This is a genomic window from Lysinibacillus boronitolerans JCM 21713 = 10a = NBRC 103108, from assembly GCF_000772935.1.
Taxonomy (GTDB): Bacteria; Bacillota; Bacilli; order Bacillales_A; family Planococcaceae; genus Lysinibacillus; species Lysinibacillus boronitolerans.
Genome location: NZ_JPVR01000074.1, coordinates 56,953 through 172,295 on the forward strand (window position 1 = coordinate 56,953; position 115,343 = coordinate 172,295).

Sequence of the window (115,343 nt, forward strand, 5' to 3'; positions counted from 1 at the left end):
TCTATTACCTTATTAATCATATATCCACTATTTCATTTTACACGTAAAACGATCATACATGGATAAAACCACTTTATGTGAGCTTATTCTAACTTTTTATCCTTTTCCTAGCCTTCGTTTCTCATTCGGCTATAAGGATGTCATTATCATACATATATAATAGACATAATTCGCAACCAAGAGGTATTCCTGCACCATGGACTTTTACCCAACCAAAACAAATAAAAAAGACTATCCATCCTCAACAAACTACGAATGAATAGCCTATATTTCTTAATGATTGAATGATCCACGCTTACGTAAGATTGCCTCACCAAATACTAAGTCTTCTTGTGTTGTCATTTTTACATTTTCATAACTACTTTCTACGATGTGTACCTGATGTCCGAGACGCTCCATTAGCATCGCCTCATCTGTCCCAAGAAAACCTACTTTTTCAGCTACGTCCTCCGCTTCCATAATTAATTCAAAACGGAATGCTTGTGGAGTTTGCACCATCCAAAGGCTTTCTCGATCAACCGTTTCCTCTATAATGCCATTCATTGATACTTTTTTCATCGTATCTTTCGCACGAACCCCTGCAATTGCTGCACCGTGATTATGGGCGTTCTGTACAAGCTTTGCAATAATATCATGCGTAATAAACGGGCGTGCTGCGTCATGGACAAGCACAATATCTACCTGTTGCATCTCTTTCATACACGAATGAACCGAATGCTGTCGCTCAGCACCTCCATCAGGTAAGCCCTTCACTTTGGTAATCTGATAGTCCTCTAGCATTTTTTGAATATATGCACGTTCTTCTGGTTTAACGGCCAGCCAAATACCTGTGCAAGAGGGATCTTGTTGAAACACTTCTAGCGTGTGTACCAGAATAGGCTTCTCCAAAAGCTTTAAAAATAATTTATTTTGCCCTGCACCCATACGCTTCCCACTTCCAGCAGCAGGTAGAACCACTTCATATTGCATTTTCCCACATCCTAATCGTCCTTCGGCTTAGCAAAGATCATACGACCTGCTGACGTTTGCAGCACACTAGTAACTGTAACTGTAATTGCCTGTCCAATATAACTACGACCACCTTCAACTACAATCATCGTTCCATCATCTAAATAGGCAACTCCTTGGTTATGCTCTTTACCATCCTTTATAACCACAACCTGCATGTCCTCACCTGGTATGACCACAGGCTTCACTGCATTCGCTAAATCATTAATATTTAATACTTTTACATGATGGAGTTCACAGACTTTATTCAGGTTAAAATCATTCGTAACAATTTGTGTGTCGTTACCCATTTTTTTTGCAAGACGTACAAGCTTTAAATCTACCTCTTGTACATCTTCAAAATCCTCGTCCGTAATTTCAACTTTTGTCTTACGTTCATCTTGTAGTTTTTTTAATATATCTAAACCACGCCGACCTCTTGTGCGCTTTAAGGTGTCGGAAGAATCAGCTATATGCTGAAGCTCTGTGAGCACAAATTGAGGTACAACTAAGATACCCTCAATGAAGCCTGTTTCAGAAATATCAGCAATACGACCATCGATAATCACACTTGTATCTAGCAGTTTGTAGCTTCCACGAACCTCTTGAGCTTCAGCACCTTCACTAGCTTTTTTCTTCGTATTGCCACTTCGTAATGTAAAAAGCTGTATGAGCTCATCTCTTTTTCTAAAACCTAGACGGAAACCTAAATACCCTAATACAAATGACAGGATAATAGGGAGTACTTCCGTAATAACAGGGAATTTTACACTATCAATGGCAAAGCCTAAAAAGTAAGCGACAATCAACCCAATTATTAAACCAAACGTACCAAATAATAAATCTCCGATAGGAACCTTAAACAGAACTTCTTCCATCCAGCTAATGAGCCTTACAAAGTAATCGGAAAATGCAAAAGATAGTGTAAACAGTAAAAGTGCGCCTAGAGCTACTGATACATAAGGATTATCTAGCCAAGGATTAGATGATAAATGAAGCAATTCGTATAATGGCGGTAAGAAAACAAGGCCCAATGCTCCTCCAATCAGTAAAAACGCAATTTGAACAAATTTTTTCACAAGCTGTCACCTCCTAATTGTTAGTTAAGATTATACATAGTTTACGGCAGAAAATCTTTCATGAGCTCAATCAAATTCTCATTATTTTTGATGTTGTGAAACAAGGATAAGTTAGTTAGACATAATTTTACAAATTTCTATTTTTACATGTAATAGATGACAATCCTTTATTCCTACATCAGCTATTATTTAGGACGATGATTCCTTTATTTGAGTTTCCGATATTAGCATTAAAAATGAAGGAAAATGCATGTCAGCATAATGTCCAACATGCACAATCTCCTTTATAGCTCTCTAAAGCATGCATTTAAAGCATCCTTTATCGTTTCTACACCAACAATTTCAATTCCCTGTGGAAATTCCCAACCACCAATATTCGAAGCTGGAATGAAAGCTCTTTTGAATCCAAGCTTCGCCGCTTCAATGACTCGCTGTTCTATACGTGACACTCGACGGACCTCACCTGTCAGTCCTACCTCACCAATAAAGCAATCGGTTGCACGCACTGCCTGATCCTTAAAACTAGATACAATGCTTGTCAACACTGCTAAATCTATAGCTGGCTCATCCAGCTTGACACCACCAGCAACTTTAATATATGCATCCTGAGCTTGTAGCATGAGACCCATACGCTTTTCTAGTACAGCCATTAGCAATTGTACTCGGTTTTGATCGACACCTGTGGCCATACGTTTAGGATAGTTAAAGCTTGTAGGTGTAACTAAGGATTGAATTTCAACAAGGATAGGCCTTGTCCCCTCCATTGATGCAACAATAGTTGACCCTGCCGCACCTTGTGAACGCTCCTGTAAAAATAACTCAGAAGGGTTTAGAACTTCCTTTAACCCACCCTGAAGCATTTCAAATATGGCAATTTCATTTGTAGAACCAAAGCGATTTTTTTGGCTTCGTAAAATACGATGATTATGATGTCTTTCCCCTTCAAAATACAGTACAGTATCAACCATGTGTTCTAAAATACGTGGCCCAGCTATTTGCCCCTCTTTTGTTACATGCCCTACTAGAAAAATAGCAATACCTTTAGTTTTAGCGATTCGCATAAGCTCTGCTGTACATTCACGAACCTGTGATACACTACCTGGGGCGCTTGTTACTTCTGGATGAAAGACCGTTTGTATAGAATCCACAATGACAAATTTAGGTTGGACTTCATCAATGGTTTGATTTAAAAACTCTAGGTTTGTTTCGGAATATATGTAAAGCTCTTGAGAAATCACTCCTAAACGCTCTGCTCGTAATTTCGTTTGACGAATGGATTCCTCTCCAGAAATATAAAGTACGCGATGCCCTTTATTTGAGAGTAATGCGGAAACCTGTAATAGTAATGTTGATTTCCCTATTCCGGGATCGCCCCCAATTAATACTAGAGAACCAGGTACAATGCCGCCGCCTAATACACGATTGAGCTCGCCCATTTCTGTTGCTACACGCGATTCCTCAGTTGCTTCCACCTGGATAATCGGGATTGCCTTTTGGGTAACTGTAGCAGAATGTTGAAATGCTCCACGTGGACCTTTAGCAACCATCTCCACTTCTTCGACCATTTTATTCCATTCACCACACCCTGGACATCTTCCCATCCATTTAGCAGATTCATAGCCACAGCCTGAACATACAAATTTCGTTTTTTTCTTTGCCAAAATGCTTTCACCTCGAATATTTGTTCTTATCCTTAATTGTACAGAAAAAAAGACAGCTTGGCACTTAAAGCCTTACTGTCTTTCCTTGAAATTATTTAGAGATGGATACTCCCTCTTTTTTCTTTACAACAAACTCATCGTTTACATAATCAATGACAACCTGATTACCCTTTTCTACATTACCTTTTAGTAATTCTTCCGATAATCGATCCTCTACTTGTTTTTGTAATGCACGACGTAGTGGACGAGCACCATATTGAGGGTCATAGCCTTCTTCAGCAATTTTTTCAAGTGCCGCATCAGTCAGCTCTAACGAAATGTCTTGCTCTTTCAAGCGTTTTGTTAAAGCATTGCCCATCATCGCAATGATTTCTTTTAAGTGCTCTTTTTCTAATGCGTGGAAGACAATCATTTCATCGATACGGTTTAAGAATTCCGGACGGAATGCTTTTTTCAATTCTTCTAACATCGTACCCTTCATGTCTTTATGCTTAGACTCTGCACCACCTACATTGAAACCAAGGCTCTTTTGGTATTTTAATGCATCCGCACCAACGTTTGAAGTCATAATGACCACTGTATTGCGGAAGTCTACTACACGTCCCTTAGAGTCTGTTAAACGACCATCTTCAAGCACTTGCAATAGAATATTGAATACATCAGGATGTGCCTTTTCAATTTCATCTAATAAAACGACTGAATATGGCTTACGGCGAACTTTCTCTGTCAGTTGGCCACCATCATCGAAGCCTACATAGCCTGGAGGTGAACCTACTAAACGAGAAGTCGAATGTTTCTCCATATACTCGGACATATCAACACGAATCATCGCATCCTCATCGCCAAACATTACTTCAGCCAGTGCTCTTGCAAGCTCTGTTTTACCAACACCTGTAGGTCCTAAGAAGATAAATGAACCAATTGGTCGTTTTGGATCTTTTAAGCCTGCTCTTGCACGACGTATTGCACGAGAAATCGCTTCTACCGCTTCACCTTGCCCTACTACACGTTTGTGTAATTCTTCTTCAAGCTGCAGTAACTTCGAAGATTCTTCGGAAGCAATTTTAGCAACTGGGATTCCTGTCCACATTGATACAACTGCTGCTACATCATCCACAGTCACCTTAGATTCGGCTTTACCTTGCTCTTCTTTCCAATTTTTTCGAGTGGCTTCAATTTCATCCTTCAGCTTTTGCTCCGTATCTCTTAGCGCTGCTGCCTTTTCAAATTCTTGACCTGATACGGCTGCATTTTTTTCTGAACGAACATTTTCAAGCTTATCCTCGAGCGCCTTTAAGTTTGGTGGCACTGCGAATGAGCGTAAGCGTACTTTAGAACCTGCTTCATCGATTAAGTCAATCGCTTTATCTGGTAAGAAGCGGTCAGAAATATATCTATCACTCATTTTTGCGGCTGCTTCAATCGCTTCATCTGTAATTTTTACACGGTGATGCGCTTCATAACGATCACGTAAGCCTTGAATAATTAGAATAGCCTCTTCCACTGTCGGCTCATCCACTTGGATTGGTTGGAAACGGCGCTCTAAAGCTGCATCCTTTTCAATGTACTTACGGTACTCATCAAGTGTTGTCGCACCAATACATTGCAGCTCACCACGTGCTAAAGATGGTTTTAAGATATTTGATGCATCAATCGCACCTTCAGCACCACCCGCACCGATTAATGTATGCAATTCGTCAATAAATAAAATGATGTTGCCTGCTTGGCGAATTTCATCCATCACTTTTTTCAAACGATCTTCAAATTCTCCACGATATTTTGTACCTGCAACAACTGTCCCCATATCTAGTGTCATTACACGTTTGTCACGAAGGATTTCTGGCACTTCGTTATTAATAATTTGCTGTGCCAATCCTTCAGCAATCGCTGTTTTACCAACACCTGGCTCACCAATCAATACAGGGTTATTTTTCGTACGACGCGATAAAACTTCAATAACTCGTGTAATTTCCTTGCTTCGGCCAATAACAGGGTCTAATGTACCTTCACGTGCAATTTGTGTTAAATCACGTGCTAGACTATCTAATGTTGGTGTATTGGCAGCTTGAGCTGCTTGTTGGCCAGATTGGGCATTATCATTATTACCTAATAGCAATAATACTTGCTGGCGAGCCTTATTTAAACCAACTCCCGCATTGTTTAAAACGCGAGCTGCCACGCCCTCACCCTCACGTATAAGCGCCAGTAATAAATGCTCTGTGCCAATATAGGAGTGACCTAATTTACGTGACTCATCAACAGATAATTCAATTACTTTCTTAGCTCTTGGCGTATAATGAACGATTGGACCGACATCTTCTTTGCCCTTACCAACTAATTCTTCAATGCCAGCTTCAATCATTTGAGGACTAATATCAATGGCTTCTAAAGCTTTCGCAGCAATACCGCCGCCTTCACGTATAAGCCCTAATAGAATATGCTCTGTACCGATAGATTCGTGCTTCCAACGAATAGCCTCTTCCTGAGCAAGCTGTAATACTTTTTGCGCGCGTTGTGTAAAACGATTAAACATCATATAAATCCTCTCCTTTTTCCCCATTTATAGGCTTATTCGCATGTTCTTGAGATAATGTCTCACGAAGCATCTCCGCTCGAACACGATCCCGCTCAGCAGGTGGTAATGCCTCACCTGCATAGTGCTGTAAAAAACCTGGTTGCATACTAACAACACATTCATTTAAGGTCGTTGCTTGTATACCATCAATCAATTGTAAATCTACTCCTAAACGAACATTAGATAGGCAAGTCGCGGCTTCCTCACTTGTTAAAATTCTCGCATGTGTAAGGGTTCCTAAAGCCCGATATACTCGATCTTCTAGCGCAAGCTCTGCCTTTTCCATTAATTTACCTCTTGCATGTCGTTCTTTTTGAATAATCTTTTCAGCGACACTTTGTATGTCTGCTAAAATATCTTCCTCTGTCTTTCCAAGTGTAATTTGGTTAGACACTTGATAAACATTCCCTAAATTTTCGCTTCCTTCACCATATATACCTCTTACAGTCATTCCTAAGCGTGTCATGGCATTTATAATTTGATTCATTTGCCCTGTTAATGTAAGAGCGGGTAAATGCATCATGACGGACGCTCGTAGACCCGTACCAATATTCGTTGGACAACTTGTTAAATAACCAAAAGTATCTCGAAAAGCATACGGTAATACTTTCTCTAGGATACGATCAATCTTATTTGCTTGTTCATAGGCACTTTGAAGTTGAAAACTTGCTGTCATACATTGAATGCGTAAATGATCCTCTTCATTCACCATAATGCTCACGGATTCATCTTCAGAAAGTAGTATAGAGCCCACTTGCTCTTTTTTAGCCAGTTGTGGGCTAATCAAATGCTTTTCTACAAGAATTTGACGCTGTAAAGGCGATAAATCCTTTATAGCAAAATAAGCATAATCATTTTGAAGCATTGGGCTATCACTTACAGCATGTGTAACAGCCTGTTCTACCTGCAGGGCCTCATTCTCTGAAAACGCTAATGGAAAACGGTACCCATCTAAATTTCGTGCGAGGCGTATCCGTGTACTAATGACGATATCTGAGTAATCATCTTTGATATGCATCCAAGTTGGTGTCGCACGCTCTAAAAATGATTCAATCATCATGACACATCACCACCTTCAAATTGTAGATGCTTCTCTAGCTCTTTGACTTCATCCCGTAGCTTCGCCGCTTCTTCAAACTGTTCTTCATCTACGGCGGATTTCATACGCTTGCGGATATCTTCTATTTGCTTTTTAATAACATACACATTACTGCGAGCACCAGGCATTTTACCAATGTGTTGTGGACCTGCCTGAATGCGATTAAATAGCTTTGGCAAATGATCACCAAATGTGTCATAACAGCTTGGGCACCCGAATTTTCCTTCTTTTAAAAATTGCTTATACGAAAATCCACATTGTGGGCATGTTTGCTGTTGTGGTTGTACCTGTTGTTTTTCCCCCACCTTTTGCCATGTAGGAGAGCCAAACCAGTTAGACAATAACTGTTGAATAGATACTGGCTCTTGTTTAAACTCTGCATGAAATGGATGGAATTGTGAGGCGCAGACGTCACAATAATGATGCTCTACTTTTTGCCCACTTTGAACTTGTGTTACTGTAACTGTCGCATTACGTTGTTTACAATGTTCGCATATCATTTCCATCACCTCACTATTTTTGTTGTTCATATTTAATTGTTGTCAGCATTGCTCGCAATATTTTTGATCGAATGACATCTCTTAATGGGAGATGCAGGTCGATCGTGGAGCGATCAATTGCTGCTAACATTAATTTCGCTTCTCGCTTGGAAATTACCTGCTCATCAATGAGTCGATAAACCAAATCTTCCGCCATCGTTTGAGATGCTCCACCTTCAATTTGCCGGAGAACATCGTCGATTAAATCAATCTGTGAATTCGCGCGGACACGTAAAATTCGAATGTATCCACCACCACCACGTTTGCTCTCAACAAGGTAACCCCGCTCGGCAGTAAATCTTGTATTAATGACATAATTTATTTGTGATGGTACACATTGAAATTTATCAGCGATTTCACTACGTTTAATTTCAATATGCCCTTCTCCACCTAATTCAAGTACTTGCTTTAAGTAACCCTCTATGATGTCTGATATATTACGCATTTTAGGAATACACCTCGCTTGCTTCACTGACTTTGACTATCTTTGACTTTCTTTGAGTATATTATACAAAACGCCTGAAAAAAATTGCAATGATTTCGCCCATAGAAAAGTGGAAAGTCTTGAAAATGCCCTTTAAGGCAACAAAAAGAGCACTTTTTCAATTATTTGTGTACGGTTAATAATTTCCTCATACATTTAATGTACCCTTATTAGTCATAGAAAAAACGCAAGCATATGCAACTAGCATATACTTGCGTCTATGAAAATTATACCCAGCGACCAACAATTGGATAGCGCCAAGGTTCATCAGACAATGCTTTTACGATACCAATAATCGGTACCACAAATAGCATAATGCCGAAAATGATTAAAAATGGTAAGCCAATAAGGACAAAGCTTAAAACAACAGAGATAGCAATTAAAACACCCATGACAATTTGGAATAGCAATGCTTGAATAGAAATTGCCTTTACTTCCTCATCAGAACTAATTAAAAAGAAAATAATGGGCACTAACCATGGCGCAAAAAATGCACTTGCGTGTATGATTACTTTAGACCATTTAGTCTCCATATATATCAACCCTTTCTTTGAACTTTATCTATGTTTTATGTACTACTATTTACGGAACTATACCCGCAATAGTTTCACATTTAAAAGGATTTTTTAAAATTTTTTTGAAAGGCTGTGAGGAGAGTTGGAATTTAACAACACATTAGCAAATGAATATGAAAAGGGTATTCGCCGTACACTGCCTAGCTATGATGCCATGCTACGTTTAATACAAACTTTTTATCACTCTAGACTGCCAGAAAATGCTAACATGTTAATCGTGGGAGCAGGGAGCGGCAATGAAATTATACAGTTGGCAGAAGGAAGGCCACATTGGTCATTCACTGGCATTGATCCATCAGCATCCATGCTTAGCATAGCTAAAGAGCGTTTACTCGCTCTACCAAATAATATGTCATTCCATCAGGCTACAATACTAGATGCTTCGCTGCCCTTCTCACAGTATGATGCAGCAAGCTGTGTTCTCGTCTTGCATTTTATTCAGGACTATAAAGAAAAACTAGACACGATAAAAGAAATAGCAAAACATTTAAAACCTGGAGCACCATTTGTCCTTGTTTCAAAATATGGTCAACTAGGCTCTTTAGAAACAGAACTACAATTTGATTTATGGCGTTCCTATTGGCAACAGCATACTAGACTTTCTTTGTCTGAATTAGCAGAGATGGAAAAATCCATTCGTTCTCTTTCTTTTATGAGTGAAGAGGAAATTGTAACACTTTTACAAAGGGCAGGCTTTACTAAACCTTCTAGATTTTTTGCCACTACTTTGTTCGGTGGATGGGTATGCTTTAAAGAGGACTAACTATTTTGTAGTAAATAATTTGAGGTGAAAACCGTGATAAGCACCATTGGCATTACAAAACAACAACATCTGTTAAAAGATTTTCCATTAGAGGAGATACATCAGCAAGAATTTGAATGGTATTGGGTTGATTTTAATTGTCCTACAGCCGAGGAAGAATCATTGTTGGATACATTTTTTCATTTTCACCCTCTTGCTATTGAAGATTGCTTAATGAGATTACAGCGTCCGAAGCTAGACTTTTATGATGATTTTCATTTCTTTGTCATTCATCGAGTGAATGAAGAGACGTTAGCTGCGGAGGAGGTTAATATATTTGCCTCCAATAAATTTATCGTAACCTTCCATAAAAATCCTGTCCCTGAAATAGATAAGGTGCAGAAGATGCTGGAAAACCAACCGAAGAATTGGGAGCGCGGTACTGTATACTTAACGTATCAAACCATTGATAAAATCGTTGATAGTTATTTTCCACTCGTTTACAAAATTGAAGATCATCTAAATGCTTTAGAAGGTGAACTTACATACCAAAGCAATGTAAATGCCATGAAAATTGTCTTCGAGTTCCGTAGTGACTTACTTGATTTAAGACGTACTATTTTACCAATGCGTGATCTTTTATATCGCGTTCTTAATTCTTACCGTTTCTCATTAAAGAAATCAGAAAGAGCTTATTTTGGAGATATCTACGACCATCTACTTAAGCTAACAGAGATGGTTGAATCCAATCGAGAGCTTACCGCGGATATGCGAGATAGTTATATGGCTATGAGTTCGAGTCGCATGAATGGCATTATGATGACTCTAACAATTGTCTCAACAATCTTTATCCCACTTACCTTCATTGCTGGTGTATATGGAATGAATTTCGATAATATGCCGGAGCTTCATGGACAATATAGCTATTTTATTGTACTTGGAATTATGATAATTATCGTTATCTTTATGCTGGCCATCTTTAAACATAAGGGATGGTTTAAACTATTTAAACCATAAAAAAAGACTGCTCGTTTTGTTGTGAAACGAGCAGTTTTTTAATTAATTAATACGGTCCTCTATCATCAATTTTATTATCGCCCTGCTGTGGAAATAAAAAATAGGCTAATACCCCTGATCCTAAAGCTGCACATATTGTAATTAATAATTGCTCAACATCTGGTACCTCAGCATAATAGTTTCGTAGCATATAAACAGAACCAATTGCAACAATCACCATGACAGGAATAACAAATTTAAAGCGTTTTTTCTCCATACTATCCCTCCTCCCATTCTTTTTTTCGTACGATTTTTATATTGCTAAACAGTTCGTATTTTACAGGTTTCCTATTTTAAATTCAAATTTACATCGCTTCACCATTTGGACTAACAATAAAGTAAAAAAATAAAGAAATAACCAATTTTTTAACCAAATATTCAGCAAATAATAGTAAAATAGATTTAAGCCCATTTATTTATTAAATTTACAAACCTAACAAATTTCAAAAGTGCTTATTTACTTACAATTTATAATGGATATTAAGAATGGAGCAAATAATAATGAGTTGGTTTTCAAAAAATAGTAGTTCTAGCTACTCAATTACATTAACACCAGAAAATTTTAAGAGCAGTGTACAACTAGATGTATTGAACCACCCCAATCTTCAAAAACAATTACAACTTTTAAATTTAACACTTGAGGATTTAGCTATTATTAAGCAACTACAGCCCTTAGCTAAAGACTTAATTCCTGAAATGGTGGAGAAATTTTATGCAGCAATTAGTTTGAGCCAAGATTTACTTGATATTATTAATAGAACATCACATATTGATCGTTTGAAAATCACGTTACATAAACATTTAAGCGACATTTTTGAAAGTCATATTAATGATGCCTACATTGCTGAACGAAAAGCCATTGCTGAGGCTCACGTTCGAATTGGCTTGCAGTCAAAGTGGTATATTGCCTCATTCCAATCACTCACTACTACTTTTGCAAACTTTGTGAACGAAGTGGATATTTCTAAAACAGATGCTATTCGTGCTATAAACGCTTTTTGTAAAATCATTAATTTTGAGCAACAGCTTGTGATTGAGGCCTATGAAAAAGAGGAAGAGCGTATTCGCTCAGTAGCAGATGCAACAAAAAATTCCCTTGTCACGACAATCCAAAGTACTGCTGAGGAGCTTAATGCCATTAGTGAAGAAACAGCCGCTTCATTATTAGTGATCTCCTCACAAACAGATGATATTGCTGTAGCGACTAAGCAAGGATTGAGCTTCGTAGCAGATACACAAGAAAAATCAAGACGTGGCCAACAGCAGTTGAAAGAACAAAATGATTTAATCCAAGTTATTTTGCAAAGTGTCAATGGTCTTGAGGTAACGATGAACCAACTACGTACCTCTTCTCAAAAAATTTCTGAAATCGTTGGGCTAGTTACAGGCATTGCAGATCAAACCAATTTATTAGCATTAAATGCTTCTATTGAGGCAGCACGAGCAGGAGAACATGGGAAAGGTTTTGCGGTGGTTGCTGAGGAAGTTCGTAAACTCGCTGAGGAAACAAAAAACGCCGTCCAAAATGTTTCTCATCTTATTAAGGAAACGGAAAGTAATATTACGACTATGGCTAATTCAGTTATCAATGTTGATCAAAAAATTCAGCATAGCGTCAATACACAAGAAAGTTTATCCAAGTCATTTAATGATATTGCTGATGCAGTTTCTGGTATTCAACAGCAATATGTAAATACATCAAGAGATATTTCAGCCATTTCCAATTTAATTACTGAATTATCGCAGGGCGCTACGCTAGTATCTTCGTCTTCCGACTCGCTCATTAATGTTGTTAATGAGTTAAATATGTAAAAAAAGGGAACTCGTTTAGAGTTCCCTTTTTCCTTAATGCGGCAATGCACGTTTTTGTTTACGGTGCTCTCGTCTTGCTGGCCCAGTTTCAAATAAACGCTTTTCTTCATCTGTTTCAGGGTAAATCGCAGGAACTGGTACTGGTTTCCCTTCCTCATTTACTGCAACCATCGTGACAAATGATTCTGTCGTTAATTTTTCCTCGCCAGTCTCAATATTGCGCGAAACAACGCGAACATAAACCTCCATCGAAGAACGTCCTGTAGACGAAACAATACTCTCGATTTCAAGAATATCTCCTACATGTGCAGCGGATAAAAAATCAACCGAGTCAATAGAAGCTGTCACTACAAGGCCTTTTGCATGTTTCATTGCTGTAATAGCAGCGATTTCATCAATATAAGCTAACACTCTTCCACCGAAAATAGAATTGTGATTATTTGTGTCTGGGGGTAATACGAGACGCGATTGAACCGTACGTGATTGGCTCATTGGTACAGCGTTGTTTGGCATAATTCTTGCAACTTCCCTTCTCATGTTGTTCTTTCGTCATCGTATCGCAGAAAAAGAGCTGATGCAAATTTAGAACGATTTTTTCATCGAAATAAATTTCATGTCAGTCATTTCCTCTAGAGCCCACTTAATTCCTTCACGTCCGTAACCACTCATCTTTACTCCACCATATGGCATGTTATCTACTCGGAATGTCGGAATGTCATTTATAATGACAGCACCAGCCTGTAATTCATCTGCTGCATATAAAGCATCTGACAGTATATTCGTGTAAATACCTGCATTTAGACCAAGGTCCGACTCGTTTACAAGTCGAATTGCGTCGTCTAATGTTTCATATGAAACAATTGAGACGATTGGTGCGAATGTTTCCTGACAGACAATTTTCATATCAGCTGTCACATTCGTCATAACTGTTGGTGTTAAAGTACGTTCAGTAAATACGCCTCCAGTTGCAATTTCAGCCCCCTGTTCCTGTGCCTCCTCAATCCATTCCCTGATGCGTTCCACTTCATTTGGATTAATCATGGCACTGACATCTGTAGTTTTATCTAATGGATCTCCTACTTTAAGCTTTTCTGTTTCTGCAACAAAGGCTTTAGTAAATTCATCAATAATGGAAGAATGCACATAAATACGTTGTAATGAAATGCATACTTGTCCAGCAAAGTTAAAAGCCCCGCTTACACAACGTTTGATAATTTTATTTATTGGCGTAGAGGGTTCGACAATTACCGCTGCATTAGAACCTAGCTCTAAAGTAACTTTACGTAAACCTATTTTTTCTTTAATTTTCAAACCAACTTTACCACTACCTGTAAACGTTACTTTTTTGACGTATGGATGTGTGACAAGTGTATCACTAAGCTCGCCTCCACTGCCTGTCACAATTTGCAATGCCCCATCTGGTAATCCTGCCTCACGGAAAATTTCAGCCATAACGATAGCACTTAGTGGCGTTTGTGTTGCTGGCTTTAATACAACTGTATTGCCTACTGCAAATGCTGGACCTAACTTGTGAGCCACTAAATTGAATGGAAAATTAAATGGCGTAATGGCTGATACCACACCTAAAGGTTCTCTTTTTGTCCAGCCTATTCGATCCCCTGCTCCAGGGGCTGCATCCATTGGCACAGTCTCACCTTTTGACTGTTTAGCTCCCTCTGCTGCAAATTGATAGGTGGCGATTGTACGGTCAATTTCAGCTAAACCTGCAACTATAGGTTTTCCAGCCTCTAAGGCTAAAATCTCTGCAAGTTCTTCTTTTCGTTGGCGCATCTTATCAACAACTTTATATAATATTTCGGCACGTTCGTAGGCTGTTGTCTTTTTAAACGATTGGAATGCCTGCTGTGCACCTTCGATAGCTTTCTCTACATCTTGAATAGATGCTTTAGCTACATGAGCAATAACCTCACCGTTATATGGAGAAGCTAGCTCATAGCTTTCCTCTGCATCATGCCACTGGCCATTAATCCACAGTTTTGTTTCCTTCATCCTTCAAATGCACCTCCAAATAATCATGTTCTTCTTTATTCTATCACGAAGAACTTGAACTAGACGCAATGGTAGCTGCACTAACCGCTGCAATCATTGCTGCTTGCTGCGCTTGAATTAATAGCTCAATAGAAGACATAATGGTCATGGACAAAGACTTTTGCACCTTTGCCATATCATAAATAGCGATTTGTACAGCCATAAAGAGCACAAATTCACGATGCCATTTTAATAACTTCATGTCTTTTAATTCATGGTATAAATCAATCAATCCTTGAAGTTGTGTTTTATTCAGATTAAGTATTGCTAAAAAGCCAAGTAAAGGATAATGCATAGCCTTGACTTTAACGCTCTGCTTTTTGAGCACATCACGAAGGGTCACAACATCTGGTACTAGCTGACCATCAAATTGGGGTGAAAAAAATGTTAATATCTGCGAAAGCCATTGGAGCTCATTACCAGCATTAAAATTATATGTTCGTAGCTCTTTATAGTATCGATTCATGGTAGCTGCACGCATTTCAACATCATCAGATGGACTACTTAATAATATGGCATAAGGAATGTCCTCATATGAGGTTAAAAATGGGTGATGTTTACGTATAGCATCGAATAAGGCCCTAGCCGCCTGTGCATGCGCCTTTTTATCCTGTTCATCCTCCGTCAAAAACTGCGCCCCGATATAGCTAAAATTACCACTTCTAAATTTAACCTCCTTCAAGATGCTCACATTTGTAAGTAAATTCTTTACTGCATTTTCAGCATCATCTTGCTCCATGAGGTTGGCAGCAATACTATATCCAACTGTTGTTCGTAAAGGAGACATCCATGTAGATTGCTTCTTCATCTCTTGTAAAACATTTTTATACTTCGTTGCATCAAAAGTTTTTCCTGACGCTACAAATGTACTAGCAATAGCTAATACAATTTTACGGTCCACCGTCCAGCCTGCAGCCTTTGAAACATCCTCTACTATATTTGCAAATTCATTTTCAATCATCACATAATCCATATTAAATCCCACTCCTTTACCCGTTTTACGTAACATAATGTGAGAAAGATTCACCCTCTTTGTAACAATTAACATAAAAAGTAAACATAATTTAATGTATGTTACTTACTTTATTTGATTTAATAGAAAATATTAACAACCTACAAAGGAGGTATGGCCGATGTTAGCAAAAACCACAAAGAAACTATTATTTACCATGACTTTAAAGGATCGATTAAATCTATTCCTTTACCTAAGAAATTCATCCAATAATATCGCTTTACATACTCTTTTCCATAAAAATTAATATCGAAACACTTGAACACTCAAAATAAATATTCATCACTAAAGCCTCACTTTCCATACAATAACTTTTCTATTTCCAGATAAAAAACAGCGGCAGAAAAACTTTGCCGCTGTACAAATCACTTGTTAAATTAACCCTAGCTCTTGCAGTTCTTCAGATGTGAAGGCTCTTGACCTTGTTAGGAAACGTTTTCCTTCTACGCCCTCGAGTGAAAACATGCCGCCTCTGCCATCCACCACATCCAATATAATTTGTGTATGTTTCCAGTAATCATATTGATTTTTGTGCATATAGAAAGGAGCATCACCCACTTCACCAAGGCACACATCCTGATCTCCTATTAACAAATCCCCTTCTGGATAACACATCGGTGAGGAGCCATCACAGCATCCGCCTGATTGATGAAACATAACGGGCCCATGTTTCTCTTTTAATAGATCGATTAGTGCTAGCGCTTCTTCCGTAGCTAATACACGTTCAACCACGCTCATGCACCTCCCTACGAATTAGAAGAAACCAAGTTTGTTTTCGCTATAGCTAACTAATAAGTTCTTCGTTTGTTGGTAATGCGCTAACATCATTTTATGATTTTCACGACCAACACCCGACATTTTGTAGCCACCGAATGCAGCATGTGCAGGATATGCGTGGTAACAGTTTGTCCAAACACGACCAGCTTGAATTTCACGACCGAAGCGATATGCCGTATTAATATCTCTCGTCCAAACACCTGATCCTAAACCATATAATGTATCATTAGCAATTTCTAATGCTTCCTCTTTCGTTTTAAATGTTGTGACAGCAACAACTGGTCCGAAAATTTCTTCTTGGAATATACGCATTTTATTATGCCCTTTGAAAACAGTTGGTTTAATGTAGTAGCCATTTTCGAAGCCTTCACCCACATTATTTTTGTCTCCTCCAATTAGACATTCTGCACCTTCTTGCTTACCAATATCTAAATAAGAAAGAATTTTTTCCATTTGCTCACTAGATGCCTGTGCACCCATCATTGTGTTTGGATCAAGTGGGTTGCCAACTTTAATGGCTTCTACTCGCTGTAATACGCGCTCCATAAATTTATCGTAAATAGATTCTTGGATCAGTGCACGTGAAGGACAAGTACATACTTCCCCTTGATTTAGAGCGAATAGCACAAAGCCCTCAACAGCTTTATCTAAAAAGGCATCATCTTTATCCATAATATCTTCAAAGAAGATGTTTGGCGACTTACCACCAAGTTCTAATGTTACTGGAATAAGGTTTTGAGAAGCGTATTGCATAATTAAACGCCCTGTTGTTGTCTCACCTGTAAAGGCAATCTTACCTATGCGTGGATTTGATGCAAGCGGTTTCCCTGCTTCTAAGCCAAATCCATTCACAACATTAATGACACCTGGTGGTAGTAAGTCTTCTATTAATTCTAAAAGCACCATAATAGATGCTGGTGTTTGTTCTGCAGGTTTTAATACGACACAGTTTCCAGCTGCAAGTGCTGGCGCAAGCTTCCATACAGCCATTAATAATGGGAAGTTCCAAGGTATAATTTGGCCAACTACGCCAATTGGCTCGTGGAAATGATAAGCAACTGTATCGTTATCAATTTGGCTTACTGAGCCCTCTTGAGCACGTAATACCCCAGCAAAATAACGAAAATGATCAATTGCAAGAGGGATGTCTGCATTTAATGTTTCGCGTACCGCTTTACCGTTATCCCATGTTTCAGCAACGGCTAGCTTTTCTAAATTTTGCTCAATACGGTCCGCAATTTTAAGTAAAATGTTTGCGCGTTCTGTTGGTGATGTCTTGCCCCATGCATCCTTAGCAGCATGCGCTGCATCTAATGCATGTTCAATATCCTCAGCTGTGGAACGTGCTACTTGTGTAAAAACTTGTCCAGTAACAGGAGTAACGTTATCAAAATACTGACCCTTCACTGGGGGTGTCCATTCGCCACCGATATAATTATCGTATCTCTCTTTGAATTGAACTACCGATCCTTCAGTGTTTGGAAATGCATAAACCATTTTACTTCTCCCCTTTACACAATTTAATGAGAACTATCTACAAAAAACGTTATTTTATATCGGAATAACAATATTTTCATAGAAACCCTCTCACCTAATATATTGTCAGAAACATAAAATAATTTCAACTTTTTCAAAAATTTTTCCAACTAATTTATTTTTGCTAGAAAAGCTTCTAGCATTCACTGTATGTGTGACGTTAAGGTATACTTAAAAATAATATAAAATATAGGAGAACAATATGCGTATTAATAAATATTTAAGTGAAACTGGCATCATATCTCGTCGTGGGGCTGATAAATGGATAGCAGAAGGAAAGGTAACGATTAACGGGGAGCTGGCTACAGTTGGTAGTCAGGTTGAAACAGGAGACATTGTTTGCGTGGATGGAAAAGAGGTAAAGAAAGAACAACAGCTTGTTTACATTGCTCTGAATAAACCTGTTGGGATTACAAGTACAACAGAACGTCATATAAAAGGCAATGTCGTTGATTTTGTCAATCATCCTTTGCGTATTTTTCATATCGGGCGTCTTGATAAGGAATCAGAGGGGCTATTGTTGTTAACGAATGATGGTGATATCGTCAATAAAATTCTACGTGCTGAAAATCATCATGAAAAAGAATACATTGTTCAAGTTGATAAGCCTATAACTGCGCAATTCATCCAAAAAATGGGGGCTGGGGTCGATATTTTAGATACAACAACTTTACCATGTCATGTGGAAAAGATTTCAGATAAAGTATTTAAAATCATTTTAGAGCAAGGCTTAAACCGCCAAATTCGTCGAATGTGTACTGCACTAGGATATTCCGTTAAGCGTCTTCAACGTATTCGAATTATGAATATTAAGCTTGGTAATTTAAAGGTAGGGCAATGGCGTGATTTAACAGAGAAGGAACGAACAGAACTATTCAAACTACTCAATTACACACCAAAATAAACACATTTAAGGGGAGGGGCGAGGACTATGATATCCATTCAAAGCACAGAACAACTAACAGGGGTAAGAATTAGCGCGGATTATTGGGATTTAGATGAACTAATTAATGCTATTTATAATGTAACTGGTGACGAAAATAAATACTATGATTATCAGGGTCCTCGACTACGTATTTTAAGCGTTTGCTATAAACTAAGACATGCTATGCTCGGTGAACATCACCTAGAGTTTGTTAGTAATGGACTTAATAAGAGTGTTCTAACACAACATGAGCTCATCTTTCCAAGTAAGAATGTCTATTTTTCAACAGAAATTCTTTGGCCAGAAATTATCTTTAGTGCCATCGCATTAAATGATTTTATTGACCTGCACCAAAAGTTAAACAATGCTTCTATGTGGAATCATGAAATAGCTATTATACGCAAATTTCAAGCGGCTATTGCTGAATGTCTAGAGCAAGAGGTAAGTGAAGAAGATTATGCTGTGTTTTTAAGAATGTTACATGCTAAAAATCCCTTAACTTTCCGTTTTGCAACCCAGTACGTGGATGTTCTAAATCTAGAATATATCGAATTAAGTAAAGAGGAACGTCAGGCTCATTTAGCGGCATTTGCTGTGAGATTAATGGTAGAGGACCATGAATATGTAGCTTTAAAATCCCACCTGATGGAAGCAGCTATAGCAACGAAACAAGCATTACATGATATTCAAATTCAACTAAATTATCCTGAAGAAATATTCTGGTGAACAAACCATGCCGTCTCAACATAATTGAGACGGCTGTTTTTTCTATTCTATTGTTTTGTAGGCCATTTTACGAATAACTTCCTCGTGCTGAGGATAATCTGCTAAAAGCTCTTCCTGTGTGAACAATTCAAAATCCTCAAAGTCAAAGCCTGGCGCCACCATACATCCTACTAAACTAAACGAATCAGATTCCTCCACCGACGAGCCGAAAATTGTATGCTTTGGTACTGCGATTTGAGGGACCTCCCCTGCTTCTACATTCAAGCCAAGCTTCTTCGCTTCATATGTCCCATCTGGGAAAATCATATGCACTGTTAGTGGGCTTCCTGCGTGATAATACCATAGCTCGTCCGATTGTAAACGATGTAAATGTGAAATATCCTGTGAGCGCAGGAGGAAATATATACTAGTATAAATCGGTCTCTGTACATCTCTCACTGCTATATCGTCCGATGCACGAAACGATGAAATGTAATAGCCCCCTTCAGGATGTTCGGCTAACTTTAAATGTTCAATAAAATATTGTGCTGAATACTTCAAAAAGCATCACTCCTTTTTTCAACCTTACCAAAAAGTAAAGTGGAAATGCTACCTCTGATTCTTTCAACATACAAGCCAAAAAGGACATCTCAACATGAGATGTCCTACCATTTTTATAATCCGCCTAAATAAGCTGCCTTTACTTGCTCGCTCTCTTGTAGCTCTTTTGCTGAACCAGATAAAACAATACGCCCTGTTTCAAGTACATATGCACGGTTAGCGACAGATAATGCCATATTAGCATTTTGCTCTACAAGTAAGACGGTGGTTCCTTCTTTATTAACCTGCTCAATAATATTAAAGATATTTTTTACCATCAACGGTGCAAGACCCATTGAAGGTTCATCCATTAATAATAGTTTTGGTTTTGCCATTAAAGCCCGCCCCATTGCAAGCATCTGCTGTTCCCCACCGGATAATGTACCTGACTGCTGTTTTCGGCGCTCCAATAAGCGTGGAAATAACTCGAAAACATGATCCATATCTTTCTTAATACCTGCTTTGTCATTACGCAGATATGCACCAAGCTCTAAGTTTTCCTCAACTGACATATTGGCAAAAACACGACGACCTTCTGGAACGTGAGAAATCCCTGATTTAACAATAGTCTGTGCCGCTTTCCCAGCTATCGAAAAGCCTTCATATTCAATAATGCCACCTTTTGGCTTCAATAAACCTGACAATGTCTTTAAGAGCGTGCTCTTTCCAGCACCGTTTGCACCGATTAACGTTACAATCTCACCCTCGTTTACTTCTAAAGAGAGGCCCTTTAATGCTTGGATGTTGCCATAATAAACATCGATATTTTGTACTTTTAGCATTAGCCGATAACCTCCTCACCAAGGTACGCTTCTATTACCTTTGGATTGTTGCGAATTTCTTCTGGTGTCCCGTCAGCGATTAATTGTCCATGATCAAGTACGTAAATACGTTCACAAATACCCATAACTAAGCTCATATCATGCTCAATCAGCAATATTGTTAAGCCGAACTCTTTACGAATAAATGCAATTAACTCCATTAAATCATGAGTTTCTTGTGGGTTCATCCCTGCTGCTGGTTCATCCAATAAAAGTAGTTTGGGATTTGCCGCTAACGCACGAGCAATCTCTAAACGACGCTGCATCCCGTAGGGCAAATTCTTTGCTAGCTCATCTTTATAAACATCTAAGCCAAAGATTTTTAAGAACTCAATTGACTGTTGCTCCATTTCAGCCTCACCTTTGAAATGAGTAGGCAAACGAAAAATAGAAGACCACATAGAATGCTTAGCAAGAGAATGGTTAGCAACCTTAACATTGTCTAGTACAGATAGCTCTTTAAATAAGCGAATATTTTGGAACGTACGGCTGATCCCCTTCTGGGTAACCTGATAGGGCGCAAGTCCATTCAATTTCATACCATTAAAAGTAATTGTACCTTCCGTTGGTGTATATACACCTGTTAACATATTAAAGCTAGTTGTTTTCCCAGCACCGTTTGGCCCAATAAGTCCTACCAATTCGCCTTGGTTAAGGTACATATTAACGCCCTGAACTGCCTTTAAACCACCGAATTGAATACCCATATTTTCAACATTGATAAGAAGGTTTCCAGTCATTATTTAGTACCTCCCTTTTTACCAAACTTAAATAATTGTGTTATCTCTTTCGTTCCCATCAAGCCTGTTGGACGATAGAGCATCACGATAATTAAAACTAAACTGTAAATAATCATACGCGTTTCTGGGAAGTTTGCTAGATAAGTAGACACAACTGTTAAGAAAATCGCAGCAATCACTGAACCAGAAAGACTTCCCAAACCACCAAGTACAACGTAAATTAAAATATCAAATGATTTTAAGAAACCGAATGTTGTCGGTTGAATAATGTAAAAGTTATGTGCAAAAATGGCTCCTGCTAGACCTGCGAAGAAAGACCCGATCGCAAATGCAACAACTTTATAGTAAGTCGTGTTAATACCCATCGCATCTGCTGCTATTTCATCTTCTCGAATGGAAATACACGCACGCCCATGACGAGAATTTGTAAAGTTTGAGATAACTAGAATTGTTAGCACTACGCCAAAGAATGCATATGTCCAGTTCGATAAATATTTAACCTGCATCCCTGCTGCGCCACCAACATAATCCGTATTTAAAAAGATAATACGAATGATCTCTGCAAATCCAAGTGTAGCAATTGCTAAGTAATCCCCTTTTAACCGAAGCGTTGGAATCCCTACGATTAAACCAGCAACTGCTGCTGCTACAGCCCCTAATAGGATGGCCAATGGGAATGGTAACATTAACTTTGTTGTAATAATAGCCGATACATACGCTCCCACTGCAAGGAACCCAGCATGTCCAATCGAGAATTGTCCAGTAACACCAATAACAATATGCAAGCTGACAGCCAGCATGATATTAATACACATTGTGATCAACATATTTTTATAGTACAAATCAATTACTTCTGTTGTAATCAACAATTGTACAACTGCATAGATGACTAGCGCTATTACGGCATAGCCCCAGAAAACTTTAGACTTTTTCATAAAACCGCTCACCTACACTTTCTCACGGGCGTTTTTACCAAAGATACCCGATGGTCTGAAGATTAAGATTAAAATTAAAATAACGAATGCCGCTGCATCACGCCATAACGAGAAGCCAAGTGCACTTACTAAGGACTCTACAACACCTAGTAACATACCACCAACCATAGCGCCAGGGATGATACCAATACCACCAAGAACGGCTGCGATAAATGCTTTAACCCCAGGAATAACACCCATTAGCGGGTCAATTTTTGTATAATAAACACCGAAGATAACACCTGCTGCACCAGCTAAAGCTGAACCAATCGCAAACGTTGCAGAAATTGTATTGTCAACGTTAATACCCATTAAGCGAGCTGCATCTGCATCGTGGGAAACGGCACGCATCGCTTTACCAATCTTTGTTTTATGTACGATGAATTGTAAAAGAATCATCAGTACAACTGCGACTGATAAAATTAAGATGGAAGTACTGCTGATTTGAACGCCAAAAATATCTAGTGATTTATTTTTGAAAACCTCAGGATATGCTGCTGGTTGAGCACCTCTGAAGAAAATCGTTGTATATTCAATTAATAGCGATACACCAATCGCTGTAATTAAAGCTGCGATTCGTGTAGCATTTCGTAAACGTTTATAGGCAATACGTTCAATTAATACACCAAAGATTGCACAAACTAACATTGCCAATAATAATGCTGGGAAGAAGCCAAGCTCCCATTTAGCAATAGCGTAAAAGCCAATAAATGACCCAATCATGAAGACATCACCATGAGCAAAGTTAATCAGCTTGATAATACCGTATACCATCGTATACCCTAACGCTATTAACGCGTAGATACTTCCAAGTGAAATACCGTTCACAAGTTGCTGTATCCATTCCATGCGCATTCACTCCTTTAAATTTTCTGAAAATTGAAAAATAAATACATAGATCTATACTAAAAGTTATGTTTTGCTCTATGATTCTAGTTATCTAGCACACAAAAAAGGAAGGCGTGTTTACCCGCCTCCCCCTTGCTTACAAAACATTAAGGATTAACTTTAGAGTTGAACACTTGTTTACCGTCTTTAAATTCAAGAACTGTTGCTGTTTTAATTGGGTTATGATTTTCGTCAACTGAGAAAGTACCTGTTACTAAAGAAAGATCTTTTGTTGCAGCTAATTCATTTTTAATTGCTTCCCCATCTGTAGAGCCTGCACGTTTAATCGCATCTGCAATGTAGTAAATTGTGTCATAACCAAGTGCGTTGAATGCGTCAGGCGCTTTGTCACCATTTGCAGCTTTAAATGCCTTTACAAAATCTTGAATTTTTTGATCTGGGTCTTCAGCAGAATAGTGGTTTGTGATGTATGTGTTATTCAATGCATCCGCGCCAGCTAGTTCGATTAAAGTTGGAGAGTCCCAACCGTCAGCCCCCATTAGAGGTACATCAATGCCCATTTCACGTGCTTGTTTAACAATCAAACCAACTTCTTCATAATATCCAGGGATAAAGATAAAGTCTGGATTTGCCGCTTTAATATTTGTTAATTGTGTACGGAAGTCTGTATCCTTCGCTACATAAGCTTCTTCTTTTACAACTTTTCCGCCACTCTTCGTAATCGTTTCTTTAAAGGATTTTGCTAAACCTTTTGCATAGTCTGATGCATTATCTGCGAAAATAGCTACATTTTTCGCATCTAGCTCACCTGAAGCAAAGTTAGCTGCTACAATTCCTTGGAATGGGTCAATAAAGCATGTACGGAAAGCATATTCATTAACACTGCCATCCTCGTTTACTGTGATATTCGGTGCTGTACCAGAACCAGTAACAATAGGAATTTTATTATCATTTGCAATTTGAACAGTTGCTACTGTATTACCTGAAGTTGCAGGTGCTAGCATTGCTACTACTTTATCCTGCGTTGCTAGTTTAATAGCAGCTGAAGTTGCTTCAGAGTTCTCTGATTTATTATCTACTTTAATCAATTCAATTTTCTTACCATCAATACCGCCAGCGTCATTAATTTCTTTTACAGCCAGTTCTGCACCTAGCCCAATAGAGGAACCATAAGATGCTACATTCCCTGAAAGCTCTAAGTTGGCACCGATTTTAATTGTATCGCCATCAGATGAACCTCCGCCTGATGATGAGCCTCCGCCAGAACTTGAATCGTCTCCGTTACCGCAACCAGCAAGAACACCAGCAAGTAATGAAGATGCTACTAAAAGTGAACCGAACTTCTTAAGCTTTTTGCTCTCTCTCATAATTAAATTCCCCCTGAAAATTTCTCAAATATTAGATATTTCTGATAATTATAAACAATTAAATTCATTTACTCAATAGCCAAAATAATTATTTATAACTATCTAAAAACAAAACAAAAATATTATTCATATAAGCCTTTTTCATTGTAAAACATTCTTTATATTTAGTCTAGAGTGATTTTTCAGTATAATTAGTTATTTATGAATTATCTTTTAATTCAAACTATACACTAGTACAAAACTATCAGATGAAATTATTTTTTCACAATAAAGTCTAATTACTTTAAAGAACTCCCAACTATTAAAATTATTTCCCTGAAAATAATCATAAAACTACAAGTAACTACTTGTATCTGTACTTTAAATAGTAAAAAGCTTAGAGTGGGTTTCCCTATACTCTAAGCTTTTTTTAATTCAAACACACAAAGGCGCTCATTAAGATTTGTTTCATTTTCTATTTGCACTTCATGAAGCAATTCAAATGGTGTACCACGATGTAGAAATTGTAAATAATCGTAAGGCGGATAATATAAAATTATATGAATGTCTCGCATTCGCTGCTCATAGGATTTCCAAATATTATGAATGACTGTGCGAAAAATATGGATGGAAAAAGGATTAAAAAAGAAAAACACATTATCACGTGACTTTATTTCATATGCCTCGGCTATTGTATGAATAAACTTAATAGGGGCATGCGCTCTCATTTTTTGAAGATAACTACGTTTGTTTTCTTCAGCCTCAGTATAAAATCCTGCATCCATCTCTATCCCAATGGTTGGTATATGGAACTTATGGTGCACATAAATAGGAACTCGCCCTTTCCCGCATCCCATATCAATAAATACTGGATTGTCAGGCATCTGATACGAAGCGAATAATTGCTCCAACCCGCTGTAGGGCGTTGGCTCGTAACGATGATAATGCGCAAGCTTAAGGAAAACCATATTGCTCTCCCACTGTGCTTATATGCAAATGTTTATCAAATTGCTGTTCATTCATATGAAAAGACTCCTCAGAAAAAGAATGCTTTATTTTAACACGATAAAAAGCAAAAACCATACCCAAAGCTATTGGATATGGTTATTTTCTAACGACCTCTACGTTTAAATTTGACAACAAAGAGAAGAGCGATAAGGAGTAGCACTAGACATGTAATGGCCGTAAACACTGTATTTTTATCAATAACAGGCTCCTGATTCGCAGCTTTACTATTTACACCAGGCATTCCCATTGGAGCTCCATTTCCATTAGGAGGTTGCATTTGTTCTCCATTTTGTCCTGCTCTCGGACCCTCGCCATCTAAAGGCGGGCTCTTTGCTGGGTCAAAGTCCTCTGGCAGCTGACTTGGATCAAAATTGTCTGGCATCGAATTCATTTCACCATCTTTATTTGGCATTTGCGTACCCGTATTGCCCTGAGAAAACGTAGATGCTTCCACTACAAGCTCTCCAGACAGTTGCTTTAATATAGATTCTGAGCGCTGTTTAGCAAATGCAGGCAAGCTATTTTCGCCTTCAACTGCTTCTAAAAACTGCTCCGTAGTGGAGAATTTGGTTGGATCTGCCTCAACATAAGTTGTTAATAGCACAGCTAACTTTTTAGTAATAGATTGCACATAATCTTCTGTTAAATAAGTTGTTGCTAGCTCTTCTAAATAACCTTCATATTTGGCACGATATTCCTCATTCGAAAGCAATACATTCAGGAGTGGCCGCTCCTCTAAAGTTGTGCCAGAAACAGGCGTAATCACACTAAAATTAATAGCACTATCATCTAATAGGTTGCCCGACATGCCCATGTTGAAGCCGGCACCTTCTTTTTTCATACCCCCATCAACAGCTTGATCGGATTGTCCATTTTTTTGTGCCAATGGTTTTTCCATATTAGTAGAAGCGTCAGCTAGATTTTCGCCGTTTCCTCCTGCTATTCTACCGCCTCCAGCCCCAAAGCCACCAAAGGACATGTTGTAATCCCAAGGAATAATAGAAAACACACCGTTCTGTTCATATAAATAATAGTTATGTTTCATATTCCCTTGATAACTGTCTAAATTCACAAGTGCTGTATTGACGGCAAAATAACGTAACATTTCATCAACATCAATATATTTTTCTATGTCTCCACCATTATTAATGGCATCTAGCATTTCAACCAACTTGGATTGATCAATATTACCTTCATTTGTTTTTAATCCGATACCTGTATAGTCTTCAATATCGTCGCTAATATATTTTAAATCACTGCCTGTCCCATCTGGCTTAAATAAAAAGCCATCATTAGAGCCGTAATTATTAGCCAGGAATGTCTCATCTACAGCTTCTACCCCTAAAAACAAGCCCCGCTCCTCACCATTCACTGTGACATACATATAGGAGTGTGCTGGTGTTGGTAAACCCATTTGCTCCATCAGTTCATAGGAGATATACTCTCTCATTAATGTAGAGTCACTATAATTATTATTTAAATTTAATTTTTTTAAGCCATATAAGCTTTGTGTATCATCATAATAATCAAAATCGATTTTTAAGCTATAGCGATCTGAATCACTATTAACAACCGATCGTAATGATAGATTGCCCTTTGTACGAATAGCAACATTCTCAATTTTCTTGCCGTTTACAGTAATATCTGCTTGTTTTAATTCTTCAGCAGAAGCATTTGCCAGCATATCCGCCCAATCTTCCTCGGCGATCTCGATATCTACAGTGGTTACTTTATTGCTATTAAATACTATTTTCTCATAGGAAAACTCAGAATTTTTCGTTTCAATGCCTATATTCGGGAGTACAGCATATATCACGACAAAGAGAAGGAGTAAAATTGCCATGCACAGATAGACAATTCGTGTTTTAATCATAGCCGTCACCTCTCATCGTAGTTCTATTTGTTAATAAGATCATTACGCTGTGAAATTCCCATCATAGCTCAGCATAATGGCTGATTTTACACCAGCTACCTTTGTTAGTTCATCCATCAGTTTTGCATCATTTTGTTTTACACGAATTTCATAAGTTGTTTCGATTTCATTCTGTTGCATAATGGATTTCGATTTCAGAGCGAATTTTTTTGTTTGCGCGGCAATAATTCGCTCAATTTCAGCATTAGCCAACTCTTCTTCAAGCTTTACAATCAGTAAATACGGATTTTCTGCCGTTATTTTATTAACGAATATTAGCAATACAAGTCCGATTAAAACTGCACCAATAATCACTAATGGAATAAAGCCAGCACCACATAAAATACCTGAAACAATTGCCCAGAAAATATAGACTAAATCCATTGGATCCTTAATAGGTGTACGGAAACGTACAATAGATAATGCACCAACCATACCAAGTGACAGCAGAACATTTGAACTGATTCCCATAATCACTAGTGCTGTTGCCATTGTCATTATAAGTAGTGAGATATTGAATGAATGTGAGTAAATAACTCCATTAAAGGTCTTCTTATAAACAGCATAAATAAAAAGCCCAATAAAAAATGCGACTACTAGACCAATAATTGAATCGATTAATGAAAATGAGGTTGTTTTTTCTAAAAAGTTGGATTTAAAAATATCACTAAATTTAATTGTATCCATTTTTCATTCTCCTTTATTATTAGCCGTACATACGACTAAGTTGATATTTTGAATAGGCCTCTGCACGAGTATCCACTGACTGCAGTAAATACTTGATAATGTCTGGTAAATATTCATCGTACTTCACCTCTAAAATTACAAGATTCGGCTCAAGCACATCGACCATTGGTAAGTTTTGATTAAACATATCCGTGTTGCGTAGACTCGATTGCACCTTACTATCAAATGTCACACGCACATTGCCAAACGGATAGATATAGGCTTCTCGCTCGTAATCCACTACCGTAGTAGGTCTCAGCTGGCTGTAATTCATCTCTTGATATAAATCTCGAATTAGCGCTCGGTCGTCATTCTCCATCCAGGATATCTCGCCAATACGTAGTTTTTCATACTCAGCTTGAGATAATGAACATTTTGTTTTAAAGGTAACATTGTTACGCTTACTCTTCCGCTCCAGATTAATAACGTCACTAGACTTACCGTATATGCGTACCCGATATTTATCTCGATTAATAAAGCCTTCTTTTTTCTCATTTAACACTTTATTGGCAAAATTATCGAAGTACGTACTACGAATCAAATATTTACCATCTAAGCCAGCATGCTTATCTCGTTGCATAACATGCTGAAGCTTGGCTTTTAATAACGCATAATCTGGATAGGAGATCGCTTGTTTAATTTCTTGGCGACCATTTGGATTAAATGAAGTAACTATTGGCATTTCATCACTCTCCCTACTCATATTAGTATCAGACTGACAAACCTTTAATGATATGCTCGTCCACATCGTTTACTATAAAGGGCTTTTGTGTCAGGCAGATGTCAGCTTTACAAATTCTTCAACTATCTTTTACAAACAAAGCAGATTTCTGGGAGACAGGTTAAACCAACATTAAAAGGCTACCACGCTCTTATAGCGCAGTAGCCTTTTGTAATACTAATTCAAAATGTGTTCCAGAGGGATTGCTTTCGATTAATCGCAACTCTCCTCCAACAGATTGGGCCATCATTTTACTAAGTGGTAATCCTAAACCCAACCCTCGAACAGTATATTTTTTATTTTCTCCTCTATAAAAACGCTCAAAAATAAATGCCTGATCCTCTAGAGGGATTCCATGTCCTGTGTCCTTCACCATCACCGACAGAGTTTCCCCCTTATCTATCACTGTCAAGGTTATTGTTCCTTTGTCCATCGCCTGTTTAGCGTTGGTTAATAGGTTTGTAATGATTTGTTGGATACGAACAATATCTATCTGTACAAGCACAGGCTGTTCCAACAAATGTAAATCAACTTTCACATGTTCATCTTCCTGCATTACTTTCCACTGTGCCACTGAATCTTGCAGTAGCTGATTAATATCTACTGACTCTATCTGCACAGGAATAGCATCGACAGCAAAATGGTTAAAGGCAAGTAAGTCACCAACCATTGTTTTCATTTTTGTCGTTTCGACCATAGCCATTTCAATGAATTCCATAGCATCCTGACCCGTTACAACACCACCTCTTACAGCCTGTAATAATCCACTTATAGAGGTGACAGGTGTTTTCAACTCATGGGTGACACCTGCTAGTAATTCCGTTCGAGTTTTCTCCAGCTGCTCTAGTTTATTTGCCATATTTTTAAAGGAGGAAACAAGCTCATAGACCTCTTTTTCCTTACTATCTTGAGGCAAATCAATTGCATAATTGCCTTCCTGTACATGTTTGGCAGCCTCTGCTACTTGTTTAATGGGATTGGCTAAGCGCTTTGACAGAAAGTAAATAGCGATCCAGCCTAATAATGCTAATGCTCCAATTAATATGGCAAGCTGTCCATATGCTTGGTTAACCCTTGTTAAATTCTCCTTCTTCTCCATCACCAGGGCCCAGCCCAATAACTCATTATTATTTTCTATCTTTCTTTTCACTACATATTCAGGCTCAAGTCCATCCTTTATTTCCTTAGTACCTTCTTTTCCATCCAACAAGCCAGCTACATTTTTGGCACTACCAGGTGGTACTGGACGGTTGCTTGTCAGTATATTTCCCTCTGTATCTACAACATACAAAATTGGATCGATCTCTTTCATATTAAAACGCTGGCGATCCCCTATGAAACCTGGAATACCATTTATAGGTCCATTATTAGGATTTGTTGCATCCGTTAAACGATAGACCGTCTCGTCTGCTAAAAACTCCATTAATTCTAATCGATTTTCAAATGTTGTATGACGAATCCACGTTGCGGAGATCAAAGAAATAATAGCTAAGCCTATAAAAAGTGTTAGTAAATATCGGCTCGTCCAATATTGAAGTAAGGATATTCGCTTATTTTTTTTGAACACTTAGCTGATACCCCAATCCACGTAGTGTCTTTATTTCCCCTTCTGCCTCATCCCATTCTTTTAAAGCCTTCCTAAGTCTCTTTATAGCTAAATCTACAGCACGATCACTACCCTCATACTCCCATCCCCACACTTGATCAATAAGCTGATCACGGGTAAATGTTTGATTAGGGTGGTCAGCTAAAAACATAAGCACGGATAAATCTCTTGGCGTTAATACAATCTCTTCTCCGCCCAAAAGCACTTTATGTGCTTTACAATCAATCACTAGAGACCCATACTGCTTAATAGTAGATGAATCTGGACTACCTTCAGCACGTCTTAAAATAGCCCTCACTCTTGCAACAACTTCATCTGCGATAAAAGGCTTGGCAATATAATCATCTGCTCCATGATCAAACCCCTCTAGACGGTAATTAACCTCACCTAATGCTGTTAACATGATAACTGGGCACACACTTCGTTCTCTGATTTCCTTTAAAATGGACCAACCATTTTTTTCTGGTAACATAATATCGAGCAACACTAGGTCTGGCTGTGTTTCACAAAACATGACCAAGGCTTGACCACCATTGAAACATTGTGTCACACTATAACCCACCTTTTGTAAATAAACCTTTAAAACCTGGCTTATTGCATATTCGTCCTCTATTACTAAAATGTTAGCCAAAGTCGATCACCTCATTACTAGTTCACTCTTATACTCATTATAGCACCGGATTATGTCAGTTAAATGTCAGCCTATCCATAATCCATAAACTACTAGCACAGATTATATAGAGGACATCTATTGACAATGTCTTCCTAAGCCACTTATCATTGAGTGCGAATGATAATCAATGATAATTCATTCAAAAACCTAGTAAATGAAATTAAGGGGGGTAAAAGCATGATTATTGTAACTAATCGTATTCAAGTAAAACCCGGTTTTGCTGCGAGAATGGCACCAAATTTTACAAAGCCAGGTCCTCTGCAACAGTTTGAAGGCTTTCACAAAGTAGAGGTATTAATTTCAACCGATGATCCTACTTATGACGAAATGAGTGTTAATATGTATTGGGAATCTAAGGAGCATTTCCAAGCATGGCGTAATAGCGATGCATTTGCTGCAGCCCATCAACGCCCAAATTCTGGTTCTGAGGGAGAAAAGGCTGACAGTCCAATTATCGGCAGCAAAATGGTGGTGGCTGAATTAGCTTCTTCTATTGGAGCTTTAAATTAATGAACGACGATTAAATTACTTATACATTATCTTCTGATTCTATCTAAAAAGCCCTGCATGTTGAACAATCATGCAGGGTCTTTTTTTCTTGGTATACGAAACATTAATTAAATCAATATAAAAGAATGACTAATATATAGCCAAGTACGGATAGACAGACTGAGCCGATTAAACCTGCAATAAATGCCTTTACACCTAGCTCCTTAAACGTTTTTATTTCAACATTTAATCCCAAACCAGCCATTGCCATCGCAATTAAAATATAAGCAATATTTACAAATGCTTGCGATACGCTCGCTGGTATAATCCCTAAAGAATTGATAGCACTCATCGCTAAAAACCCTAAAATAAACCACGGTATGATGGATAAAGAAAATGCCTTTTTCTCTTCACTTTTGTCCATTCTTCGATAGAAAATACCAATAACAATCGCTACAGGTACGAGCAGGGCAACACGTGTTAATTTCACAATGACGGCTATATCAATTGCTTCGTTTCCACCAGCAGATGCAGCTGCAATTACATGCGCAATTTCATGTAATGTCCCCCCTGCGAAAATACCATACGCAGAAGGTGTTAAATCGATAATCGAATAGAGTACCGTATAAATAAGTGTAAATAGAGTCCCCAATAACGCAACAATCGCTGCCCCTACCGCCGTTTCCTTTTCATTTGCTTTAATTTGAGGTGCAATTGCCACTACTGCAGCAGCTCCACATATTGCAGTCCCACAAGCAGTTAATATCCCTAGCTTCTGATCAACTTTAAATATTTTTGTTAGGCCGTACACAACAATTAATGCAAATAGCAAATTAATGACTGCAATTAAAAAAACGTTTGCTCCTGCATGATAAATATCTGCCAAATTTAAGCGCATACCCAATAAAATAATACCGAATCGTAATAGCTTCTTGCTAGAAAATGAAATACCTACTTGCCATGAATTCTGTACTTTAAATATTGCTCGCCAGGTCATCCCTAATATTATGGCAATAACCAACTGTCCCAATATCGAAAAGAAAGGATATGTGGCAATATATTTCGCTACTAAAGCAATAAGGAGTGTTAACAATATTCCCTTCAAGAAATTTGGATTAAGTGTGGATTTTACTTTATTCTGTCTATTAACCATGATGTTCACTTCTTTCTCCCTTGTTGATTATTACTTTAATAAAGCGTGCACTATTAGTAAAATACATATATATAATTATTATTATTAATATTTCTAATAATAGAGGTGAAAATATGCAATTGGATGCTTTAAAAACATTTATCACACTGGTTGAAGTCAATAATTTTACGAAGACCTCTGAAAAACTTCATATTTCACAACCAAGTGTTAGCTTACACATTAAGAATCTAGAGCAAGAATTACAAACAACCTTATTTATTCGCTCCCCAAAATCGGTGCAAATTACACCAACTGGTGAAATTCTTTATAAACGAGCAAAGCAAATCATGGCGATAGCTGAAGCTGCAAAAGAAGATATCGCTGCCTATCATCAAGAGGTACAAGGTACGCTAGTCATTGGGGCAAGTTTTACAATTGGCGAATATATATTGCCTCCAATCATTGCAAGCTTACAGCAACGATTCCCACAACTTGAACTTCAAATTATTATTGGCAATACAAAGGAAATCATTCAATATACAAAATTACTGCAAGTCGATATTGGTCTAATTGAAGGTCAGGCTCATGATAATGAACTAGTCATTGAGCCATTTATGCAGGATGAGTTATTTATTGTTAGCGACTGTAATCATCCTCTTACAAAGCAACAACCTCTGACTGCTGATAAACTCCAGCAGCAAAGCTGGGTTGCGCGTGAAGAAGGCTCTGGAACACGTTATTATCTGGATCATTTATTCAGAGCCAATGGTTTGCAGATTCATTCGCTTTTGACTATTAGCAGTAATCAAGGAGTGAAGGAGAGTGTTATGCAGGGACTTGGTCTTTCCTTATTGTCTGCCTGTGTCATAGAACGTGAATTAAAAAATGGGGATATGACCATTTTGCCCCTTGAAGGCCAGCACTTTATGCGGACATTTTCTTATCTTTGCTCACCAACGATGAAAAATAAACGCAATGTCGACATACTGATTGATAGCTTAATAAAAAAAGCATAGCGATTTTTTTCTCGTCGCTAAGCTCTTTTTATGGTTCTTCTCGTATTAAAATGTTTATTTTCAATGATTTCAACAAATTTCATTGCAGCTCTAGAAAGGGGTACTGTCTTCAAATAACACATACCAATACTTCTTGTGGGGATACTTTCCATTAAAGTTAATTCATAAAGAAGACCTCGTTGTAGATAGTCCCTTGAAAATTCCTTTGTTACACATGCAATGCCAAGGTTACTACGCGCAAATTCTAGTACCAAGTCATGTGAACCTAGCTCAAATTCTGGTGCTATGTGAACCCCTCTCGCAAAAAGATAATCTTCCACATACTTCCGTGAATTCGACTTTTTCTCTAAAAAGATAAGTGGAAATTTCAAAAGATCCTCATAGCTTAAACTTTTAGACGAAAGTGTTTTATATTTTTCCCCACAGACAAAAATATCCTGAATATCTGTACATACTGTCAACTTTAATGTTGAATCTTCTATTGGAAAATTACAAAACCCTATATCTACCTCACCTGATTTAATAAAATTACAAATTTCAGAGGTTGTACCATTTAGCATTTGCAATTTAATATTCGGATACATTGTATGGAATGCTTCTAAATAAGGCATTAAAAAGAAGCGTGAGATCGTATCACCTACCCCTATTTTTAATTGCCCAGTTGTTAAATTTTTGAATTCAAGTAATTTTTCTTCACCAGCATCTAAAAGCCCTAAAGCAGAATTAGTATATTCAAAAAGTAGGCTACCCTCTGTTGTTAATGTCACACCTTTAGGGGTTCGATTAAAAAGACGTGTGCCAAGCTCATTTTCTAATTGCATCATTGCCTGACTTACAGCTGGCTGTGTCATATATAAATCTTTTGCTGCACTAGAAAAGCTATTATTTTTTGCTACAACACTAAAAACACGATATAAATCTAATTTCCCTATCATATAAGCACCCCTTATAGCTATTATATGAACTATTAATTTTACTTATATCATTAACGAGCCTTATAGTAAAATCATATGGATTTTATTTCACTTTACGCAAGATAGAATGAGGAGAGATTAAATTGGAACGTGTAATCGGTACAGTTGTAAGAGGTCTTCGTGGTCCTATTATTAACGAAGGCGATAATATTGAACAAATTGTTGTAGATACAGTGTTAAATGCTGCACAAATTGAAGGATATGCAATCGAGGATCGTGATATTGTGACAGTAACTGAATCTGTCGTGGCACGTGCACAAGGAAACTATGCTACGATTGATGATATTGCCATAGATGTAAAGGCTAAGTTCGGTGATGATACGGTAGGCGTTATTTTCCCCATCTTAAGTCGAAACCGCTTCGCCAATTGTTTACGAGGCATCGCTAAAGGTGTAAAAAAGGTAGTATTAATGCTAAGCTACCCATCTGATGAAGTGGGTAATCACCTTGTAGATATTGATGAGCTCGATGTAAAAGGCATTAACCCATGGACGGATACACTCAATGAGGTTGAATTCCGCGAGCATTTTGGCTATAAAAAACACACATTTACTGGTGTAGATTATATTGAATACTATAAAGAGTTAATCGAAGCAGAAGGGGCTACGTGTGAGGTCATCTTCTCAAATAATCCAAAAACAATTTTAAATTACACAAAGAGTATCTTAACATGTGATATTCATTCACGCTTCCGCACAAAACGTATTCTAACAGCGAACGGTGCAGAAAAAGTTTACAGCCTTGATAATATTTTAGCTGAATCAATTAATGGCTCTGGTTTCAATGCTGAGTATGGTCTACTTGGCTCGAACAAAGCAACAGAGGATAGCGTAAAATTATTCCCGCATACTTGCCAACCGATTGTTGATGGAATCCAAGCAAAAATTAAAGAAGCTACAGGAAAAACAGTAGAAGTTATGATTTATGGTGACGGCGCATTCAAGGACCCTGTAGGTAAAATTTGGGAGCTTGCAGACCCTGTTGTATCCCCAGCATTCACAGCTGGATTACATGGAACACCGAACGAGGTTAAATTGAAATACTTAGCAGACAATGATTTTGCAGACCTTCGAGGCGAAGAACTAAAGGCTGCTATTTCTGAATACATTCAAAATAAAGATGAAGATTTAACAGGTCAAATGGCTGCACAAGGAACAACGCCTCGTCGTTTAACAGATCTTATCGGTTCCCTATCTGACCTTACATCTGGTTCGGGTGACAAAGGAACACCAATGATTTACATTCAAGGCTACTTCGATAATTACACTAAATAAACAAACAAAAATGAACTCTCGTCCTAATGAAGAGAGTTCATTTTTTTATGGCGAGGATAACAGGAATCGAACCCGTACTCCCATTGAATAGGGATATGCACTCCTTGCACCTACCTCGTAATAGAAGATTATTGAATGCTTGCTATAGTATTACATTGTGCTCAGTCCCTTCTCTTCTTAATTGGTTAGGATTTTAATTTATTTGGAATAATTTCTTCTCTTAGCCAATGCTCACTTGTTTGAACATGTTGCGGTCTCACAAATTTCCCTAAATTATAGCGGAAATCTTCGTAATGGAATGAGCTAGTATTTCTAATGACATACCCCTCTTGTTCCCCTTCAAAGAATGATTTTCCAGTGAATGTACGTTTTATCTGTTCTTCGTCAAAAATCCCTCGGTATAAAATGGGCACTGTTTCTATACCTAACGCTGCTGCAAAGGCCACGGTTTCATCCCAGCTCAAACAAATATTTTCTTCATTCCAAATGCTAAACAAATAGAAATAGCTTGTTAATCCTTGATAATAAATAGAATGCTTGGCATAAACATTTTCACCACATAAGCGCCAGTCCTTTGGAATCCGATACGCAAAATTCGCGTGAAATGTTTTTACCCAATGTCTAGAAGGATGGTTGGCTGAATGAATACTTCTAGCATGCATATAGTCTCTGTAAAGTGTTGTCCCTTCTCCATCTAACTTTTCAGTGACAACAACCTCCTTTCCAATAAAATGATTCACATTTCTAGCAACTTTATCATCATCGGTATAGCCCCTGCTCCATGGTAAATGAAAACTTCTTGGGTATTTCATGAATTTCGTCATATTTTCACCTCCCTTTCCCAATGTTTACTTGGCAAATTGATCTGCCTCACGGAAAAAATAAAGCCTTGTTAATAAATCACCATCTAATAAATGATAAATTTGGCTTCCACCTCTATCTCCCCCATACTGGATTAACATATGAAATTGCACTAAATGAACAACCTTTAATACAAAGTCCTTTTCAAAGCCCAACTCTAATAGAAAATGGCAAACCAGTTGAGCAGAGACATTTTCATGCCCAAAATAACCATAACGCTGTTGCAAAGGTTTATATTTTTTACAAGCTGGTTTACCAACATCATGAAACAATGCAGCTATTTGTAGAGCTAATTTATCGCTTTCTGAGTAGTACTCATTGATATACGCGTACACAAAATACGTATGCTGACATAGTAAAAATTGATGGAATGGGTTTTCTTGATTGAATTGATAAATTTCTTTGAAAAGTGGGACTGCTTGAAGTGTTTGAAAAAGCTCTTCATAGGTGGGGTGGCCTTGTATGAGTGAAACAAATTGTTGTCGAGAAAGATCATAGGGACTTGATTCATGAATAATATGCAATTCATTAAACCCTTCTCCTACTGTCGGGAACTCTAAATGCTTTCTCATTTTTTCCATCACGATTAATGGTACATGTCTTTTCCTTTGCTGGTTTCTGGCTACACAGATTGAATAAGGTGTATCAAAGTAATAACATACCTTCTGCACTGTACTTGGTATTTTACGAAGTGCAAACATCCTGCGCTCTCGTTCAATATTGGTTGCATCCACAATGACAGAAAACCCTTTTGCTACTAAGTCATTAAGACGTTCATATAACGTACGAAAGACTATACGTGACTTTTGCTTCGTTGAATCCCCAAATAACTCCTGACGTATAGCGTCGCTTGATAGAACAATTGCATTTTCATTTTTAGCTAGCTGTTTCACAAATGTACTTTTTCCACTCCCGGGCAACCCTACTGTAAAGATCACCTTCATTTTTTCACCTCCCTTCAAGTTTCTATATCGTATGGCATGCCACATTCTTTAGTGTCTTAAGAGCATTTCATCCACTTATTTTTAATAACAATTTATTATAATCAGTCATAATATGAAGCAATATTACATATAAAAAAGACTGCTCCACCTTTTTGTAGAGCAGTCTCTATATATCAATATCTTATTACCTTACACAGTTATTGTATCATAAATTTACAATAATTTCTAGACTATACTTCTTTCCGAAGTAGATGTATGATAAATTTCCTGATTCAATCCACCCTTCTCATGACCAGCGTTAGATACTTTCACTTTATTCAAAGGGATGGTGGGACAACCAGTTAAAAAAGCATCACAATTACGCTCTTCTCACCATCTATTGAGGTGAGGGTTACTGTCAAAGGAAGCAAATAACTATGGAGAGGAATGTGAGTAAACGTTGGAAAATCAAAAAGAATGGCTAGAAGAAAAGCAGCACCTTGAGGATTCTTTAAACATCATTGTTCACAAAATAAAAGAGTTAGAGCATAAAGAAAAAGGCTTCAAAGAAAATGCTGTTGCCTTAAAGAAATCCTTTTGGAACGATGTCAGAGTCAATTTAGATACTGCCGAGGATGTAGACGAAACCTTTTTTGCAATTAAGCAGCAGGCAGAGCTTTTATCTGACTCAGAGCTTGCACAGGAACGTGCAATTCGTAATGTAAAGGTATATGAACGTTTACAACAGTCACCCTATTTTGCTCGTATTGACTTTGTACAAGATGGTCAACAAGACCCTTTAAAAATTTATATCGGTGTAGCCACATTATTGGATGAACAGGATGAAAATATCGTCATTTTTGATTGGCGAGCGCCTATATCGAGTATGTATTATGATTACACACCTGGTGATGCATCCTACGAAACATTAGGTGAAGAAATTCATGGAGAAATGCTGTTAAAACGGCAATTTATTATTAAAAATGGTCAACTACAATCCATGTTTAATACGGGCCTTACAATTGGTGATGACCTACTGCTCGATATCCTTGCGCAAAATGCAAATGAGCATATTCGTAGTATTGTTGCGACAATCCAAGCAGAGCAAAATAAAATTATTCGCCATGTAAATTCACGCTATCTTATTGTTGAAGGTGTGGCAGGTAGTGGCAAAACAGCTGTAGCCTTACAGCGGGTAGCTTATCTACTTTATCGTTATCGTGATGAAATGACTGCCGATCAAATTCTGCTAATTACACCTAACCAACTTTTTAATCAATATGTTCATTCTGTCTTACCTGATTTAGGTGAAGACAATATGCAGCAGTTAACGTTTATAGAATATGCTGAAAAACGATTAGGTAAACAGTTTCAATTAGAGTATCCTTATGAGCAACTTGAAGAACTGTTAACAGAAAAGGATGATACTCAGTATCAAACAAAATTAAGCATCATTTCTTTTAAAGCGAGTCTCGCTTATAAACATTTAATCGATCAATATGTGAGTTATTTATCCGATAAAGGCTTGTTATTTAAAAATATCGTTTTTCGTGGAGAACGGATTATTACTGCACAGGAAATTACCGAATACTTCTATTCTTTCCCTTCTACTATGTCGATACCAGATCGCCTACAATTAGTAAAAGAATGGTTATTGCAGCAACTAACGAAATTGGAAAAGGCTGAGCGTACAAAGGAATGGGTAGAAGAAGCTACTGAGCTATTAGATAAAGAAGACTACTCCAAATCTTATAGTGAACTTTTATACGAGGGTCGCTATACTGAAAACTCATTTGACGATTTTGATCAAGAACGCTATAAATTAGCGAGACAAATTGTCAAAAAACACTTTAAACCATTACGTAACTCTGTTAACAAGTTAAAGTTTGTCCATATGTTAGGTATTTATCGACAGCTCTTTGATTTGAACAGTTCTATTAACAAGGATTTACAACACCTTATGCCAGACAATTGGGAAGATATTTGTCAGCAAACACTCCCTAATTTAGCAAAGCGTTTCATTGCCTACGAGGATGCTGCGCCATTTTTATATTTACAGGACAAAATTGAAGGACAACAGACCAATAGGATGATCCGTCATGTGTTAATAGATGAAGCACAGGATTATTCGCCATTTCAACTTACTGTATTACAGCAGTTATTCCCAAAAGCACGTATGACCATTTTAGGTGATGGCCATCAAACGATCCATCCACATACCTTTAATAATCCTTCTCTACTCGACACTCAATTATATGGTGAGCAGGCAGAAAAAATGATATTAACCAAAAGCTATCGTTCGACAAAGCAAATCATACAACTCACTGCCAAAATATTGAATGATGGTAGTGAAGTAGAAGCATTTAACCGAACTGGCCCTGAACCATCGATTACTATCGTGCCAAATGAAGTGGAATTAATGGATCAAATTATTCAAGACATCAACCATTTATCTATTAAATTTGAAACAATCGCTGTCATCTGTAAAACCGCAGCCGAATGCTCTGCCGTTTATAAGCAATTAAACAATCGAGTAGATATTCAATTAATCAACCATAATTCAAAGCAGTTTAAGAAGGGTATTTTATTACTTCCAGCTTACATGGCGAAAGGGATCGAATTTGATGCGGTAATCATCTATAATGCATCTGCCGCTAATTACTCAAGAGAAAGCGAACGGTACTATTTCTATACGGCGTGTACGAGAGCTATGCATGAGCTGCACATTTATTCCATTAACAAATTAACGTATTTCCTTTAATAATAGGTAACAGGAGGATCTGTAAATAACAGATTCTCCTGTTCTCTTGCTGTTTTATATATAGAACGTATAGTCTTCGGGTATGACACGTTTTAAAAATTTCTTCGTTCGCTCCTCTTTTGGGCTGACGAAAATATCATGAGGGCTACCTTCCTCTACAACCACTCCTCCATCCATGAAAATTACGCGATTGGCAACATCTTTGGCAAAGCCCATTTCGTGTGTTACTACAAGCATTGTTGTACCCTCCGCTGCAATATTTTTCATGACCTGTAGAACCTCACCTACCAATTCAGGGTCAAGTGCGGACGTTGGTTCATCAAATAAAATAATATCAGGATTCAAAGCTACTGCTCGTGCAATACCAACACGTTGCTGTTGACCTCCTGACAACTGACTCGGATAGGCATCATATTTGTCTGATAAACCTACTTTATCAAGTGCCTTTTTACCAATTTCCACAGCATGTGCCTTAGGAATTTTACGTCCAATGATTAACCCTTCCGTTACATTTTCTAATGCCGTTTTATTAGTGAATAGATTATAGTTTTGGAAGACAAATGCGACACGCTGGCGAATTGCATGTACGTCTTTTTTCTTTACATGTTGAAAATCAACCTGAATATCTCCAAATGTCGCATGGCCTTGATCAGCCTTCTCTAAAAAATTGATACAACGCAATAATGTTGTTTTTCCTGAACCACTGGGACCTAAAATAACAACAACGTCCCCTTTATCAATGGCTAAATCAACACCCTTTAAGATTTCATTGCCACCAAATGATTTATGAATATTTTTAATTTCTAACATGCTAATTCACCCCTTAGACATTTGCCATTTTGTATTTGCTTAAATATTTCTCATAACGCTTAAACAAGTATTCAACCGTACTACATAAAATTAAGTACACAATAAAGATATCCAAATAGGCCTCTACATAATTGTAGCCAACGTTTGCCGCTACTTTTGCCTTCAGTGTAATTTCAGGAAGCGACATTGCGTAGCCTAGCGATGTAGCTTTAATAAGATTAACTGTAGCTGTGCAAATATTCGGCAATGCCACTACTAATGCCTGTGGAATGATGATGCGAGTATATGCTTGGAATGTTGACAAACCTACTGAGTGTGCAGCCTCTAGTTGCCCCTTTTCAATGGTACTTAACGCCGATCGAAAGACCTCAATCAAAATGGCTGTTGAGCTGAATGCAAACACAATAAACGCATACCAAATTGGATTAATTTTATAAACATCATACGCAATATGATATTTTTCAAAAATAATTTTTAACATTAACGGTATACTGCTATAGATAATAAAAATTTGTATAATGATCGGTGTTCCTCGAACAAAAGAAACATAAATCTTCGCTAGGTGATGGATAACTGGAATTTTATTGATCCTAGTCAGTGCCAGCAAAAATCCCAATGGCAAAGCTATCACCAACGCAACAACTGTGACAAGGAGCGCGATAGGAACACCAGATAATGCTACGAAAAATGTTTCAAGTAAAAATTGATAATTCACCTTCTCGCCTCCTTAAGTTGTTTCTAAGGTCTTCTTACCTTTACCAAATATTTTTTCTAATATAGTAAATATTTTTTCTATAATAATAGATAACACCCAATAAATAATGGCCAATGCAATATAAATTTCTAAGGCATGAGCATTGATGTTACTTGCAATAATTAGATTTGCCTTACCTACAATATCGATTAGACCAATTGTATAAGCGAGTGCACCTTCCTGTAATAAAGCAATCATGCCATTGCCAAAGTTCGGCAAAGCAACAACCAGTGCCTGTGGAAAAATAATTCGACGATAGGCCTGGAAGGGTGTTAGCCCAACACTAACGGCTGCTTCAAACTGCCCTTTTGGTATGGCTAAATAGGCAGACCGTATCACCTCAGACATTATTGCCGCGAATTGTAAGGTGAATGTTACAACAACAAATATGGCCGTCTCAATAGAATGGAGATTAAGACCAACATTTTCTGCTAATGCTGGGACGCCATAATAGACAAGAAATAACAAAACAATGGATGGTGTACAGCGCATAATCGTTGTATACAGATTGGCGAATTTAGTTAGCCACTTCACTGAAGATAGCTTAGCAGCCGCCAACAATAAGCCGAATAGGGTACCTAAGATAATAGAGGACCCTGCAACTAAGAACGTAATTTTTAAAAATGGCAATAACACTGGGATTGCGTTCCAAATGTAGGTTGCGTCAAAATATTTATCCATTTCCTCACCAACTTTTGTTTTTATGAATAAAGACTGCTGAGCATTACTGACTCAACAGCCTTACTATTCGTTCCGTTTTAAACTAACGATTTACGTTTTCTAGTACTTCAAATAAATCACGGCCATAGAATTTTGTACTTAATTCATTTGTTTTCTTTTGTTCTTTAACCTGAGCTATCGCTTTATCATAAGCGTCAGCAAATTCCTGCTCTTTTTTATTGAACAGTGGCCATGTTTTTATAACAGCAAATTCGTTATAGACAACGTCATCTTTTAGGTTATAATATGGGCCATCTTCTGCCAGTACTTGTTGTTTAAATGGGCCTTCAATCATGACACCGCCATCAACACGACCTTCATTTACCCACTGCACTACATCAACAGTAAAGGCGTCACCAGCCTCAAGTTTTACCTTATTATCTGGATTTGCCGTATTATATTCATCGATAATTGTATATTGAGCATTATTTGCAGCAATTGGTGCTAAAGAATAGCCCTTTTTCGCAAAATCTGCTAATGTTTTCACGCCTTCATCCTCTTTACGTAAAACTAAACCTGCGCTACTTAAACCTAGGAATTCCTTTGGGAAAATAAATTTCTCTGTACGTTCCTGAGTAAAGAATGCGTTTTTAACCCCTACTTGATATTTCCCTTGCTCTACACCAATTAATAAATCATCACTTGTTGTACCTACATACTCAAATTGATAATCAGGTAACAATTCATCTACTAATTTCATTACTTCTACATCATAACCTGTTGGATTTCCATTATCGTCGATGTAACTAATGGGTTTTGACGCTTGATCGTAGGCTACCTTTACTGTACGTACCTTTTCACCATCACTTGAATCTTTATCTGCAGAGTCTCCTGAATTACAACCTGCTAATAATGCTATAGATGCCAAACCAATTGCAGCAAATTGAAAAACCTTATTCTTCTTCATATGTCATTTCTCCTTATTTTTCACATAATTTATTCAGATAATTTCTGCTGTTCAATAGCGGCAGTCGCTAATTTAATAATCGTCATATCATCCATCGGTGGATTATGAAGTCCTGCACGAACATTGCGATAATAGCGTTGTAATGGATTGGATAACTGCAAGCTTTTTGCCCCCACCACACGCATCGCTTTATCGACTATATCTATTGCGATGTTTGTTACTGTATGTTTAGCAACAGCCATTTCATTTGTTATTAGTCCACGTCTAGCAGGATCATCGTAAGCCTCAGCCACTCCGTATAAGACAAAACGTGCTTGATGGAGCTTTAATTCAATATCCCCTAAAAGCTGTTGTACATTTGGCAACGTACTAATTGGCGCATTCAGGCTATTCGGTTGATGGTGATTAGCAAAATGAATAGCATAATCACGAGCAGCTTGTGCAATGCCTAAGTAAGTTGCTGGGATATGGAGTATCCAGCCATTTATCTTGCCGCCACTCGGGTGACTTGGTAACTCTACTAAATGCTCTTTTGCCACAAGGACATCCTTTAACACAAGGTCGTGGCTGCTTGTGCCTCGCATTGCAGACATCTCCCAATTCTCCTCAATGGTTACACCAGCTGAATCCTTATGAATGAGGAAGAAACCAACTTGCTGCTTTTCTTCAATCCAAGCAGAGGTAAGGAAATAATCGAGCACAGGAGAAGCAGTCGTAAAAATCTTGCGCCCATTTATCAGCCAACCGTCTTTAGTAAAAATGGCATTTGTCCCTGGCCGCCCTCCTCGCGTTGGGCTACCTGTTGCCGCCTCACTAACAGCTCTATTAATCATGGCACCTCTCTTTATTTCTTCAGCAAAAGCTACTAATAGATCATCCGTCCATAGTTTAGTTTCATATATTTCACCGACAACGCCTAATGTCCATCCAAGGGAAAGAGAAGCATTTTCGTCATAGCTTGCTAGCGTCTCTTGTACGAGGACCATATCATATACAGATAAGCCTTCCCCGCCATATTGTTTCGGTAAAGTAAGTTGAGGATAGCCAATTTGTAAAAGTAATCGATGTGCTTCGAACGGAAAACGAGATTGCTCATCAACCTCAGCAGCCTGTGCTTTGATTGGCTCAGCAATAGCAGCTAGCTGATCTAACCAAAATCGTTGTCGCTCAGTTTTTACAAATAAATTCTTCAAATGAATCTCCTTCTTCCCAATATATATAAATCATATAAATTTACTAAGAATTGATAATGAAAAAAAATCTCTGGCTACATTCATGTAGTGAGATACTATTTGGTACTGAATTTTCTGATTCGTTGACACTTATAATACTTTTCGCATTAGAAAATGTCAATGGGTGAAATTCAAGTTTTTTTGTAAGTTTAATATGTATTACAAAGTTTCATTTTTTATCTTTGAATTATGCACCAAGCTTTTCTTACAACATATGCTAAAACTAATGAAAGAGGTGCATATATGACAAATAATTTAAATTCGCCACTAAACGGTGGAATCATTACCCATTCTGCTCCACAGGTTATTCAAACTAAGTTTGGAGATATTAATGGGGATGGTTTTTTTGAAACCATTTTTTTAATGGGCACTAAACAGCCTGATAGTCCTTTATGGAGAAACCTAACACTGACTATTTTTTATGGGCAAACACGACAAATGGAGCATATTCCATTGAAACAAAATATGGGCTATAATCCGACTATTTTTTTGGGCGATTTTACTGGTAATCATGTTGAGGATATTCTGGTTGTGTCTGATACTGGGGGTAGCGGTGGAATTGTTAATGGTGAGATTTTTTCCTCTATCAACAATCAAGTTCGTTCCATCTTTGATGCAGAGTCTTTTAATAATAAACTTAAATATAAGGTCAATTATGTAGATCATTATAAGGCTGTTGTTCAGAGTTTTAATCCTGCTATTAAATACACAATTGATTTACAGTATAAAGGAACCGACTACTTAGCTGAAATTTATAACCCAGATGGTACCTTGAAGCAACCGATTGAAGGCTGGGTAGATCCTTTTGGAGGACTATATCCTGTTGATTACGATCGAGATGGAACATATGAAATTTTAGGATATCAAGAAATTGCAGGTAGATATCATGCTGATGGATTAGGCTATGTAGAAAATATTTTAAAATGGAATGGCCATGAATTTGTAATAGATCGACAAACGGTTGGTATTTTTGGTGAGGATTTATCTTAGACGATAAATCTAGCTATTAAATAAGCTAAAACAGGAATCTGCTCATTTTTTTACATAACTAACAAAAAACAAGCAGATTCCGTTATTTACATTTTCTTTTCAACCAAGGCAAAGTAGTTATTTTCAGGGTCAGCAAAGTTAAAAACTCTACCCATTGGCATCATGACTAGATCTCCTACTTTAACGCCCTTTGCCTGAAAATCTTGGTACATCTCTTCAATTTTATCAGCATAAAACATTATGGAAGGTGTGCCTAAATTTAGGTCAGGTTGCATTTTAGCAATCATTTCTTTGTTGTGAAGCACAAAGGATGTTTGAGCTTCCTTCGTTGGTGCAATTTCAATCCAGCGCATGCCTGCCTCTTCCTGTTCAGAAATGACAACAAACCCCACTTTTTCTGTCCAAAACTTCACGATTGTATCTTGATCATTAACATATAACATTACTTGTCCAATTTGATGAATCATGACTTTTACCCTCCTCTTTTGAGCTTTAGTATACATCAAAAAGTGGCTTTATATAGCTTCTAATGCAATCAATTTAGGGAAATTTCAAATAATTGATAATGATATACATTACTAAGAAATAATTAATTCAAAGTACTTAACTTTTCTTTTATTTCTGATAGAATGAGTATTATTTACCTTTAGGGGAAAAGTATAGAATAAAATATTATGTGAGGATAATACAATTGAAACAACTAAGTTTAAGAAAAAAGCTTATTTTTTCGTTTTTAGCCATGCTTCTCATCCCAACACTATTGATTGGAATAGTATCTTACCAAAGTGCTGAACAGCAAATTTCAGAGGAACAACGCGCAAGTGCGACTGAAAGTGTGCGCATTCTAAATGCCAATATTACAAACATGATTGAACCCAAATTGAAAGATGTACAATATTTTTCACAAAAATTTAGTGCAACCTACTTTCAGGATGATAGCATTTTAAAACTGAAGTCATTATTAACTGAATATGTCAATATGCACCCTGAAGTAGACCTAATATATATTGGGACTGCTGATGGCAAACTATTTGATCAGCCTGTTCAAGAGTATCCTGATGGCTTCGACCCTCGGACAAGGCCTTGGTATAAGCAGGCTTTAGCTAATAATGGCAAGACCTCAATTACTGCACCTTATGTTACACAATCTACAGGTGACATTGTCATTACAATTACTCAGGCATTACCAGATGGTTCTGGCGTTTTAGGATTAGATCTAAATATTTCTACATTAAGTGACATTACGAATAATATACGTATTGGAGAAACGGGCTTCGCTTCTCTTTTAGATAACAATAAAATTTATATTGCCCAGCCAGAGAAAGAAAGTGGTACAGAGGCTACAGAAAGCTATATTCCAAAAATTTATGAGCAGGAAAGCGGTACAATTATTGAAAAAGACCGTCACTTACAATTTGTTACGAATGAGTTAACAGGTTGGAAGGTAATTGGCACCATGTTTACTGCGGAAGCTGCAAAAGCTGCGGCATCCACATTGAATATTAATTTAATTATCATTGCGGTTTCTATTCTCGTTGGCGTTATTTTTATGCTCTTCATGATAAAGTCTATTGTTAACCCAATTAATCAACTGAAGCAAAGTGCATTGAAAATTAGTGATGGTAATTTAACGGAGTTTATTGAAATCCATTCTAAAGATGAAATTGGGCAGCTTGGAGAAGCCTTTATCTCTATGAAGGTGAGCTTAAAAAAACTAATTCGTAATGTTGATCAAAGCTCACAACATGTCCAAACAGCCGCTCAAAATTTATCTGCTAATGCAGAACAAAACATCGCTGCCTCAGAGCAAGTTGCTGATGCTATGCAACAAATGGCAATTAGTACAGAAAAACAAACAACAGGTATTGACCAGAACGCCATTTCAGTTGAAGAAATTGCTAAAGGCGTTGTTGAAGTGGCAGACAGTTCCATGCAGGTTTCTGACCTATCTAGCCATGCTATCCAATTGGCAGAAGAAGGTGGACAATCGGTAAAACAAACTGTACAACAAATGAATTCTATCCATAATTCTGTAACGCTATCAGATACAATGATTAAAGCACTCTATGATCGCACGAAAGAAATCGGCTCCATTTTAGAAATGATTAGTGCTATTTCAGATCAAACAAATTTACTAGCGCTTAATGCTGCTATAGAAGCTGCTAGAGCAGGAGAACATGGCAAGGGCTTTGCGGTAGTGGCTGATGAAGTACGCAAATTAGCAGAGCAATCTCATCAATCGGCAGAGCAAATTTCTGCGCTCATTACTACTATTCAACAGGATACGGCAAAATCTGTAGAGACAATGGTCAAAGCATCTACAGATGTTCAAGAAGGCTTACAATTGACAGAAGAAACAAGTAGAAAATTCGCGAGCATTATTGAAAGTCTACGAAACATCGCCCCGAAAATGGAGGATATTTCAGCATCTGCTCAAGAAATGTCTGCCGTTGTAGAAGAAGTATCAGCGACCGCTATTGAACTTTCCGATCACGCAAAATTAAATGCTGTTGCTACGGAAGAAGTTGCCGCTTCCACGGAACAAACTTTATCTTCTATGCAGGATATGGCTTCGTCTGCCAAAACCCTACTTGATATGGCGGATGAATTGCAGGGTTATGTCAATCATTTTAATTATTAATTATTTAACTGCTAGATCTGAGTTCAAGATAGTATTGAACTCAGATTTTTTCTATTCCAAAAAGATAGGAAATTACAAAATAAAATATTTTTCTACAAATAATAGCGTTGCATAACTTTATTTTCCAGATTTTTCAGAAAATTGTGTTGATTATTATTCATTTTCCTCTTAGAATCAGATTAAACATTTGAACGACTTAGGAGACTACTAATGTAATAAAACCAATCACGTAGTTAGTTGTATGAAACTTCAATAACGTCGTTTAAGGAGGAATACCATATGAAACGAATTAGTTTAAGAAAGAAACTCATCTTTGCATTTTTAGTCATACTTCTCATTCCCGCACTTTTAATCGGGTATACCTCCTTTAAAAGTACCAAAAATCAAATACTAGAAGAGCAGCAAGCAAGCGCCAAGGAAAGTGTGCGTATGCTTAATAGTAATATTACCAATACAATTGCTCCTAAAGTTCATGACATCGAATATTTTGCCAAGAAAATAAATCAGTCTTATTTACAAGATGATAAAAAAGCTGAATTAAAAGGTCTTTTTCAGGAATATGTAAATACACACCCAGAAGTGGAACTAGTATATATAGGGACTGCTGATGGGCGAATCATTGATGAACCTGTCCATGACTATGCAAGTGATTATGATCCTCGGAAACGTCCTTGGTATATAGAAGCCATTGATAATAAAGGGCATGTATCCATCACTTCTCCGTATATCTCACAATCTACAAATAACATTGTTGTGACAGTCATGCAAGCTCTTCCTGATAATTCTGGCGTTATTGCCTTAGATTTAAATATCTCTCTTCTAAGTGCATTGACAGATCAAACACGTATCGGAGAAACGGGCTTTGCCTCTCTATTAGATAATAATAAGCTATATATTGCTCAAAAGGATAAGGAAAGCGGCACAGAGGCAACAGAAGAATATGTTTCAAAAGTTTACGAAAAACAGGAAGGTATTATTACTGAAGGTGACCGTCATTTACGCTTTGAAACAAATGAAATCACAGGCTGGAAGATAATCGGTACAATGTTCATTGCAGAGGCTACTAACGCTGCTACCTCAACCTTTACTATTACATTACTCATTATTGGTATTTCTATTATTGTAGGTATTATCTTTATGCTCTCAATGATTAAATCTATTGTTAACCCGATTAAACAACTACAGCAAAGTGCTCTGAAAATTAGTGAAGGTGATTTGACAGAGTATATTGATATTCATACGAAAGATGAAATAGGACAGCTTGCTGAAGCATTTGTCTCAATGAAAGTTAGCTTAAAAAGGCTGATCCGCAATGTCGATCAAAGCTCACAACATGTTCAAACCTCAGCACAAGGTCTTTCAGCAAATGCTGAGCAAAATATCGCTGCATCTGAGCAAGTGACAGAGGCTATGCAACAGGTAGCAATTAGTACGGAAAAACAAACAACAGGAATCGATCAAAATGCTGTTTCTATTGAGGAGATTGCAAAGGGTGTTGTAGAGGTAGCTGATAGTGCCCTACAAGTTTCAGACCTATCCAGCCAGGCCATCCAATTAGCCGAAGAAGGTAGTCAATCTGTTGAGCACACGGTTAATCAAATGGTATCCATTCATGATTCTGTGACTCAATCCGATACGATGATTAAATCGCTATTTGATCGTACAAAAGAAATTGGCTCCATTATAGAAATTATTAGCGCTATTTCAGACCAAACAAACCTTCTTGCTCTGAATGCTGCTATTGAAGCAGCACGAGCTGGTGAACACGGTAAAGGCTTTGCAGTTGTAGCCGATGAAGTCCGTAAATTAGCGGAGCAATCTCATCAATCAGCAGAGCAAATTTCTACTCTGATTACAGGCATACAACAAGATACAGCTAAATCTGTACAAACAATGACAAAAGCTTCTGCAGACGTTCAAGAAGGATTACAGCTATCTGGGGATACGAAAAAGAAATTTACAAGTATCGTTGGAAGTCTTCGAGAAATTGCTCCAAAAATGGAGGATATATCAGCTTCAGCACAAGAAATGTCTGCCGTTGTTGAGGAGGTATCCGCAACTGCTATTGAACTGTCAGACCATGCAAAACTAAACGCAGCTGCATCTGAAGAGGTTGCCGCTTCAACGGAACAAACATTATCTTCCATGCAGGAAATCGCAACCTCTGCTAAAACATTACTCGATATGGCAGATGAGTTACAAGGCTATGTAGATCGTTTTAATTACTAAATAAGAAAGCACGATGATACTTGGTTTAGCCCAATCATCGTGCTTTTATCATGCTATATTTTTATTCATTTACCTCATGGCTAAATTGCCATTCAACGCCAAATTTATCTGTAAGTGAGCCGTAACATTTGCTCCAAAATGTTTCTTGAAGCTCCATTCTCACGTTACCACCTTCTTTAAGCTTATCAAATGCTTGACGCATTTGCTCTTCATCATCGGATACAACAGCTAATGTGACATTGTTCCCTGTGGAAAATGGCATGCCTGGAAATGTATCTGAGAACATAATTCTACTACCGAATACTATAAGTCGTGTATGCATGACAAGATCTTTTGCTTCTTCTGGTAATGGGTAGTCTGGATTTTGTGGTGTCTCTCCAAACGTCATAATTTCAGCCTTGTCCGTATTAAAAACGTCTTCATAAAACGCAACTGCCTCTCGACAATTTCCATTAAAATTTAAATAAACCTCTACTGCCATTTTCAACACTCCTTTGTCATTTTTTGAAACAATTCTATTGTACATGGATTACAAATGATAACACAAATTATAACTAGAATATTTCATCTTCAAAGTAAGTTTGTTTGCTTTCTGTTTAAATTTTTTATTTATTTTCACAAATGCTTTGACATTTACTCAAAAATCATGTAAATTACCAAATGGCGAACAATTTAAATTAAATCTTAAAAAATATTCGTATTTTAGGAGTGTATATAATGGATAACGTATTTGACTATGAAGATATTCAACTAATTCCCGCAAAATGTATTGTAGAAAGTCGTTCAGAATGTGATACTTCTGTTACTTTAGGTGGACACACTTTTAAACTTCCAGTAGTACCTGCAAATATGCAAACAATTATCGATGAAAATCTAGCGAAGAAACTTGCTGAAAACGGTTACTTTTACATCATGCACCGTTTCCAACCAGAAACTCGTCGTAACTTTATTCTAGAAATGCAAGGAAATGGCTTAATTGCTTCTATTAGCGTTGGTGTAAAAGATGAAGAATATTCATTTATCGAAGAATTAGCAGCTGCTAATTTGGTACCTGATTTTATTACAATTGATATTGCACATGGGCATTCAAATGCTGTTATTCGTATGATTCAGCATATTAAAAAGCATTTACCAAACAGCTTTGTCATCGCAGGTAACGTAGGGACACCTGAAGCGGTACGTGAGCTTGAAAATGCTGGTGCAGATGCAACTAAAGTTGGGATTGGACCAGGTAAAGTATGTATTACTAAAATCAAAACAGGATTTGGTACTGGAGGATGGCAACTAGCTGCACTACGTTGGTGTGCAAAGGCTGCTACAAAACCAATTATTGCTGATGGTGGTATTCGTACACATGGAGATATCGCTAAATCAGTACGTTTTGGTGCTTCAATGGTAATGATCGGTTCATTATTTGCTGGTCATGAAGAATCACCTGGTGAAACAATCGAAATCGAAGGTAGAACAGTGAAAGAATACTTCGGCTCTGCCTCTGAATTCCAAAAAGGCGAACGTAAAAACGTCGAAGGTAAGAAAATGTACGTTGAACATAAAGGTAGCATTAAAGATACATTAATCGAGATGCAACAAGATTTACAGTCATCTATTTCTTATGCTGGTGGCACAAAGCTAGAGGCTATTCGCAATGTTGATTATGTAATCGTGAAAAACTCTATTTTCAACGGAGACAAAGTATACTAATCGGTGTAAACCCACTAAATCAAGATTCAATATCACCCCAATTAAGAGCTGACTGTTACTGTTTACTCTTGATTGGGGCGATTTTTTTAGGAACTATTTCTCTTACTTATTCAAAAAATGCTCTAAAATACGGTATTTATTTTCAGAATTTTCTATTTTATTAAAAAACTATATATTATAATAGAACTATATTGAAGTAATGAAGGAACGGGGGTTGTATCCAATGAAATCAGTACGTAATAAACTTGTTAGTCTTGCCATTATAGTTATTCTACTATCAACAGGACTAGTTGGGGCAGTCAATTATATTGTGGTGAAAGGAGAACTCGATCAGGTAGGTCGAGATAGTCTTAAAAATGGCACACTTGGCATACTTGAACTAATTGCACAGTTAGATACTCAAGTTCAAAATGGAAAATTAACGCTAGAAGAGGCTCAGGAAAGCGCAAGAACTCAGATTGTTGGCAAAAAAATTGAAGATAATAAACGATCCATCGATAACCCTGTCAAATATGGAGATAATTTTTATTTCTATGCTTTCCAAGATAGCGGTATGGTTGAAACCCATCCATCTCTTGAAGGAAAAAATATTTCAGACTTACAAACAGAGGATGGGCGCTATTTTGTACGAGAAATGATTGAAGCAGCAAATGCTGGAGGAGGATATGTACGTTATGATTGGGCCCTTCCCTCAAATCCTGATATCGTTGCGCCTAAGATTACTTATGTAGAAAAGGACAAGCATTGGGGCTGGATTATAGCAGCTGGTACATACGAAATGGACTTTAATGCAGGTACGAATAATGTTTTATATTACACATTAGGCATGACCATCCTTGCAACGATTATTGGTGTATCACTCTTCTGGTTCTTCTCTGGACGAATGACAACCTATATACGGAAAATTATGGTCATTACATCTGATATTGCTAAAGGCAAGCTAACTGGTGATGACATACCTGTTACTACAGAAGATGAACTAGGTATACTAGCTAGTAATGTGAATAATATGAAACATAGCTTACATGAAATGGTCAACAATACAAAGGATAGTGCATCCCAAATGCGAGTTTCTTCAGAGATGCTGAGTGCCATTACTGAGGAGACGACTGCTTCTGCTGATGAAATTCATCAAGCCATCAATGATATATCTAAGGGTGCTGTAGTACAAGCTGAGGAAGCAGAAATGGCCATTAATAAAGTTGAAACACTGTCCTCACTTATCTCAAATGCTACAAATAAATATAGTGAGATTACAGAAAATATGAATATTATTAATCAATCTCAAGAAAATGGTAGAGAAAAAGTAGATGTATTACTGCAAAATTCAAGTGCGTTTACGCAAGTAATTGAGGAACTACGAACAAATTTCTCAAGCTTAACGAGCCAAATGAAAGAAATTCATCAAGTCGTTCAAACGATTACATCCATTTCCGAACAAACAAATCTATTAGCACTAAATGCAAGTATTGAAGCAGCTCGTGCAGGTGAACATGGTAAAGGGTTTGCTGTCGTAGCTGAGGAAGTACGCCATTTATCAGAGGATACGAATGAAGCCACTAATCGTGTTAGAAATCTATTACAGCGTATTGAGGTGGATACCGCTAATTCAGATGCAAAAATGATACACACGCTTCAACTTTCGCAAAATCAGGCAATGTCGATTTCGGAAGTAAAGGGTGCCTTTACTTCCCTAGCAGACTCCATTCATGACATTACAAAGCACCTTGTTTCTCTAGACAAAGGAATGAATGACATGGCGGAAAATCGAATAGTCGTGATGAACGCTATCAATGAAATTGCAAGTGTCGCTACACAATCTGCCGCAGCTACCGAACAAATTAACGCCTCTATTGACGAACAAAAGTCAGCAGTGACATCTATCATGCACTCCTCTATGGAGCTTCATACAGAGGCAGAGCGTATGCACGACTTAGTAGAACGCTTTACGTGACAAATACCATATAAAAAAGAATGCTACGCATACCCGTAGCATTCTTCTTAACATTATAGTTTGTTAATTACTGCGTGGATTGTTTCCTTAAGCTCTGCATCATGATCAGCAAGATCTACAAGATTTCCTAGACGTTCACGTAATACAGGGCGCTCAATTACTAATTTTTCATCAAGTACTTGTACCAGTAGCTCAATAATAAGACGATCACGAACATTCAACGCTTCTTCTAAACGTTCTGGTGTAATTTTCGCATCATTTTTTGCAGATTTTGCCATTTCAAAAACCCCTTTTATATTTTATATTCATGCACATCTATTTTAGCATACCACTAAATTATTTTGAAAACTTTCTTTCAGAAAAATATACCAAAACTTTACAAAATCAATAGAAAAGATTTACGGCAAATTGTTATATTTATATCATAATACACTACTATACGACCATATGATGATGTATTTACAAGAATTGATTGGAGGAATTGGGTGAATCAAAAAAATACGACTTATTTACAGCTCATTAAAGCTGTTCCGAAATCTCTACAGCTATTTCTCAATGTTTGCCTTGTACTATTAGCTCTAATCCTTTCTTTTTTGCTTATTAAGGAGCTAATTGAATTTCTTAAAATATTACTATTCGCTAAGGAAGATGGTGATTATAAATTATTCCTTGCCAATATACTTATTTTCTTTTTATATTTCGAATTCATCACAATGATAATTAAATATTTTAAGGAGGATTACCATTTTCCACTCCGTTACTTTATCTATATTGGTATAACAGCCATGATACGATTAATTATTGTGGAGCATGACCATCCTCTAAATACGTTAATTTATTCATTAATTATCCTAATACTAATCATAAGCTACTTTATTATTAATATCACGCCACTTGAAAGGCCAACACGTTCTTCCATTCTCATTAAAAAAGAGTAAAAGCCCTCAAGCCCATTCTAAAATGCCGATATACATGTGGGCTTTTCAAACACATAGAAAAATTGCTGTAAAGCCTGTAAATACTGAATATCGCTAATCTGTATTCGACTAAGCATAAATAGCTCTTGGACCGTTACTACGCCCATTAATAGTGATGAAAGCTCAGCCACATCTATCGTTACTTCAACATCATAGCTATCACTTTCTTTCATTTTAATTGTACCGTTAACAGCCTCAACAATAAGTTGCTGATTATTTTTTGCCAGTAACGAATCCATAACATTCAATTTAAATGTCAAAGTGACACCGTTAAAATTGCGTGTTATTAGCTCATCAAAAAAGCCCTTCACATTAATAATACGGTACATTAGTCCAACTCCTGACACGGCATTTGCATGGTAGACACTTGGTATTAAATGATTTGTGCCATTTCTTACATCCCCTAAAAAGAAATGGACATTTTCTTCTTGTGTATTCCATTCGATTCGGTTTACTTGGTCTGCCTGACTGTTTAAAAATGTACTAAGCTCTAGCAAAGCCTCAGGAGTTTCATAGATCCACTCTTTAATCACCAAATTATTTAGCATAAAATTACTCTCGCTTTGTTTATTAAAAGAAAAGGCAATATAGCCCTGTACTGTACCTTCCTGTTCCATTGCAATCACATAGTGATCTGGATTATTAAAAATAAAGGATAGTTCTGATTGTGTTTTAAGAAACATTCCGTGTTTTTTAGCTACTACCCTGTTGTAGCATTCTACTAACTGTTGTTGATCTTCCACTGTCAAATATTTAAGGTGCTTTTTGGTTGGTCCTTTAGGGAAGCTTGAAGGCTCTACCAAGTATTGATAGATTTTCGGTCCATAACCAAAACCCATTTTCTTATAAAAATCTGGTCTAAACGGATACAAAGCCACAAAGTGAATATTTTTATCTAAAAAAATGTTAAAGAAATGTTGGATTAATTCTTTTGCAACCTTCTCTTTTTTATGTAATAAATCAACGGCAACAAGTCCTACCCCACCAACTGGTAGCATTTTAGAGAACAGATTCATTTGAAAGTCATGTAGTCGCATACCACCAACGAGTTTGTCATTTTCCCAAAGTCCATAATAATGAAGAGATTCATCATTGTGCTGATTTTGCATAAATTGCTTTTTCAGCTGTTCTTTTGTTGTATGTGCCCCATTCAATCTTCCTGGATACGCTCCTACAACGATATTCACAAAGGCTACAAAATCTTGCTCTTTTAATAATTTCTCTACAACCCTCATCATGTCCCCTCCATTTTCAAATTGTTGCATGTTGTTCACGAATTTTTCACATTAATTTTTATACCCCATAATAACATATATTACCACGACCAAATAATGAGTACTGAAAATGATTAAAGGAGGAAAATGTATGACTTTAATTGATTCGTATATTCACGAAGTGTCTAAAAGACTACATAAAAATAAACGTGAGAAAATCAAGGTTGAACTAAAGGCTACGATTGAGGATATGTTGCCAGATCACTATTCAGAAACCGAGGTGAAGGAAGTACTCAGGAAACTTGGAAGCCCTGTAGAAGTTGCTGCAAGCTATCAGGATACTCCCCACTTTTTAATAGGTCCAGAGAATTTTGAGCAATATACAAGAACCATCAAGCTAATTATACCTTGGGCAGTTCTCATTACGGTTATTGTTCAAATAATAGAGAAAATTGTTCTCTATTCTGGAGAAGAAGCATTGCTCACAACCATTATTACAGCATTTGCAGGGATCGTTGTTGCCATTATTGCTGTTTTATTTCACATTTTATTTTGGGTTACGGTTATTTTTATCATCAAGGACCGTTCTGGGGCTGAAAAGATTTCGATCCCTTTTTTGAAAGATACCAAGCCATGGTCACCTGATGATTTAGTACAGATTAAAAGGATTCCCAAAGATAAAATCATTCCTGTAAGTGACACGATCTTTAGCCTTTTAGGAATACTTATTTTTTCTTTTGTTTATTGGAATGCCTATCGTCTTTTAGGTATTTATACAACAAATGACAACGGCAGCTTGAAATTTGTTATGCCTATCTTTAATCAAACTATTTTACAATCGTTTGTTCCCATGGTCTTACTATGTATTATTCTAAGTCTCACTTTAACCTTATTAAAATGGCGTGCAGGACAGTGGACAATGCTTATTGCTATCACTAATGCCATACTTCAAAGTGTTGGAACGATTGTGTTTATTTTAATAGCGATACACCCAGATTTTATTCATAGCGCCTCGATCCCTTATATTGCGGCTATTACAGAAACAACCTCAGCTAAAGTTGCCTTCACTATTGATAAAATCCTACTTGTCAGTATGATTATTGCTGTTTTAGCAAATGCATTTGATATCTATCAAGGGTTTAAAAAAGCAAAAATATAAATTCCTTCTAATTCATGTATTTAGTAAATCACACATTCAAATCGCCAAAATACCTTTATTCTTTGATGTTTTGTATAATGATAAAGTTGAAAGTATTTTATATACATGAAAAATAATCTGCACAATTCAATCAGAGTAAGGGGAAAGTACTATGACCATTCTTCTAGTTGATGACAATCAAGTCAATTTATTTGTCATTGAGAAAATACTAAAAAATGCAGGTTATGAAAACTGTGTTTCTCTTTCATCTGCTTATGAGCTATTTGATTATTTACAATTAGATGCACCCAATGCGACAGGAAATTCAGTAGATTTAATTTTGTTAGATATTATGATGCCGGAAGTAGATGGTATTGAGGCCTGCAAACGTATTAAGCAAAATGAGAGATTGAAAGATATTCAAATCATTTTTGTTACAGCACTCGAGGATAAAAACAAACTGGCAGAAGCCCTCGACATTGGTGGCGTAGATTATATTACTAAACCAATTAATAAAACAGAGTTGCTTGCCAGAATGCGTGTTGCCTTACGTTTAAAGGCGGAATTAGACTGGCACACACAGCATGAAAAGAAAATACAATATGAACTTGATTTAGCTACCCATGTACAAAGGAGTCTTCTTAGCCCACCGTTAAATGAGAAGGACATCCGTATTGAAGTTTCATATTTACCATCCTCTAATTTAGCAGGGGATATGTATTACTGGTACAAAATAGACGATCATCGTTATGCCATAATATTATTGGATATGATGGGTCATGGTATATCTGCAGCGCTGGTCTGTATGTTTATCTCCTCTGTTCTAAGAGAGGCGGTTAAGCAATTGGTCGAGCCTGAACTTGTCATTCAAGAACTGAACCGTTATATGACCCTATTGCAAGATGGGAAAGAGAATAATCTTTATTACTTTACAGCGATTTATTTAATCATTGACACAGAGCAAAAAACAGTCGAGTACATAAATGCTGGCCATCCTCCTGGATATGCACTAATCGATGAAAAAACATGTATTCCATTAGATCAGGGTAGCTGTGCAGTCGGCTTCTTTGATGAAATTAAAGTGAAAAAGCAATGTATTCAATATGAGCATGATATTCAAATTGTGTTATTTACTGACGGTGTATTAGAGGCAATGGGTCCTTGTGAACTAGAATCAGAAAAGCATTTGCAAACGCTAACATCCTCTAAGTGGGATTATTCGCAATGCCTAATCGATAACCTATTGCCTAAGGATAAACAAGAAAATCAGCCTGATGATATGTGTGTTTTAATGATTCAAGCTAGTTCTAATACTATATAAAAAAGCAGAGGCTATCGGTTAAAGATAGCCTCTTACTCGTTAATATATTTTCTGGTAAATTCTTTCGTTACCAGCAATTTCCCTATATTTTGAAATAACCTCTTCAAATCGTAATGTTTCTTTATCCCCTAAGCATAAAAAACCTTCGTCACTTAAACTTTCATAAAATAATTGATGTACTTGGCTCTGCAACTTAGGCGAAAAATAAATAAGGACATTTCTACATAGGACAACATGAAATTCATTAAATGAATGATCTGTTACTAAATTATGTTGAGCAAAAATAATATTTTTCAATAATGTTGGATGGAAGTAAGCATATTGATAATCTGTTTGATAGTATTCTGAAAATGCATGGGCACCTCCAGCAAGCATATAGTTTTTTGTATATGCCTGCATCTTATGAATTGGAAAGGCTCCCTTCTTAGCTTTTTCTAATACTTGCTCGTTCATATCCGTTGCATAAATAACAGACCTCTCTATAAGCCCCTCTTCCTGAAGCAAGATGGCCATAGAATATACTTCTTCACCTGTGGCACACCCTGCATGCCAAATACGGATTTCCGGATATTCTCGTAAAACCGGGATGACTGTTTCACGAAAAGCCTTAAAAAAGCTAGGGTTACGGAACATCTCCGTTACATTTATCGAAAAATCATTCAATATCTGCTCTAAAAATTCTTTATCATGTATGACCTTTTCTTGTACACGTGAAATCGTTGGGATGTTATTTATTCCCATCCTATTGTAGATTCTACGCGAAATGGAAGAACGATTGTATTGGCGAAAATCATAGCCTGATAAACGATAAATAGCCTCAAGTAACAAATCTATTTCTAAATTTGTTTGCTTATTTAATTGTATATTTTGCTCCAAAGGCTGAAATTGTTCCATGTCATTAACTCCCCTTAGAAACCAACCATACTCTTAAAACGGATATTAATTGATCTAAATTCAATGGCTTACTAATATAATCAGATGCACCTGCCTGCAGTGATTTATCACGATCATTTTTCATCGCTTTAGCAGTCAATGCAATGATTGGCAAATCGATACGTTTCATTTGCTGACGAATAATAGTCATCGCTTCATAGCCATCCATATTAGGCATCATTATATCCATTAGAACAAGATCGATATCTGGATTAGCCTGCAAGACCTCTAAACATTCTAGCCCATCTTTGGCAACTAGAATGTGCATGCCTCTTTTTTCTAATGCCGTTTTCAACGCATAAATATTACGGTTATCATCATCAACTATTAAAATATTTTTCCCTTGAAACACCTCAACCTCATGTTGAAGGGCTTCTTCCATTGCTAATGGCTGCTCTTTTATTTGTTCCTCTTCCACCGTCGTAACAGCCACTTCGTTCATGGCAAGCTTTTGGCAATGCTCCTCTTCAATTCCATTTGGTAGGCTTGGAAGCGTTAACGTAAAGCTACTACCTTGTCCTTCAGTACTTTGTAATGTAATCCAGCCACCAAGTAATTTTGCAAATTCCTTACAAATAGAAAGGCCAAGACCTGTTCCACCATATTTTCGGACCGTAGCTCCATCTGCTTGCTGGAATGATTCAAAAATCAGCTGGTGTTTGTCTTTTGGAATACCTATTCCTGTATCTGAAACAGTAATTTCTAGCCAATCCGTACTTATATCCTGCATATTGTTTGTTAGTTGTTGTGGTGCAAGCTGGTTAATATCTAATGTGACAGATCCCTGCTCAGTAAATTTAAAGGCATTCGATAATAAATTCTTTAAGATTTGCTGGAATCTCTTCTCATCCGTATAGAATACATCCACAACATGATCCGCCTTTGAAATATGGAATGCTAAGTTTTTCTTCATCGCAACTGGTGCAAAGGTATGTTCAATTTGCACAGGTACTTCGCTCATATTTACTTCATTAAAAATAATATCAAGCTTCCCTGCCTCAACTTTAGATAAATCTAATATGTCATTGATTAGAGCAAGTAAGTCCTCTCCAGAAGAATGAATAACCTTAGCAAACTCTGCTTCCTCGTCAGTTAGGTTGTGTTGGCTATTCTCTGCTAGCATCTCCGATAGGATTAGTATGCTATTTAAAGGTGTTCTTAATTCATGTGACATATTCGCTAAAAATTCGGATTTGTAATTGGAGTTAAGGATAAGCTGCTCTGCACTCTCTTCTAATTCCTTCTTCGCTTTCTCTAGCTCTCTTGATTTTGACTCTGCCTCTTTCGTGCGCTCTTCAAGCTGCTCATTAATCATTGTCAGCTCTTCCGTCTGCATTTGTAATTCCTCAGATTGTGTCTGAAGCTCTTCTGATTGAACCTGTAATTCCTCAGTCATTGCTCTCGATTCATTCAATAGACGAACAATTTCCATACGCCCTAAAACGCTATTCACTGTTAGCCCAAAGGTTTCAGTGACCTGTCTCACTAATTCTTGCTGTAACTTACTGAACTTAGCCATTGTCGCTATTTCAACAACCGCTATGACTTCATTTTCAAAAATGACAGGAATCAATAAAATATTTTGTGGTCTAATTTCACCTAATCCAGTTTTGATTAAACGATAATCTCGCGGAATATTATCGTAGAATAGTACTCTCTTTTCTAATGCACATTGACCGATTAACCCTTGTCCTATTTTGAAACTCTCCATACCAACACAATCATCCGTATCAGCAAAAGCAGCCTTTTTCACAAACTGTACTTGGTTCTCTGTTACTTCCCGAACATAAAATGCGCCAAGGGATGCTTGGGTTTTCTGTGCGACTTCTGATAGGAAGGTCTCCGCCAATTTGGTAATGGCCGAAATACCTTGATAATTTGTCACGATTTCAGCAACATTGCTTTGTAGCCATTCTCTCTTTTCGACTGACTCTAAGAGTATATTGGTTGCATTAGCAAGTTCATTCACTTCATCGTTTGTATTGACGTGGATTCTTCTCTTGAAATCACCTTTAGTAGCTGCTATTTCTTGAATTGTTTGTGTTACTTCCGTTATCGTTTTTACAATGGAACGGGATATGCCACTTGCAATGGCAATGGCTATTGTAGAAACTAAAATTAAGATCCCAAATAAAGCACTTGTTAATCTACTATTTTGCTTGTCTAACTGTCTTACCTTCGCCTGTGTATAAGCATTTTCAGTGGCGCGGAATGAATCAAATAATTTGCGCATTTTCTCCATATCCTGACGGCCATTATCTACTCTAAAAAAATCATTTAATGCTTCTACATTATTATCCTTTTTAAGTTGAATAGTTGGTTCGCCTGAAGTTGCAATCCAATGTTCAATTGTTTCCTCTATCTCCTTCAATTTGTCCTGCTGAGTTGGTTTACCTTCCATTTGTTGATAGAGCTCATTAAAATCTATTTTCCAATTTTCAGCTGCATTATCATAGGGTTCAAGATAACTTTGCTTACCTGTAATGATGAAAGCACGCTGACTCGATTCCATATCCAATATATATTTTTCAATTTCATTCGTTAAAGTTAGAACATTAGAATCATACTTAATAATAAAATTTCTTTCCTTTTGCAAAGATGTAATTTGATTATTTAATATGACAACCGTCGCAAGTAAGCAAAGAATGATTACGATATAACCTAATGTAATCTTTGAGCGTATACCCATTTTTAATCTATTTAACATTTGGTTTTCCTACCCTTACCTTTCTTTTACTTTAATATTATTACTAGTATACATCTAAAAATAACTAATTTTATTCTCTTTTAGATTCTTAATAAAGAAATTTTGCTGATTTTGTATTAATAAGTCTATGCATTTTTCATATACATTTTATATTGAACCATTTCGAATTAAGGAGAGAAAACATGTGGATATTATCGTAAGGCCAGGAAATTCACTTTGGCAATTCAGTGAGGTATTTAAAATTCCTCTTCAACTCATTTTAGATTCTAATGAAAATATAAATCCCCAATTTTTAAGAGTTGGACAACGGGTCCGTATACCTGGTTTTGTGACCAACAACTATCAAATTAAACAAGGAGACTCTTTTTGGCAGATTGCCCAGAGCCGAAACCTTCCCCTAGTCGCCCTATTGCTTGTTAATCCTGATCTCAATCCAAATCGATTACAAATCGGTCAAATGATTCGCATACCCCAACGTATCACATGGCGTTTAGTTGAAGGTAAGCAAAATTACACCTATACCCATATGATGAACGATCTCAGAAAGCTCCTTGACGCATATCCTTTTCTTCATAGCTCTAACATTGGCAACTCCGTTTTAGGGAAAGAGCTACCTGAGCTTTCAATTGGCCATGGTGAAAAACGTGTACACTATAATGGCTCCTTCCATGCGAACGAATGGATTACTACACCTATTATTCTAACATTTTTAAATGACTATTTGCTCGCCCTCACCAATCAAAGTAGTATTCGTGGAATTTCTCCATTTTCTCTTTATCAGCAAACATTCCTTTCTATCGTACCTATGGTAAATCCTGATGGAGTAGATTTAGTAATACAAGGCCCACCAAATGATGAAGCATTAAGAAATCAACTAATTGCATGGAATAATGATAGCGCTGATTTTTCTGGCTGGAAAGCAAACATTCATGGAATTGATTTAAATGACCAATTCCCTGCCAAATGGGAGCTTGAAAGTGCCCGTAATCCAAAAACCCCAGGGCCAAGAGATTATGGTGGGGAAAGACCGTTATCAGAACCTGAAGCCATTGCAATGGCTGATTTGACCAAGCAACGTGATTTTTCAAGAGTATTAGCCTTTCATACACAGGGACGCGTTATCTATTGGGGCTTTGAAAATCTAGAGCCCCCCGAATCAGAGGTTCTTGTAAATGAATTTAGTAGAGTAAGTGGCTATGAGCCCATTCAATCTGCTGGAAGCTATGCTGGTTATAAGGATTGGTTTATTCAGGATTGGCGTAGACCAGGCTTCACCGTTGAATTAGGAAGTGGTACAAATCCTTTGCCAATCAGTCAGTTCCATGACATTTACGAGGAGTCTTTAGGGATTTTCCTTGCTGCATTGTATATGTAAAAAGAATAGTCGAACTCCATTCGCTAAGAAATTGTCCTTATGGGCTTTTTAGCGAATGGAGTTTTTTTATAGGAAGGTCTCATCATCATTGTAAAAAAAGGGGAATAAATTACTTTGACAGGTAGAGTAATGTTTGCTATTATTACTCTGACAGATAGAGCAATAAAATAAAGTAGGTGACTTATGGTTCGCAGTGATATTATCCGAGGACATTTGGATTCGATTATTTTACGGTTAATTTCAGAAAAAGATCGTTATGGCTACGAAATTTCTCAGGAAATAAGTCTCCGTACAAACAATCGGTTTCAAATAAAGGAAGCAACTTTGTATGCTGTTTTTCAACGTCTCGAAAAAAAGGAAATTATTGAAGCCTATTATGGAGATGTCTCACATGGAGGCAAAAGAAAGTATTACCGTATTACCTCATTAGGTAAGGCCTATTTAAATGAGCTAGTGAAAGAATGGTCGGAAGTAAAGGAAATAATCGATTTATTTATGGAGGGCTTAGAATGAAAAGAATAAAAAACCATATTGATGAGCTTTTTAAAGACATTCCTCGAAATAACGAAACGGAAATGGTTAAACAAGAAATCATTGAAAATCTTGAAGAAAAGGTATTTTACTTGATGGACCAAGGTAAAGAACAAGAGGATGCCATTAATAAAGCCATCGTAGAATTTGGGGATATTGAAGACTTAAAGCACGAATTGGGTGTTAAAGAGCCAGCAAAGAAAAACATGGCCAAATTAAACTTAGAGTTCTCGATTTGGGGTAGTGCCTTAATCATTGCATTTTTTATTTTTATTAATCTTTATTACACACCACACACTATTTGGGCGATCTATCCGATTTTCGCAATACTTTGGTGGCCTTTATCAATGTACTTTGTGTGGTCCCGTAAGAAATGGGGTGAATGAACATGAGGAACTTTATTAACTTTTCTATAGCAGGGAGCTTGATGACAATGGTTTTTTTAGGAATTGTTAATTATACGACATCTCCTCAAACAATGTGGTTTGTATATCCATGCTTATTGCTACTACTTTGGCCCATTACTTTATTCTTTATGGCTAAAAAATTGTATAAACAATACTCCATTGTTTGTAGTGCCTTGATTATTGCGTTTCTAATAATTGAAAATTATATTTACGCACCCAATCATTTATGGTTTGTCTACGCTATTTATCCAATTATCTGGTGGCCCATCCTTATGTATTTAGATGAAAAGGCTAAAACATTAAAAACAGCACTAATTGGGTGTGCTTCTACAATCATCTATTACACTATACTGAATATAATTGTATCTCCTCAATACCCTTGGGCAATCTATCCTACCTTTTTAGTGATATGGTGGCCTCTAGCTTTATATCACGCGCAACGAAAAACCTTTGTAGCATTCTCCGTTACAGCTACGATACTAATTAGTATCTTTTTCATTACCGTAAATGTTGTTTCTTCACCAAGCGTTATATGGGCGATCTACCCTATTTTTATTACACTATGGTGGCCTCTAAGTATGTATTTTTATGTGTATAAAAGAAGAATGTATCATGCTTCCTTTGCGAAACGCTTGTAAGAAGGTTTAGTATGTAAAACAATAAAAAATTCATTCAATAAAATAATTCTACACTTGGTACCATTCATTTAATTGCTATATAATTTAATTATTAAATATTTTAGCGGACGTGATTATATGGCAGAAAACCTAGACAATGTAGAAATTATTATGAAAGAAATGCTAGAAATACAGCAGAAGTCGAAAATGTTTGTAGATCTTTTATCTGAAGGAGAAGCGTTATCACAAAACCAATTAATATTGCTTCTTCAGCTAAAAATAAATAATGGGATGAAGGCAACAGAAATTGCTGAATTCTTTAGTGTAACACCCGGAGCTGTAACTTCCATGTGCGATAAACTGGAAAAACTAGGACTCATACAACGAATTAGAGAAAATAATGATCGACGTGTGGTCAAAATGGCTTTAACCAATACTGGTGACATGAAGGTCCAAGAAATCTTTTTAAAGTTTTCTCAGGATAAACTCATAGACATGGCTAACATCTTACGCGAAGTAAATCAATTAATGAATAAAATTTTTTAGGATTTCAATTTGCTGAAATCCTTTTTTTATTGCTCATTTTTAGGCAATGTTTGTTCTTGACAAATAGAAGTCACATATAATTTAATTAATATATATTTTAATAATTAAAATATATATTAATTAAATTATAATGAGGTGACTTTTATGTTTCAAAAACACCGAACCCTTACACTAACAAATGGCACGATTAAACATTTGGATGCTGATTATGAACAATTAAACATTCGAGGAGTTGTATCGTTACATCAAGAATTACACTTAAAAAAAGTATCCACTCATGGTCATAGCTCCTTCTATTATCCAGTTACAGCACAGATATTTAATAGCTCTGGCTCGTGTAAGTTAAAGGATGATTGCCAGATCGGAGAACTTACAAATGCCGGGAATATTAAAATACGTAATGGTTTTATCCAAAAAATCAATAGTTCTGGAAAGCTAGTGGTTGAGGAGAAATTACAGAGCGAGCAATTTGATGCCATTGGGATAGTCAAGGCTGTGGAAATAACCGCTCATCACTTTCATTTGAAGTTATCGGGAGAGAGCAAAATTGACAGGTTAAGGGCTGAAAATGTGGTAATAGAAAAGGATAGAATAACCCTTCTTCCGTTATTTAAGAAAATATTACGTTGTCACACTGTAAGTGGAAAACACCTACAATTATCTAATACAAATGCAGAGTTTGTGGAAGGTGAAGTTGTCCATGTTGGGGAAAATAGTGTGATCAGGTCACTTTACTATACGGATAATTATTCGATAGCTGCCAGTTCAAAGGTGCATCATATTATACGGAGGGAAAAAGAATGATACTTCTAAAAATGCTAAAGACCTTTTTTTGCTCATTAGCTTTAGTGGTATTATCTGTACTTTACGTTGGATTACTTTTAAGCGCTGGCTTATCCATACTCGCTGGCTTTTTACGAACATTTGGAGTCGATCAAATTAAAATGGGTATTTGGTATGGCGTAGACCTTCCTGTTATGTTTAGCATCCCCTTTGCCCTGTTAGTAGCACTACTGTTGTTCTTTTGTGCCACATATATTAAACGTTCTATTGTTTTTTGTTTGTCAATTATTCGTAAATAGAGCAATAAAAAGTAAGCATATTTTCTGGATAGAATATGCTTACTCTCATCGACTTTTAAATTGAATAGCAGGAAGCTCATTTAATAAGTTGATTCATCATTTTATCAGTAGCTTACTAAAGCTCTCCTTCAAGAAAACGGATAAGGTATATTTCAGGTCTAGCAATAAATTCTTTAAAACTACATAAATTAGCATACTCCTCATGCTCCACATCATAGCACCCTATTTGGCCCTCTCCTTTTGGGTTCCAGGCTATATGCAAATCAGAGTAATTGTCGATATTTGCAGAAAGAAGGAGGAGCTTTCTATGACCTAGCTTCATCTCAATTGTATCGGTTAGTTGGAAAAAATCGATATAGTGAATGTCATAATCATTTGGTGCAAGCTCTAGATGCAATCGATCTCCTGTCAGAAAATTAACCAATTCCTCTGATAACTTGTATTTTTTCAATCTCTCTTTTTTGTTTTCAATAGTATGAAGCTCTATAGGTTCTAGAGCCTTTAAATAATTTGCTAGTTCCCTATTTTTCATACGTACTGCAATTGTATAAGCTCTCTCACCATCTTTTTCTGCTAAAGTGACGTTTGCCCCTCGTTCAATCAAATACTTCCCCATAGCTATATTACCCATTCGTGCTGCAACTGTTAATGGAGTTGCTCCATAGGGATAGACCATATCAGGCTTTTGGTAATTAATATCTACTCCGTGATCAAGTAAAAAAGTGACTGTTTTCATGTCGAAATTCGACACAGCCTGACGCAATACAGCACCTCCATGCTGCTTTATATCAAGCCCAAGTTCTTGAATAAGAGGGATATTTTTTTTATTGCCAAAGTAAGCCTGAGAATAGGCCCCAGATCCAACTTGATTATAGCCATCTAATTTCGCTCCTTGTTCAACAAGGTAACGTACTATATCCTCATTACAATATCGAACAGCTCTTAAAAACGCAGGATTTTTTTCCACATTTAAATTGACCCCATATTCAACTAATAATTTTACTACATCAAATCTTTGTGTAATCAATGCTAAATCCAACGGGCTTAATGATGTATGCTGACTTAAACATATCTTTTCTTCAATATTCCAGCCTTTATCCCTTGCAGCCTGCAAAGCATTAACATTACCAGTATAGATATACATTGCAAGCTCTGGTAGTTCTGGAAATGTTCCAATACCTTGTAGCTTAATCATCTATAGATTTACTCCCTTCTTATTTTTATACAAAGTATAGAAAACTACCATTTATATAACAATGGTACATAGAGCTATAGTGTTATAAAATACAGGGCAAGATTTATATTAAATTTGTTGGTTCTTTTATTAAAAAGAAGGCAATTGGATTTAAAATTTCCCAGGAAAGAATTTATTCAAATTAAAAAGAGCTCTCAATCAGAATAGATTGAGAGCTCTTTCTTAAACGCTTACCATGACTTATTTTTATTTTAAGCCAAGTGCTTTATCTGTTGTTGCATTTATTTCTTTTAGAAGCTCAGGGTTTTCTGCTAATGATAGACCATAAGATGGAATCATTTCTTTAATTTTTGGTTCCCACTCCTTGATATGTTGAGGGAAACATTTATTAAGAACCTCAAGCATAACATGTACAGCCGTAGATGCACCTGGTGAAGCTCCTAGTAAAGCTGCAATCGAGCCATCAGAAGCACTTACAACTTCTGTACCGAATTGAAGTGTTCCTTTACCACCAGCTTCTGTATCTTTAATTACTTGTACACGTTGACCAGCTACGATAATATCCCAATCATCACTTTTTGCATTTGGAATGAACTCACGTAACTCTTCCATACGTTGTTCTTTTGAAAGCATAAGCTGTTGAATTAAATACTTTGTTAAGCCCATCTCTTTCACGCCCGCAGCTAATAAAGTTGTGATATTATGCGGTTTAACAGAAGCAAATAAATCCATATTTGAGCCTGTTTTTAAGAACTTAGGTGAGAAACCTGCGAATGGTCCAAATAGTAGTGATTTTTTATTATCAATATAACGTGTATCAAGATGCGGTACTGACATTGGTGGAGCACCAACTTTTGCTTTTCCATACACTTTTGCATGATGTTGTTCAGCTACTTCTGGATTATTACATTGCAAGAATAGACCACTAATTGGGAATCCACCAATATGTTTCCCTTCAGGAATACCAGATTTTTGTAGTAATTCTAGGCTTCCTCCACCAGCTCCAAGGAAGACAAATTTTGCTGAATGATATTCCATTTTACAGCCGTCTAAATCGTGCACGCGTACTTCCCATGTACCATCACTAGCTTGTTTTAAACTTTCAACACTATGATTGTAGTTAACATCTACATCTTTTGCTTTTAAGTGATCAATTAACATACGTGTTAAAGCACCAAAGTTAACATCTGTACCAGTGTCAATTTTCGTTGCAGCAATGTCTTCACCTGCAGGACGATTTTCCATGATAAGTGGAATCCATTTTTTTAGAGTTTCAGGGTCATTAGAAAATTCCATTCCTTCAAATAAAGGATTTTTTGTCATCGTTTCATGACGTTTCTTTAGAAACTCAACATTTTCTTTCCCCTGTACTAAACTCATATGTGGTAAAGGCATAATGAAGTCTTGTGGATTATTGATCAGCTTATTGTTTACAAGATACGACCAAAACTGTCTTGAAACATGGAACTGTTCATTAACATTAATCGCTTTTTTGATATCGATTGATCCGTCTTTTTTCTCTGATGTGTAGTTCAGCTCACATAATGCAGCATGTCCAGTTCCCGCATTGTTTAATTCGTGAGAACTTTCTTCGCCTGCTTTTTCAAGCTTTTCAAACACTGTAATTTTCCAATCTGGTGCTAATTCTTTGAGTAATGTTCCCAAAGTTGCACTCATGATTCCGGCACCAATTAAGATAACATCTGATTTAATTTGTCTGTTACTCATTTTTACCTTCCTTATATATTAAGATTTGCAGAAAGGATGTAAGCACTCCCGCTTTAGAAGTACTGTAGCCATGGAGCAACCTCGGAGCACACCATTTCTGTATCAATTATTACCTTATTGCAGTTTATCACAATTAGTTCAAGAATAAAATATCAACTATTTATATGAGAGTTATCAGCTTTTTTCGAGCCTTTCCAATCATAATTCAAGCAAAAAAATGACTTTTTGTTCTAGATAAAATTTGAATTATTTAAGCTTATTGGAATAATCGGCCTAAAAATGGTTGACATTTTCATAAAAAATAGGTTCTTTTTATTATTATATCTGTATAATAACATACAAATATGAAGCTCGTCTTGTATTTGAACTAACTTTCCTTTCCCCAAAGATTAACTATCGATTGGGGATTTTATATGCCAGCCATCTATATGAAAACCGCCCATTTGTATGAACACATACTCCACTACTGCTTCATATAACGCCATCATCTTTTCAGCATTATCCTCTCGCATTGCTCTCATAAAAATTTCTCTAAAGTCCTCATCTGGAAATGCTGACTTACTATATTTTTGTAAGTAAATTGGATCTTCAAGATAGGCATAGATTTGATAAAAGGGTATCGTTTCTAGATTTAAAAACTGACAGTATGCCAAAAATAAATTGGCTAATGAGTTATGGTAGGTAAAGGAAAAGTCCATTCTATCATGCTCATAACAATCCTTTAAATTATCTAGTGCATCCCATAATTCATATTTTTTTAATTCTAAGACCGTTTTATTCATTGTGTTATATTTTTCTTTTAGCCATTCCCCTGCTTCAAATTTTAAATCTTTTACTATTCCAGTATAATCAAATATAATTCTACCTGTTTTAAATTGGACCATCGACATGGTTCTTCTTTTTTTAAAATCATCTTGGAAATACCCACGAATTTGACTTGGTGGATTTGCAAAGTATTCAATTAAAAAACCATCAATAACACGATTCCCTCTTTCCCTCCACCCCACATTATCCGCCAAAATAATATGGACATCGATATCAGAGCGCTTGGAAGGATTTCCAGTAATATAGCTCCCACATACGAGTGCTCCTACAACTTCCTCTTTATCTTGCCATTCTTTCAGGAATATTTCTAAGGCTATTTTCCATTTTGCCATTGATCATTCACTCCCTTTTTAATTGATTTATTTCTACAATACTATTGAAAAAACAGAAAACCTTTAATACGTTTTCTGTTTTTATCTACTTCTTATTTAATTTCTTTAACAGTTAATTTCTTTTGGCTAACTTCATAAGTTACTACTACATTTTTAATAATCGCCGTATCATCATAGGAGAGACTAGCTTCAAATTCTATTGTAGCATCACCCTTCCATCTAAGATGATCCACATAGCTATAGTTTTCATGATCTGTTCGAATCCAAGTATCCATCCCTTGCTCAGCACCATATTTAACCCTTGAAGATTCTACTAACTCTGGGCTTACCATTCGCTCTTCCACATTGATGACTTCAACAAATTCACTTTTATTAGAATTCGTAACAATAGCAATTAATTTATGATCAGGTGAAGGGATAATTTCTTTTATATACATTGATGGACTGGAGAAGCTAGAATATGCCTCTAGCACATCGTCTTTTATCCGCCAAAGAACATTTTGACTGCCGTAATCAGAATAATTATTGAATAAAGTAAAGAAGACGCTCCCATCTGCTAATTTATATACATCCTGACTTTCAAAGCTCCCTGATAAAATATCTACTGCAAAAATAGCCGCATTTGCAATTTTTTCGTTATCACTTTGTATAAATGGCTGAATAGCCTTTAACGCCTTATTTCTCAACTTTTCATCATTATAGCTCTCTACTAGTCTATTTATGGCAATATAGATATACTCCTCTTTGTCACTATCTAGAGCTTTTAGAAATTTATTTGCATCATATTGTGTAGCTGGCATTAATTCCATATCCTCTGTTGATAAATAACGAATATAAAGCTCATTATTTTGATGTTTATAGTAAGCTGCTGCTATTGTGGCAGTAGAAATTGAGCTTACGATCATCATACCTATTACCACAGCGAGCCATTTTTTAGAAAAACTTTTTTTCTTTTCTCCATAGTTGGCTGCTTCAATTAATTCTTCCTCTATTAAGCCAATTTCACGATACAACTCCTCTTTTTTCATATATATAACCCCTCGCTTTTCAAATAAAATCTTAGTTTATTACGTGTCCTAAATAAATTCGACTTTACTTTACTACTACTCATTTGAAAGTGTAAGGAAATATCTTTTATTGAATAGGAGTACCAATATCGCTGAATAAATATATTTCTAGATTGTTCATCTAAGGTATATAAAAATTGGCTAATGTATTGAGCAAGTTCACCCGCTTCATAGGATGTTTCTACCGTATGAGAAGAAGCTAGACATTCTTCCAGCTCTGTGAGAATGACCTCAAACTCATTATTTCTTTTTTGGGCTGTATTATAGCTATGCTTATCAAGTGCAATATTTCGTATGATTCTCCCTAAAAAAATAGATAGTTTTCTTGGTATTTGTGGAGGGATTGTGTTCCATGCAGCTAGGTAGGCATCATTTTCACATTCTTCAACATCCCTCAAATTTGTCAAGATTCTTCTTGCTATTACTCTACAGTATGCTCCATATTTTTTCCTTGTTTCCAAAATAGCCTGTTGTGAGCGTTGTATATAGAAAGCAACTATTTTTTCATCGTCCATTTGCATTTTCTCCTTTTATGTACTCTTACTTATAAAGTAGATAATCCAAACAATTGGTTGCATGTTGTGGCAAAAATTCTGCTAATGAAAAAACCGCACTCTTTAGGTACGGTTCTTTACATTTCAAAATAAATTAGATAAAAATGTTTGTATTGATGTAGGTAATAGCTGAAAGAATAATCCTTCATATTTAATATCCAGTATACCAGCGACGACAATAACAACGAAAATTAACAATAGAAAGATTTTCTTATTTTTAGAAATCCAATTCAATAGCTGCCACTCCTCTGACATAATAGTAAGCATGTTAAGTATAAGTTGATTGCTATCAAATAGCATCCTATTAATTGTCTGTCACCTTATTTTACAATGCTACATAAATTAAAATGATACGCTAAAAACGAGAAATATGTAAGAAGGGAATGGCTATGGTCAATTTTAAATCTTTCCGAGGTATCATTACTCAAATCAGTGATTTTCCTGTTGGGCAAAACGGAGATAAGAACGGTTGTTATAAAATGATGACCTTAGAAGATGGTGCTGGAGGGGTCGTCAATTTTATTATTTCTCCCTCCACCTATTTTGTTAATCGTGAAATTGTAACAACTGGTGAATGGGTAACAGGATATTATGATGGAGATGCGCCTGTTCCAATGATTTACCCGCCACAATATCGTGCTTTAATTATTGTCAAAGAAAGCAATTATCAAAATGTAAAGGTAGATTTCTTTAATCAACAATTACTGAGTAGTGATGGACAATTACAATTAAACCTTTCTCCTACTACGATTATCTCACTTAAAAATGGGCAGCCTTTTTCCAATAGTCCTGCCAATCGAAACCTCATTGTTGTTTATGGTCCTACCACTAGGAGTATTCCTGCTCAAACCACTCCCTATGAAATCATTGTTTGGTGTTAATTTAATCAAAACAACGGCTTAAGCCTCACTACGTGAATTTAAGCCGTTGTTGACTGTTATTATTTATTCATATCATTTTTCATTTCATGTAATTGTTGTTTAATTTGCTCTAGATTTTCTTTATTTTGCTGAACAGTATCCAAATGTTCACCATATTGTTCTGCATTGAAACGTGCATTTTCAGCATGCTTAATCTGATTAAATGCATGTTCTATTGCTATTTCCTCTGGATGTGACTTTGCATGCTTTAATAGTCGATCCGCCTTTTGCACAGAGTTACTAAACAATGTGCTAGGATGGTCCTGCTTCCAACTTGTATCGGAGTGCTTAGCCAATGTATATATCTCCCTTCATAAAAAAGTTTTCATTGTTCTAGATGTAGTATTAAGAAATGCTTTGAAAATATGTATGGAAGAAAATAACGTGAAGTTGCTAAACACAATATTTCCCAGGCTATATTCAAAGAACTAAGGCTCATGCCTTAGTCCTCCTCTCAATGTAATGAATAGTTGTCAAATATAAATTAGTGCCATGCAGTCCTCTCACTGACTGGTTGCTTGATATCTGTTTTTCCTTGTGTTTCAGCAAAGTTATTGATTTGTGCTGAAGATGAATCAAGCTCAAATTCAGTACCAAACTCCTCACGATGAAGTGTCTGACGCTGTTGATTTGTTTTATTTGCACTTTTCGTATCAATTGATTTGTTACGATTTGTATTCATATTTGACATAACCATCCTTCATCGATTATTTGAAAAGCTTTAAAACCTTGTATATGTTTTATAAACTTTTCATTCTAAAGTTTGTCCAAGGAGGAAAAAAGAATGTGCATTAATTATTTTATTTAGCTAAGTATAAAGTTGAGGCTTTTTCAATTTTTGATTGTTAGTAAGTCGCTTGCAATCTTATTTTCTTTCTGACTATAATACTTGTATACAAGTATACTCCAAATAAAAAAGGTGATAGTATGAGCGAATATAATGATTATTTATATCCACAAAAGTGGCTTTCTAAGGCTTCAACAGGTGATCGCGTAGCATATGAACTTAGAATGCGTATTATTTCAGGTTTAATTGAAAGCGGTACCATTCTTTCAGAAAACAAACTAGCAGCTGATTTTGAAGTAAGTCGTTCACCCATTCGTGAAGCCTTAAGAATTTTAGCTTCTGAAAATATCATTCGATTAGAAAAAATGGGTGCTGTTGTCATCGGTTTATCAGAAAAAGAAATAGAGGAAATTTATGATGTACGTTTGCTAATTGAAACATTCGTATTTGAACGTCTGATTAAAATGGATACAACGAACTTAGCACTGGAGCTTAGCAAAACGTTAGAAATGATGAAAGTTGCCATTAAATACAATGATGCGGATGAATTTTCCTATCAGGATGTTATGTTCCACGAGACTATTATTCGCTCTATTGGGCATTCCTATATCACCATGATTTGGAATAATTTAAAGCCAGTAATGGAAGGCTTGATTTTGCTATCTATGCGTATGCGCTTCAAAGAAAAATATGAGGATTTTACTCGCATTGTGAAAAATCACGAACTATATATTGATGCTATTAGAGCAAAAGACCGAGAGCTCATGATTAAATCCCTTCATGAAAATTTTGATGATGTTCAAGGCAAAGTAGAAGATTTATGGCGGTCACAGCAAATGCTATCTAAAGGGGTTGAGCCACAAAATGACTAACTATATGTTAGGTGTTGATATAGGGACTACTAGCACAAAAGCAGTGTTATTTAGTGAACATGGGAAGGTTATTCAACAAGAAAATATCGGGTATCCATTATATACACCGGATATTTCGACAGCAGAACAAAATCCAGAAGAAATCTTTCAAGCTGTACTGCAAGCCATTTCTAACATTATGAAAGTCCATTCAGATAAATCATTATTATTTGTGTCCTTTAGTAGTGCTATGCATAGTGTAATCGCCATAGACGAAAATGATCTACCGTTAACACCCGTTATTACATGGGCTGATAATCGTAGTGAAGCATGGGCACATAAAATTAAAGATGACTGGAATGGTCATGAAATTTATAAAAGAACAGGTACACCTATTCATCCAATGTCACCACTAAGCAAAATTACTTGGCTTGTGCATGAACATCCTGAAATCGCCCGCAAAACAAAGAAATATATCGGTATTAAAGAATACATCTTTAAAAAGTTTTTTGATCAATATGTCGTCGATTATTCATTAGCTTCGTGTATGGGTATGATGAATCTCCACACATTAGATTGGGACGAAGAAGCTTTAGCTGTTGCAGGTATTACAAAAGCACAATTATCAACACTCGTACCAACAACTCAACTATTTTTGAATTGTAATGACCTTTTAGCTAAACAAATTGGTATTGACCCACACACACCTTTTGTCATTGGTGCAAGTGATGGTGTGCTCTCTAATCTAGGTGTGAACGCCATTCGTGAAGGTGAAATTGCTGTCACTATTGGGACAAGCGGAGCTATTCGCACTATTATTGATAAGCCTAAAACTGATGTGAAAGGTAGAATTTTCTGCTATGCCTTAACAGAGAATCATTGGGTTATTGGTGGACCCGTAAACAATGGCGGTTTGGTGCTTCGCTGGATTCGAGATGAATTTGCGTCATCCGAAATTGAAACAGCCAAGAGACTAGGGATTGATCCATATGAAGTATTGACCAAAATTGCGGAACGTGTAAGACCGGGTGCTGATGGACTGCTATTCCATCCTTATTTATCAGGTGAACGTGCACCTTTATGGAATCCAGATGTGCGCGGTTCATTTTTTGGTTTAACCATGTCTCATAAAAAAGAACATATGATACGAGCGGCACTGGAAGGGGTTATCTACAATTTATATACGGTCTATTTAGCATTATTGGAATGCATGGAAAGCCCCGTCACTCGTATTCAAGCAACAGGTGGTTTTTCACGCTCTGAGATTTGGAGACAAATGATGGCGGATATTTTTGAATCCGAAGTGGTAGTTCCTGAAAGCTATGAAAGCTCCTGTCTTGGCGCTTGTATTTTAGGCTTATATGCTATGGGAAAAATCGATTCCTTTGACGTGGTCGCTGAAATGGTTGGTGACACTTATAAACATACGCCAATTGAAGAGGCGGCCAAAGAATATAGACAGCTGCTCCCAATTTTCATTCGTTTATCTAGAGTATTAGCAGACGACTATGCGTCAATTGCTCAGTATCAAAGGAGCTTAATTAAGCCCGACTAAAGAGGAGGAGAATACATGCCATTAGTTATTGTAGGTATTGGTATTATTGCGCTGTTAATTTTAATAATGGGCTTTAAATTAAATACGTTTATTTCATTAATTATTGTTTCATTCGGTGTGGCATTAGCTCTTGGGATGCCTTTAGATGTCATCGTAAAAACGATTGAAGCAGGGTTAGGCGGAACATTAGGCCACTTGGCATTAATATTTGGCCTTGGTGCGATGCTAGGAAAATTAATTGCCGATTCTGGGGGTGCACAGCGTATTGCCATGACCCTTGTGAATAAATTTGGAGAAAAGAACATTCAATGGGCAGTTGTAGCAGCATCCTTTATTATCGGTATCGCCCTTTTCTTTGAAGTAGGTCTTGTGCTATTAATTCCAATTGTCTTCGCTATTTCAAGACAATTAAAGGTTTCTATTTTATATTTAGGAATTCCAATGACCGCAGCATTATCTGTCACACATGGATTTTTGCCACCACACCCAGGACCAACCGTTATCGCTGGTGAATTTGGGGCAAATATTGGTGAGGTGCTGCTTTATGGCTTTATCATCGCCATTCCAACTGTTATTTTAGCAGGGCCTTTATTTACAAAAGTAGCGAAAAAATTAGTGCCTGAATCATTCAACAAAACTGGAAACATTGCCTCTCTAGGTGAACAAAAAACATTTGAACTAGAGGACACACCAAGTTTTGGAATAAGTGTTTTCACTGCACTATTACCCGTTATTTTAATGTCCATTGCTACTATTATTACACTGTTGCAAAAAACAATTGGCTTTGATGATAATGGCTTCTTAGCAGGTATCCGCTTCATCGGTGAAGCTGGTACATCCATGTTAATTTCCCTATTAGTTGCCGTCTATACAATGGGAATCGCAAGGAAAATCCCTATTAAGCAAGTAATGGAATCATGTACGACAGCAATCTCACATATTGGTATGATGCTCTTAATTATTGGGGGCGGTGGCGCCTTCAAACAAGTTTTAATCGATGGTGGTGTCGGTGATTATGTAGCTGAACTCTTCCATGGAACTACCTTATCGCCAATTTTACTAGCATGGATTATTGCCGCTATCTTACGTATTTCATTAGGGTCAGCTACAGTTGCTGCTTTAACAACAGCTGGGCTAGTCATCCCAATGTTAGGTCAGAGTGATGTGAATCTTGCTTTAGTCGTACTGGCAACAGGTGCAGGAAGCTTAATTGCTTCACATGTCAATGATGCTGGTTTCTGGATGTTTAAGGAGTATTTTGGATTAAGCATGAAGGAAACATTTGCTACATGGACCTTGCTAGAAACAATTGTATCTGTAGCTGGTTTAGGATTTATTTTATTACTAAGTTTATTTGTTTAAAAAAGTTAAAAAGGAGCAAGCACAATGTTAAATACAATTGGCGTTATCGGATTAGGCGTTATGGGAAGCAATATCGCTTTAAACATGGCTAATAAGGGCGAGCATGTAGCTGTTTATAATTACACACGAGATTTAACCGACAAACTTCTACAAAAAGTCGAAGGACAAGCGCTTACTCCCTACTATGAAATAGAAGAGTTTGTACAAGCTTTAGAAAAACCAAGAAAGATCTTTTTGATGGTGACAGCTGGTAATGCCATAGATTCAGTTATTCAATCAGTAGTGCCCTTCCTTGAAAAGGGTGATGTCATTATGGATGGCGGTAATTCTCACTATAAAGATACAGAACGTAGATATGATGAACTTAAAGCTTCAGGAATCGGATATTTAGGAATTGGGATTTCCGGTGGTGAAGTAGGAGCATTGACAGGGCCATCTATCATGCCTGGTGGCGATCAAGAGGTCTATGACAAAGTTGCACCTATACTGACAAAGATTGCAGCACAAGTGAAGGATACACCATGCTGTACGTATATAGGTCCTAAGGGTGCAGGTCACTTCGTCAAAATGGTCCACAATGGAATCGAGTATGCGGATATGCAACTCATTGCGGAAGCCTATACGTTTTTAAGAAAAAATATAGGGTTATCCGTTGATGAAATTGCTACTATTTTTGAAACATGGAATCGAGGCGAATTGAAAAGCTATTTAATTGAAATAACAGCTGAAATTTTAAGGAAAAAAGATGAGGTAACAGGGTTACCATTAATTGATATGATTCTAGATAAAGCTGGTCAAAAAGGGACTGGGAAATGGACAAGCCTACAATCGATAGATAGTGGTATTCCTACATCAATTATTACGGAGGCTTTATTCGCTCGTTATATTTCATCATTAAAAGAAGAACGAATTAGAGCAGAGGCAATACTAACTGGACCAAATTACAATCAGCAAAATCTAGAGAAGGATGTCTGGATTGAATACGTTCGCCAAGCCCTATATATGGGGAAAATCTGTGCTTATGCGCAAGGATTTACACAATATAAAATGACATCTGAGCTTTATAAATGGCATTTACCATTAAAAGATATTGCATTAATTTTCCGTAGTGGTTGTATTATTCGAGCGGAATTTTTAAATGTTATTAGTGAAGCCTATCAAAAGCAACCTTCACTAGATAATTTATTAATTGATCCATACTTTGCAGAAAAGACGAAGGACTATCAAAATGGCTTAAGAAAAATAGTTTGTGAAGGCATCCAAGCAGGAAATGCGTTCCCATGCTTAAGTGCTTCTCTCACATATTACGATAGTTATCGAACAGGTTCATCTAATGCAAATATGTTACAGGCACAACGCGATTATTTCGGTGCACATACGTATGAACGAGTTGATGCAGAAGGTGTTTTCCATACAAATTGGTAAGTAAAAAGCTAAAATATACATCATTCCCTCAATGATTGTATATTTTAGCTTTTTTATTCTAGATAAGCATGTACTCGATTACGTCCTGCTTGTTTTGCCGCATACAGTGCTTTATCCGCATTATTTAAAAGCTGATACAGTGTCTCTTGTGTACCTTCAGCTACACCACAGCTAATGGTAGCTCGAATTGCTCCCTCAGCCGTCATAAGTGGCTGGGATTCTACGCTATTACAAAGCAAATCAGCTAAGGCTTGCCCCTCTATTAATGTATAGCCCTTGAGTGCGAGAACAAATTCCTCACCGCCATATCGGGCAAACAGTTCTCCTTTTTTCAATACACTCTGACAAACCTTGACGACATGAACTAGTAATTGATCGCCGATAGCATGCCCATACGTATCATTGACGGTTTTAAAATGATCGATGTCCATTAAAATGACAGTAAAAGCTGATGATGATTCTCTTGCCTCGCTGTAAGCCTGATTACATTGTTGAAAAAAAGCTCGACGATTATAAATTTGTGTAAGCTCATCATAAAAGGCCAGTTGCTCTAACTGTCTTTGTAGCTCCTTTAACTCTGTTATATCAGTAAAAATAAGTAATAGCCCCTTACCATGATTAACATGTTGCAGCTCTGTAACGCGCACTTGATAAGTATGATGCGAAAGCACAATCTCGATGTCTTGTGTATTCATCGCTGCTTCTAATGTAAATGGCATCGTTTGCCCAGTTACTTCAAGCCATGCTTTCCTAATATCCCTACCAATCATGGATCTGGTTAGCTGAGGAAGCACCTTGCTGCAGGCTTGGTTAAATTCTATTAATCGGGCAGATTCATCTAACACAATAACCCCATCCTTGATACTATGAAATATTGCATCCTTGGCAACAGGCATCACCCTAAATAACCGTGAGGAATTAATAGACCATAAATACAAAAATGACGAAGCCCATAATACCATGGGAACAGGATCAACCCCTTGAGGTGTTAAGCCCAATAAATAGATGAATGCCGTTATCATTGGAATAAGTTGACCACACATTAAGGCAATCAATTGTTGCCGATAGGCCTTAGTAGTCTCTTTCCAATGGATTAATACTAATAAAAAAGATACGAACATACAGCCAAACGTAAATATGCCATGAATGATATACCATATGCCAATTTCCTGATGCACATAGGGTGCCCCTAATACAGGATCTATTTCAAATACTCTATAATGAAAATGGTGTATATCATTTGTAGCAACCATGATTAAGCTAATAAAAGGAATGGCAAGAAGAGCCATTATCTTTTTCCTTGTGAGATGAAAGCCCAAGTATTGCATGATAAACAATAATCCGAGAGGCGTTGAAAAAGCCATACCTACATAAAGGATGGCTGTCCAAACCTTGATAGCGCTCAATGTTGTAGCAATTAAACCAAAAGCAGCGGCAAAACAATATACCGCAATTAGTCCGGTATAACTAATAAACAATTGAGCAATTTTTGTATAATTGTAGCGTTTTAGAAATACGTATAAACATAAATACAAATTTAGTACACCTGATGTACAGCTAAGAGTAATGAAAGCAGTCAATTGTGAATTCATGTCTATGTACCTCTTTAAATTTTTAATTTTAATGTAGCATACATATAAAATTTTGTGGATTTATTTATTGATTAAATTGCATCAAAAAGTGAATTTAAAGGAGTAACGAATATGATCAATAAGGATAACTCAGAAATCATTTTCTTTTCCGATCCAGCAGAAAATCGAACCCACCCCTTTTATAACAAACAAATTGTATTTACAGGCGCCCTTTCTACCATGACACGATCCGAAGCCGCCAAACAAGTAAAAGCCTATGGAGGGTATTTACAGGGAGCTGTTACACAGCAAACGGATTTCGTCGTTCTTGGTGATAAACGTCGCGGTATAAGCGCCAAGCAGTATAAAGCTGAGCAGCTAATTAACCAGGGACAAGATATTCAAATATTAATAGAAGATGATTTTTTATGGCTTATTTCAATACCAAAGGAAATGGACAAGTAAAAAGAGTATGTAAGGTTGTCCTTCTTACATACTCTTTTAAAACAATATTCATGTGTTTAACACATGAACTATTTATTGACCTTAGGTGCTGGATAATCAAAGCCCTTTGTATCCACCTCTACCTTTTTCATTTGCTGATCTTCTAGTGGTTTATTTGTAGCATCTCGCTCTGCTCCAACAATGGCATCAACTGTTTCCATTCCCTCGATTACCTTGCCAAAAGCAGCATATTCCCCATCAAGATGTGATGCTTCCTTTACCATAATGAAAAATTGTGAGCCTGCTGAGTTTGGATCATCTGAACGAGCCATCGAAATAACACCACGTTCATGCTTCATATTATTTTCAAATCCATTTGAAGAAAACTCACCATCAATTGAATAATCAGGCCCTCCAGTACCGTTCCCCTTAGGATCTCCACCCTGAATCATAAAATCAGGAATAACACGGTGGAAAATAAGACCATCGTAAAATCCATCTTTCGCCAAAGCAATAAAGTTGGCTACTGTATTCGGTGCTACAGTAGGCTCCAATTCAATAACTATTTTTTCATCATTGCTCATCGTAATCGTCACAATTGGATTTTCCTTCACTTTTGACGCGTAATCCACTGCTTCTTGCGTTTCCTTAGTCGTGTTACTCTCTGTTTTCTCACTATCCTTTGCTGTACCACAGCCTGTCAAAACAACCATAATGGCTAGCAGTGATAGCATAAAATACATACCTTTGTTACGTGCAAACATATCCTTTTCAGCTCCTCTTGTTATGCATTTCATTATAAAACTATCCAATCTTTAGGACAAATCCAAGAGAGACAATGACAGGATATTCATGTCATCGTCTCTACTTTTTATTTCTATTATATTAAGTCGTATGCTGCAAAATCAAAATATTCCCTGACCGACTATACATTGGAATTTAGTTGTTTTATTAATTCACAGGATCTCAATAAATCATAACCGCCTTGTCTAGAACAGATTGATTTTGTACTTGATTCCCTAAAATATATAGTTTTTTTAAGTTAGGCAAATTCACTAAGGGTTCCACATTCGAAATGGCATTATTTTCTAAATGGAGCACCTCTATTTGTTGCCAATTTCCCAAGAAATTTAACGATTGTAGTGAGCTATCTTGTAAAGTGAATGAACGTAAATTTGTAAAGCCAGCAAAGTAAGGCATGATCTTATCTACTTCTTGCACCCATTCCCCATTACCAATTTGAATGGAAATATCATTTAAAGTTAAATGCTCCAGCACGTTGTTCGTAAATGGCTTGCTATTCACCTGAAAATTACATTCATTACAGTTTAACATTTTTACATGCTGCAAATTGAATAAGTCATTGGTTTCATAAAAGAGGGTCTCATTTAAATTGATTGTTTGCAAATGAGGTAGGTCATTTAATGAACGAATACCTGTAAGAATTCCATACTCCATGACTGTAAGCTGTTCTAGCTGTGGGTATTTCAGTAGTTCTGCACCATTCAATTGCGAATCCGATCCACTTATAGAAACCGTCAAATCTCTTAAAGCCGGTGCCTCTAGCTTTGGTAAAAATGAGCTCTTCAGCTCTGCTTTTTTCAAATGGGGCGCTACAATCGATGAAATATCACCATGATAACCAGTTAACGATAACTCCGTCAATGATGTTAGACTGTTTACCATATCCAACAACTCCACTTGACCAGGAGAAGCTAAACGTAGCTTTGTTAAAGATGACATATTTCTAAGTCTATCTAAATTGATTATATTCATGTTTTCAAGATCTAAAGATTGTAGTTTAGGCATGTTTTGTATAAAATCAAGCGTTTTTAAATTTCTTACTGAAGTAAGTTTTAATTCTTGTAATTGAGTCAATGCGTATAGTGGGCTAAAATCTGTAGCTTCACTAATGTCTATTGCTAACGACTCTAAATCAGTGAATGTAGACAGCCACTTTAAATCATTGATCGATTTTAAGGACAGTGATTTCAGCGATAATTTATTTAGAATCTGGAAATCTGTCACCTCTTCAGCCACATAAGATAGTTCAAGCGATTGAAGATTGGGGAACTCTAATAATAAAGCAAGTTCATCATTACTTCTAATTTGGATAGAGAGCTCTTTAACATTTGACTTATCACTAAAATATCCTGCGATTTTACTAAATGATTCATTAAAGCTACCTGTATAACTTTTTAAGTTTTCAAGATGGTGAAAGCTTACTTTTTCACTTTGTGATATTTCATAATCATTCATGAGCTTTAAAACCGTTAATCCAGTAAAGGCCTCAAAGTCCTTTTGTTCAATTTCTTGCGTATTTAATAACTTATCCATAATGATATAAGTTGAAATTTTAGCTTCCTTATTTGTAAAAGGATCTTCTAAGCTATAATCAAAATACCATTGATTGTCAGAATAGTAGGCAGCCAAATATCGAATACTTGCAATCTCTTCTTTTGTTGGCATCGCCCCACCTTTATCAAAAATATCTTTTAAAAAGAACAGAAGAACTTCACTTTCAGGCATTATCCGAACAGATAGCTCTTCACGGTTTCCATCCTCTGTTTGATTACTACTTAAAAGGAAATACCCAAGGAATACACACATCATGACAATGGGTATCAGAAGGAGCAGCTTTAAATTTGTTTTTGAACGGGATATTGTATTAGGAGAAGCTGTTCCATAATAATTATTAATCGTTTGATCTACATAATAAACTTTATTCTCTTTCAACATGATTTCAGTATCACAAAAAGGACATTTGAATGTTTGCTCTTCTTTATATTCAATTTTCCCATTACAATTTGGACAATTTAATTTAATAAATTCCACTGGCAGCCCCCCAGCACTATTTTCCATTAAGCTTAGTTGTCTAAAAAATAAATGTCAATATTTACGAAGTATAGGTAAGCAATCTAAAACTATATTTGAAGTGCCTAGCCAGATAAATACTTAACTAAATTTACAATAACTCTATACTCGGGTTATTAAAGTTTGCCCATGCTATATCACTGTTAATGTATCTAACCATTCTATAGGCTACTGGCTTAAAACCGCACTTAGGCCAAAAAGTCGATGCAGCAAGATTCGTTATTCTCCAATCTGTAATGATATTCTCATAGCCCGCCTCTTTCATCCTTCTACAGCCTTCATTCATCAGCTCTTTTCCCACACCTCTTCCCATTTGAGAAGAGTAAGTACCTGCAATCGTTAGCTCTATTGCATGCTCAGGTGTCATCAAATCTGAATGTATAGGGTAATATTTTTGAAATCCTAATTCTTGCCCATCCTTTATTGCAACGAGACATGTATCATCATTATCCTCTACTATACTTTTATATGAGGCTTTTATGCTCATGACAACTTCAGGGAATACGGGCTCAAATGTAGGTGCGGCATTTTGATACGATTGAATGATCCTAGACATTTTCCCCATCATTTCACTATCCATTTTATTAGCAACCCTAATCTCTGCATTACATACATTTTCAAATGGTTTGTAATCCCCTATGTTCATTACGCCATGTACTTGCTGTATAGAAAAGCTTAATCGTAGGTAGGCATCATAATAAGCCTGATTTCCAAGTGGGATTATCGTGTAATGCATAAAGCACCCCTGCTCTAGCCACGCCACTGAAACCTCTGTATAGAGATTCCTTATAAGCTCAGAGGATTGATCCTTTCTGATTGCCATTCCCTCATAGGGTACCCATATATGTCTGCCTCTTACCGTGTCAATCTTAACGACTCCGATTATATACCCTACTAGGTCATCTTTAATAAATGCCCCCACCCCATTGACATTATTATGAACAAATAAATTTTCAAGCATATTCGTTATATGTTCAGTATTAAGATAGTTGTTGTTTAAAAATGGATATACCTCCCCTTCGAAGCTCTGTCTATTAATGAGTAACTTAGCCATTGCGGGTATATCATTCATACTGATTGTTTTATACTCACATTTTCCCATTTCAACTCTCCCCCTAAATTTTCACTTTATATTACCTATTCTATCATTATGGATAAGACAGGATTTTGTTGGAAATTTCCATCCTTAAGCTAAGCCAATTAACTATGTAGAAATAAAGTAAATATGATATCTTTTTGCAAGATAGTATTTTGGAAAGAGAGGGTATTTATCAATGAATCAAAATAATTTCTGGCTTGATTTACCAAGGCCGTTTTTCATTTTAGCTCCTATGGAGGATGTGACAGATGTTGTATTTCGTCATGTCATTCAGGAGGCAGGGCGACCCGATGTATTTTTTACTGAATTCACCAACACGACGAGCTATTGTCATCCAGATGGCTTAGATAATGTACGTAGCCGCTTAGCTTTCACAGAAGATGAGCAGCCCATTGTTGCACATATTTGGGGGGACAACCCTGAACATTTTCGTCAAATGAGTATTGGTATGAAGGAATTAGGCTTTAAGGGAATTGATATTAATATGGGCTGCCCAGTTGATAATGTAGCAGAAAGAGGTAAAGGCGCTGGCTTAATTCTCCATCCTGAACTAGCCGCAGATATTATTCAAGCAGCCAAAGCAGGAGGCTTACCAGTTAGTGTCAAAACAAGACTCGGCTTTACGGATATAGCAGAATGGCGTGAGTGGCTTACCCATATTTTAAAACAGGATATCGCCAATCTTTCTATTCATCTCCGTACACGGGAAGAAATGAGTAAGGTTGCTGCACATTGGGAATTAATTGCAGATATCAAAAAACTACGTGATGAAATTGCTCCCCAAACATTACTGACAATCAACGGTGATATTCCTGATCGTTTAACAGGTCTACAACTAGTTGAACAATATGGTATTGATGGTGTAATGATTGGACGCGGCGTGTTTTCAAATCCATTTGCCTTTGAAAAGGATCCTATAGAGCATAGCGCCAAAGAATATCTTAACTTGCTATACCTACACCTGGATCTGCATGACCACTATTCCAAGGAATTCGAAACACGTTCATTTAAAGCATTACAACGTTTCTTTAAAATATATGTACGTGGCTTCAAAGGAGCTAGTCAATTGAGAGTTCAATTACTGAACGCAAATTCTACAGATGAAGTCCGTGAATTATTAACTACGTATATTGCCGACAAACTAACGGAGTAAACCATTAATATAAGTTGCGACATAAAAGAGGAGACTGGCTATCGCCAATCTCCCTTTTACTTGAAATCATTTATTGGGCCTTTACCCATTAGAACTTCTACCGTATTAGAAGATCCCATGTTAAAAGAAATGCCGTTAACGAAATATATCAATAGAAAATTCGGGTACTATTTACAAAATCCTTCTGAAGGGGAATCTTTGGAAACAAATACTGACAGCATATAAGGAAAACCAATCTAATTTCTCATAAAAACATTTTATGCTATGATATTTAAATTGTGTCTACTAAGTAACACAGTTACATTCATCTAAGAAAGAGGTATTTATGCATCATACACAGTTATCCAAGCGACATTGGTTACTTATCTTAACACTTGCATTATTAACATTTGTTCTTGGGACAAGCGAATTTGTTATTGTCGGGATCTTAACTGATATTTCTTCAAGCCTTCATATGACTAATGCAAAAGCAGGTACACTTGTTTCTGCGTTCGCTCTTACATTTGCCATCGCCACACCACTCGTGATGTCAGCAACAAGCCATTTTCCAAAGCGTAAATGGATGCTGTTTTTGATAGGTTTCTTCATTGCATTAAATGCTCTGTGCGTAATTTCAACGAGCTATATTATGCTCCTTGTCCTTCGGGTTATGACAGCGATTGTGACAGGCGTATTGATCTCTCTAGCCATGATTGTTGCGAGCGAAACCATGCCGACTAACAAACGCGGTCTTGCGATATCATTCGTTTTCGGTGGTTTTACACTGGCAAATGTAGTTGGCGTTCCCATTGGAATAGTTATCGCCGAATGGTACGGCTGGAATGCCACATTCATGTTAACCACTCTTCTCGGAGGGTTGGCGTTTGCGGCATCTTTTTTTGTCTTACCTACTCGGCTCAGCCAAGTACGAAGCTCCATACGCGATCAATTTTCTTTACTAATCCAGCCACGAATTTTAATTGCCTTTTTCATTCCTGCTCTCGGGTTTGGTGCAACCTATGCAGTCTTTACGTACCTTGTTCCTATTTTAAAGGGGATGGGTGCACCAAATAGTTCTATAAGTCTAATCTTATTCGGTTACGGGTTTCTTTCGATTTTCAGCAACATTCTTGCCAATAAAATCGCCAGTCACAATGCCATTGGTCGACTTCGGTTTGTTTTTCTCGTCCAAGCAATTGTACTGACAACTTTATTTTGGACGACAAATCATTTTATTTTAGGACTAGCAAACATTGGATTAATGTCACTAATGGCCATCCTCTTAACAACATCTACTCAGCTTTATTTAATAGATTTGGCCGAAATTTATAAACCAGAAGCTAAAGGACTCGCAGCTTCTCTTATGCCAGTGGCAAGTAACGTAGGCATCGCTTTTGGGTCTGCATTAGGCGGAATTGTGTATCATCAAGGAAATTTGATGAATGTCACATGGGTCGGTGGTATAGTTGCCATCTGTGCAAGTCTGCTAACTTTCTTTAGTTATCATCTAGACCATAAACAAAAGAAAATGGCATAAAACAATAGGTACTTTAGTAAAAATATAAATTAAACAGACCCATGCGCATAATGCGAATGGGCCTGTTTTTACTTTTGATACTTATCTTCATAATAAGGAAGGCTATTTCAAAGAATTATCCTGAAATAAGATGTTTTTCTTTCATTGGTCCTACTTTATTTAAAATGATTGCACCAACCATTTGAATAATCGTCTTCACAATAATTTGCCCTATAATGGCGGCAGGTACCGCTTCCCATGGCAATATATTGGCACCAAGTGGACTTAGGCCGATTACGACAAAAATTGCAGAATCTAGAAATCCTCCAACAATGCCACTGTAGAACACACGCCAAGCCATTGGTAATTTTAATCGAGTATAGATTTCTGTATCAGCTGTTTCAGCGACAACAAATGATAGTGCTGAGGCTACCACAATCAAAAGTGTATCACCCAGTAGGAATGACACCACAGCTGATAAAATTAAAGCTGTAATAATAAATAAATACGTCTTTTTTCTACCATATTTATTTTGTACTAGATCCCGAAAAATAAAGGTTGCTCCAATTAAAAGCGTTCCCATTGGGACAATAAACATGCCAAAATGTAATGGTGCAAATGCTGCCGTTACTACATTAGCGATGACAATAGATAATAAATAAAATAAAATTCTCATACTTTTACTCCTCAAGTAAATTTAAAGACATTTTTGCAGCGGCTCACTATACACCTCTTTTATTTCCCCAAACGAAGGCATGTAACTGTGGCAGTACTTTAACATCTCTTAAATCCTCATCCTTCATTACTCTATCAATCAGCGCATGATATTTATCTAATAAATGCATCATTAATTGTGAATTATCAGTTGTCGCGAGATCATCATTACCAACTTGAAGATAAAAAGGAATCATGGGATATCGATGGTGAATTTGTTTAGCATAATCGTAATCCTCTTGATTAAAAACGACTATTTTGAGGGATACATGGTGATTGTTGTTTCGATCTTTAAGTTTTTCGAAGATATAAGAGAGCACCGAGTAGTCTGTGGTCATCCCAGAACTAGGTGGCTTTGGTGAAATCGTCAGTTCATCAATCTCATACATCCATTTTTGCCACCTACTCCCCTGTGTTTCTACCCCGATTTTTATGCCATTTTCTTTTAATATGGCAATGAGCTCTGCTAAATTCGGATTGAGTGCAGGATTGCCGCCTGAAATCGTAACAAATGAAAAACCATTGCCTCCCAGCTGCTTGAGCTCAGCCCAAATCTCTTCCGCTGTCATTTGGACAATAAGATGCTTTCCACTGCCATCCCACGTAAACGCTGAATCACACCAAGAACAGGAGTAATCACAGCCTGCGGTTCTCACAAACATTGTCTTCTGGCCAACGACCATTCCCTCACCTTGAATTGTTGGTCCAAAGATTTCAATTACAGGTATTTTACTCAACTTCCATCCACTCCCGTCTCGCTTCTGCATAGCTTGTCGGAGTTTCATAAAGTTTAATAAACTCTACACGCGCACCGTTATATCCTTCATCAAGCAAGGCCTCAGTTAACTTTTCGTATATCCACACAACAATGTTCTCTGCTGTCGTATTCATGGGCGGAAGTGTTTCATTTAAATAACGGTGATCTAAATGAATCTCTATTTTTCGTTTCCATATTTCTTTTATATCGCCAAAATCAATTATCAAACCACGTTCATCTGTGTAGCCACTCAGCCCTAATATAACTCGATAGGTATGACCGTGCAGATTTTTACATTTCCCCTCATAATGGTGCAGATGATGAGCAGCATCGAAGGTAAATTCTTTGCTGATGAGGACACGCTTTGCATGGTATTTCAATTGATTTCTTTGAATATCCACATCCATTTTCTGAAGTCTCTCAACGATTTTAAAATCTGACATGTCTTAAGACTCCTTCCTATAACTTAAATACTCATCAAGCCCTTTATTTCGCAATTTACATGCTGGGCATTCACCACAGCCATCTGCTATGACACCGTTATAGCAAGTCAACGTTCTTTCTCGTACAAACTCAAGTGCCCCAAGCTGATCAGCTAATTCCCATGTCTGTGCCTTATTCAGCCACATCAACGGAGTATCAATCACAAAGGAATCATCCATCGATAAATTTAATGTTACATTCAAGGATTTAATAAAGACATCACGGCAATCCGGATAGCCACTAAAATCAGTTTCACAAACACCTGTTACAATATGCTTCGCTCCTACTTGGCTCGCTAAAACGCCCGCAAATGAAAGAAAAAGGAGATTGCGACCAGGCACAAAAGTCGATGGGAGCTCACCATTTTCTCCGTCCTTCACCTTTATGTCTTGTCGTGTCAATGCATTTGGAGCAAGTTGATTCAGGAGAGACATATCAAGTATGTGATGCTTGATACCAAGCTCCTCTGTTATCGCCTTCGCACAGTCAATTTCAAGACGGTGCCTTTGACCATAATCGAAAGTTACTGCCTCAATCTCTTCAAAGCGTTCTTTTGCCCAGAACAAACAAGTTGTGCTGTCCTGACCTCCACTAAATACTACAATTGCTTTTTCCTTTTTCATCTATAAAGACTCCCTTATATCGAAAAAACAGCACTCTAAGAAAAAGTGCTGCTTTCTTCTTAGTTTTTTTAAGAGGGTAGCTAAAAACCTCTTTCTTGCTTCATTTATCGATTATCAATTTTTTCTGGATTAAGATCGTGGTTCATTAAACGATAATTGGCGATTTCTTCGTATTTCGTTCCTGGCTTCCCATAGTTACACCATGGATCAATCGAGATACCCCCACGTGGAGTAAATTTTCCCCACACCTCTATATATCTTGGATCAAGTAGTGTAATTAAATCATTCATAATGATATTTACGCAATCTTCATGGAAATCGCCATGATTTCTAAAACTGAATAAATACAACTTTAGTGATTTACTTTCAACAATTTTTTTATCTGGAATATACGAAATGTACATCGTAGCAAAATCCGGCTGATTTGTAAGCGGACATAAACTAGTAAACTCTGGGCAATTAAACTTAACAAAATAATCTCGATTAGCATGAAGATTATCCACTGCCTCTAATACCTCAGGTGCATAATCATAGGAATACTTTGTACCTTGATTACCTAATAGGGTCAAATCCTTTAATCCTTCTTCATGACTTCTGCCAGACATAAAAAAAACCTCCTTGTAAAATGTTTCCCAACACTTTTCAAGAGAGGCATCACCAATTCAGTCTATTAAAACATAAGTAAAAACATAAAAAAAAGCCACGTCCGATATGGACATGGCATATTTGTCATGTTTCCATAGTTTTTTATAGAGGGTATCAGCTATGAACCTCTCCCGTTTTAGTCCGGGCATTCTTTTCTTCCATATCGTACAAAAAATAATACAGAACGTCAAATAGATTTTTTACAAAACTCTTAAATGATAAAAAGGATGATTACTGTAAGTCATTTATCATTTAAAAGTTCTACTTTTTTATTAAATTACTAGGAAAATAGAATTAATTCATTTTTGACAAAGTCATACTAATTATCAATATTTTGAGATTTTTTAATATTCCGATATTCGAATTATCTCACCTGTGATAAATTGGAATTATCGCACTAAACTGAAAAGTGTGATAATTAAGAGTGGAGGGAGAAATGAGATTTGAAAAAGTTTAAGTTTACGAAGTTTTTAAGTAGTATGATAGCTTTCGTTATGGTGCTTTTTCTATTGGTTCCATTATCGAGTGCTAATGCTGAAGAATCGAAACCATTCAAGCAGAATAGTCAAAGTGAAAGCACACTTCAACTAAAGGCGGCTATCGCTGAACAGCTAAGTTTGTCTAAAGATGGTCCAACTCTTCACGAAAGCTTACAAAATGTATCAGGCAATCAAGAAGTTGCTGTCATCGTACATTTATCTGAAAAGCCTGTGGCACTAGAGCAAGGAATAAGCCAAGTGAAAGGCCAAAAGTTCTCTAATGCGCGAGCAAATGAAGTTCGTTCAAATGTAAAATCTCAACAAGCACAAGTTAAAAAAGAATTAGCTACTAAAAATGTTCAAATGACTCAAGGCTACACATTTGATACTGTTTTAAACGGCTTTGCAGCAACTGTGAAAGCAAATGACCTCCCGAAGCTGCTTTCAATAGAAGGAATTACATTAATCGAACCTGATGCGATTGTTTACGCATCAGAAGACAATACAATGAAATCATCAGAACTTATTAAGGAAGATCAATTAGAGGCTCAAATGAATACAAGTATTTCTTTCCTCGGCATCGAACAGCTTTGGAAGGAAGGAATTGAAGGACAAGGTATAAAGGTGGCAGTATTAGATACTGGTATTGACGCAGATCACCCCGAGTTTGCTGGAATTTACAAGGGCGGGAAAAACTTCATTCCAAATTCATCAACTTACACAAAGCCTCGGGCAGATGACGATGCATCGGAAACGTTGCCTTCTGAGCGTCCTGCCGGAACACCTGAATTTAATGAAAAAGGAAGCTCGTTCTATACTTCTCACGGTACCCATGTTGCTGGAACCATTGCAGCAATTGGAGCTAACAATTTCGGCATTAAAGGAATTGCTCCAAAAGTAGACCTTTATGCTTACCGTGTTCTTGGTGCATATGGAAGTGGGGCTACATCTGGTATTGTTAAAGCAATAGAAACGGCCGTAACAGAAAAAATGGACATAATCAACCTTTCTCTTGGTGGGGGGGCTAACTCTGAAACGGATGCTGGTTCATTTGCTATTAATAATGCAATGATGGCTGGAACAATCGGAGTAATTGCAACAGGGAACTCCGGCCCAAATCGAGGAACAATGGGCACGCCTGCAACTGCTCGTTTAGGCATTGCTGTCGGTAACACAACAAATCCTGAAACAATGTATAACGGTGAAGTGAATGTTACAGTTGGTGACTACAACTTAACAAAACAGCTCCCATTAATGGGAACAACTTTTGGAAGGGATTTAGCAACACAGCTTCAAGGAGAATTTGACCTAGTTGCTATCCCTGGAAACGGAGAAGTAAAAGACTATGAGGGAATCGATGTAGAAGGTAAAGTAGCATTGATCTCTCGTGGTAGTATCGCATTTGTTGATAAAATTGCGAACGCAAAGGCAAATGGGGCGGTCGCCACAATTATTCATAACTTTGCTGGTGGAACAAATGCACCTAATATTTCAGGTACATTCCTGGGTGATTCCTTTGCTTTTCTACCAACATTTGATATGTCCCAAACGGATGGCAATGCAATTCGTGCTGCATTAGCCGGTGGGACTGGAAAAGTTAGCTTTAGTCAATTTACTTCCACAAAGACACTGGGAGATGAAGTAAACGATTCAAGTTCCCGTGGACCATCTACACCAAACTTTGACATTAAACCAGATGTAAGTGCACCTGGAACAAACATTATGTCAACGATTCCAATGTATAAAAAGGATTTCCCTGATGCAGATTATGCAGAGGCATATGATCGTAAAACAGGAACTTCTATGGCAACACCGCATATTACAGGTATTGTTGCATTACTTAAACAAGCAAATCCTGATTGGAATGCGTTCGACATAAAAGTGGCGCTTTCTAATACAGCAAAGGTTTTAGATAAAACAAAATACGATGTGTTCTCTCAAGGTGCAGGTCGTGTAAATGCTTATGCTGCAGCACATCCAGAAATTCTTGCCTATGCATTGGATAGTGCAATTTTAGACGGAACAGGAGCTGTTTCAGAAAACTTAAAAGGGACAGTTACTTTTGGTCCACAATCACTTAAAGACCAGGATATTACCGTAACGAAACAAGTTTTAGTAAAAGATATAAAGGGGAACGGCGGTAATTATAACGTATCAATTGATGTGACAAAAACATTTGGTGATGCAACTGTTACAGTCGACCAGCCAACATTTAATCTAGTTGGTGAGCAAGTGTTAAATCTTACATTAACTGCTTCACAAGCTACAGCTCCAAACGGCTCAGAAATACTGGGGTATATTCACATCAGCGGTGGTGCTACAGAAATTTCATTGCCATTCGCAGCTGACTTCGGAAGCGAGGCAGTAACTGAAATTAAAGATTTAAAGATTACAGAAACAGATCTATCCTTTAATGGAGATGGCGTGAAAGATTCAGCTGTACTTTCATTTACATTAACTGGCGATGTAACAACTAACTATATCGAGCTATGGGATATTATGAATCCTCAAGGTGGAGAATATGGTGATGGCTACATCGGTTATCTACATGCAGGTACGGCGCTAGGAAAAGGCTCTTATACGCTGAATATCGCTGGGCAATACAAACCATGGGGAACAGAACCTGCCACAACAATTCCAGATGGTCTCTATACTATTGACTTTACTGGTCTTGCGGCATCAGGGGTAGTTTCAGATTATGTTGGGCCAATTATCGTGAAAACGACTAAGCCAGAAATTACTGGTTCAGTAGCTGAAGGTGTCGCTACAGGACAGGTAACAGATAAGTATATCGACTACAATGAAGAGTTATATTTATATGGTTTAAACTACAATTTAAATGATAAATTAAAAGCTTCCTATATTTCGACTGTGAATGGCGAAGTACAAGCGCCAGTTCCTTTTGAATTAAATCAAGATGGTAGCTTCACATTCCCAGTAACATCAGAAACGAATGCTGTATCCGTAAAAATTGAAGACGCTGCTGGAAATGTTGGTGAAGCATTAATATTTGAAAAAGATGTAGTTGAACCAAAAGTGACACTTTCCGTCAATCCAACTGAGCTAGACCTAACAGTTGGAAAATCTGCACAACTTACAGTAACAGAGACGTCTACTCCTCCAGAAGGTGAAGCAACAGAGAAAGATGTAACTTCACAAGCGACTTATGTTGTGGGAGATGAAAATGTTGCAACAATAGCAAATGGATTAGTAACTGCTGTAGGTGAGGGCACGACTACGATTACTATTTCATACGGTGATCATGAGGTTATGGTAAATGTTACAGTTAAAGCACCTGTTGTAGAAACACCAATCGTAACACTAGAAATTGACCAAGCTCAGGTTGAAACTAGAATAGGTAAAGAGGTTACGGTTAAGATTACTGAAGTAACTACTTTTGAGGGTAAAACAACAAAAAAAGATGTTACTACGCTTGCAACCTACGAAGTAGCAAATGATAAAATAGCTACTGTAAAAGCAGGAGCTGTAAAAGGAAAAGGTCAAGGTACTACGACAATTACGGTAACATACGGTGACCACACATTAACATTCGGTGTGTTGGTTGAAAAGCCTGGTAATGGTAATGGTAATGGCAACGGTAACGGTAATGGCAAAGGTAATAATGAAGTTACCGAGGTTGAGTTATAATTAAATAAGTACAGTTCAGCAAAAAGAGAAATTGCGCTTTGCAATTTCTCCTTTTGCTATTTAAATTTCACTTACTTATGATAAGGTTGGCTGTAACTAGTCTAAGTGCAGTTTTTCTGTAGAAGCTTTATCTAGTAATCGAGAGACCGTTCAGGACCTTTTAGTTTTATTTAAGCATTGTTGCAGTTAAAAATTCTCGTGTTCTCTCCTCTTTCGGTTGGTTGAAAAATTGTTCAGGTGTGCCGCGTTCAATAATTTTTCCATCATGCATATAGACAATCCAATCAGCTACCTCTTTTGCGAATCCCATTTCGTGGGTTACAACAACCATTGTCATTCCTTCTTCAGCCAAGTCTTTCATGGTTGTTAAAACCTCTCCCACAAGCTCGGGATCGAGTGCCGATGTTGGCTCATCAAAAAGCATAATGTCTGGTTCCATCGCAAGTGCTCTAGCAATCGCCACCCGTTGCTTTTGCCCCCCTGATAGTTTACTAGGATAGACATCCGACTTATCCTCCAAACCTACTTTTTTCAGTAATTGTTTTGCTTTGATGATGGCTTTCTCTTTGTCTACACCCTTTACCATAACAGGTGCTTCAATAATATTTTCTAAAACCGTTTTGTGTGGGAATAAGTTGAAATTTTGAAACACCATCCCAACCTTTTCTCTAATTTTGTTAAGATCATCTGTCCGAGGATTGACTTCATTTCCCTCAATTATAATATTGCCACTATCTTTTCTTTCTAAAAAGTTCAAACAGCGAAGGAGGGTGCTTTTCCCTGACCCGCTCGATCCTATTAGACAAACAACATCGCTCTCGTAGACTGTCATGTCGATATTTTTCAATACATGTAAGTCTCCAAACGATTTATTCAATTGACTTATTTTAATCATTTCCTTGGTGTTCAATCTTTTCAGCTCCTATCTGTCGCTAACTGCTAATTTTAGTTCAGTTCGATTCACTACAAATGTCATCAACGCTACCAGCAATAAATAGTAGACTGCTACAATGAGTAAGTAGGTCATTTCATCAAAATTATTCGACCCAAGTGTTGTCGCCACATTAAACAGCTCATTCATGGAGATAAATGCGGCTAACGAAGAATCTTTTAAACTGATGATAAATTGATTGCCTAAAGGCGGCAACGCTCTACGGAATGCCTGTGGGAGAATAATCCTTCTTAATGTCAGTGTCTTTGTCATCCCCAAAGAGCGTCCTGCTTCAAATTGACCATTATCGACTGATTGAATTGCTCCCCGAAGGATTTCAGAAATATAAGCTCCATTATGTAGCGCTAGAGCAAGTGAAGCAGCCCAAAAATCAGGAAGAAGGAAAATCCCGCTAATTCCGAAGTAAAGGATAAATATTTGAACAATCAGTGGTGTTCCTCGCACCAAATAGACATATATATCTGAAATAAGTTCTAAAATTTTTATATTAGAAATTTTTAATAAGGCAAAGACTAGTCCGATGATGATTCCAAGTAAGATAGAAACCACCGTCAGCTCTAATGTTAAAAGCATAGCTTTAAAGAATACACCTTTTGTTTCGATTAGTATTTGAAAGAAATGTGAAAAACTTGGCAAAGTACTACTTCCTTTCTTTTATAGCATTGATTTATTCTGGTTTTGTGGTAATGTCCTCACCAAAATATTTGATACTGATTTGAGTCAGTGTTCCATTTTCCCGAAGTTGTTCCAAAGATTCATTTACTCGCTTCAATAGATTTGGATTATCCTGGGGCAACACAATCGCTTGTTCACTGCGATTAATTAATTGCTGTCCTTTAATCTTAAAACCTTCCTTTTCAGCAGTTTTTCCTGTAACAAAATCTGTAATTACTGCATCATGACGCCCACTACTCAACGCCTTTAATGCTGTAATATCACTGTCATATGTTTTTATTTTGTCTGTATACTTGGAAGCTGTATCGGCATATGTTGATCCTTTTGCAACAGCTACTTCCTTTCCCTTTAAATCTTCGACAGTCCTAATTTTACTATCGGGTCTGGTGAAAATTTTCGGTCCTGAATAATAATAGGGGGTAGAGAAAGAAACATGTTTACTCCGCTGCGGGTTAATTGTGTGACTTGCAACGGCTGCATCCGCTCTTCCCGTTTTCACCCCTTCAACAATCCCCTTGAACTTGATTCGTTTCTGAACCGGCTCAAGGCCCATTTCCTTTGCAATCGCTTCACCAACCTCAATATCAAAGCCCGACATTGTAAGATCGTCATTTATATAACTAAATGGCTTAAATTCACCAGAAGTAGCAAAAACAAATTGATTTTTATTTATCAGTTCAGATCCATCTTCAAGCTTCTGCTTCTCTCCACAACCAGACAAAAAGCAGGCTACGATTGTACTAAAGACCAATAAAAACTTTTTACTCAACAACATGTTGGCTATAACTCCTTTCTCTTTCGATTATTCTTACAATCCTTTCTTGCTATATAACTTGCTTATGATAGTTAATACCCAATCCACTCCCAATAAAACAAAAAAGTATCAGGCACTATTAATAGTGCCTGATACTTTTCTACAATATTTATATAATATACATATCTTTCAAATCTTCTATTTACCCCCTAAAACGCTGCTTTTTGGATGTATAAAACTTAGAAAAACGCACTTACTTATGATACGGTTCACCCTTCATAATCCTAAAACTACGGTAAATCTGCTCGACTAGCACGAGCTTCATGAGCTGGTGGGGAAGTGTCATCTTACCAAAAGACTGCTGTTCGTCGGCTCGTTTTAGGACATCTTCGTGCAGACCGAGCGAACCGCCGATGACGAAGGCGATTTTGCTTTTGCCGTAGGTCATGAGGGATTCAATGTCGGCTGCCATTTGTTCGGAGGTTTTCATTTTGCCGTTGATAGCTAGGGCGATTACGTAGGCATCCGGACTGATTTTCGTTAGGATGCGTTCGCCCTCTTTTTTCTTGACGATATCCATTTCAGCTTCACTTAGTTGTTCAGGTGCCTTTTCGTCTGGCACTTCAACCAAATCCATTTTTGCATAGCCGCCAAGACGTTTTACGTACTCATCGATCCCCATTTTTAAGTACTTTTCTTTTAGTTTGCCGACTGATACAATCGTTATATTCACACGTTATCCACCTTTACAATTCATTTACAAACAAATTATCCACAAAAGTTATCAACATATCCACAAGCATTCTCTATATATTGTGTAAAGTTATTTACTTGATACAATATATTCTGCTGGCTGTTCACAGTAGCTACACTTTGTGGATAACTTTTTATCCTCTTCGATTTTATCCATAATTGGGAACACTTTTTGCTCTGCTACAAACATGTCTAAAGCGTGATCTATATGGCTTTCACAGCTGTACTTTTCCATTTTTTGATGTCTCCTTATTTTCCGAAATTTCCACAAACTTATTCACAAATCAGTCTATGTTATCCACAATCTATTGTAACAAAGTAATAGCATGTATGGAAGAAGTGCCTTTTACTCCCGATTTGCTGTGCGGAATTAGTATTCACAATTTTCTAGTTATCCACAATATTTCATAAAAGTATTTTCTCCATCCTCATAAAAAAAGCGATGGAGATTGATTAGATCTCCATCGCTTTTCATATTCTTTACAATGTATTACCGTTTGTTAATGTTAGTGATAGCTCGACTAATTTACCTTGACGGTACACTTTTAATGTTAGTTTATCACCAATTTTTTTGTCATTATATAAATGCTTGCGTAAATCAATGGTTGTTTCAATTTTTTGACCATCCATCTCTACAATAACATCGTATTGTTGAACCCCTGCTTTTGAGGCTGGTGAGTTATTCATGACATCTGTTACAACAACACCTGTTGTCACCTCTGCAGGTAATTTTAATGTTTGTTGCTGATAGAATGATGGCACATCTGTTAAATCTGCAAGTGAAACTCCCATTGTTGGACGTTTCATTTCTCCATTTTTCTCTAATTCCTCGATAATTGGAATAGCTGAATTAATTGGAATGGAGAAGCCTAAACCTTCCACTGAGGATTCAGCAATTTTCATGGAGTTAATTCCTACTAATTCTCCAGCTAAGTTCACAAGTGCTCCACCACTATTTCCTGGGTTAATCGCGGCATCTGTTTGCAATACTTCTTGTTGCCAATCTTCTGTGCCATCGCCATTTAAGTCTACTGGTACAGAACGGTCTTTACCAGAAACAACACCAGTTGTAACAGAGCCATAGAAGTCTAAACCAAGTGGGTTACCAATGGCAATCACTGTTTCGCCTTGTTTTAATACATCCGAATTCCCGAATGTCGCAACTGTTTTAACATTTTTAGAGTTAATAGAAATAACTGCAAGGTCCGTCCAAACATCGTGACCCACTAATTGAGCTGGTTCTTTTGTTCCGTCTGGCATTGTGACCTCTAACTGCTTTGCCCCTTCAATAACGTGGTTATTTGTGATGATAAAGGCTTTATCACCTTCAATTTTATAAACAACACCTGAACCGCTTCCTGCTTCTTTTGTTGTTTTTGATGGTGGGCTCCAAAAGCCTCCGCTTGTGACTTCTTGAATATTTGTGATACCAACAACTGCTTGTGAGGCTTTTTCAACTGCTGTTGTCACATCTGTCGTTACTTCTGTAGCTACCTGATTAATTGTTGTGTTATTTTTTCCTGTATTACTTGTTGTTGTTCCAGGCATTTGATTGACAAGTCCTGGTAGCATAAGCCACACAAGTAAAGCACCTATAATGACACCGACCAGACCACTAAAGAAATAGCCGCCTTTACCCCCGCCACCTTTCTTTTTCATGCGCTTAGTCTGCATTTCTTGCTCCTCGCGCTCTAGTCTTTCTTGAAGAGGTGATTTCGGTACTTCATCATTTTTTAGGAAATCACTGTTTTTATCATCATCTTGGAAATAGCTCATGTTCGTCATCCTTTCCTTTGAGTGCTATCTAATTAGTTGTTACCCTAATCTTACGATTCAAACATTAAAATCAGATGAAAAACAAATAAAATAGGCATAAAAATAGCTGTTCAATGCATTTTTTTAATGCGTTGAACAGCTTCAAGTTTTGCCTAAATAGCCTTTGATTAAACCGTCACCAATTTTGTTGGTTCTTCTGCATCCGTATCAAATAGATGAACATGCTCACCAACAAGGATGCCACAAGATTGTAAGGTTTGTGCGACACTCATACGTGCTAGCTCTTTCATATTATTATCCTTACTCAAATGTGAAAGATAAATATTCGTCGTCTTATCAAATACAACCTCACTCATTGCAATTGCTGCATCCTCATTAGACACATGTCCTACATCACTTAAAATGCGACGTTTAATAGACCAAGGATAACGTCCCATTTGCAGCATATTGACATCATGATTACTTTCAAAGACAAAAGAATCAGCGCCTCGAATAATCCCTTTCATACGATCACTGACATAGCCTGTATCTGTAATAATAACAAGCTTGCGATCATTTTCATGAAAAGTATAGAACATTGGATCTGCAGCATCGTGGGAAACAGCAAAGGATTCCACAGCTAAAGAACCAAAATGCTTCACTGTATCCATTTCAAATTCAAAACGTTGCTCAATAGGAATGTCTCCAATTAGCCCGTCCATTGCCTGCCACGTTTTGGCGTTTGCGTAAATTGGTACATTATATTTCCGTGCCAGTACACCAATTCCTTTAATGTGATCACTATGCTCATGTGTAACAAAGATACCACTGAGCTGTTTCATATTACGGTCGATTTTTGTAAATAACTGCTCCATCTTTTTCCCACTAAGACCCGCATCGACGATAAAAGCATGATCGTCATTCTCTACATAAATCGAATTCCCTGTACTGCCACTTGCTAAAACACTAAATCGCATTATTCAACTCCCCAGTCTTCTTCTTCGCTCTCTTGCTTGTCCTCCTGGATTTCGATGACTTTACCTTCTACTGCATTCACAAAGTACTCCTCTTTTGTCCCATCAGATAATTTCACTTGAACTTCCCATGTTGGCACCAATACCTGAGTACGTGTCAATTTAACAAGCGTTGAGTAACCTAGTTTCATTTGTGTAATGCGCGAGTCTGGCTTGAGCGGTCCTTTTGCATACAAAGTTTGAATAATTTGAAGTGGTGGAATAACTGTTTCCTGCTGTTCCATTTCTTCAATGTTATCAATCATTGTTTGTTCATACATTGTTACTTCGTTATTAGCATTCCATTTTATTTTTAATGAACCGCTATAATAGAACATTCGATTGTTTGTCTTTTGGAAAAAAATTGCGACTCGTTCTTCGCGGTCTACTTTCCATAAAGCATAAGATGCACCTTCAATGATGTTTGCCAGGGCAAAATCTGTAAAGCTTGCATCATCACTTACATTACGTAATTTAACAGGCCTCATAAAAATAACACGGGCCTTCGTATTATTATCATCCTTAAATTTAACTTGCTGGTTACTATTACTAAATTCGGCTGGTGTGAATTTATGCACTTGAGCTGTCATATACGAAGCAGATTCAATATTATTTGGTAATGTGCCATACGTAATATTATCATCTTTTAAACGAGCTTCTATCGTTCTTTCACCTGGTACCTCAATATCTTTCGCTTCATTGTAGCGATTGACATAAAGTGAATACAAGAAGATGTTCAGTATTAAAAAAACGAATATAAAAATAGATTTTGTTCTATTCCAATCCATTTTTAACACCTCCTAATACTTCAGGAGTCAGTTTAGTCCAGGTACCATTACGAATAACAAACCAACAAGGTTCAAATATAAATATATTCTGTTCTTGATTTTGTGTTAAATAATAGCCCAAGACAATTTCATCAATTTCAGACAAAGGAATACTATTAGCGTTCTTTAATCTCTCTGCAATCTCTGCGCCAGATGCTAATTCTTTAATTTCTTTCTCTAAAGATATATCCATATCCAATGAGAAGTATGGACGCTTGTAATGGAAAATTCGACTATCTCCCCAAATCGTTGTCATTCGTGTAATAACATGATTGCTATAGACAGGGAAGCCTTGCAAATACATTTGATAATCTATTTGATTTTTATTGGTATTGGATGAAGCATAGCGGAAATCTGCCGTAAATCCTCCATGCTCATTAATAAATTCAAAGCTATCCTTTAAAAGCTTCGATGGCTCGACTCTAATACTACTTTCTGCAGCGGGATAAACATAGTTTAATGATTTAAGATTTGTTTCTAAGGTCATTAATGACATACCATCTGTATATTTTTCAGAGGATGCGCTTTCGACATTCCGCTGTACAATATTTGGATCAGGGAATAACACATTTTTAAATAATTCTGGTGTGATATCCTCAATAAAGTACGTATATTTTACAGATTCAATATTACTGTTCGCCAGATAAAGAGATGTATAGCCTTCTCTCTCTACTTCTTTGAAAACCTCATATTTTTTTGCAGGCTCAATGACTTCCTGTATAAATTGATTCATGTTTGGCACACTGACACGTGAGCGGAATAATGATTGGTTATTACCACTAATGTAATACAACATTAATTCTTTGCTATTGTAATTACTCCAATCTATAATCATTCGATTGAACGTTGTTTGTGGTAATTCCTTATCAGTGAACTGAAAGGTTGTGTTAAAAGCTGAAAATGGAATCTCTCCCGTAAAAAAGATTGTCATTCGATGATCTGCGCCAATAATTTGATTCACATAGTTTGCAGAAAGATTATTGTTTACAGGCACCAAATCTAAAACATTCCAGCCTTTAAACACTTTCATCATATCTTTCATAGCTGCATTAGAAACTGTGCCTGTAAACTCTTCTTCAGAACGGAAAATAGCCTTGTACGGTCGAATAATATCCTCCATATCCTTTTGCGGCTTAATTAAAATTTCCTCTCCCTCTGTTTTTTCAATATATTTATAATCAGGTGTATAGGTCCAAATTAAAAAAGTTAAAATCACGCTCAGCATGACAAGTAGAAATAATACAACAGATTTAACTGGCTCTATATATTTCATTCCCACTCACCTGCCTCACCAAATTCATCTGCATCATATGGTAATGTGAAGAAAATTGTTGTACCCTGTCCTTCTTCACTTTCAGCCCAAATTTTACCGCCATGCGCTTCAATCATTTCCCGCGCAATAGCTAATCCCAAGCCTGTTCCTCCCATAGAGCGAGCGCGTGCACGGTCCACACGATAGAAGCGATCAAAAATTCGGCCAACGTTTTCTTTAGGAATACCCATGCCATCATCTGAAATCATGACCTTCAGCATGTCTTCCTGTCCAGTAAAGCCAAAGCGAATATTGCCGCCATCTGGAGAATATTTAATAGCATTGGAAATGATATTATCAATAACTTGTGTGATTTTATCCGTATCAATTTCTACATAAAAGGATGTTTCAGGGAATAAACGTTCAAATTGTACCTTGTCAGACTTAGACATTTCAAATCGGTCAATAATGCGATTAAAGAACGAATTAAATAAGACAATATCTTTATTCAACTCGTAATCTGAGCTATCCATTCTTGATAGCTGCAATAAATCATTCACTAGACGAATCATACGCTCTGTTTCGGTTTGTGTCACATTTAAAAACGTAGGAGCAATATTTTCGTCTTTCCATGCACCATCTGCAAGTGCCTCTAAATAACTGCGCATTGTTGTTAATGGCGTTCTTAACTCATGTGATACATTCGATACAAATTCCCTACGATCCATTTCAATCTTTTCTTGCTCTGTTATATCGTGCAAAACAGTAATCAGCCCATTAATAAAGCCCGTTTCTTTTTGAATAACAGAGAAATTAGCGCGAAGTATATAGGGCGCATCTGCTGTACTAAAGTTTAAATTCACGGCATCATTCATATGAATTAAGTCTTCAAAGCTATATTCCTGATCAATCCCCAATACAGAGGCGATAGGACGCCCTAATGTAATATCTCTTGAAATATGCAGTAATTCTAGTGCGGGGTCATTGATGAGAATAATACGTCCCTTGCGATCTGTTGCAATAACGCCATCTGTCATATTACTCAGCACTGAATCTAGCTTTCGACGTTCAGCTTCTGTGGTCGATTGTGCTTCCTGCAAACGGTTGGTTAGATGATTAAAGGTGATGGCTAGCTGTCCGATTTCATCCGTACCATATACACGTACCTTGCGAGAATAGTTCCCCTTCGCCATTGCCTGAGCCTGCTTTCGCATATCAGCAATAGGCTGTGTAATCGTTCGAGCCACAAGAATACCTAAGAAGATGGTAATGACCAAGGACATTGCCGTACCACCAAGGAAAATCTGATTAATATCATTCATTTGTTCAAAAACAGATTCAATATTGGCTTCAATATAGAGTACACCAATGATTTCGTCGTCTGGTCCTGCACCCGCACGAATGGGGTTCGCTAAGACCCACACACGATTTCTCGTTTTATTGTCGAGTTTAATAATATCAAACAGTGTTTCGGCAGATATTGCTCGACGTACAAGGTCAGTATTAGAGCGTTGACCTATTAAATTCTGATTTTCAAGCTCAGATGTTGCAAGTATTCTTTGTCTATCATCAATGACACGAATTTCTAAAATATCACCATTTGAAACATCCCTTAAACCAGTAGAAAACTCCATGACAATCGATTTTAGGCTTTCCTCTAGTTTAGGCATGCTTTCATCGCGTTCTTTTAAAATTTCCTCACGAAGACTATATTGCATCAGGTCAACTCGCTGAAAAATGGAATCTTGGAAGTTGCTCTTCAAATTTCTTTCTAATTCACGAGCGAAATAGATACCGATAATTTGTAAAGCTAGCAAGATTAATAAAATGTAAATCAGCACTAGTTTGACATGAATGGATTTAAAGAAGCTCACTTTCTGCATTCCTATTACTCCTGTTCAGGATTTCGTAAATAATAACCTACACCACGTCGTGTGACAATCCAAGCTGGATGACTAGGATTATCCTCAATTTTTTCACGTAAACGGCGAATTGTTACATCAACAGTTCGTACATCACCAAAGTAATCATAGCCCCATACTGTTTGTAGTAAGTGCTCTCGTGTCATTACTTGTCCAATATGTTTCCCTAAATAATGAAGTAACTCAAATTCACGATGTGTCAGTTCAATTGCCTCATCACGCTTCATTACTAAATAAGCATCTGGTTGAATGACAAGAGATCCTACAACAATCTCATTCGACTCTTCCTCAGCCTCTTCTGCTGCTGGAGCGACTACTTGTAAACGGCGCATATTGGCCTTCACACGTGCAATCAGCTCTCGTGTACTAAATGGCTTTGTGACATAATCATCTGCACCCATCTCTAATCCTAATACTTTATCAATCTCAGAGCCTTTAGCTGTTAGCATAATAATGGGGAAATCATATTTTTTTCGTACCTCTCTACAAACTTCCATGCCATCACGCTTTGGCAGCATAATATCTAAAAGCATTAAATCTGGTTGCTCTTCCTCTACTTTCTTTAATGCCTCATCACCATCATACGCACAAATAACTTTATAGCCTTCTTTTATTAGATTAAATTGCAAAATATCTGCGATTGGTTTCTCATCATCAACAACTAAAATTGTTTTATTCATTCATTCTCTCCCTTTCGCTTCTTATCTATTCTTAAACAATGTGTATTTGTAAATTCACTACTCTTAACTCTATCATGCTTTCGGATTCTATGCATTAATCGATATTCGATCCTTCTAATACTGTGACAAAAAGCGATGTATTTCAACAATTATTTCTCGGGAAATAATTGAAAAAGACAGTCCATAATTCGGACTGCCTTCTATTCAACATGTTTATCGGCCTACATAAGATAACGGATTTTCTAATGAACCGTTCTTTTCAACTTCAAAGTGCAAATGTGTACCTGTCGAATTGCCAGTGGAACCCATAATACCAATCACAGAACCCTTTTCTACTACTTGTCCCACTTCAACATTAATTGAAGATAAATGTCCATAAAGTGTTGTAAAACCATTATTGTGATTAATCACTATGCGATTACCATAGGTGCCAGAAGTGCCAGCTGCAACAACTACACCATTATCAGCAGCTAAAATATTATAGTTACTTGGTCGAGCGATATCAATACCTCGATGGAAGGCTCCCCAACGTTCACCCATACCACTTGAAATATAGCCCCCGACTGCTGGCCATGCAAATTCACCAGTTCCACGTGAAGAAATAACCTTTGTACCGACTACTTCAATTTCATCTACAGGTTGTTGAAGGATTTTTTCCTCTAAGGCAACTTTTGATGTCTGTTTACCATTTTCAGATGTTAAAACATAAGTTGTTTCCTTTTTCCCATCTACACCTTCTTGCTTGATGACCTTTTCACCTTTATACATTGTAGGATCTTCTTCGATTACTTTTTTAAACGGAATGACATCCGCTACTTTCTTTTCCTTTTTTACTTCAAGTGTCACAAATGGCTTTGCCACAGTAACATTTAATTCTTGTCCAATTTGTAAAACCGTATCCACTGTAATATCAGGATTTAGAGCTAGTAGTTCGCTTGTTGTTAAATTATGTTTTTTAGCAACGGACCCTAACACATCTCCTGATTGAATTTTATATGTCTCTTGCTCAACATAGCCTGTCATTAAATACTTTACGGCTTGCTCAGGTGATAATATATCAGTTGGTGTAACTTTTTGTGATAACCCTGAAACTCCTTGTTTAAATGAAACATCTAGAAGTCGAGACTCACCATTTTGTAATTCTGGTAAATTATTGCTAGCTTGTTGGTTTTTAGATAAGTTATCTAATTCTTGCTGAGAAACATATTGTAACTTTAACATTTGAACAGTTTTCTCATAAGCTTCTGTATTCTTTAATGATACTACTGGTTTGTGATTTACTAATAATGTAAAGGCATCAGATTTAGCTACTAAAGATTGCTGAAGTTTTGATAATGTTTCTGCATCTTTTGTTTCATTTGTAAATACTTGTTCCGGGATTATTTTAACAGCTGAGCTAGCATCAATGGATAAACCTTTGAATTGCTGACTTGCTACTTTTTCTTTTGATGCAATTATTTCTTGAATTGCTTTCTCATCAGATACTGCACCAATATATTCATTCCCCACATAAACGTGGTAAATTTTATTTAAGTTTTCTTTGTTATATTCCTTAGCAAATCCCATATTAATCGTTAGACTTGTCATTAAAACAACAATGATTGAAGCCTTTTTAAAAGAAGAAAAATTGTAGGTGAATCTATTGTTTTCTTCTTTTCTATTCCAAAACGAATTCATCAATAAAGCCCCTTCCAACTTTACCCTACTGTAGGATGATTTACCCACAAGGATTTTTTGCACCCCTATAATGTACCATAAAGAAAATGACGTTTGAACGATTTCACTCTTTTGTAATGTAAATGTATTATTTATCTACTTTTTGTTACATAGAATATATTTTATATAGTTTATAAATACTGTATTTTTATTCATATACTGGTTCTTAAAATTCAATTTAAAAATTTATCATTGGTATGCTATTCTCAATATTTTTCAAGTGAATTTCGACTTAATACTTTTTACTTTTTTAATATTCCGATAAAATATATATAGAAGGTACACTATTTGATTGGAGCGATTAAATTGAGTGATTCACAAACCTCTGAGATCACAACTAAAGTGTTGAGACCTCAGAAAAGTAGCATGCGTAAAGTTATTGCAAGAATTATTATGGTGTCGCTAGGGGCGATAATAATGGCATTAGGCTTGGAACTGTTTTTAGTACCTAACCACATTATGGATGGTGGAATCGTAGGTGTTTCCATTATCACATCTCATCTATTAAATTTACCCCTTGGTATTTTCATCTTCATTTTAAACTTACCTTTTATTTTTTTAGGCTACAAACAAATTGGTAAAACCTTTGCACTGTCTACAGGCCTAGGTATTACCGTACTCTCTTTTGCAACACTTACCTTACATAATATCCATCCATTTACGGAAGACACATTATTGGCAACAGTCTTTGGAGGAATGATTTTAGGTGTTGGCGTTGGTATTGTCATTCGTTATGGAGGTTCATTAGATGGAACTGAAATATTAGCTATTTTATTTAATAGCAAGACACCTTTTTCAGTTGGAGAAATCATTATGTTTTTCAATATCATTATTTTTACGGTGGCAGGATTTATTTTTAATTGGGAACAAGCCATGTACTCCATCATTGCCTACTATATTGCCTATAAAATGATTGATATTGTTATTCAAGGCTTGGAAGAGTCTAAATCCGTTTATATCATAAGTGATGACATTGATGAAATTGGACAAACTATCATGGATCGACTTGGTCGTGGCGTTACTTTCCTTCACGGAGAAGGAGCTTATACAGGGAATGACAAAAAAGTCATATTTACCGTGATTACCCGTTTAGAAGAATCTAAATTGAAAACAATTGTCGCTGAAATAGATGACAATGCATTTCTAGCCATTGGTAATATCGCTGAGGTAAAAGGTGGTCGCTTTAAGAAGAAAGATATTCACTAAAAAAGGGCATGCCGCATTTGGCACGCCCTTTTTATTTTATTTCATTATGCTTCCCAAACATCCACTAACACGTTTGTTTGCTCACGTGCAGGTCCAACAGAGAAAGTAGCAATTTGAATGCCCGTTAGTTCGCTAATACGCTCCACATAGCGGCGTGCATTTTCAGGTAGCTCTTCTAAAGTTCTGCAGCTTGTTACATCCTCTGACCAGCCTGGCAGCTCCTCATAAATCGGCTCACATTGTTCAATAATATGAAGATTTGCTGGATATTCTGTAATTGTTTCACCTTTATAGTTATATGCTGTACAAATTTTTACTGTCTCTAAGCCCGATAAAACATCGATAGAGTTAAGAGCAAGATGAGTAATGCCACTTACACGGCGTGAGTGACGAACAACCACTGTGTCAAACCAGCCTACACGACGTGGACGACCTGTTGTTGTTCCGTATTCGCGACCAACCTCACGAATTTGTTGACCTACTTCATCGAACAACTCGGTTGGGAATGGTCCATCTCCTACACGAGATGTATAGGCCTTAGATACACCAATAACACTTGTTACGCGTGATGGACCAACACCAGCACCAATCGCTACTCCTCCAGCTACAGGATTTGAAGATGTTACATATGGATACGTACCTTGATCGACATCAAGTAAAATTCCTTGTGCACCTTCGAATAGCACTTTACCGCCTTCATCAAGGACGTCGTTCAAAATTTTAGATGTGTCCGTAACATACTTAGCAATTTCTTGCCCGTAACCATAGTATTCCTCAAAAATTTCTTCGAATGTTACGCCTTCAACTTCATAGAATTTCTCAAATAATTTATTTTTAATGGCTAAATTATGACGTAGTTTTTCCTCAAAGATTTCCTTATCAAGTAAGTCAGCCATACGAATCCCAATACGTGCTACTTTATCTTGATAACAAGGCCCAATTCCTTTACAAGTTGTGCCGATTTTATTGTCTCCACGACTTTCTTCATCAGCAATATCTTGTTTAATATGATAAGGCAAAATCACATGTGCACGATTAGAAATACGTAGATTATCTGTATTAATACCACGCTCTTGTAACCCTTTAAGCTCTGTTACTAATGATTTAGGATTCACAACTAATCCATTACCAATTACTGAAGTTTTTTCTTTATAGAAGATCCCGGATGGAATTAAATGTAATTTGTAAGTTTCACCATCAATTTTAATGGTATGTCCTGCATTATCTCCACCGGCAAAACGAGCGATGGCATCGGCCTTGTGCGAAAGGAAATCTGTAATTTTACCTTTTCCTTCGTCTCCCCACTGTGTTCCTACAACTACTACTGATGTCATAATCAGCACCTCCGTTAGATACCTTTGTATCTCAATTTTTAAGCCTCAACCATTGTAACAATGATAGAAACAACTCGTCAATAAAAAATAGTGAAAAAACACGAACATAAAATCAAAAAATCTGATTCAACGTTCGTGTTTAATAACAGAATGGTATGAATATTATCGAACATTCAGATTAATTCATTCTAAGGGTACTATTTCATTACGAATAGGCAACTTATCTGAATGACGAGTAACATGACTAATCACGTGGCGGTGGTGGCGGCATTTGTGACCAATCCACATTAATGAATTTATTGAATTCCTTTTTAAAGGCCAATGTAACGGTTCCTGTTGGACCATTACGTTGTTTCGCAATGATAATTTCGATCATATTTTTATTCTCAGATTCTTTATCGTAATAATCATCACGGTATAAAAACGCAACAATATCAGCATCTTGCTCAATACTTCCCGATTCACGTAAGTCACTCATCATTGGCCGTTTATCTTGTCGTTGCTCAACACCACGAGATAACTGTGATAACGCGATAACAGGTACCTTTAATTCACGGGCTAATCCCTTTAAGGATCGTGAAATCTCTGACACCTCTTGTTGACGGTTTTCTCCTGGCTTGCCACTCCCCTGAATCAACTGTAAATAATCGATTAAGATCATTCCTAGTCCATTCTCCTGGGCTAAACGACGGCATTTTGCGCGGATTTCATTGATACGTACACCTGGAGTATCATCAATAAAAATTCCTGAATTCGATAAACTACCCATTGCCATAGTTAGTTTACCCCAATCTTCTGTAGTTAAAGCACCTGTACGTAAAACTTGTGCATCTATATTTCCTTCTGCACAAAGCATACGCATGACCAGTTGCTCTGCACCCATCTCTAAAGAAAAGATAGCAACATTTTCGCGGGCTTGTACGGCAACACTTTGCGCAACATTCAATGCAAAGGCCGTTTTCCCTACAGATGGACGGGCAGCAACAATGATTAAGTCGTTGCGTTGAAAGCCAGCTGTAATGTTATCTAAATCACGGAAGCCAGTCGGGATACCCGTTACTTCCCCCTTTTGTGATTGTAGTTGCTCAATATTATCGAAAGTTTCCACTAGCACATCTTTAACATGCTTAAAGTCGCCTGCATTCTTTCGATTGGCAACCTCCATCATTTTCTTCTCTGCCTCACCTAATAATGCCTCTACTTCGTCTTCTCTCGTATAGCCGTCCTCGACGATTTTCGTAGCCACTCGAATCAATCGACGTAAAAGGGCCTTTTCCTCAACGATTTTGGCATAATGGGCGACATTGGCAGCTGTAGGGACAGCATTGGCGAGCTCTAGTAAATAAGAAAGCCCGCCAACGTCCTCAATCTCTTTTTTAGCTGATAATTCTTCTGTAACTGTTACAACATCTATCGCTTTTCCTTGATCACTCAAGCGCAACATCGTCTCGAAAATTTTCTTATGGGCATTTAAATAAAAATCATCTGCCAATAAAATTTCTGACGCTGTTATTAATGCCTGTGGCTCAAGGAAGATAGCACCGATAACCGATTGCTCCGCCTCCCGGTTATGCGGTGGAACGCGGTCCATCATCGGTTCACTCATGGATTGTCGCTCCTTATTCTTCCGTTACATGTACTTTTAACGTTGCTGATACTTCATGATGTAGTTTTACAGGAACATTTGTAAAGCCAAGTGAACGAATTCCCTCAGGTAAAGTCATTTTACGTTTATCAATTTTAATGCCGTGCACTTTTTGTAATGCATCAGCAATTTGCTTTGTAGATACTGAGCCAAATAAGCGACCACCATCACCTGATTTTGCTTTTAGCTCAACTGTGAGTGCTTCTACTTTTTCCTTTAATGCTTGTGCTTCAGCTAATTCGGCAGCAGCATTTTTAGCCTCTAATTTCTTTTGCCCCTCTATTTGGCTTAAAGCTTGCGCATTTGCTTCCGCTGCATAGCCATTCTTAATTAAGAAATTTTGTGCATAGCCATCCGCTACGTTTTTAATTTCACCTTTTTTTCCTTTTCCTTTAACGTCTTTTAAAAATACTACTTTCATACGTCAGAACTCCCTTCAAAGACCTCATTTATGGCTTCTTCTAAATGTTTTTTCACACCATCGATGGATTTAGCATCTATTTGGCAGGCAGCATTCGTTAAATGTCCACCGCCGCCAAGCCTCTCCATAATTAGCTGTACATTGACCTCGCCAAGTGATCGTGCACTTATACCAATTTTTCCATCTGCTCGATGTGCAATGACAAAGGATGCACTAACATCCTTCATCGTTAATAAAATATCTGCTGTTTGCGCAATTAAGACGGAGTCATACACTTTTGATTCCTCACCTACAGCAACAGCTACTCCTGGTTTTACGAACTTCACTGTTTGGACAATTTTGGAGCGCTCTATATAGGTGTCCACATCCTCCTTCAAGAGACGTTGGACCAATACTGTATCGGCACCATTCGTTCGTAAATAAGAAGCTGCTTCAAATGTACGTGCTCCTGTTCGAAGTGTAAAGCTTTTGGTATCAACGATAATACCTGCTAGTAATGCAGTAGCTTCTAGCATATTAATTTTTGCACGCTTCGGCTGATATTCTAGTAACTCTGTCACTAGCTCAGCAGTGGACGACGCATATGGCTCCATATAAACGAGTGTAGGATTTTCGATAAAGTCCTCACTTCGACGATGATGATCGATTACAACCACCTTTTCAGCCAATTTCAATAGGTGTGCATCAATTACTAAATTTGGCTTATGTGTATCAACAATAACGAGTAACGATTTCTCAGTCATTTTACCAGCGGCTTCCTCTGGTGTAAGGAAATTTTCATAGAAATCTGATTTACTCTCTATTTCATTCATTAATCGTGTAACGCTACCATTTAATTCATCAAAATTGATAATGACATAACCCTTTACATCATTCATTTGTGCCATTTTCCGTACACCTACAGACGCACCAATGGAGTCCATATCAGGATTTTTATGTCCCATAACAAACACTTGGTCACTGTCCTGAATTAAATCGCGTAATGCATGTGAAATAACGCGCGCTCTAACACGTGTACGTTTTTCGACTGGATTTGTTTTTCCACCATAGAATTTAAGTTTACCAGTAGGTTGCTTTATCGCCACTTGGTCTCCACCCCGTCCTAATACAAGATCAAGACTCGATTGTGCCAACTCGCCAAGCTCCACTAATGAGGATGATCCAGCTCCTACCCCTATACTTAATGTTAACGATAAATTCTTTTGAGCTGTTTTTTCACGAATGGTATCTAATATCGCAAATTTTTTCTTTTCTAGCTCCGTTAAAATGGATTCATTCAATACTGCTAAGAAACGATCGGATGAAATCCGTTTGACAAACACACCATGCTCCGCAGCCCATTCATTGACAATTGACGTAACCATTGTATTGGTTAAACTACGTGGTTGATCGTCCATGGCTTGCGTGATTTCATCGTAATTATCAACAAACAAAATCGCAATTACTGTACGGTCTGCATAGTATTGCTTTTCTATGGCAATCTGCTCAGTTATATCAAAGAAATACAGTAGTCGTTCCTCTTTTTTATAATAAACACGATATTTCCGATCACGTAGTGTAATCGTAGCCTCATTTGTTTCCTCGGTCTTCATTAATACATAGATGTCATCAGATATATTAACAATACCTTCTCCAACTAATGATTCCATATTTAAAATGCCCTGCATATATGGATTAGACCATTCGATTTCATATTGCTCATTAACCAGAAGTATTCCAATTGGCATTTCAAGCAATGCCTCTTCTCCTACTTTTTTCATGCGGAAGGAAATAGATTCAATATGCTTTTCTGTTTCCTCAAAAGCTATTTTCTCTACCTTCCATGTGTAGGCCATCAGTAAAACAAAACCTACACCATAACCGATACCTATCCCGATATTCCAAATACATAGAAGCACGAACGTCACAGTTCCAAATATGGAAAGAACAAAAAGCGGATAGCGAATTGGTCGTTTTCTAAAAGTCCCCATTACAATCAGCCCCTTATTCTTTAGTCTTCCCCTTTACAAGTGAACGTACGTCAAAACCTAAATCAACAATACCGAGT

At 37.0% G+C, this 115,343-nt stretch carries 109 protein-coding genes, 1 pseudogene and 1 riboswitch (1 of these 111 running past the window's edge); of the genes and pseudogenes, 35 read left to right on the forward strand and 75 right to left on the reverse strand.

The genetic code is table 11. The features are described from left to right. Nucleotides 1–273: 273 nt before the first annotated feature. The 8 genes from ispD to CD31_RS11660 all read right to left on the reverse strand — a co-directional run bounded on the left by ispD (nucleotide 274) and on the right by CD31_RS11660 (nucleotide 8,957). On the reverse strand, nucleotides 274–969 hold the full coding sequence (gene ispD / locus CD31_RS11625; RefSeq protein ID WP_036077773.1) for a 2-C-methyl-D-erythritol 4-phosphate cytidylyltransferase: 696 nt from the start codon (nucleotides 967–969) through the stop codon (nucleotides 274–276). An 11-nt stretch (nucleotides 970–980) separates the two neighbouring features. Beyond that, complete coding sequence (locus CD31_RS11630; protein ID WP_036077775.1) at nucleotides 981–2,066, reverse strand: PIN/TRAM domain-containing protein; 1,086 nt, start codon at nucleotides 2,064–2,066, stop codon at nucleotides 981–983. Nucleotides 2,067–2,350: 284 nt separating this feature from the next. Beyond that, nucleotides 2,351–3,727, reverse strand: a complete 1,377-nt coding sequence (gene radA, locus CD31_RS11635; protein WP_016992143.1) for a DNA repair protein RadA — start codon at nucleotides 3,725–3,727, stop codon at nucleotides 2,351–2,353. 91 nt (nucleotides 3,728–3,818) lie between these two features. Continuing rightward, on the reverse strand, nucleotides 3,819–6,263 hold the full coding sequence (locus tag CD31_RS11640) for an ATP-dependent Clp protease ATP-binding subunit (protein ID WP_016992144.1): 2,445 nt from the start codon (nucleotides 6,261–6,263) through the stop codon (nucleotides 3,819–3,821). Next, nucleotides 6,253–7,362, reverse strand: coding sequence for a protein-arginine kinase McsB (gene mcsB / locus CD31_RS11645; RefSeq protein WP_036077777.1), 1,110 nt, complete (start codon nucleotides 7,360–7,362; stop codon nucleotides 6,253–6,255). Before mcsB ends, CD31_RS11640 begins: the two co-directional genes overlap by 11 nt. Then, nucleotides 7,359–7,901 carry a UvrB/UvrC motif-containing protein gene (locus CD31_RS11650; protein ID WP_016992146.1) on the reverse strand — a complete coding sequence of 181 codons (543 nt, stop codon included), beginning with the start codon at nucleotides 7,899–7,901 and terminating at the stop codon, nucleotides 7,359–7,361. Before CD31_RS11650 ends, mcsB begins: the two co-directional genes overlap by 4 nt. 13 nt (nucleotides 7,902–7,914) lie before the next feature. Further along, complete coding sequence (locus CD31_RS11655) at nucleotides 7,915–8,385, reverse strand: CtsR family transcriptional regulator (protein ID WP_004233573.1); 471 nt, start codon at nucleotides 8,383–8,385, stop codon at nucleotides 7,915–7,917. Nucleotides 8,386–8,651: 266 nt separating this feature from the next. Beyond that, entirely contained in the window at nucleotides 8,652–8,957 is a 306-nt protein-coding gene (locus tag CD31_RS11660; RefSeq protein WP_016992147.1) for a DUF4870 domain-containing protein, read from the reverse strand. A gap of 124 nt (nucleotides 8,958–9,081) precedes the next feature. On the opposite strand from CD31_RS11660, the gene CD31_RS11665 reads away from it, so the two are divergent. Next, a complete protein-coding gene (locus CD31_RS11665) occupies nucleotides 9,082–9,762 on the forward strand; it encodes a class I SAM-dependent methyltransferase (protein ID WP_036077779.1) in 681 nt (226 codons plus the stop codon). A gap of 33 nt (nucleotides 9,763–9,795) precedes the next feature. Further along, a complete protein-coding gene (gene corA, locus CD31_RS11670) occupies nucleotides 9,796–10,758 on the forward strand; it encodes a magnesium/cobalt transporter CorA (protein WP_016992149.1) in 963 nt (320 codons plus the stop codon). Between the two features lie 46 nt (nucleotides 10,759–10,804). On the opposite strand, the gene CD31_RS11675 is transcribed toward corA, so the two are convergent. Next, the gene (locus tag CD31_RS11675) at nucleotides 10,805–11,014 is read right to left on the reverse strand and encodes a hypothetical protein (RefSeq protein ID WP_036077781.1); all 210 of its coding nucleotides are present in this window, start codon (nucleotides 11,012–11,014) and stop codon (nucleotides 10,805–10,807) included. Between the two features lie 284 nt (nucleotides 11,015–11,298). Between CD31_RS11675 and CD31_RS24175 the strand changes: the two are divergent. Together CD31_RS24175 and CD31_RS24180 are read left to right on the forward strand one after the other, a co-directional pair. After that, a pseudogene (locus CD31_RS24175) lies at nucleotides 11,299–11,844 on the forward strand (protoglobin domain-containing protein); the annotation flags it as partial. Nucleotides 11,845–11,964: 120 nt separating this feature from the next. Beyond that, nucleotides 11,965–12,609 carry a methyl-accepting chemotaxis protein gene (locus CD31_RS24180; protein ID WP_237901022.1) on the forward strand — a complete coding sequence of 215 codons (645 nt, stop codon included), beginning with the start codon at nucleotides 11,965–11,967 and terminating at the stop codon, nucleotides 12,607–12,609. A 33-nt stretch (nucleotides 12,610–12,642) separates the two neighbouring features. Here the strand turns inward: CD31_RS24180 and CD31_RS11685 are convergent, their stop codons facing one another. The 5 genes from CD31_RS11685 to adh form a co-directional block, all read right to left on the reverse strand. After that, complete coding sequence (locus tag CD31_RS11685) at nucleotides 12,643–13,122, reverse strand: acyl-CoA thioesterase (RefSeq protein WP_016992152.1); 480 nt, start codon at nucleotides 13,120–13,122, stop codon at nucleotides 12,643–12,645. A gap of 69 nt (nucleotides 13,123–13,191) precedes the next feature. Continuing rightward, nucleotides 13,192–14,619, reverse strand: a complete 1,428-nt coding sequence (locus CD31_RS11690; RefSeq protein ID WP_036077785.1) for an aldehyde dehydrogenase family protein — start codon at nucleotides 14,617–14,619, stop codon at nucleotides 13,192–13,194. Nucleotides 14,620–14,662: 43 nt separating this feature from the next. Then, entirely contained in the window at nucleotides 14,663–15,631 is a 969-nt protein-coding gene (locus CD31_RS11695) for a DUF4003 family protein (RefSeq protein ID WP_036077788.1), read from the reverse strand. A gap of 411 nt (nucleotides 15,632–16,042) precedes the next feature. Next, nucleotides 16,043–16,402 carry a DUF779 domain-containing protein gene (locus CD31_RS11700; protein ID WP_016992156.1) on the reverse strand — a complete coding sequence of 120 codons (360 nt, stop codon included), beginning with the start codon at nucleotides 16,400–16,402 and terminating at the stop codon, nucleotides 16,043–16,045. 21 nt (nucleotides 16,403–16,423) lie between these two features. Then, nucleotides 16,424–17,944, reverse strand: coding sequence for an aldehyde dehydrogenase (adh, locus tag CD31_RS11705; protein WP_016992157.1), 1,521 nt, complete (start codon nucleotides 17,942–17,944; stop codon nucleotides 16,424–16,426). A 241-nt stretch (nucleotides 17,945–18,185) separates the two neighbouring features. Here adh and rluF point away from each other — a divergent pair, with 241 nt between their 5' ends. Then, nucleotides 18,186–18,887 carry a 23S rRNA pseudouridine(2604) synthase RluF gene (rluF, locus tag CD31_RS11710; protein ID WP_016992158.1) on the forward strand — a complete coding sequence of 234 codons (702 nt, stop codon included), beginning with the start codon at nucleotides 18,186–18,188 and terminating at the stop codon, nucleotides 18,885–18,887. A 27-nt stretch (nucleotides 18,888–18,914) separates the two neighbouring features. Then, entirely contained in the window at nucleotides 18,915–19,634 is a 720-nt protein-coding gene (locus CD31_RS11715) for a DUF6904 family protein (protein WP_036077790.1), read from the forward strand. 42 nt (nucleotides 19,635–19,676) lie between these two features. Here CD31_RS11715 and CD31_RS11720 read toward each other — a convergent pair whose 3' ends face one another. The 12 genes from CD31_RS11720 to CD31_RS11775 all read right to left on the reverse strand — a co-directional run bounded on the left by CD31_RS11720 (nucleotide 19,677) and on the right by CD31_RS11775 (nucleotide 31,547). Beyond that, on the reverse strand, nucleotides 19,677–20,174 hold the full coding sequence (locus tag CD31_RS11720; RefSeq protein WP_036077792.1) for a cupin domain-containing protein: 498 nt from the start codon (nucleotides 20,172–20,174) through the stop codon (nucleotides 19,677–19,679). A gap of 113 nt (nucleotides 20,175–20,287) precedes the next feature. Continuing rightward, complete coding sequence (locus tag CD31_RS11725) at nucleotides 20,288–20,995, reverse strand: ABC transporter ATP-binding protein (RefSeq protein ID WP_004233555.1); 708 nt, start codon at nucleotides 20,993–20,995, stop codon at nucleotides 20,288–20,290. Continuing rightward, entirely contained in the window at nucleotides 20,995–21,774 is a 780-nt protein-coding gene (locus CD31_RS11730; RefSeq protein WP_016992162.1) for an ABC transporter ATP-binding protein, read from the reverse strand. The genes CD31_RS11725 and CD31_RS11730 overlap by 1 nt, the downstream gene beginning before the upstream one ends. Next, complete coding sequence (locus tag CD31_RS11735) at nucleotides 21,774–22,709, reverse strand: branched-chain amino acid ABC transporter permease (RefSeq protein ID WP_016992163.1); 936 nt, start codon at nucleotides 22,707–22,709, stop codon at nucleotides 21,774–21,776. Before CD31_RS11735 ends, CD31_RS11730 begins: the two co-directional genes overlap by 1 nt. 12 nt (nucleotides 22,710–22,721) lie before the next feature. Continuing rightward, nucleotides 22,722–23,597, reverse strand: coding sequence for a branched-chain amino acid ABC transporter permease (locus CD31_RS11740; RefSeq protein ID WP_016992164.1), 876 nt, complete (start codon nucleotides 23,595–23,597; stop codon nucleotides 22,722–22,724). Nucleotides 23,598–23,743: 146 nt separating this feature from the next. Beyond that, nucleotides 23,744–24,964: an ABC transporter substrate-binding protein gene (locus CD31_RS11745; RefSeq protein ID WP_004233542.1), complete on the reverse strand. Its 1,221-nt coding sequence runs from the start codon at nucleotides 24,962–24,964 to the stop codon at nucleotides 23,744–23,746. A 398-nt stretch (nucleotides 24,965–25,362) separates the two neighbouring features. Continuing rightward, nucleotides 25,363–25,911 carry a class I SAM-dependent methyltransferase gene (locus CD31_RS11750; RefSeq protein ID WP_244905045.1) on the reverse strand — a complete coding sequence of 183 codons (549 nt, stop codon included), beginning with the start codon at nucleotides 25,909–25,911 and terminating at the stop codon, nucleotides 25,363–25,365. Nucleotides 25,912–26,054: 143 nt separating this feature from the next. Further along, entirely contained in the window at nucleotides 26,055–27,824 is a 1,770-nt protein-coding gene (locus tag CD31_RS11755; RefSeq protein WP_036077795.1) for a CotH kinase family protein, read from the reverse strand. 42 nt (nucleotides 27,825–27,866) lie between these two features. Further along, entirely contained in the window at nucleotides 27,867–28,550 is a 684-nt protein-coding gene (locus CD31_RS11760; protein WP_036077798.1) for a DUF4956 domain-containing protein, read from the reverse strand. A gap of 19 nt (nucleotides 28,551–28,569) precedes the next feature. Next, nucleotides 28,570–29,271: a polyphosphate polymerase domain-containing protein gene (locus CD31_RS11765; protein ID WP_036077801.1), complete on the reverse strand. Its 702-nt coding sequence runs from the start codon at nucleotides 29,269–29,271 to the stop codon at nucleotides 28,570–28,572. Nucleotides 29,272–29,461: 190 nt separating this feature from the next. After that, nucleotides 29,462–30,877 (reverse strand): sensor histidine kinase, encoded by a 1,416-nt coding sequence (locus CD31_RS11770; protein WP_036077803.1) that lies wholly within the window; start codon nucleotides 30,875–30,877, stop codon nucleotides 29,462–29,464. After that, nucleotides 30,861–31,547 (reverse strand): response regulator transcription factor, encoded by a 687-nt coding sequence (locus tag CD31_RS11775; RefSeq protein ID WP_036077805.1) that lies wholly within the window; start codon nucleotides 31,545–31,547, stop codon nucleotides 30,861–30,863. Before CD31_RS11775 ends, CD31_RS11770 begins: the two co-directional genes overlap by 17 nt. Before the next feature lie 219 nt (nucleotides 31,548–31,766). On the opposite strand from CD31_RS11775, the gene CD31_RS11780 reads away from it, so the two are divergent. Further along, nucleotides 31,767–32,099: a heme oxygenase gene (locus tag CD31_RS11780; RefSeq protein ID WP_016992083.1), complete on the forward strand. Its 333-nt coding sequence runs from the start codon at nucleotides 31,767–31,769 to the stop codon at nucleotides 32,097–32,099. Nucleotides 32,100–32,211: 112 nt separating this feature from the next. Here the strand turns inward: CD31_RS11780 and CD31_RS11785 are convergent, their stop codons facing one another. Further along, nucleotides 32,212–33,231: a YeiH family protein gene (locus CD31_RS11785; RefSeq protein WP_036077807.1), complete on the reverse strand. Its 1,020-nt coding sequence runs from the start codon at nucleotides 33,229–33,231 to the stop codon at nucleotides 32,212–32,214. A gap of 113 nt (nucleotides 33,232–33,344) precedes the next feature. On the opposite strand from CD31_RS11785, the gene CD31_RS11790 reads away from it, so the two are divergent. Then, complete coding sequence (locus tag CD31_RS11790) at nucleotides 33,345–34,226, forward strand: LysR family transcriptional regulator (protein ID WP_036077810.1); 882 nt, start codon at nucleotides 33,345–33,347, stop codon at nucleotides 34,224–34,226. A 17-nt stretch (nucleotides 34,227–34,243) separates the two neighbouring features. On the opposite strand, the gene CD31_RS11795 is transcribed toward CD31_RS11790, so the two are convergent. Continuing rightward, nucleotides 34,244–35,161, reverse strand: coding sequence for a LysR family transcriptional regulator (locus tag CD31_RS11795; RefSeq protein WP_036077812.1), 918 nt, complete (start codon nucleotides 35,159–35,161; stop codon nucleotides 34,244–34,246). Between the two features lie 122 nt (nucleotides 35,162–35,283). Here CD31_RS11795 and CD31_RS11800 point away from each other — a divergent pair, with 122 nt between their 5' ends. Next, a complete protein-coding gene (locus CD31_RS11800; protein ID WP_036077814.1) occupies nucleotides 35,284–36,474 on the forward strand; it encodes a coenzyme F420-0:L-glutamate ligase in 1,191 nt (396 codons plus the stop codon). 185 nt (nucleotides 36,475–36,659) lie between these two features. On the opposite strand, the gene CD31_RS11805 is transcribed toward CD31_RS11800, so the two are convergent. After that, nucleotides 36,660–37,298, reverse strand: a complete 639-nt coding sequence (locus CD31_RS11805) for an RNA ligase family protein (protein ID WP_036077816.1) — start codon at nucleotides 37,296–37,298, stop codon at nucleotides 36,660–36,662. A 24-nt stretch (nucleotides 37,299–37,322) separates the two neighbouring features. Then, entirely contained in the window at nucleotides 37,323–38,279 is a 957-nt protein-coding gene (locus CD31_RS11810) for an AAA family ATPase (protein WP_036077818.1), read from the reverse strand. A gap of 439 nt (nucleotides 38,280–38,718) precedes the next feature. On the opposite strand from CD31_RS11810, the gene helD reads away from it, so the two are divergent. After that, nucleotides 38,719–41,019: an RNA polymerase recycling motor HelD gene (gene helD, locus CD31_RS11815; protein ID WP_036077821.1), complete on the forward strand. Its 2,301-nt coding sequence runs from the start codon at nucleotides 38,719–38,721 to the stop codon at nucleotides 41,017–41,019. Between the two features lie 54 nt (nucleotides 41,020–41,073). On the opposite strand, the gene CD31_RS11820 is transcribed toward helD, so the two are convergent. The 5 genes from CD31_RS11820 to CD31_RS11840 form a co-directional block, all read right to left on the reverse strand. After that, complete coding sequence (locus CD31_RS11820) at nucleotides 41,074–41,829, reverse strand: amino acid ABC transporter ATP-binding protein (RefSeq protein WP_036077823.1); 756 nt, start codon at nucleotides 41,827–41,829, stop codon at nucleotides 41,074–41,076. Nucleotides 41,830–41,842: 13 nt separating this feature from the next. After that, nucleotides 41,843–42,544, reverse strand: coding sequence for an amino acid ABC transporter permease (locus tag CD31_RS11825; protein ID WP_036077826.1), 702 nt, complete (start codon nucleotides 42,542–42,544; stop codon nucleotides 41,843–41,845). Nucleotides 42,545–42,556: 12 nt separating this feature from the next. Further along, nucleotides 42,557–43,264 carry an amino acid ABC transporter permease gene (locus CD31_RS11830; RefSeq protein ID WP_036077828.1) on the reverse strand — a complete coding sequence of 236 codons (708 nt, stop codon included), beginning with the start codon at nucleotides 43,262–43,264 and terminating at the stop codon, nucleotides 42,557–42,559. A gap of 82 nt (nucleotides 43,265–43,346) precedes the next feature. Further along, nucleotides 43,347–44,210: a transporter substrate-binding domain-containing protein gene (locus tag CD31_RS11835; RefSeq protein WP_016992241.1), complete on the reverse strand. Its 864-nt coding sequence runs from the start codon at nucleotides 44,208–44,210 to the stop codon at nucleotides 43,347–43,349. Between the two features lie 29 nt (nucleotides 44,211–44,239). Then, a complete protein-coding gene (locus CD31_RS11840; RefSeq protein ID WP_036077830.1) occupies nucleotides 44,240–45,403 on the reverse strand; it encodes an acyl-CoA dehydrogenase family protein in 1,164 nt (387 codons plus the stop codon). A 282-nt stretch (nucleotides 45,404–45,685) separates the two neighbouring features. Between CD31_RS11840 and CD31_RS11845 the strand changes: the two genes are divergently transcribed. Continuing rightward, entirely contained in the window at nucleotides 45,686–46,432 is a 747-nt protein-coding gene (locus CD31_RS11845; protein ID WP_016992243.1) for a hypothetical protein, read from the forward strand. A gap of 86 nt (nucleotides 46,433–46,518) precedes the next feature. On the opposite strand, the gene CD31_RS11850 is transcribed toward CD31_RS11845, so the two are convergent. Next, the gene (locus CD31_RS11850; RefSeq protein ID WP_036077832.1) at nucleotides 46,519–46,899 is read right to left on the reverse strand and encodes a VOC family protein; all 381 of its coding nucleotides are present in this window, start codon (nucleotides 46,897–46,899) and stop codon (nucleotides 46,519–46,521) included. A 224-nt stretch (nucleotides 46,900–47,123) separates the two neighbouring features. Between CD31_RS11850 and CD31_RS11855 the strand changes: the two genes are divergently transcribed. Continuing rightward, nucleotides 47,124–49,073 carry a methyl-accepting chemotaxis protein gene (locus CD31_RS11855; RefSeq protein WP_036077834.1) on the forward strand — a complete coding sequence of 650 codons (1,950 nt, stop codon included), beginning with the start codon at nucleotides 47,124–47,126 and terminating at the stop codon, nucleotides 49,071–49,073. Nucleotides 49,074–49,352: 279 nt separating this feature from the next. Beyond that, nucleotides 49,353–51,302, forward strand: coding sequence for a methyl-accepting chemotaxis protein (locus tag CD31_RS11860; protein WP_036077836.1), 1,950 nt, complete (start codon nucleotides 49,353–49,355; stop codon nucleotides 51,300–51,302). Nucleotides 51,303–51,363: 61 nt separating this feature from the next. On the opposite strand, the gene CD31_RS11865 is transcribed toward CD31_RS11860, so the two are convergent. Continuing rightward, the gene (locus CD31_RS11865; RefSeq protein ID WP_016992246.1) at nucleotides 51,364–51,783 is read right to left on the reverse strand and encodes a VOC family protein; all 420 of its coding nucleotides are present in this window, start codon (nucleotides 51,781–51,783) and stop codon (nucleotides 51,364–51,366) included. A gap of 236 nt (nucleotides 51,784–52,019) precedes the next feature. Between CD31_RS11865 and guaC the strand changes: the two genes are divergently transcribed. Further along, nucleotides 52,020–53,003 carry a GMP reductase gene (guaC, locus tag CD31_RS11870; protein WP_036077839.1) on the forward strand — a complete coding sequence of 328 codons (984 nt, stop codon included), beginning with the start codon at nucleotides 52,020–52,022 and terminating at the stop codon, nucleotides 53,001–53,003. A gap of 223 nt (nucleotides 53,004–53,226) precedes the next feature. After that, on the forward strand, nucleotides 53,227–54,957 hold the full coding sequence (locus tag CD31_RS11875; RefSeq protein WP_036077841.1) for a methyl-accepting chemotaxis protein: 1,731 nt from the start codon (nucleotides 53,227–53,229) through the stop codon (nucleotides 54,955–54,957). A 53-nt stretch (nucleotides 54,958–55,010) separates the two neighbouring features. Here the strand turns inward: CD31_RS11875 and CD31_RS11880 are convergent, their stop codons facing one another. Beyond that, nucleotides 55,011–55,235 (reverse strand): hypothetical protein, encoded by a 225-nt coding sequence (locus CD31_RS11880; RefSeq protein ID WP_036077843.1) that lies wholly within the window; start codon nucleotides 55,233–55,235, stop codon nucleotides 55,011–55,013. A 207-nt stretch (nucleotides 55,236–55,442) separates the two neighbouring features. Between CD31_RS11880 and psiE the strand changes: the two genes are divergently transcribed. After that, nucleotides 55,443–55,895, forward strand: coding sequence for a phosphate-starvation-inducible protein PsiE (psiE, locus tag CD31_RS11885; protein ID WP_052125375.1), 453 nt, complete (start codon nucleotides 55,443–55,445; stop codon nucleotides 55,893–55,895). A 17-nt stretch (nucleotides 55,896–55,912) separates the two neighbouring features. Here the strand turns inward: psiE and CD31_RS11890 are convergent, their stop codons facing one another. Further along, nucleotides 55,913–57,169 (reverse strand): GNAT family N-acetyltransferase, encoded by a 1,257-nt coding sequence (locus CD31_RS11890; RefSeq protein WP_036077845.1) that lies wholly within the window; start codon nucleotides 57,167–57,169, stop codon nucleotides 55,913–55,915. A 130-nt stretch (nucleotides 57,170–57,299) separates the two neighbouring features. Here CD31_RS11890 and CD31_RS11895 point away from each other — a divergent pair, with 130 nt between their 5' ends. After that, nucleotides 57,300–58,307: an HAAS signaling domain-containing protein gene (locus CD31_RS11895; protein ID WP_036077847.1), complete on the forward strand. Its 1,008-nt coding sequence runs from the start codon at nucleotides 57,300–57,302 to the stop codon at nucleotides 58,305–58,307. 151 nt (nucleotides 58,308–58,458) lie between these two features. Beyond that, a complete protein-coding gene (locus CD31_RS11900; protein ID WP_036077849.1) occupies nucleotides 58,459–59,607 on the forward strand; it encodes a SpoIIE family protein phosphatase in 1,149 nt (382 codons plus the stop codon). Nucleotides 59,608–59,646: 39 nt separating this feature from the next. On the opposite strand, the gene CD31_RS11905 is transcribed toward CD31_RS11900, so the two are convergent. Together CD31_RS11905 and CD31_RS11910 are read right to left on the reverse strand one after the other, a co-directional pair. After that, the gene (locus CD31_RS11905) at nucleotides 59,647–60,501 is read right to left on the reverse strand and encodes a CheR family methyltransferase (RefSeq protein WP_036077852.1); all 855 of its coding nucleotides are present in this window, start codon (nucleotides 60,499–60,501) and stop codon (nucleotides 59,647–59,649) included. Between the two features lie 4 nt (nucleotides 60,502–60,505). Next, nucleotides 60,506–63,247, reverse strand: coding sequence for an ATP-binding protein (locus CD31_RS11910; RefSeq protein WP_036077855.1), 2,742 nt, complete (start codon nucleotides 63,245–63,247; stop codon nucleotides 60,506–60,508). Nucleotides 63,248–63,431: 184 nt separating this feature from the next. On the opposite strand from CD31_RS11910, the gene CD31_RS11915 reads away from it, so the two are divergent. The 7 genes from CD31_RS11915 to CD31_RS11945 all read left to right on the forward strand — a co-directional run bounded on the left by CD31_RS11915 (nucleotide 63,432) and on the right by CD31_RS11945 (nucleotide 67,805). Continuing rightward, on the forward strand, nucleotides 63,432–64,622 hold the full coding sequence (locus CD31_RS11915) for a M14 family metallopeptidase (protein WP_036077857.1): 1,191 nt from the start codon (nucleotides 63,432–63,434) through the stop codon (nucleotides 64,620–64,622). A 183-nt stretch (nucleotides 64,623–64,805) separates the two neighbouring features. Next, the gene (locus tag CD31_RS11920) at nucleotides 64,806–65,135 is read left to right on the forward strand and encodes a PadR family transcriptional regulator (RefSeq protein ID WP_004233468.1); all 330 of its coding nucleotides are present in this window, start codon (nucleotides 64,806–64,808) and stop codon (nucleotides 65,133–65,135) included. Continuing rightward, the gene (locus CD31_RS11925) at nucleotides 65,132–65,539 is read left to right on the forward strand and encodes a permease prefix domain 1-containing protein (protein WP_036077859.1); all 408 of its coding nucleotides are present in this window, start codon (nucleotides 65,132–65,134) and stop codon (nucleotides 65,537–65,539) included. The genes CD31_RS11920 and CD31_RS11925 overlap by 4 nt, the downstream gene beginning before the upstream one ends. 41 nt (nucleotides 65,540–65,580) lie before the next feature. Continuing rightward, nucleotides 65,581–66,198 carry a hypothetical protein gene (locus CD31_RS11930; RefSeq protein WP_245188808.1) on the forward strand — a complete coding sequence of 206 codons (618 nt, stop codon included), beginning with the start codon at nucleotides 65,581–65,583 and terminating at the stop codon, nucleotides 66,196–66,198. 117 nt (nucleotides 66,199–66,315) lie between these two features. Further along, nucleotides 66,316–66,723: a MarR family winged helix-turn-helix transcriptional regulator gene (locus tag CD31_RS11935; protein WP_036077865.1), complete on the forward strand. Its 408-nt coding sequence runs from the start codon at nucleotides 66,316–66,318 to the stop codon at nucleotides 66,721–66,723. Between the two features lie 144 nt (nucleotides 66,724–66,867). Then, entirely contained in the window at nucleotides 66,868–67,527 is a 660-nt protein-coding gene (locus tag CD31_RS11940; protein ID WP_036077866.1) for a hypothetical protein, read from the forward strand. Then, nucleotides 67,524–67,805 carry a hypothetical protein gene (locus CD31_RS11945; RefSeq protein ID WP_036077868.1) on the forward strand — a complete coding sequence of 94 codons (282 nt, stop codon included), beginning with the start codon at nucleotides 67,524–67,526 and terminating at the stop codon, nucleotides 67,803–67,805. Before CD31_RS11940 ends, CD31_RS11945 begins: the two co-directional genes overlap by 4 nt. 115 nt (nucleotides 67,806–67,920) lie before the next feature. Here the strand turns inward: CD31_RS11945 and CD31_RS11950 are convergent, their stop codons facing one another. The 6 genes from CD31_RS11950 to CD31_RS11975 all read right to left on the reverse strand — a co-directional run bounded on the left by CD31_RS11950 (nucleotide 67,921) and on the right by CD31_RS11975 (nucleotide 73,740). After that, the gene (locus CD31_RS11950; protein WP_036077870.1) at nucleotides 67,921–69,000 is read right to left on the reverse strand and encodes an ankyrin repeat domain-containing protein; all 1,080 of its coding nucleotides are present in this window, start codon (nucleotides 68,998–69,000) and stop codon (nucleotides 67,921–67,923) included. 246 nt (nucleotides 69,001–69,246) lie between these two features. After that, nucleotides 69,247–70,728, reverse strand: a complete 1,482-nt coding sequence (locus CD31_RS11955) for a malate:quinone oxidoreductase (RefSeq protein ID WP_036077872.1) — start codon at nucleotides 70,726–70,728, stop codon at nucleotides 69,247–69,249. 389 nt (nucleotides 70,729–71,117) lie between these two features. After that, nucleotides 71,118–71,885 (reverse strand): nucleotidyltransferase domain-containing protein, encoded by a 768-nt coding sequence (locus CD31_RS11960; protein WP_036077874.1) that lies wholly within the window; start codon nucleotides 71,883–71,885, stop codon nucleotides 71,118–71,120. Nucleotides 71,886–71,977: 92 nt separating this feature from the next. Then, entirely contained in the window at nucleotides 71,978–72,913 is a 936-nt protein-coding gene (locus CD31_RS11965; RefSeq protein ID WP_036077876.1) for a hypothetical protein, read from the reverse strand. Then, entirely contained in the window at nucleotides 72,910–73,467 is a 558-nt protein-coding gene (locus CD31_RS11970) for an RNA polymerase sigma factor (protein WP_036077879.1), read from the reverse strand. The genes CD31_RS11965 and CD31_RS11970 overlap by 4 nt, the downstream gene beginning before the upstream one ends. 123 nt (nucleotides 73,468–73,590) lie before the next feature. After that, entirely contained in the window at nucleotides 73,591–73,740 is a 150-nt protein-coding gene (locus tag CD31_RS11975) for a hypothetical protein (protein WP_231595739.1), read from the reverse strand. Between the two features lie 155 nt (nucleotides 73,741–73,895). Between CD31_RS11975 and CD31_RS11980 the strand changes: the two genes are divergently transcribed. Beyond that, nucleotides 73,896–74,387 carry a hypothetical protein gene (locus CD31_RS11980; protein ID WP_036077881.1) on the forward strand — a complete coding sequence of 164 codons (492 nt, stop codon included), beginning with the start codon at nucleotides 73,896–73,898 and terminating at the stop codon, nucleotides 74,385–74,387. A 59-nt stretch (nucleotides 74,388–74,446) separates the two neighbouring features. On the opposite strand, the gene CD31_RS11985 is transcribed toward CD31_RS11980, so the two are convergent. Together CD31_RS11985 and CD31_RS11990 are read right to left on the reverse strand one after the other, a co-directional pair. Further along, nucleotides 74,447–74,722 carry a hypothetical protein gene (locus CD31_RS11985; RefSeq protein ID WP_016992268.1) on the reverse strand — a complete coding sequence of 92 codons (276 nt, stop codon included), beginning with the start codon at nucleotides 74,720–74,722 and terminating at the stop codon, nucleotides 74,447–74,449. 188 nt (nucleotides 74,723–74,910) lie between these two features. Further along, nucleotides 74,911–75,117: a hypothetical protein gene (locus CD31_RS11990; protein WP_036077883.1), complete on the reverse strand. Its 207-nt coding sequence runs from the start codon at nucleotides 75,115–75,117 to the stop codon at nucleotides 74,911–74,913. Nucleotides 75,118–75,353: 236 nt separating this feature from the next. Between CD31_RS11990 and CD31_RS11995 the strand changes: the two genes are divergently transcribed. Genes CD31_RS11995 through gnd form a run of 4 tightly spaced genes read left to right on the forward strand, consistent with a single transcriptional unit; the run spans nucleotide 75,354 to nucleotide 80,406 of the window. Beyond that, entirely contained in the window at nucleotides 75,354–76,085 is a 732-nt protein-coding gene (locus CD31_RS11995; RefSeq protein ID WP_036077885.1) for a GntR family transcriptional regulator, read from the forward strand. After that, nucleotides 76,078–77,619, forward strand: coding sequence for a gluconokinase (gene gntK, locus CD31_RS12000; protein ID WP_036077886.1), 1,542 nt, complete (start codon nucleotides 76,078–76,080; stop codon nucleotides 77,617–77,619). Before CD31_RS11995 ends, gntK begins: the two co-directional genes overlap by 8 nt. Nucleotides 77,620–77,634: 15 nt before the next feature. Beyond that, nucleotides 77,635–78,981 (forward strand): GntP family permease, encoded by a 1,347-nt coding sequence (locus CD31_RS12005; RefSeq protein WP_036077888.1) that lies wholly within the window; start codon nucleotides 77,635–77,637, stop codon nucleotides 78,979–78,981. Nucleotides 78,982–79,005: 24 nt separating this feature from the next. After that, a complete protein-coding gene (gnd, locus tag CD31_RS12010; RefSeq protein ID WP_036077890.1) occupies nucleotides 79,006–80,406 on the forward strand; it encodes a decarboxylating NADP(+)-dependent phosphogluconate dehydrogenase in 1,401 nt (466 codons plus the stop codon). Nucleotides 80,407–80,459: 53 nt separating this feature from the next. Here the strand turns inward: gnd and CD31_RS12015 are convergent, their stop codons facing one another. Then, entirely contained in the window at nucleotides 80,460–81,998 is a 1,539-nt protein-coding gene (locus CD31_RS12015; RefSeq protein ID WP_036077894.1) for a histidine kinase N-terminal 7TM domain-containing diguanylate cyclase, read from the reverse strand. Nucleotides 81,999–82,109: 111 nt separating this feature from the next. On the opposite strand from CD31_RS12015, the gene CD31_RS12020 reads away from it, so the two are divergent. After that, the gene (locus CD31_RS12020) at nucleotides 82,110–82,442 is read left to right on the forward strand and encodes a BRCT domain-containing protein (protein ID WP_036077896.1); all 333 of its coding nucleotides are present in this window, start codon (nucleotides 82,110–82,112) and stop codon (nucleotides 82,440–82,442) included. Nucleotides 82,443–82,510: 68 nt separating this feature from the next. Here the strand turns inward: CD31_RS12020 and CD31_RS12025 are convergent, their stop codons facing one another. From CD31_RS12025 to CD31_RS12035, 3 genes are all read right to left on the reverse strand, one after another. Beyond that, on the reverse strand, nucleotides 82,511–83,185 hold the full coding sequence (locus CD31_RS12025) for a peptidylprolyl isomerase (RefSeq protein ID WP_016992275.1): 675 nt from the start codon (nucleotides 83,183–83,185) through the stop codon (nucleotides 82,511–82,513). Between the two features lie 202 nt (nucleotides 83,186–83,387). Continuing rightward, complete coding sequence (locus CD31_RS12030) at nucleotides 83,388–85,256, reverse strand: leucine-rich repeat domain-containing protein (protein ID WP_036077897.1); 1,869 nt, start codon at nucleotides 85,254–85,256, stop codon at nucleotides 83,388–83,390. Between the two features lie 130 nt (nucleotides 85,257–85,386). Beyond that, nucleotides 85,387–86,397: a GNAT family N-acetyltransferase gene (locus tag CD31_RS12035; RefSeq protein WP_036077899.1), complete on the reverse strand. Its 1,011-nt coding sequence runs from the start codon at nucleotides 86,395–86,397 to the stop codon at nucleotides 85,387–85,389. A 172-nt stretch (nucleotides 86,398–86,569) separates the two neighbouring features. Between CD31_RS12035 and CD31_RS12040 the strand changes: the two genes are divergently transcribed. Continuing rightward, nucleotides 86,570–87,547 (forward strand): tRNA dihydrouridine synthase, encoded by a 978-nt coding sequence (locus CD31_RS12040; protein WP_036077900.1) that lies wholly within the window; start codon nucleotides 86,570–86,572, stop codon nucleotides 87,545–87,547. Between the two features lie 325 nt (nucleotides 87,548–87,872). Further along, nucleotides 87,873–89,063 (forward strand): MFS transporter, encoded by a 1,191-nt coding sequence (locus CD31_RS12045; protein WP_016992280.1) that lies wholly within the window; start codon nucleotides 87,873–87,875, stop codon nucleotides 89,061–89,063. Nucleotides 89,064–89,178: 115 nt separating this feature from the next. Here CD31_RS12045 and CD31_RS12050 read toward each other — a convergent pair whose 3' ends face one another. The 5 genes from CD31_RS12050 to queF all read right to left on the reverse strand — a co-directional run bounded on the left by CD31_RS12050 (nucleotide 89,179) and on the right by queF (nucleotide 92,224). Further along, a complete protein-coding gene (locus tag CD31_RS12050; RefSeq protein WP_016992281.1) occupies nucleotides 89,179–89,718 on the reverse strand; it encodes a VUT family protein in 540 nt (179 codons plus the stop codon). 46 nt (nucleotides 89,719–89,764) lie between these two features. Then, on the reverse strand, nucleotides 89,765–90,493 hold the full coding sequence (gene queE / locus CD31_RS12055; protein ID WP_036077901.1) for a 7-carboxy-7-deazaguanine synthase QueE: 729 nt from the start codon (nucleotides 90,491–90,493) through the stop codon (nucleotides 89,765–89,767). Next, complete coding sequence (gene queD, locus CD31_RS12060) at nucleotides 90,486–90,956, reverse strand: 6-carboxytetrahydropterin synthase QueD (protein ID WP_036077902.1); 471 nt, start codon at nucleotides 90,954–90,956, stop codon at nucleotides 90,486–90,488. The genes queE and queD overlap by 8 nt, the downstream gene beginning before the upstream one ends. 3 nt (nucleotides 90,957–90,959) lie before the next feature. After that, nucleotides 90,960–91,619 carry a 7-cyano-7-deazaguanine synthase QueC gene (gene queC, locus CD31_RS12065; protein WP_036077903.1) on the reverse strand — a complete coding sequence of 220 codons (660 nt, stop codon included), beginning with the start codon at nucleotides 91,617–91,619 and terminating at the stop codon, nucleotides 90,960–90,962. Nucleotides 91,620–91,723: 104 nt separating this feature from the next. Next, a complete protein-coding gene (queF, locus tag CD31_RS12070; protein ID WP_036077904.1) occupies nucleotides 91,724–92,224 on the reverse strand; it encodes a preQ(1) synthase in 501 nt (166 codons plus the stop codon). A 128-nt stretch (nucleotides 92,225–92,352) separates the two neighbouring features. Then, nucleotides 92,353–92,399, reverse strand: a riboswitch (PreQ1 riboswitch). Between the two features lie 308 nt (nucleotides 92,400–92,707). Here queF and CD31_RS12075 point away from each other — a divergent pair. Continuing rightward, entirely contained in the window at nucleotides 92,708–96,391 is a 3,684-nt protein-coding gene (locus CD31_RS12075) for a S8 family serine peptidase (RefSeq protein WP_036077905.1), read from the forward strand. 166 nt (nucleotides 96,392–96,557) lie between these two features. Here the strand turns inward: CD31_RS12075 and CD31_RS12080 are convergent, their stop codons facing one another. The 12 genes from CD31_RS12080 to CD31_RS12135 all read right to left on the reverse strand — a co-directional run bounded on the left by CD31_RS12080 (nucleotide 96,558) and on the right by CD31_RS12135 (nucleotide 108,651). Beyond that, nucleotides 96,558–97,286, reverse strand: coding sequence for an amino acid ABC transporter ATP-binding protein (locus CD31_RS12080; RefSeq protein WP_081977497.1), 729 nt, complete (start codon nucleotides 97,284–97,286; stop codon nucleotides 96,558–96,560). Between the two features lie 27 nt (nucleotides 97,287–97,313). After that, nucleotides 97,314–97,979, reverse strand: coding sequence for an amino acid ABC transporter permease (locus tag CD31_RS12085; RefSeq protein WP_036077909.1), 666 nt, complete (start codon nucleotides 97,977–97,979; stop codon nucleotides 97,314–97,316). Between the two features lie 31 nt (nucleotides 97,980–98,010). Further along, complete coding sequence (locus CD31_RS12090; protein WP_036077911.1) at nucleotides 98,011–98,793, reverse strand: transporter substrate-binding domain-containing protein; 783 nt, start codon at nucleotides 98,791–98,793, stop codon at nucleotides 98,011–98,013. Between the two features lie 232 nt (nucleotides 98,794–99,025). After that, a complete protein-coding gene (gene rlmH, locus CD31_RS12095; RefSeq protein WP_004233392.1) occupies nucleotides 99,026–99,505 on the reverse strand; it encodes a 23S rRNA (pseudouridine(1915)-N(3))-methyltransferase RlmH in 480 nt (159 codons plus the stop codon). Nucleotides 99,506–99,595: 90 nt separating this feature from the next. Continuing rightward, nucleotides 99,596–99,760, reverse strand: a complete 165-nt coding sequence (locus CD31_RS22990) for a CxxH/CxxC protein (RefSeq protein WP_016992306.1) — start codon at nucleotides 99,758–99,760, stop codon at nucleotides 99,596–99,598. Nucleotides 99,761–100,005: 245 nt separating this feature from the next. Next, nucleotides 100,006–101,301, reverse strand: coding sequence for a S1C family serine protease (locus CD31_RS12105; protein ID WP_036077913.1), 1,296 nt, complete (start codon nucleotides 101,299–101,301; stop codon nucleotides 100,006–100,008). Nucleotides 101,302–101,468: 167 nt separating this feature from the next. After that, nucleotides 101,469–102,257, reverse strand: a complete 789-nt coding sequence (locus CD31_RS12110) for an MBL fold metallo-hydrolase (RefSeq protein ID WP_016992308.1) — start codon at nucleotides 102,255–102,257, stop codon at nucleotides 101,469–101,471. Next, nucleotides 102,257–103,081 (reverse strand): two-component system regulatory protein YycI, encoded by an 825-nt coding sequence (locus CD31_RS12115; RefSeq protein WP_036077915.1) that lies wholly within the window; start codon nucleotides 103,079–103,081, stop codon nucleotides 102,257–102,259. Before CD31_RS12115 ends, CD31_RS12110 begins: the two co-directional genes overlap by 1 nt. Then, the gene (locus tag CD31_RS12120) at nucleotides 103,068–104,393 is read right to left on the reverse strand and encodes a YycH family regulatory protein (RefSeq protein WP_036077917.1); all 1,326 of its coding nucleotides are present in this window, start codon (nucleotides 104,391–104,393) and stop codon (nucleotides 103,068–103,070) included. The genes CD31_RS12115 and CD31_RS12120 overlap by 14 nt, the downstream gene beginning before the upstream one ends. Continuing rightward, the gene (gene walK, locus CD31_RS12125) at nucleotides 104,390–106,255 is read right to left on the reverse strand and encodes a cell wall metabolism sensor histidine kinase WalK (RefSeq protein ID WP_036077920.1); all 1,866 of its coding nucleotides are present in this window, start codon (nucleotides 106,253–106,255) and stop codon (nucleotides 104,390–104,392) included. The genes CD31_RS12120 and walK overlap by 4 nt, the downstream gene beginning before the upstream one ends. A gap of 5 nt (nucleotides 106,256–106,260) precedes the next feature. Next, nucleotides 106,261–106,974 carry a response regulator YycF gene (yycF, locus tag CD31_RS12130; protein ID WP_036077923.1) on the reverse strand — a complete coding sequence of 238 codons (714 nt, stop codon included), beginning with the start codon at nucleotides 106,972–106,974 and terminating at the stop codon, nucleotides 106,261–106,263. A gap of 213 nt (nucleotides 106,975–107,187) precedes the next feature. After that, the gene (locus CD31_RS12135) at nucleotides 107,188–108,651 is read right to left on the reverse strand and encodes a M23 family metallopeptidase (protein ID WP_016992312.1); all 1,464 of its coding nucleotides are present in this window, start codon (nucleotides 108,649–108,651) and stop codon (nucleotides 107,188–107,190) included. A 405-nt stretch (nucleotides 108,652–109,056) separates the two neighbouring features. Here CD31_RS12135 and CD31_RS12140 point away from each other — a divergent pair, with 405 nt between their 5' ends. Next, the gene (locus CD31_RS12140; protein ID WP_244905047.1) at nucleotides 109,057–109,896 is read left to right on the forward strand and encodes a YitT family protein; all 840 of its coding nucleotides are present in this window, start codon (nucleotides 109,057–109,059) and stop codon (nucleotides 109,894–109,896) included. 44 nt (nucleotides 109,897–109,940) lie between these two features. Here the strand turns inward: CD31_RS12140 and CD31_RS12145 are convergent, their stop codons facing one another. From CD31_RS12145 to CD31_RS12165, 5 genes are all read right to left on the reverse strand, one after another. After that, nucleotides 109,941–111,230: an adenylosuccinate synthase gene (locus tag CD31_RS12145; protein WP_036077927.1), complete on the reverse strand. Its 1,290-nt coding sequence runs from the start codon at nucleotides 111,228–111,230 to the stop codon at nucleotides 109,941–109,943. A gap of 244 nt (nucleotides 111,231–111,474) precedes the next feature. Continuing rightward, entirely contained in the window at nucleotides 111,475–112,836 is a 1,362-nt protein-coding gene (dnaB, locus tag CD31_RS12150) for a replicative DNA helicase (RefSeq protein WP_004233370.1), read from the reverse strand. 13 nt (nucleotides 112,837–112,849) lie between these two features. After that, nucleotides 112,850–113,296: a 50S ribosomal protein L9 gene (gene rplI, locus CD31_RS12155; protein ID WP_016992313.1), complete on the reverse strand. Its 447-nt coding sequence runs from the start codon at nucleotides 113,294–113,296 to the stop codon at nucleotides 112,850–112,852. Then, entirely contained in the window at nucleotides 113,293–115,266 is a 1,974-nt protein-coding gene (locus CD31_RS12160) for a DHH family phosphoesterase (RefSeq protein WP_016992314.1), read from the reverse strand. Before CD31_RS12160 ends, rplI begins: the two co-directional genes overlap by 4 nt. A 13-nt stretch (nucleotides 115,267–115,279) precedes the next feature. Continuing rightward, nucleotides 115,280–115,343, reverse strand: the final stretch of a protein-coding gene (locus CD31_RS12165; RefSeq protein ID WP_036077929.1) for a YybS family protein. The gene runs 878 nt beyond the window's last position; the window shows 64 of its 942 coding nt (coding positions 879–942); its start codon lies beyond the right edge, outside the window; the stop codon is at nucleotides 115,280–115,282.

Bases quoted from the DNA above. Each gene is read 5' to 3' on its own strand.
- ispD (WP_036077773.1), bottom strand. From the start codon at position 969: ATGCAATATGAAGTGGTTCTACCTGCTGCTGGAAGTGGGAAGCGTATG.
- CD31_RS11640 (WP_016992144.1), bottom strand. From the start codon at position 6,263: ATGATGTTTAATCGTTTTACACAACGCGCGCAAAAAGTATTACAGCTT.
- mcsB (WP_036077777.1), bottom strand. From the start codon at position 7,362: ATGATGATTGAATCATTTTTAGAGCGTGCGACACCAACTTGGATGCAT.
- CD31_RS11650 (WP_016992146.1), bottom strand. From the start codon at position 7,901: ATGATATGCGAACATTGTAAACAACGTAATGCGACAGTTACAGTAACA.
- CD31_RS11655 (WP_004233573.1), bottom strand. From the start codon at position 8,385: ATGCGTAATATATCAGACATCATAGAGGGTTACTTAAAGCAAGTACTT.
- CD31_RS11660 (WP_016992147.1), bottom strand. From the start codon at position 8,957: ATGGAGACTAAATGGTCTAAAGTAATCATACACGCAAGTGCATTTTTT.
- CD31_RS11675 (WP_036077781.1), bottom strand. From the start codon at position 11,014: ATGGAGAAAAAACGCTTTAAATTTGTTATTCCTGTCATGGTGATTGTT.
- CD31_RS11685 (WP_016992152.1), bottom strand. From the start codon at position 13,122: ATGCCAAACAACGCTGTACCAATGAGCCAATCACGTACGGTTCAATCG.
- CD31_RS11690 (WP_036077785.1), bottom strand. From the start codon at position 14,619: ATGAAGGAAACAAAACTGTGGATTAATGGCCAGTGGCATGATGCAGAG.
- CD31_RS11695 (WP_036077788.1), bottom strand. From the start codon at position 15,631: ATGGATTATGTGATGATTGAAAATGAATTTGCAAATATAGTAGAGGAT.
- adh (WP_016992157.1), bottom strand. From the start codon at position 17,944: ATGGTTTATGCATTTCCAAACACTGAAGGATCGGTAGTTCAATTCAAA.
- rluF (WP_016992158.1), top strand. From the start codon at position 18,186: ATGCGTATTAATAAATATTTAAGTGAAACTGGCATCATATCTCGTCGT.
- CD31_RS11715 (WP_036077790.1), top strand. From the start codon at position 18,915: ATGATATCCATTCAAAGCACAGAACAACTAACAGGGGTAAGAATTAGC.
- CD31_RS11725 (WP_004233555.1), bottom strand. From the start codon at position 20,995: ATGCTAAAAGTACAAAATATCGATGTTTATTATGGCAACATCCAAGCA.
- CD31_RS11730 (WP_016992162.1), bottom strand. From the start codon at position 21,774: ATGACTGGAAACCTTCTTATCAATGTTGAAAATATGGGTATTCAATTC.
- CD31_RS11735 (WP_016992163.1), bottom strand. From the start codon at position 22,709: ATGAAAAAGTCTAAAGTTTTCTGGGGCTATGCCGTAATAGCGCTAGTC.
- CD31_RS11740 (WP_016992164.1), bottom strand. From the start codon at position 23,597: ATGGAATGGATACAGCAACTTGTGAACGGTATTTCACTTGGAAGTATC.
- CD31_RS11745 (WP_004233542.1), bottom strand. From the start codon at position 24,964: ATGAGAGAGAGCAAAAAGCTTAAGAAGTTCGGTTCACTTTTAGTAGCA.
- CD31_RS11750 (WP_244905045.1), bottom strand. From the start codon at position 25,911: ATGGTTTTCCTTAAGCTTGCGCATTATCATCGTTACGAGCCAACGCCC.
- CD31_RS11755 (WP_036077795.1), bottom strand. From the start codon at position 27,824: ATGATTAAAACACGAATTGTCTATCTGTGCATGGCAATTTTACTCCTT.
- CD31_RS11760 (WP_036077798.1), bottom strand. From the start codon at position 28,550: ATGGATACAATTAAATTTAGTGATATTTTTAAATCCAACTTTTTAGAA.
- CD31_RS11765 (WP_036077801.1), bottom strand. From the start codon at position 29,271: ATGCCAATAGTTACTTCATTTAATCCAAATGGTCGCCAAGAAATTAAA.
- CD31_RS11780 (WP_016992083.1), top strand. From the start codon at position 31,767: ATGATTATTGTAACTAATCGTATTCAAGTAAAACCCGGTTTTGCTGCG.
- CD31_RS11785 (WP_036077807.1), bottom strand. From the start codon at position 33,231: ATGGTTAATAGACAGAATAAAGTAAAATCCACACTTAATCCAAATTTC.
- CD31_RS11790 (WP_036077810.1), top strand. From the start codon at position 33,345: ATGCAATTGGATGCTTTAAAAACATTTATCACACTGGTTGAAGTCAAT.
- CD31_RS11795 (WP_036077812.1), bottom strand. From the start codon at position 35,161: ATGATAGGGAAATTAGATTTATATCGTGTTTTTAGTGTTGTAGCAAAA.
- CD31_RS11805 (WP_036077816.1), bottom strand. From the start codon at position 37,298: ATGACGAAATTCATGAAATACCCAAGAAGTTTTCATTTACCATGGAGC.
- CD31_RS11810 (WP_036077818.1), bottom strand. From the start codon at position 38,279: ATGAAGGTGATCTTTACAGTAGGGTTGCCCGGGAGTGGAAAAAGTACA.
- CD31_RS11820 (WP_036077823.1), bottom strand. From the start codon at position 41,829: ATGTTAGAAATTAAAAATATTCATAAATCATTTGGTGGCAATGAAATC.
- CD31_RS11830 (WP_036077828.1), bottom strand. From the start codon at position 43,264: ATGGATAAATATTTTGACGCAACCTACATTTGGAACGCAATCCCAGTG.
- CD31_RS11835 (WP_016992241.1), bottom strand. From the start codon at position 44,210: ATGAAGAAGAATAAGGTTTTTCAATTTGCTGCAATTGGTTTGGCATCT.
- CD31_RS11845 (WP_016992243.1), top strand. From the start codon at position 45,686: ATGACAAATAATTTAAATTCGCCACTAAACGGTGGAATCATTACCCAT.
- CD31_RS11850 (WP_036077832.1), bottom strand. From the start codon at position 46,899: ATGATTCATCAAATTGGACAAGTAATGTTATATGTTAATGATCAAGAT.
- CD31_RS11860 (WP_036077836.1), top strand. From the start codon at position 49,353: ATGAAACGAATTAGTTTAAGAAAGAAACTCATCTTTGCATTTTTAGTC.
- CD31_RS11865 (WP_016992246.1), bottom strand. From the start codon at position 51,783: ATGGCAGTAGAGGTTTATTTAAATTTTAATGGAAATTGTCGAGAGGCA.
- guaC (WP_036077839.1), top strand. From the start codon at position 52,020: ATGGATAACGTATTTGACTATGAAGATATTCAACTAATTCCCGCAAAA.
- CD31_RS11875 (WP_036077841.1), top strand. From the start codon at position 53,227: ATGAAATCAGTACGTAATAAACTTGTTAGTCTTGCCATTATAGTTATT.
- CD31_RS11880 (WP_036077843.1), bottom strand. From the start codon at position 55,235: ATGGCAAAATCTGCAAAAAATGATGCGAAAATTACACCAGAACGTTTA.
- CD31_RS11890 (WP_036077845.1), bottom strand. From the start codon at position 57,169: ATGAGGGTTGTAGAGAAATTATTAAAAGAGCAAGATTTTGTAGCCTTT.
- CD31_RS11895 (WP_036077847.1), top strand. From the start codon at position 57,300: ATGACTTTAATTGATTCGTATATTCACGAAGTGTCTAAAAGACTACAT.
- CD31_RS11900 (WP_036077849.1), top strand. From the start codon at position 58,459: ATGACCATTCTTCTAGTTGATGACAATCAAGTCAATTTATTTGTCATT.
- CD31_RS11905 (WP_036077852.1), bottom strand. From the start codon at position 60,501: ATGGAACAATTTCAGCCTTTGGAGCAAAATATACAATTAAATAAGCAA.
- CD31_RS11910 (WP_036077855.1), bottom strand. From the start codon at position 63,247: ATGTTAAATAGATTAAAAATGGGTATACGCTCAAAGATTACATTAGGT.
- CD31_RS11920 (WP_004233468.1), top strand. From the start codon at position 64,806: ATGGTTCGCAGTGATATTATCCGAGGACATTTGGATTCGATTATTTTA.
- CD31_RS11925 (WP_036077859.1), top strand. From the start codon at position 65,132: ATGAAAAGAATAAAAAACCATATTGATGAGCTTTTTAAAGACATTCCT.
- CD31_RS11930 (WP_245188808.1), top strand. From the start codon at position 65,581: ATGACAATGGTTTTTTTAGGAATTGTTAATTATACGACATCTCCTCAA.
- CD31_RS11935 (WP_036077865.1), top strand. From the start codon at position 66,316: ATGGCAGAAAACCTAGACAATGTAGAAATTATTATGAAAGAAATGCTA.
- CD31_RS11940 (WP_036077866.1), top strand. From the start codon at position 66,868: ATGTTTCAAAAACACCGAACCCTTACACTAACAAATGGCACGATTAAA.
- CD31_RS11945 (WP_036077868.1), top strand. From the start codon at position 67,524: ATGATACTTCTAAAAATGCTAAAGACCTTTTTTTGCTCATTAGCTTTA.
- CD31_RS11950 (WP_036077870.1), bottom strand. From the start codon at position 69,000: ATGATTAAGCTACAAGGTATTGGAACATTTCCAGAACTACCAGAGCTT.
- CD31_RS11955 (WP_036077872.1), bottom strand. From the start codon at position 70,728: ATGAGTAACAGACAAATTAAATCAGATGTTATCTTAATTGGTGCCGGA.
- CD31_RS11960 (WP_036077874.1), bottom strand. From the start codon at position 71,885: ATGGCAAAATGGAAAATAGCCTTAGAAATATTCCTGAAAGAATGGCAA.
- CD31_RS11965 (WP_036077876.1), bottom strand. From the start codon at position 72,913: ATGAAAAAAGAGGAGTTGTATCGTGAAATTGGCTTAATAGAGGAAGAA.
- CD31_RS11970 (WP_036077879.1), bottom strand. From the start codon at position 73,467: ATGGACGATGAAAAAATAGTTGCTTTCTATATACAACGCTCACAACAG.
- CD31_RS11980 (WP_036077881.1), top strand. From the start codon at position 73,896: ATGGTCAATTTTAAATCTTTCCGAGGTATCATTACTCAAATCAGTGAT.
- CD31_RS11990 (WP_036077883.1), bottom strand. From the start codon at position 75,117: ATGTCAAATATGAATACAAATCGTAACAAATCAATTGATACGAAAAGT.
- CD31_RS11995 (WP_036077885.1), top strand. From the start codon at position 75,354: ATGAGCGAATATAATGATTATTTATATCCACAAAAGTGGCTTTCTAAG.
- gntK (WP_036077886.1), top strand. From the start codon at position 76,078: ATGACTAACTATATGTTAGGTGTTGATATAGGGACTACTAGCACAAAA.
- CD31_RS12005 (WP_036077888.1), top strand. From the start codon at position 77,635: ATGCCATTAGTTATTGTAGGTATTGGTATTATTGCGCTGTTAATTTTA.
- gnd (WP_036077890.1), top strand. From the start codon at position 79,006: ATGTTAAATACAATTGGCGTTATCGGATTAGGCGTTATGGGAAGCAAT.
- CD31_RS12015 (WP_036077894.1), bottom strand. From the start codon at position 81,998: ATGAATTCACAATTGACTGCTTTCATTACTCTTAGCTGTACATCAGGT.
- CD31_RS12020 (WP_036077896.1), top strand. From the start codon at position 82,110: ATGATCAATAAGGATAACTCAGAAATCATTTTCTTTTCCGATCCAGCA.
- CD31_RS12025 (WP_016992275.1), bottom strand. From the start codon at position 83,185: ATGTTTGCACGTAACAAAGGTATGTATTTTATGCTATCACTGCTAGCC.
- CD31_RS12035 (WP_036077899.1), bottom strand. From the start codon at position 86,397: ATGGGAAAATGTGAGTATAAAACAATCAGTATGAATGATATACCCGCA.
- CD31_RS12040 (WP_036077900.1), top strand. From the start codon at position 86,570: ATGAATCAAAATAATTTCTGGCTTGATTTACCAAGGCCGTTTTTCATT.
- CD31_RS12045 (WP_016992280.1), top strand. From the start codon at position 87,873: ATGCATCATACACAGTTATCCAAGCGACATTGGTTACTTATCTTAACA.
- CD31_RS12050 (WP_016992281.1), bottom strand. From the start codon at position 89,718: ATGAGAATTTTATTTTATTTATTATCTATTGTCATCGCTAATGTAGTA.
- queD (WP_036077902.1), bottom strand. From the start codon at position 90,956: ATGTCAGATTTTAAAATCGTTGAGAGACTTCAGAAAATGGATGTGGAT.
- queC (WP_036077903.1), bottom strand. From the start codon at position 91,619: ATGAAAAAGGAAAAAGCAATTGTAGTATTTAGTGGAGGTCAGGACAGC.
- queF (WP_036077904.1), bottom strand. From the start codon at position 92,224: ATGTCTGGCAGAAGTCATGAAGAAGGATTAAAGGATTTGACCCTATTA.
- CD31_RS12080 (WP_081977497.1), bottom strand. From the start codon at position 97,286: ATGATTAAAATAAGTCAATTGAATAAATCGTTTGGAGACTTACATGTA.
- CD31_RS12090 (WP_036077911.1), bottom strand. From the start codon at position 98,793: ATGTTGTTGAGTAAAAAGTTTTTATTGGTCTTTAGTACAATCGTAGCC.
- CD31_RS22990 (WP_016992306.1), bottom strand. From the start codon at position 99,760: ATGGAAAAGTACAGCTGTGAAAGCCATATAGATCACGCTTTAGACATG.
- CD31_RS12105 (WP_036077913.1), bottom strand. From the start codon at position 101,301: ATGAGCTATTTCCAAGATGATGATAAAAACAGTGATTTCCTAAAAAAT.
- CD31_RS12110 (WP_016992308.1), bottom strand. From the start codon at position 102,257: ATGCGATTTAGTGTTTTAGCAAGTGGCAGTACAGGGAATTCGATTTAT.
- CD31_RS12115 (WP_036077915.1), bottom strand. From the start codon at position 103,081: ATGGATTGGAATAGAACAAAATCTATTTTTATATTCGTTTTTTTAATA.
- CD31_RS12120 (WP_036077917.1), bottom strand. From the start codon at position 104,393: ATGAAATATATAGAGCCAGTTAAATCTGTTGTATTATTTCTACTTGTC.
- walK (WP_036077920.1), bottom strand. From the start codon at position 106,255: ATGCAGAAAGTGAGCTTCTTTAAATCCATTCATGTCAAACTAGTGCTG.
- yycF (WP_036077923.1), bottom strand. From the start codon at position 106,974: ATGAATAAAACAATTTTAGTTGTTGATGATGAGAAACCAATCGCAGAT.
- CD31_RS12135 (WP_016992312.1), bottom strand. From the start codon at position 108,651: ATGAATTCGTTTTGGAATAGAAAAGAAGAAAACAATAGATTCACCTAC.
- CD31_RS12140 (WP_244905047.1), top strand. From the start codon at position 109,057: ATGCGTAAAGTTATTGCAAGAATTATTATGGTGTCGCTAGGGGCGATA.
- CD31_RS12145 (WP_036077927.1), bottom strand. From the start codon at position 111,230: ATGACATCAGTAGTAGTTGTAGGAACACAGTGGGGAGACGAAGGAAAA.
- dnaB (WP_004233370.1), bottom strand. From the start codon at position 112,836: ATGAGTGAACCGATGATGGACCGCGTTCCACCGCATAACCGGGAGGCG.
- rplI (WP_016992313.1), bottom strand. From the start codon at position 113,296: ATGAAAGTAGTATTTTTAAAAGACGTTAAAGGAAAAGGAAAAAAAGGT.
- CD31_RS12160 (WP_016992314.1), bottom strand. From the start codon at position 115,266: ATGGGGACTTTTAGAAAACGACCAATTCGCTATCCGCTTTTTGTTCTT.